Annotated in this window: 88 protein-coding genes and 1 pseudogene (1 of these 89 running past the window's edge); 48 read left to right on the top strand and 41 right to left on the bottom strand. The window is 59.4% G+C overall.

The genetic code is table 11. The features are described from left to right. Positions 1 to 54: 54 nt before the first annotated feature. The 3 genes from J2Y90_RS26525 (at position 55) to J2Y90_RS13360 (ending at position 1,735) form a co-directional block, all read left to right on the top strand. Positions 55 to 186: a hypothetical protein gene (locus tag J2Y90_RS26525; protein ID WP_016771117.1), complete on the top strand. Its 132-nt coding sequence runs from the start codon at positions 55 to 57 to the stop codon at positions 184 to 186. Between the two features lie 69 nt (positions 187 to 255). After that, on the top strand, positions 256 to 438 hold the full coding sequence (locus J2Y90_RS13365; protein ID WP_039761215.1) for a hypothetical protein: 183 nt from the start codon (positions 256 to 258) through the stop codon (positions 436 to 438). A gap of 112 nt (positions 439 to 550) precedes the next feature. Beyond that, positions 551 to 1,735 (top strand): MFS transporter, encoded by a 1,185-nt coding sequence (locus J2Y90_RS13360; RefSeq protein ID WP_253505161.1) that lies wholly within the window; start codon positions 551 to 553, stop codon positions 1,733 to 1,735. Positions 1,736 to 1,799: 64 nt separating this feature from the next. Here J2Y90_RS13360 and J2Y90_RS13355 read toward each other — a convergent pair whose 3' ends face one another. The 4 genes from J2Y90_RS13355 to J2Y90_RS13340 all read right to left on the bottom strand — a co-directional run bounded on the left by J2Y90_RS13355 (position 1,800) and on the right by J2Y90_RS13340 (position 5,881). Then, entirely contained in the window at positions 1,800 to 3,116 is a 1,317-nt protein-coding gene (locus tag J2Y90_RS13355; protein WP_253500332.1) for a hypothetical protein, read from the bottom strand. Positions 3,117 to 3,260: 144 nt separating this feature from the next. Beyond that, entirely contained in the window at positions 3,261 to 3,674 is a 414-nt protein-coding gene (gene arfB, locus J2Y90_RS13350; protein ID WP_016771119.1) for an alternative ribosome rescue aminoacyl-tRNA hydrolase ArfB, read from the bottom strand. 212 nt (positions 3,675 to 3,886) lie between these two features. Then, positions 3,887 to 5,299 (bottom strand): amino acid permease, encoded by a 1,413-nt coding sequence (locus J2Y90_RS13345; protein ID WP_253500330.1) that lies wholly within the window; start codon positions 5,297 to 5,299, stop codon positions 3,887 to 3,889. A 432-nt stretch (positions 5,300 to 5,731) separates the two neighbouring features. Further along, positions 5,732 to 5,881: a hypothetical protein gene (locus J2Y90_RS13340; RefSeq protein WP_253500328.1), complete on the bottom strand. Its 150-nt coding sequence runs from the start codon at positions 5,879 to 5,881 to the stop codon at positions 5,732 to 5,734. Between the two features lie 198 nt (positions 5,882 to 6,079). On the opposite strand from J2Y90_RS13340, the pseudogene J2Y90_RS13335 reads away from it, so the two are divergent. Continuing rightward, positions 6,080 to 6,388, top strand: a pseudogene (locus J2Y90_RS13335) (leucyl aminopeptidase); the annotation flags it as partial. Between the two features lie 250 nt (positions 6,389 to 6,638). Here J2Y90_RS13335 and rluB read toward each other — a convergent pair. From rluB to J2Y90_RS13305, 6 genes are all read right to left on the bottom strand, one after another. After that, on the bottom strand, positions 6,639 to 7,859 hold the full coding sequence (gene rluB / locus J2Y90_RS13330; RefSeq protein WP_039761212.1) for a 23S rRNA pseudouridine(2605) synthase RluB: 1,221 nt from the start codon (positions 7,857 to 7,859) through the stop codon (positions 6,639 to 6,641). Positions 7,860 to 8,002: 143 nt separating this feature from the next. Next, positions 8,003 to 8,194, bottom strand: a complete 192-nt coding sequence (locus J2Y90_RS13325) for a DUF1289 domain-containing protein (protein WP_016771121.1) — start codon at positions 8,192 to 8,194, stop codon at positions 8,003 to 8,005. 144 nt (positions 8,195 to 8,338) lie between these two features. Beyond that, positions 8,339 to 9,304, bottom strand: coding sequence for an SMC-Scp complex subunit ScpB (scpB, locus tag J2Y90_RS13320; RefSeq protein ID WP_253500326.1), 966 nt, complete (start codon positions 9,302 to 9,304; stop codon positions 8,339 to 8,341). Positions 9,305 to 9,315: 11 nt separating this feature from the next. After that, positions 9,316 to 10,014 (bottom strand): segregation and condensation protein A, encoded by a 699-nt coding sequence (locus tag J2Y90_RS13315; protein ID WP_172828192.1) that lies wholly within the window; start codon positions 10,012 to 10,014, stop codon positions 9,316 to 9,318. A gap of 123 nt (positions 10,015 to 10,137) precedes the next feature. Then, entirely contained in the window at positions 10,138 to 10,767 is a 630-nt protein-coding gene (locus J2Y90_RS13310; protein ID WP_041478985.1) for an L-threonylcarbamoyladenylate synthase, read from the bottom strand. A 13-nt stretch (positions 10,768 to 10,780) separates the two neighbouring features. Beyond that, positions 10,781 to 11,644, bottom strand: coding sequence for a PHP domain-containing protein (locus J2Y90_RS13305; protein WP_253500324.1), 864 nt, complete (start codon positions 11,642 to 11,644; stop codon positions 10,781 to 10,783). An 87-nt stretch (positions 11,645 to 11,731) separates the two neighbouring features. Between J2Y90_RS13305 and J2Y90_RS13300 the strand changes: the two genes are divergently transcribed. The 6 genes from J2Y90_RS13300 (at position 11,732) to J2Y90_RS13275 (ending at position 16,061) form a co-directional block, all read left to right on the top strand. Further along, complete coding sequence (locus J2Y90_RS13300) at positions 11,732 to 12,328, top strand: septation protein A (protein WP_253500322.1); 597 nt, start codon at positions 11,732 to 11,734, stop codon at positions 12,326 to 12,328. A 1-nt stretch (position 12,329) separates the two neighbouring features. Further along, a complete protein-coding gene (locus J2Y90_RS13295; protein WP_016771127.1) occupies positions 12,330 to 12,629 on the top strand; it encodes a YciI family protein in 300 nt (99 codons plus the stop codon). A gap of 108 nt (positions 12,630 to 12,737) precedes the next feature. Continuing rightward, positions 12,738 to 13,148 carry a translation initiation factor 2 gene (locus tag J2Y90_RS13290; RefSeq protein WP_016771128.1) on the top strand — a complete coding sequence of 137 codons (411 nt, stop codon included), beginning with the start codon at positions 12,738 to 12,740 and terminating at the stop codon, positions 13,146 to 13,148. Between the two features lie 7 nt (positions 13,149 to 13,155). Beyond that, the gene (locus J2Y90_RS13285) at positions 13,156 to 13,833 is read left to right on the top strand and encodes a response regulator transcription factor (RefSeq protein ID WP_016771129.1); all 678 of its coding nucleotides are present in this window, start codon (positions 13,156 to 13,158) and stop codon (positions 13,831 to 13,833) included. A gap of 258 nt (positions 13,834 to 14,091) precedes the next feature. Then, complete coding sequence (locus J2Y90_RS13280; protein ID WP_042607494.1) at positions 14,092 to 14,544, top strand: Spy/CpxP family protein refolding chaperone; 453 nt, start codon at positions 14,092 to 14,094, stop codon at positions 14,542 to 14,544. Between the two features lie 176 nt (positions 14,545 to 14,720). Then, the gene (locus J2Y90_RS13275; protein WP_253500320.1) at positions 14,721 to 16,061 is read left to right on the top strand and encodes a sensor histidine kinase; all 1,341 of its coding nucleotides are present in this window, start codon (positions 14,721 to 14,723) and stop codon (positions 16,059 to 16,061) included. Between the two features lie 113 nt (positions 16,062 to 16,174). Here the strand turns inward: J2Y90_RS13275 and J2Y90_RS13270 are convergent, their stop codons facing one another. Next, positions 16,175 to 16,741: a nitroreductase family protein gene (locus J2Y90_RS13270; RefSeq protein ID WP_253500318.1), complete on the bottom strand. Its 567-nt coding sequence runs from the start codon at positions 16,739 to 16,741 to the stop codon at positions 16,175 to 16,177. A gap of 121 nt (positions 16,742 to 16,862) precedes the next feature. On the opposite strand from J2Y90_RS13270, the gene J2Y90_RS13265 reads away from it, so the two are divergent. Continuing rightward, entirely contained in the window at positions 16,863 to 18,317 is a 1,455-nt protein-coding gene (locus J2Y90_RS13265) for a TrkH family potassium uptake protein (RefSeq protein WP_038363735.1), read from the top strand. Here the strand turns inward: J2Y90_RS13265 and J2Y90_RS13260 are convergent. Next, positions 18,274 to 19,335: an AraC family transcriptional regulator gene (locus tag J2Y90_RS13260; RefSeq protein WP_253500316.1), complete on the bottom strand. Its 1,062-nt coding sequence runs from the start codon at positions 19,333 to 19,335 to the stop codon at positions 18,274 to 18,276. The genes J2Y90_RS13265 and J2Y90_RS13260 overlap by 44 nt on opposite strands. 165 nt (positions 19,336 to 19,500) lie before the next feature. Here J2Y90_RS13260 and J2Y90_RS13255 point away from each other — a divergent pair, with 165 nt between their 5' ends. Together J2Y90_RS13255 and J2Y90_RS13250 are read left to right on the top strand one after the other, a co-directional pair. After that, positions 19,501 to 19,812, top strand: coding sequence for a DUF962 domain-containing protein (locus tag J2Y90_RS13255; RefSeq protein WP_130910813.1), 312 nt, complete (start codon positions 19,501 to 19,503; stop codon positions 19,810 to 19,812). Positions 19,813 to 19,826: 14 nt separating this feature from the next. Beyond that, positions 19,827 to 20,417: an HD domain-containing protein gene (locus J2Y90_RS13250; protein ID WP_253500314.1), complete on the top strand. Its 591-nt coding sequence runs from the start codon at positions 19,827 to 19,829 to the stop codon at positions 20,415 to 20,417. A gap of 77 nt (positions 20,418 to 20,494) precedes the next feature. Here J2Y90_RS13250 and J2Y90_RS13245 read toward each other — a convergent pair whose 3' ends face one another. Further along, entirely contained in the window at positions 20,495 to 21,310 is an 816-nt protein-coding gene (locus tag J2Y90_RS13245; protein WP_016771137.1) for a UDP-2,3-diacylglucosamine diphosphatase, read from the bottom strand. Between the two features lie 217 nt (positions 21,311 to 21,527). On the opposite strand from J2Y90_RS13245, the gene J2Y90_RS13240 reads away from it, so the two are divergent. Next, positions 21,528 to 22,421: a DMT family transporter gene (locus J2Y90_RS13240; RefSeq protein WP_253500312.1), complete on the top strand. Its 894-nt coding sequence runs from the start codon at positions 21,528 to 21,530 to the stop codon at positions 22,419 to 22,421. On the opposite strand, the gene J2Y90_RS13235 is transcribed toward J2Y90_RS13240, so the two are convergent. Beyond that, positions 22,415 to 22,702 (bottom strand): SelT/SelW/SelH family protein, encoded by a 288-nt coding sequence (locus tag J2Y90_RS13235; RefSeq protein WP_253500310.1) that lies wholly within the window; start codon positions 22,700 to 22,702, stop codon positions 22,415 to 22,417. The genes J2Y90_RS13240 and J2Y90_RS13235 overlap by 7 nt on opposite strands. Positions 22,703 to 22,771: 69 nt before the next feature. Here J2Y90_RS13235 and J2Y90_RS13230 point away from each other — a divergent pair, with 69 nt between their 5' ends. Then, positions 22,772 to 24,961 (top strand): patatin-like phospholipase family protein, encoded by a 2,190-nt coding sequence (locus tag J2Y90_RS13230; protein ID WP_253500308.1) that lies wholly within the window; start codon positions 22,772 to 22,774, stop codon positions 24,959 to 24,961. Between the two features lie 130 nt (positions 24,962 to 25,091). On the opposite strand, the gene J2Y90_RS13225 is transcribed toward J2Y90_RS13230, so the two are convergent. The 3 genes from J2Y90_RS13225 to recQ all read right to left on the bottom strand — a co-directional run bounded on the left by J2Y90_RS13225 (position 25,092) and on the right by recQ (position 29,905). After that, entirely contained in the window at positions 25,092 to 26,891 is a 1,800-nt protein-coding gene (locus J2Y90_RS13225; RefSeq protein ID WP_253500306.1) for a FimV/HubP family polar landmark protein, read from the bottom strand. Between the two features lie 127 nt (positions 26,892 to 27,018). Further along, positions 27,019 to 27,453, bottom strand: a complete 435-nt coding sequence (locus tag J2Y90_RS13220) for a MarR family transcriptional regulator (RefSeq protein WP_016771142.1) — start codon at positions 27,451 to 27,453, stop codon at positions 27,019 to 27,021. A 322-nt stretch (positions 27,454 to 27,775) separates the two neighbouring features. Continuing rightward, positions 27,776 to 29,905, bottom strand: a complete 2,130-nt coding sequence (gene recQ / locus J2Y90_RS13215; protein ID WP_253500304.1) for a DNA helicase RecQ — start codon at positions 29,903 to 29,905, stop codon at positions 27,776 to 27,778. Positions 29,906 to 30,311: 406 nt separating this feature from the next. Here recQ and J2Y90_RS13210 point away from each other — a divergent pair, with 406 nt between their 5' ends. From J2Y90_RS13210 to J2Y90_RS13170, 9 genes are all read left to right on the top strand, one after another. Beyond that, a complete protein-coding gene (locus J2Y90_RS13210) occupies positions 30,312 to 30,899 on the top strand; it encodes a YecA family protein (RefSeq protein ID WP_042607482.1) in 588 nt (195 codons plus the stop codon). 10 nt (positions 30,900 to 30,909) lie between these two features. After that, positions 30,910 to 31,305, top strand: coding sequence for a YbaN family protein (locus J2Y90_RS13205; protein ID WP_253500301.1), 396 nt, complete (start codon positions 30,910 to 30,912; stop codon positions 31,303 to 31,305). Positions 31,306 to 31,430: 125 nt separating this feature from the next. Then, entirely contained in the window at positions 31,431 to 35,459 is a 4,029-nt protein-coding gene (locus J2Y90_RS13200) for a hypothetical protein (RefSeq protein ID WP_253500299.1), read from the top strand. A gap of 61 nt (positions 35,460 to 35,520) precedes the next feature. Further along, complete coding sequence (locus tag J2Y90_RS13195; protein WP_253500297.1) at positions 35,521 to 36,429, top strand: hypothetical protein; 909 nt, start codon at positions 35,521 to 35,523, stop codon at positions 36,427 to 36,429. Positions 36,430 to 36,479: 50 nt separating this feature from the next. Then, on the top strand, positions 36,480 to 38,057 hold the full coding sequence (locus J2Y90_RS13190; protein WP_253500295.1) for a hypothetical protein: 1,578 nt from the start codon (positions 36,480 to 36,482) through the stop codon (positions 38,055 to 38,057). A 310-nt stretch (positions 38,058 to 38,367) separates the two neighbouring features. Continuing rightward, positions 38,368 to 42,114 carry a YncE family protein gene (locus J2Y90_RS13185; protein WP_253500293.1) on the top strand — a complete coding sequence of 1,249 codons (3,747 nt, stop codon included), beginning with the start codon at positions 38,368 to 38,370 and terminating at the stop codon, positions 42,112 to 42,114. 546 nt (positions 42,115 to 42,660) lie between these two features. Beyond that, on the top strand, positions 42,661 to 43,020 hold the full coding sequence (locus J2Y90_RS13180) for a DUF6124 family protein (RefSeq protein ID WP_253500291.1): 360 nt from the start codon (positions 42,661 to 42,663) through the stop codon (positions 43,018 to 43,020). A 180-nt stretch (positions 43,021 to 43,200) separates the two neighbouring features. Beyond that, positions 43,201 to 47,079: a hypothetical protein gene (locus tag J2Y90_RS13175; RefSeq protein ID WP_253500289.1), complete on the top strand. Its 3,879-nt coding sequence runs from the start codon at positions 43,201 to 43,203 to the stop codon at positions 47,077 to 47,079. Between the two features lie 457 nt (positions 47,080 to 47,536). Next, positions 47,537 to 47,896, top strand: a complete 360-nt coding sequence (locus J2Y90_RS13170; protein ID WP_253500287.1) for a DUF6124 family protein — start codon at positions 47,537 to 47,539, stop codon at positions 47,894 to 47,896. Positions 47,897 to 48,127: 231 nt separating this feature from the next. Here J2Y90_RS13170 and J2Y90_RS13165 read toward each other — a convergent pair whose 3' ends face one another. Continuing rightward, entirely contained in the window at positions 48,128 to 48,796 is a 669-nt protein-coding gene (locus J2Y90_RS13165; RefSeq protein ID WP_253500285.1) for a hypothetical protein, read from the bottom strand. Between the two features lie 448 nt (positions 48,797 to 49,244). Between J2Y90_RS13165 and J2Y90_RS13160 the strand changes: the two genes are divergently transcribed. Then, positions 49,245 to 53,774, top strand: coding sequence for a hypothetical protein (locus J2Y90_RS13160; RefSeq protein WP_253500283.1), 4,530 nt, complete (start codon positions 49,245 to 49,247; stop codon positions 53,772 to 53,774). Between the two features lie 94 nt (positions 53,775 to 53,868). Here the strand turns inward: J2Y90_RS13160 and J2Y90_RS13155 are convergent, their stop codons facing one another. The 4 genes from J2Y90_RS13155 to J2Y90_RS13140 form a co-directional block, all read right to left on the bottom strand. Beyond that, positions 53,869 to 56,157, bottom strand: coding sequence for an autotransporter outer membrane beta-barrel domain-containing protein (locus J2Y90_RS13155; protein WP_253500281.1), 2,289 nt, complete (start codon positions 56,155 to 56,157; stop codon positions 53,869 to 53,871). A gap of 181 nt (positions 56,158 to 56,338) precedes the next feature. After that, positions 56,339 to 58,279, bottom strand: coding sequence for a hypothetical protein (locus J2Y90_RS13150; protein ID WP_253500279.1), 1,941 nt, complete (start codon positions 58,277 to 58,279; stop codon positions 56,339 to 56,341). A gap of 115 nt (positions 58,280 to 58,394) precedes the next feature. Then, positions 58,395 to 60,350 (bottom strand): hypothetical protein, encoded by a 1,956-nt coding sequence (locus tag J2Y90_RS13145; RefSeq protein ID WP_253500277.1) that lies wholly within the window; start codon positions 60,348 to 60,350, stop codon positions 58,395 to 58,397. A 377-nt stretch (positions 60,351 to 60,727) separates the two neighbouring features. After that, complete coding sequence (locus J2Y90_RS13140) at positions 60,728 to 68,590, bottom strand: retention module-containing protein (protein WP_253500275.1); 7,863 nt, start codon at positions 68,588 to 68,590, stop codon at positions 60,728 to 60,730. 532 nt (positions 68,591 to 69,122) lie between these two features. On the opposite strand from J2Y90_RS13140, the gene J2Y90_RS13135 reads away from it, so the two are divergent. From J2Y90_RS13135 to J2Y90_RS13125, 3 genes are all read left to right on the top strand, one after another. Further along, on the top strand, positions 69,123 to 70,481 hold the full coding sequence (locus J2Y90_RS13135; protein WP_253500273.1) for a TolC family outer membrane protein: 1,359 nt from the start codon (positions 69,123 to 69,125) through the stop codon (positions 70,479 to 70,481). A 169-nt stretch (positions 70,482 to 70,650) separates the two neighbouring features. Continuing rightward, positions 70,651 to 72,810: a type I secretion system permease/ATPase gene (locus J2Y90_RS13130; RefSeq protein WP_253500271.1), complete on the top strand. Its 2,160-nt coding sequence runs from the start codon at positions 70,651 to 70,653 to the stop codon at positions 72,808 to 72,810. A 10-nt stretch (positions 72,811 to 72,820) separates the two neighbouring features. Then, the gene (locus J2Y90_RS13125) at positions 72,821 to 74,182 is read left to right on the top strand and encodes an HlyD family type I secretion periplasmic adaptor subunit (RefSeq protein WP_039761043.1); all 1,362 of its coding nucleotides are present in this window, start codon (positions 72,821 to 72,823) and stop codon (positions 74,180 to 74,182) included. Positions 74,183 to 74,300: 118 nt separating this feature from the next. Here J2Y90_RS13125 and J2Y90_RS13120 read toward each other — a convergent pair whose 3' ends face one another. Continuing rightward, the gene (locus J2Y90_RS13120) at positions 74,301 to 74,897 is read right to left on the bottom strand and encodes a tRNA-uridine aminocarboxypropyltransferase (protein WP_253500269.1); all 597 of its coding nucleotides are present in this window, start codon (positions 74,895 to 74,897) and stop codon (positions 74,301 to 74,303) included. A gap of 6 nt (positions 74,898 to 74,903) precedes the next feature. Further along, complete coding sequence (locus J2Y90_RS13115; RefSeq protein WP_090282283.1) at positions 74,904 to 75,797, bottom strand: LysR family transcriptional regulator; 894 nt, start codon at positions 75,795 to 75,797, stop codon at positions 74,904 to 74,906. A gap of 395 nt (positions 75,798 to 76,192) precedes the next feature. Between J2Y90_RS13115 and speB the strand changes: the two genes are divergently transcribed. The 4 genes from speB (at position 76,193) to J2Y90_RS13095 (ending at position 80,667) form a co-directional block, all read left to right on the top strand. After that, a complete protein-coding gene (gene speB, locus J2Y90_RS13110; protein ID WP_003222717.1) occupies positions 76,193 to 77,143 on the top strand; it encodes an agmatinase in 951 nt (316 codons plus the stop codon). Positions 77,144 to 77,153: 10 nt separating this feature from the next. Next, positions 77,154 to 77,576, top strand: a complete 423-nt coding sequence (locus J2Y90_RS13105) for a YybH family protein (RefSeq protein WP_253500266.1) — start codon at positions 77,154 to 77,156, stop codon at positions 77,574 to 77,576. 51 nt (positions 77,577 to 77,627) lie between these two features. Beyond that, a complete protein-coding gene (locus tag J2Y90_RS13100) occupies positions 77,628 to 79,130 on the top strand; it encodes a purine-cytosine permease family protein (protein WP_253500264.1) in 1,503 nt (500 codons plus the stop codon). Between the two features lie 157 nt (positions 79,131 to 79,287). Next, a complete protein-coding gene (locus tag J2Y90_RS13095) occupies positions 79,288 to 80,667 on the top strand; it encodes a sodium:solute symporter (protein WP_253500262.1) in 1,380 nt (459 codons plus the stop codon). A gap of 161 nt (positions 80,668 to 80,828) precedes the next feature. On the opposite strand, the gene J2Y90_RS26520 is transcribed toward J2Y90_RS13095, so the two are convergent. Further along, positions 80,829 to 80,957: a PA1414 family protein gene (locus tag J2Y90_RS26520; RefSeq protein ID WP_003184145.1), complete on the bottom strand. Its 129-nt coding sequence runs from the start codon at positions 80,955 to 80,957 to the stop codon at positions 80,829 to 80,831. A gap of 142 nt (positions 80,958 to 81,099) precedes the next feature. Next, entirely contained in the window at positions 81,100 to 81,993 is an 894-nt protein-coding gene (gene ptrR, locus J2Y90_RS13090; protein WP_253500260.1) for a putrescine utilization regulator PtrR, read from the bottom strand. A 104-nt stretch (positions 81,994 to 82,097) separates the two neighbouring features. Between ptrR and J2Y90_RS13085 the strand changes: the two genes are divergently transcribed. Continuing rightward, positions 82,098 to 83,279, top strand: a complete 1,182-nt coding sequence (locus J2Y90_RS13085) for an MFS transporter (RefSeq protein WP_253500258.1) — start codon at positions 82,098 to 82,100, stop codon at positions 83,277 to 83,279. Here J2Y90_RS13085 and J2Y90_RS13080 read toward each other — a convergent pair. The 3 genes from J2Y90_RS13080 to J2Y90_RS13070 all read right to left on the bottom strand — a co-directional run bounded on the left by J2Y90_RS13080 (position 83,227) and on the right by J2Y90_RS13070 (position 85,731). Beyond that, a complete protein-coding gene (locus tag J2Y90_RS13080) occupies positions 83,227 to 84,156 on the bottom strand; it encodes a DMT family transporter (protein ID WP_253500256.1) in 930 nt (309 codons plus the stop codon). The two genes, J2Y90_RS13085 and J2Y90_RS13080, sit on opposite strands and share 53 nt — an antisense overlap. Before the next feature lie 251 nt (positions 84,157 to 84,407). Further along, entirely contained in the window at positions 84,408 to 84,800 is a 393-nt protein-coding gene (locus J2Y90_RS13075; RefSeq protein WP_253500251.1) for a DUF2177 family protein, read from the bottom strand. Positions 84,801 to 84,894: 94 nt separating this feature from the next. Continuing rightward, on the bottom strand, positions 84,895 to 85,731 hold the full coding sequence (locus J2Y90_RS13070) for a CvfB family protein (protein ID WP_016771157.1): 837 nt from the start codon (positions 85,729 to 85,731) through the stop codon (positions 84,895 to 84,897). A 339-nt stretch (positions 85,732 to 86,070) separates the two neighbouring features. On the opposite strand from J2Y90_RS13070, the gene J2Y90_RS13065 reads away from it, so the two are divergent. The 3 genes from J2Y90_RS13065 (at position 86,071) to J2Y90_RS13055 (ending at position 88,126) form a co-directional block, all read left to right on the top strand. After that, positions 86,071 to 86,259, top strand: coding sequence for a hypothetical protein (locus tag J2Y90_RS13065; protein WP_016985943.1), 189 nt, complete (start codon positions 86,071 to 86,073; stop codon positions 86,257 to 86,259). Between the two features lie 203 nt (positions 86,260 to 86,462). Next, complete coding sequence (locus tag J2Y90_RS13060; RefSeq protein ID WP_253500249.1) at positions 86,463 to 87,179, top strand: TorF family putative porin; 717 nt, start codon at positions 86,463 to 86,465, stop codon at positions 87,177 to 87,179. Positions 87,180 to 87,256: 77 nt separating this feature from the next. Further along, a complete protein-coding gene (locus tag J2Y90_RS13055; protein ID WP_253500247.1) occupies positions 87,257 to 88,126 on the top strand; it encodes a DUF6279 family lipoprotein in 870 nt (289 codons plus the stop codon). A gap of 122 nt (positions 88,127 to 88,248) precedes the next feature. Here the strand turns inward: J2Y90_RS13055 and J2Y90_RS13050 are convergent, their stop codons facing one another. Beyond that, on the bottom strand, positions 88,249 to 88,641 hold the full coding sequence (locus J2Y90_RS13050; protein ID WP_253505159.1) for a transcriptional regulator: 393 nt from the start codon (positions 88,639 to 88,641) through the stop codon (positions 88,249 to 88,251). Positions 88,642 to 88,814: 173 nt separating this feature from the next. On the opposite strand from J2Y90_RS13050, the gene J2Y90_RS13045 reads away from it, so the two are divergent. From J2Y90_RS13045 to J2Y90_RS13030, 4 genes are all read left to right on the top strand, one after another. Then, complete coding sequence (locus J2Y90_RS13045; RefSeq protein WP_253500245.1) at positions 88,815 to 89,558, top strand: DUF899 domain-containing protein; 744 nt, start codon at positions 88,815 to 88,817, stop codon at positions 89,556 to 89,558. Positions 89,559 to 89,712: 154 nt separating this feature from the next. Beyond that, on the top strand, positions 89,713 to 89,883 hold the full coding sequence (locus tag J2Y90_RS13040) for a YhfG family protein (protein ID WP_143979047.1): 171 nt from the start codon (positions 89,713 to 89,715) through the stop codon (positions 89,881 to 89,883). After that, a complete protein-coding gene (locus tag J2Y90_RS13035; RefSeq protein ID WP_253500243.1) occupies positions 89,880 to 90,491 on the top strand; it encodes a Fic/DOC family protein in 612 nt (203 codons plus the stop codon). Before J2Y90_RS13040 ends, J2Y90_RS13035 begins: the two co-directional genes overlap by 4 nt. A gap of 85 nt (positions 90,492 to 90,576) precedes the next feature. Beyond that, positions 90,577 to 90,852 (top strand): hypothetical protein, encoded by a 276-nt coding sequence (locus tag J2Y90_RS13030; protein WP_253500241.1) that lies wholly within the window; start codon positions 90,577 to 90,579, stop codon positions 90,850 to 90,852. A 50-nt stretch (positions 90,853 to 90,902) separates the two neighbouring features. Here the strand turns inward: J2Y90_RS13030 and J2Y90_RS13025 are convergent, their stop codons facing one another. Continuing rightward, on the bottom strand, positions 90,903 to 92,243 hold the full coding sequence (locus J2Y90_RS13025) for a DEAD/DEAH box helicase (RefSeq protein WP_039761006.1): 1,341 nt from the start codon (positions 92,241 to 92,243) through the stop codon (positions 90,903 to 90,905). 191 nt (positions 92,244 to 92,434) lie between these two features. On the opposite strand from J2Y90_RS13025, the gene J2Y90_RS13020 reads away from it, so the two are divergent. After that, the gene (locus J2Y90_RS13020) at positions 92,435 to 93,733 is read left to right on the top strand and encodes a mechanosensitive ion channel family protein (RefSeq protein ID WP_253500239.1); all 1,299 of its coding nucleotides are present in this window, start codon (positions 92,435 to 92,437) and stop codon (positions 93,731 to 93,733) included. Positions 93,734 to 93,840: 107 nt separating this feature from the next. Here J2Y90_RS13020 and J2Y90_RS13015 read toward each other — a convergent pair whose 3' ends face one another. The 3 genes from J2Y90_RS13015 to J2Y90_RS13005 form a co-directional block, all read right to left on the bottom strand. Then, positions 93,841 to 94,707 carry a carboxylate/amino acid/amine transporter gene (locus tag J2Y90_RS13015; protein ID WP_253500237.1) on the bottom strand — a complete coding sequence of 289 codons (867 nt, stop codon included), beginning with the start codon at positions 94,705 to 94,707 and terminating at the stop codon, positions 93,841 to 93,843. 1,041 nt (positions 94,708 to 95,748) lie between these two features. Next, positions 95,749 to 96,348 (bottom strand): FMN-dependent NADH-azoreductase, encoded by a 600-nt coding sequence (locus J2Y90_RS13010; protein WP_253500234.1) that lies wholly within the window; start codon positions 96,346 to 96,348, stop codon positions 95,749 to 95,751. A 230-nt stretch (positions 96,349 to 96,578) separates the two neighbouring features. Continuing rightward, positions 96,579 to 96,893 (bottom strand): 3-phosphoglycerate kinase, encoded by a 315-nt coding sequence (locus J2Y90_RS13005; protein ID WP_253500231.1) that lies wholly within the window; start codon positions 96,891 to 96,893, stop codon positions 96,579 to 96,581. A gap of 49 nt (positions 96,894 to 96,942) precedes the next feature. Here J2Y90_RS13005 and J2Y90_RS13000 point away from each other — a divergent pair, with 49 nt between their 5' ends. The 4 genes from J2Y90_RS13000 (at position 96,943) to J2Y90_RS12985 (ending at position 101,172) form a co-directional block, all read left to right on the top strand. After that, positions 96,943 to 97,866, top strand: coding sequence for a LysR family transcriptional regulator (locus J2Y90_RS13000; RefSeq protein ID WP_016771199.1), 924 nt, complete (start codon positions 96,943 to 96,945; stop codon positions 97,864 to 97,866). A gap of 14 nt (positions 97,867 to 97,880) precedes the next feature. Beyond that, positions 97,881 to 98,684: an alpha/beta fold hydrolase gene (locus tag J2Y90_RS12995; protein WP_253500228.1), complete on the top strand. Its 804-nt coding sequence runs from the start codon at positions 97,881 to 97,883 to the stop codon at positions 98,682 to 98,684. Between the two features lie 3 nt (positions 98,685 to 98,687). Then, on the top strand, positions 98,688 to 99,251 hold the full coding sequence (locus tag J2Y90_RS12990; protein WP_253500224.1) for a peptidylprolyl isomerase: 564 nt from the start codon (positions 98,688 to 98,690) through the stop codon (positions 99,249 to 99,251). An 88-nt stretch (positions 99,252 to 99,339) separates the two neighbouring features. Further along, positions 99,340 to 101,172, top strand: a complete 1,833-nt coding sequence (locus tag J2Y90_RS12985; protein ID WP_253500222.1) for an ABC transporter ATP-binding protein — start codon at positions 99,340 to 99,342, stop codon at positions 101,170 to 101,172. A gap of 117 nt (positions 101,173 to 101,289) precedes the next feature. Here the strand turns inward: J2Y90_RS12985 and J2Y90_RS12980 are convergent, their stop codons facing one another. Beyond that, complete coding sequence (locus J2Y90_RS12980; protein ID WP_253500220.1) at positions 101,290 to 102,414, bottom strand: GNAT family N-acetyltransferase; 1,125 nt, start codon at positions 102,412 to 102,414, stop codon at positions 101,290 to 101,292. Positions 102,415 to 102,695: 281 nt separating this feature from the next. Here J2Y90_RS12980 and J2Y90_RS12975 point away from each other — a divergent pair, with 281 nt between their 5' ends. Further along, on the top strand, positions 102,696 to 104,018 hold the full coding sequence (locus J2Y90_RS12975; protein WP_253500218.1) for a putative porin: 1,323 nt from the start codon (positions 102,696 to 102,698) through the stop codon (positions 104,016 to 104,018). Positions 104,019 to 104,193: 175 nt separating this feature from the next. Here the strand turns inward: J2Y90_RS12975 and J2Y90_RS12970 are convergent, their stop codons facing one another. The 5 genes from J2Y90_RS12970 to aceK all read right to left on the bottom strand — a co-directional run bounded on the left by J2Y90_RS12970 (position 104,194) and on the right by aceK (position 112,499). Then, the gene (locus tag J2Y90_RS12970; RefSeq protein ID WP_253500216.1) at positions 104,194 to 104,433 is read right to left on the bottom strand and encodes an anti-sigma factor family protein; all 240 of its coding nucleotides are present in this window, start codon (positions 104,431 to 104,433) and stop codon (positions 104,194 to 104,196) included. Beyond that, positions 104,427 to 105,038 (bottom strand): RNA polymerase sigma factor, encoded by a 612-nt coding sequence (locus tag J2Y90_RS12965; RefSeq protein ID WP_253505156.1) that lies wholly within the window; start codon positions 105,036 to 105,038, stop codon positions 104,427 to 104,429. Before J2Y90_RS12965 ends, J2Y90_RS12970 begins: the two co-directional genes overlap by 7 nt. Positions 105,039 to 105,173: 135 nt before the next feature. Further along, positions 105,174 to 106,295, bottom strand: a complete 1,122-nt coding sequence (locus J2Y90_RS12960) for a beta-ketoacyl-ACP synthase III (RefSeq protein WP_253500214.1) — start codon at positions 106,293 to 106,295, stop codon at positions 105,174 to 105,176. Positions 106,296 to 106,616: 321 nt separating this feature from the next. Continuing rightward, complete coding sequence (gene hrpA, locus J2Y90_RS12955) at positions 106,617 to 110,528, bottom strand: ATP-dependent RNA helicase HrpA (protein ID WP_253500212.1); 3,912 nt, start codon at positions 110,526 to 110,528, stop codon at positions 106,617 to 106,619. Between the two features lie 249 nt (positions 110,529 to 110,777). Further along, positions 110,778 to 112,499, bottom strand: a complete 1,722-nt coding sequence (aceK, locus tag J2Y90_RS12950) for a bifunctional isocitrate dehydrogenase kinase/phosphatase (protein ID WP_253500207.1) — start codon at positions 112,497 to 112,499, stop codon at positions 110,778 to 110,780. 214 nt (positions 112,500 to 112,713) lie between these two features. On the opposite strand from aceK, the gene J2Y90_RS12945 reads away from it, so the two are divergent. Further along, positions 112,714 to 113,622 carry a DMT family transporter gene (locus J2Y90_RS12945; protein WP_253500204.1) on the top strand — a complete coding sequence of 303 codons (909 nt, stop codon included), beginning with the start codon at positions 112,714 to 112,716 and terminating at the stop codon, positions 113,620 to 113,622. Positions 113,623 to 113,741: 119 nt separating this feature from the next. On the opposite strand, the gene J2Y90_RS12940 is transcribed toward J2Y90_RS12945, so the two are convergent. Continuing rightward, positions 113,742 to 114,605 (bottom strand): DMT family transporter, encoded by an 864-nt coding sequence (locus J2Y90_RS12940; protein ID WP_253500201.1) that lies wholly within the window; start codon positions 114,603 to 114,605, stop codon positions 113,742 to 113,744. 447 nt (positions 114,606 to 115,052) lie between these two features. Here J2Y90_RS12940 and J2Y90_RS12935 point away from each other — a divergent pair, with 447 nt between their 5' ends. After that, a protein-coding gene (locus tag J2Y90_RS12935; protein ID WP_253500198.1) for a hypothetical protein crosses the window boundary here: on the top strand, positions 115,053 to 115,343 show its 5' portion. Its footprint extends 255 nt past the window's final position; 291 of the gene's 546 nt are visible here — the first part of the coding sequence; it begins with the start codon at positions 115,053 to 115,055; the stop codon falls past the right edge of the window.

The raw sequence follows: 115,343 nt of genomic DNA, 5'->3' as shown, positions 1-115,343 counted from the left end.
TTGTAAAAGCGCGGAGCACCTGATCTATCAACAGACTTAGCGAGGAGCGCAACCATGCACGAGATCCCCAATCTCCCCTTCCCGAGCCTGCACGTACCTGAGCAGACGACCCCGCAACACGCCGGCGCTGAAAAGCCCGAGCCGCAAGAAGCCGCTGACAGCCGCAAAGCCGACAGCGAAGAGTAAGACCCGCCGTACAGACCGTGTGGAAAGCGCTAACATGCGCTTTCCACACTGCCTGAACCCGAGCCCGCCATGACCGACGAATTCTCCGAAAGCCAAGCTGCCGTACTGATCGGCGCCACCGAGAAAATGATCGAGATCTGGAATCGCCTCTCACCCGAGAAGCAAGCTGCCCTGCTCGAACGTTTCGGCAGCGAAGAAAACGCCCTCGCCGCCCTCGTCACCACGCAACTGGTTGCCCCGGCGAAATCCTGAAAGCGCCGCCCGGCAAATAGTTTTACTTTTCCCCGCCTCTGAACGGTTCACGCCGGTATCATGAGCAGCCTGTCTAATCTGCTGCTCCCGTGGATCGTTACCCATGTCGTCTATATCCGAACCCCAGCGCCCCCTGGCGGTTACGCTGCAAGTAGTCTCCATCGTCCTTTTCACTTTTATCGGTTACCTGAACATCGGCATTCCGCTCGCCGTGTTGCCGGGCTACGTTCACAGTGACCTTGGTTTCGGTGCGGTGATCGCCGGCCTGGTGATCAGCGTGCAATACCTCGCCACCCTGCTCAGCCGTCCGTATGCCGGCGAGATCATCGACAACCAGGGCAGCAAACGCGCGGTGATGATTGGCCTCGCGGGTTGCGGCTTGAGCGGTGTGTTCATGCTGATTTCCGCGTGGACACCGAACCTGCCGCTGCTCAGCCTGATCAGCCTGCTGATCGGCCGCCTGGTACTGGGTAGCGCCGAGAGTCTGGTCGGTTCCGGCTCGATTGGTTGGGGCATCGGTCGCGTAGGCGCAGCGAATACCGCGAAAGTGATTTCCTGGAACGGCATCGCCAGTTACGGCGCTCTGGCGATCGGCGCGCCGTTCGGTGTGTGGCTGGTGAGCCGGCTGGGCTTGTGGAGCATGGGCGTGAGCATCATCCTCCTCGCCCTGCTCGGCCTCGCGCTGGCTTGGCCGAAGACCGCGGCGCCGATCGTCGCCGGTGAACGTCTGCCGTTCATGCACGTGCTGGGCAAAGTTTTCCCCCACGGCTGCGGACTGGCGCTGGGCTCGATTGGCTTCGGCACCATCGCCACCTTCATCACCCTGTATTACGCAACCCAGCATTGGGACAACGCGGTGCTGTGCCTAAGCCTGTTCGGCGCCAGCTTCATCGGCGCGCGACTGCTCTTCGGCAACCTGATCAACCGCCTCGGCGGCTTCCGCGTGGCTATCGCCTGCCTGTCGGTGGAAACCTTGGGGCTGTTGCTGTTGTGGATCGCACCGGATGCGCACTGGGCATTGGCCGGCGCGGCGCTGAGCGGCTTTGGCTTCTCGCTGGTATTCCCGGCACTGGGCGTGGAGGCGGTGAATCTGGTGCCAGCTTCGAGCCGTGGCGCGGCGGTCGGTGCCTATTCACTGTTCATTGATTTGTCGCTGGGGATCACCGGGCCATTGGCCGGGGCGATTGCCGCCGGGTTCGGCTTTGCTTCGATCTTTCTGTTCGCGGCTTTCGCGGCGTTGAGCGGTTTGATTCTGAGTGCATATTTGTTCCGAGTTGCGCCAAAGCACCACTTTTAGTCATCGCGCATTGTTGGCCATTCAGCCGACGCTGAACGGCCAACACTATTTCCGCCGGCGCGCCTTAGCCAATTAAACGGACGATGGCGTAACTGTCGGGCGCTCCACTCAGGCTCGAAATAAATACAATCTTGCGATCCTCCTGGAGCACGAGATCATGAATCACTTGTCCTTTGGGTAACAACACCCTCCCGTTATCACCAAACGCCCCATCCCAGCCCATATCTTGCTCGATACTGGCAATGAATGCCTGGCTGCCTTCTTCCCTACGCAAATCAGCTTGACCCGCCAAGACGATAGTTGATGCCGAATTATAGAGAGCTGCTTTTAATATATAAGTGTCGTTAAAGTCGTCACCTACACTAGCCCCCCATCCTTGCTCCCCAAAATGGCCATCTTCTTCACCATTCATCCCGCGACGTTGAAGCTGGAAAAACAGATACTGCGGAACGCCATTGTTCGACGTACCTACCAGGTAAAACTGAGATCTATCGTCACGCTTCAAAATCACGTTTTTAACCGAAGGCTGCCCGTCATAATAGCCATTGACTCCAAAGCTGGGGTCAACATCACCCTTTGCATCATACCTGCCGACAAACCAACGTTTATCACTAATACCCGTTGAAGCCGCGACGAGATAGTTATCTCCCTGTCGAACAAGATCCTCCCCGGTAACCGAAAGATTTGCGCCTTCTCGAACGATCCTCAGCGACCCGCCATTCCCGAAATTTTCATTAAGAGCCCCGTCATTTTTTACTTTTACTACATAGGCAAGGTCAGAATAATTGTAATCAAGCGAGGTCAGTAGCAACACTCCTCCGTCGTCCAGTAACTCCATGGCGCCGTGGTAATCGCGACCTTTCGCATTCGATATTACCTGCGCTACATGCGCAGTAGAATCCTCAGGCGCCACATCTTGTATTTCCGGATTCCAGATCATGACACCTTTTTTGCCAAACGACGCATCAAGCTGCCCATTCAATTCAAATCGGGCCAACCCACTAGCGCGGTTAACACCTTCTTTCTGAACGAAGAACCCCATTAGATATTTGCGAAGGTTAACATCAAACTTTACGCTGTATGGAAGCGCCAACCCCCAATCCGGGAAAAACTCCGAGAGTTTGAAAATAGCGCCACCCGCCTCGCCGAAACCTTCATCAATAACACCTCTTCCATCCAGCATGAACAAGTAAGTCGTTTCTAACTCTTCGGAGGTTGCACCGCAGAGAATCCTGTCTGGCTGAGTAAGAGTAGTCACGGCCCGTGCCTGAAGACGCCGACGACCTGCTCCATATAGATAGACTTTGCTGCCAACTCCAAAATTATTATCGGGAGTGCCACGGCCGGTTTCGTGATTACTGGAATCAAATGAGTCCTTCATATACTTTCCTTGAATTAAAGAATTACAAGACTCATTAAATCCATTTCAGCAATGAAGCACACCTGTCAGATATGACAGTCAGTTAGAATAAAAAACTATAAAAAAGCGATACAACTACCGATTGCCTACTCGGACTGCAGCTTTTTAAAAGTCCACTTTGCCGCGCCCGGCCTTGATGCTGCCGCGCTTGGTTTTCGACTCCAGCCGACGCTTCTTCGAGCCGAGGGTCGGCTTGGTCGGGCGGCGTTTCTTTTCCACTTTGGTGGCGCTGAGAATCAGCTCGACCAGCCGCTCCAGCGCGTCGGCACGGTTGGCTTCCTGGGTGCGATATTGCTGCGCCTTGATGATCAGCACGCCGTCGCTGGTGATACGGCTGTCGCGCAGTGCGAGCAGGCGTTCCTTGTAGAACTCCGGTAACGACGAGTTAGGAATGTCGAAGCGCAAGTGCATGGCGCTGGAGACCTTGTTGACGTTCTGCCCACCCGCGCCTTGCGCGCGGATGGCGGTCAACTCGATCTCGGCATCCGGCAGATGCACATTGTTGGAAATCACCAGCATGGAAAAGCGTCCGTAATCAGAGCGTGCAGGATAACCTGATTCACTCAACTCCTGTGGGAGCGAGCCTGCTCGCGAAGGCGGTGTGTCAGTCGGTAAATGTGGTTCTGGTATTGCGCCTTCGCGAGCAGGCTCACTCCTACAGGGGATTTGCGTTGACCCTGAAAACAACAAACCCGGCACTCTGGCCGGGTTTGTTGTTTCTGCATGCGCAGTTATTTCGCTGTTGCAGCCACCACTGGCTGCACACTGCGCTTGTTCTTGATCAGGTAGCAGACCCACATGAACACCACCCACACCGGAATCGCGTACACCGAGATCTGAATCCCCGGGATCAGCAGCATCACGCCGAGGATGAACACCACGAACGCCAGGCAGACGAAGTTGCCGTACGGGTACCACAGCGCCTTGAACAATGGCGTCTGTTTGGTCTGGTTCATGTGCTGGCGGAACTTGAAGTGCGAGTAGCTGATCATCGCCCAGTTGATCACCAGCGTTGCAACCACCAGCGACATCAGCAGTTCCAGCGCATGTTGCGGGATCAGGTAGTTGAGCAGCACCGCAACCAGGGTCACTGCCGCCGAAGCCAGAATCGAGCGCACCGGCACGCCGCGCTTGTCGATCTTCGCCAGCGCTTTCGGCGCATCGCCCTGCTCGGCCATGCCCAGCAGCATGCGGCTGTTGCAGTAGGTGCCGCTGTTGTACACCGACAACGCGGCGGTCAGTACGACGAAGTTGAGGATGTGCGCAGCGGTATTGCTGCCGAGCATCGAGAACACTTGCACGAACGGGCTGCCGCTGTAGGAATCGCCGGACGCGTTAAGGGTTTCCAGCAGGCTGTCCCACGGCGTCAGCGACAGCAGGATTACCAGCGCGCCGATGTAGAAAATCAGGATGCGGTAGATCACCTGATTGATTGCTTTAGGAATCACGGTTTTCGGTTTGTCGGCTTCAGCCGCGGTAAAACCGAGCATTTCCAGACCGCCGAAGGAAAACATGATGATCGCCATGGCCATGACCAGACCGCTCACGCCGTTGGGGAAGAAACCGCCGTGGGACCACAGGTTGCTCACCGAGGCTTGCGGGCCGCCGTGGCCGCTGACGAGCAGGTAGCTGCCCAAGGCGATCATGCCGACGATGGCCACGACCTTGATGATCGCAAACCAGAACTCGGCTTCACCGAAGACTTTGACGTTGGCCAGGTTGATCGCGTTGATCAATACAAAGAATGCCGCAGCGGAGGCCCAGGTCGGGATGTCCGGCGCCCAGTAATGAATGTACTTGCCGACCGCGGTCAGCTCGGACATGCCTACCAGGATGTACAGAATCCAGCAGTTCCAGCCCGAGAGGAAACCGGCGAAACCGCCCCAGTATTTATGCGCGAAATGGCTGAAGGAACCGGCCACCGGCTCTTCAACGATCATCTCGCCGAGCTGGCGCATGATCATGAAGGCGATGAAGCCGCAGATGGCGTAGCCGAGAATCATCGACGGGCCGGCGGATTTCAGTACCCCGGCCGAGCCGAGGAACAATCCGGTACCAATCGCGCCACCGAGGGCGATCAGTTGAATATGGCGATTTTTCAGGCCGCGTTTCAGCTCGCCTGATTGCGAGGGTTGTCCACTCATGAAAAAGGTCTCACGCAAGGTTTGATGATGTTCAGTAGACGTTGCTGCAAGGTTGCGATTTCAGGCAGCCCCGATCAAACCCCAGCGCAGGCACCAGGAGTTCAGCTTATTTACAACGGTCATGCGTCACCTGTTTGTTTTTATCTGTGACGAAATCGAACCCGGCACGCTTGTGGCGCGGCGGAGTGAACAAGGCGGATAGCCTCGAGATTTTGCGATTACGCAGAGGGTCACAGTTAAAACGCGGCGCATTGTACACCGCTAACCCCCTGCTGCCAGACCCGCCTGATCAGCGTGTCGGTTGCCGGGATTGCGTGTGTCCGCCTCGACAGTCTCGAGCGGCTGCAAAATATGAGTCAGGCCGTTGCGGGCCATCGACGGGGACGAGGAGAAAACCGTCCCACGGGGAGAAGTGGAAATCAGTCGCGGCGTTCATTGCGCCTCCTTCTTGTTATTGGCCTGCACCACAGGCATGCCGCGCATCTCACCCTGCCTGAACGCTGGAAACAAGCGCACCAGAGCCTCGCGCAGCGCCCGATCGAACGGGGTACGGAAGCTTTTCCTTACAAGCGCGCGCAACACGTGAAAGCACCGTATACACCGCGCCCAATCGTCAGCTTTTCTTTACACTCCGTAACGTAAATTTTCCGAATCAGAAATTTCCGAAGGATGTCTGCATCTTGACGGTAGCTAGCTTGCTATCGAATTCAGTCACCCAGTTTTTTGTTTTCAAACAAGAAAACCGATCCAGAAAAACAGAACAAAAGGTCTATTTAAGAATTGGAACTGTGGATCGAGAACTCGACCATCAGCCGCATCGTCACCGACGTACCGTGGCTGGAACATGACTTCAACAAATACCTGGACGCCAACCCGTCGAATCGGCGGATCGAGGAACTGGGGATTGGCACCAACGAAGGCGTGAAAGTCCTGTATGCGCGCAACGCCGGCTTCGAAGAACGGCACTGTGGGCTGCATCTCGGCCTGGGCGGCGGGGCCAAGGGCAGCCATCACCTGGACCTGATCTTTTCTGGCGGGGTGTTGGCGCTGGATGACAAGCCGGTGTTTGATGGGCGGTTTGTGTTTTAGGCGACTGACGCCTTCGCGAGCAGGCTCGCTCCCACAGGGGATTTATGTAAGCCGCAGATGATCGTTCCCGCGCTCCGCGTGGGAATGCAGTCCGGGACGCTCCGCGTCCCTTCCAAAGCCGAACGCGGAGCGTCCGTTGAGGCATTCCCACGCAGAGCGTGGGAACGATCGGTGTCAGCACAGACTTTCGCCAGACGAAAAAAAACGCCAACCCTGAGGTTGGCGTTTTTTCAGTCGACGCTAAACCCGATCACTCCGGCTTCTTGCGTCCGAAACCGGGGCGCTGACCCGAGCCGGCCGGTGCGCCGCGACGCTTGCCCGAGGGCTTGTCGCCGTCGACCAGCTTGATCCCCGGACGCTTTGGCGCAGGCTTAGCCGGGCGCTTGTTGGTGGTATCGGCTGGGCGATCCGCTACTGGCGTACCGCGACCGGCAGGAGCGCCGCGTTCGCCACGTTCAGTACGACCGTTGGCCGGACGCGGTGCGCGCTCGCCGTCACGGGCAACCGGTTTGCGACCTGGACGCTCGCCTTCGATCTGCGGCTCGCGGCCCGGGCGCGGCCCGGTCGGTGCGCCAGCGGCTGGACGCAGGGTGCGCACGCGCTCGGTCTTGGCCATCGGCCGCGACGATTTGCGCTGCATGCGCTCGAGCTTGTCCTTGCTCTTGGCGTTCAGTTGCGGCATTGCCACCGGCGTCAGGCCAACTTCGGCGCTGAGCACGTCAACTTCGTACTGACTCATTTCGCGCCAGCGGCCCATCGGCAGGTCGGAGTTGAGGAACACCGGACCGAAGCGCACGCGCTTCAGACGGCTGACCACCAGACCTTGCGATTCCCACAGACGACGCACTTCACGGTTGCGCCCTTCCATGACCACGCAGTGGTACCAGTGGTTGAAGCCTTCACCGCCCGGGGCCTGTTGAATGTCGGTGAAACGCGCCGGACCGTCTTCCAGCACCACGCCTGCCTTGAGGCGTTCGATCATCTCGTCGTCGACTTCACCGCGTACACGCACAGCGTACTCACGGTCCATCTCGTAGGACGGGTGCATCAGACGGTTGGCCAGCTCACCGTCGGTGGTGAACATCAGCAGACCGGTGGTGTTGATGTCGAGACGGCCGATATTGATCCAGCGGCCTTCTTTCGGACGCGGCAGCTTATCGAACACGGTTGGACGGCCTTCCGGGTCGTCGCGGGTGCAGATTTCGCCGTCAGGCTTGTTGTACATGATCACGCGGCGCACCGATTCGGCGGCCTCTTCGCGCTTGATCACCTTGCCATCGATGGTGATGGCGTCGTGCATGTCGACGCGCAGGCCGAGGGTGGCGTCTTTGCCATTGACCTTGATCCGGCCCTGGCTGATCCAGGCTTCGACGTCACGGCGCGAGCCGACGCCGATACGGGCGAGGACTTTCTGCAGCTTTTCGCCTGCTGGGCCGATTTCCTGGTCGTCTTTCTGATTGATGTCACTCATCTGGGCACCTCCCGGTGTGGTCTGTTCAGGCGGCGCCTGAAGCATTGAAATCTGGGTATTCGGCCGAAGGGATCGGCGAAGGGTCGCGAATCATACGCGGATGTGCGCCGTCGCGCATCAGAGACTAGTCGATCACGTCGAGGTTATTTCTTTTTCCGCCGACCGGCACCGCCGAGTTTGATCAGACGCAGCGCGGCTTCAGCCAGCACGGTGCGCTTGTCGTCCTTGTCGAGCTTTTTCCAGGCCTTGATCTCGCGTTTGCTGCGGCCACAGCCGAGGCAGATGTCGTCGGAGAATTTGCAGAGGCTGATGCAGGGGTCTTTGGTTGAGCTCATCGCAATCTCCAGAACGACATTTCACCCTGTGGGAGCGAGCCTGCTCGCGAAGGCGCAGTGTCATTCAGTATTGATGTATCCGACACACCGCCTTCGCGAGCAGGCTCGCTCCCACAAGGGTCTCCACTGGTTTCTCAATAGGCCTCAATCGTCGAACTCGCGCCGTTCGGCTTCGATGGCTTCGGCCAGTGCGCGGGCTTCGGCTTCTTCTTCGCTGAGTTCCACTTCCGGCTGTTCGAGGGCGGCGACAGCGGCCAGGAGTTTTTCCCGGGCTTCGGCGACGCCTAGAATGTCTTCTTCCGGTTCGGCGTCGGGCGCGGCTTCAAGTTCAACTTCAACTTCGACAACCGGCTCGATGATCTCAGGCTCAGACACCGGCGCTTCGCCATCCACCGCATCACGCAGCAAGTCGTCGAAGTCGGTCTTGATCCCCTCCTCCATGCTGTCCAGCTCCAGCAACAACGAATGGAAACTGGTTTCTTCCTTTTCCTCCTCCGGCTCGGTGCTGGCGTCGGCCAGTTCCTGCAGACTCTGCGGCACCGGCGAGTCGTCGAAGTCGAGCACCGGTTCGGCTTCCATTTCGCGCAATTCGGCCAGCGGCGGCAGGTCTTCGAGGTTTTTCAGGTTGAAGTGATCGAGAAACGCCTTGGTCGTGGCGAACATCGCCGGTTTGCCCGGCACGTCGCGGTAGCCGACGACGCGAATCCACTCACGCTCGAGCAAGGTCTTGACGATGTTGCTGTTGACCGCGACGCCACGCACGTCTTCGATCTCGCCACGGGTGATCGGTTGGCGATAGGCGATCAGCGCGATGGTTTCCAGCAAGGCGCGGGAATAGCGCTGTGGGCGCTCCTCCCAGAGTCGGCCGACCCACGGCGAAAACTTCTCGCGGATCTGCAAACGATAGCCTGACGAGACTTCCTTGAGCTCGAACGCGCGACCCTCGCAGGACTTGCCGAGCAGGGTCAGGGCTTTCTTGAAGACCGCCGGCTCCGGCCGCTCGCCTTCTTCGAACAGTTCAAACAGGCGCTCGAGGGATTGCGGCTTTCCCGAGGCCAACAGAAAGGCTTCAAGCAGGGGCGCCAGCTCGCGGGGTTCAGTCAGGTTCATGTATGGACTCGTTATTCGGCTCGGGCTCGCACGTGGATCGCGGCGAACGGCTCATTCTGCACCAGCTCGACCAAGGATTCCTTGACCAGTTCAAGGATCGCCATAAAGGTCACCACCACACCCAGGCGCCCCTCTTCGGCGGTGAACAGCTCGACAAACGGCACGAAGCCGCCGCCCTTGAGCCGTTCCAGCACATCGCTCATGCGCTCGCGGGTGGACAGCGCCTCGCGGCTGACCTGGTGGCTTTCGAACATGTCGCCACGGCGCAGCACTTCGGCCATGCACATCAGGATTTCTTCCAGCGCGACATCGGGCAACAGCTTGCGTGCCCGCGCTTCCGGGGCATCGAGCTTGGGCACGATCACATCGCGACCGACCCGGCTCAAGCCGTCGATGCCTTCGGCGGCAGCCTTGAAGCGCTCGTATTCCTGCAAGCGGCGGATCAGTTCGGCGCGCGGGTCGTCTTCTTCATCTTCGACGGTTTCCGCCCGGGGCAGGAGCATGCGCGATTTGATCTCGGCGAGCATCGCCGCCATCACCAGATACTCGGCGGCCAGCTCCAGCCGCACCGATTGCATCAACTCGACGTAGCCCATGTACTGGCGGGTGATTTCCGCCACCGGGATGTCGAGGATATTGATGTTCTGTTTGCGGATCAGGTACAGCAGCAGGTCGAGCGGACCTTCGAAGGCTTCAAGGAAGACTTCCAGCGCATCCGGCGGGATGTACAGGTCCAGCGGCATCTCCATGACTGCCTGGCCATAGACCATGGCAAATGGCAGTTCCTGCTGGGCGCCGGCCTGGGGATCGACCACGGTTTCCACTGCGGACATTCAGGCCTCGACCATGAACGGCGTCGGATCGCCGCAACCGACGCGGACCACTTCCGGGTCGTCGCCGGTCAGGTCAATCACCGTCGAGGCTTTGATGCCGCCGAAACCGCCATCGATGATCAGATCGACCTGGTGCTCGAGCAACTGGCGCATTTCGTACGGATCGGTCAACGGATCTTCGTCACCAGGCATGATCAGCGTCACGCTCATCAGTGGCTCGCCGAGTTCGGCCAGCAGCGCCAGCGCGATCGGATGGCTGGGCACGCGCAGGCCGATGGTGCGTTTCTTCGGATGCAGCAACAGGCGCGGTACTTCGCGGGTAGCGTTGAGAATAAACGTGTAAGGCCCCGGCAGATGCGCCTTGAGAATGCGGAAGGTGCCGGTGTCGATCTTGGCGTAGTTGCCCAGTTGCGACAGGTCGCTGCAGATCAGCGCGAAATTGTGCTTTTCATCGAGCTGGCGCAGACGTCGCACCCGCTCGATGGCGGTCTTGTCGCCGATCTGGCAACCGATGGCGTAGGACGAGTCCGTAGGATAAATCACCACCCCGCCCTTGCGGATGATCTCGACTGCCTGTTTGATCAGGCGCGCTTGCGGGTTTTCCGGATGGATCTGGAAAAATTGACTCACATTCTCTACCTGTTCAGACGGCGGCAATATCTGTGTCATGTTTGAACCGACACCACAGGGGTGGAAGGTCCTCGGGAACCGGCCGGTACTGGCCGATCTCGGACCAGCCGCCAGGGCCATGGAAGTCACTGCCGGCGCTGACCAGCAGACCGAACTCGCGGGCAAGGATTGCCAGGCTGCCGACCTGTTCCGCGGGCTGATGGCCATTGACCACCTCGATCGCATGCCCGCCTGCTTGAATATAGTCGGCAATCAGCTTTCGGCGTTTGCTGCGGGTGAAATCGTAGTGCCAGGGATGCGCCAGGCTGACCCAGGCACCGGCGGCGCGCAGGGTGCCGACGGTGTCTTCCAGGGTCGGCCAGTGCAGCTTGACGTCGCCGAGCTTGCCGGCACCGAGCCATTTGCGAAACGCCTCGGCGCGATCCTTTACATACCCTTCACGCACCATCCAGTCGGCAAAATGCGGCCGGGCCGGCGCGTTGCCGCTGTCGCCCAGTTCCTGCTGGACCTGCCGGGCGCCGTCGAGGGCACCGGGCATGCCCTTGAGAGCGAGTTTGCGGCTTATTTCTTCCGACCGCAGCCAGCGGCCATCGTGCAATTTCGCGATCGCTTCGACCAATGGTGCGGCGTTGACGTCGAAACCGTAGCCGAGCACATGAATGGTTGCCCCGCCCCAAGTGCAGGACAATTCGACGCCGTTGACCAGTTGCATGCCCAACGCGGTCGCCGCCGTACGCGCTTCGGCGAGGCCTTCGAGGGTGTCGTGGTCGGTCAACGCCAGGACCCGCACGCCGTTCTCGAACGCACGCGCAACCAGAACCGCGGGCGCCAGGGCGCCGTCGGAGGCCGTGCTGTGGCAGTGCAAATCAACATTCACGGGGAGTTGTAACCTCAAATCAGCTGGCGCTATCGCGCGCCCATATGTTTGTTATTATGCCGCCACATCCAGCTTCTGGCTCTCACTGTGAAACAATTCATCGATTTCATCCCGCTTCTGCTGTTCTTCATCGTTTACAAACTTGATCCACGGGTCGTCGACATCGCCGGCCAGCAAGTGACTGTAGGCGGTATCTACAGCGCCACGGCGATGCTGATCATCAGCTCGCTGGTGGTGTATGGCGCGCTGTTCATCAAACAGCGCAAGCTGGAAAAGAGCCAATGGCTGACGCTGATCGCCTGCCTGGTATTCGGCAGCCTGACGCTGGCCTTCCACAGCGAAACCTTCCTGAAATGGAAAGCGCCAGTGGTCAACTGGCTGTTCGCTGCGGCCTTCATCGGCAGTCACTTCATCGGTGATCGCCTGTTGATCAAACGCATCATGGGCCACGCGCTGGCCCTGCCGGACCCGGTCTGGACGCGCCTGAACATCGCCTGGATCGGCTTCTTCCTGTTTTGCGGCGCCGCCAACCTGTTCGTCGCTTTCACCTTCCAGAGGATCTGGGTCGACTTCAAGGTGTTCGGCAGCCTGGGCATGACCGTGCTGTTCCTGGTCGCACAGGGCATCTACCTGTCGCGCCACTTGCATGACACCGATACCACAACGCCAAAAACCGAGGACTGACATGCTCTACGCCATCATTGCCACCGACGTTGCCAACTCGCTCGAAGCCCGCCTGTCCGCGCGCCCTGCCCATCTGGAACGCCTGCAAGCGCTCAAGGGCGAAGGCCGCATCGTGCTGGCCGGCCCGCACCCGGCGGTCGACAGCAATGATCCTGGCGCAGCGGGTTTCACCGGCAGCCTGATCGTCGCCGAGTTCGATTCCCTGAGCGCCGCCCAGGCCTGGGCCGACGCCGATCCGTACATCGCCGCTGGCGTTTATGCCAACGTGATCGTCAAGCCGTTCAAGCAAGTCCTGCCTTAAGTCCTTCCACGCGATGAACCTTCGCGGTTCATCGCGCTCTCAATCGCTCATTATTCTCGTTTGCCTGCCGACAACCTGCCCAATATCCATTTGGAAACAGGTGTCGCGATGCGCAAGGGTCCGTTGTGTCTGATGTTGCTCACGTTGTCGATCATGGCCCCCGCCCATGGTGAGGAAACCACCGAAAGCGGCAGCTCCACGCCATTGTCATTGAGCGCCGGCAGCCAGATCACCGAGCTGCAACAGCGGCTCAAGGCCAGTGAACAGCAGCGCGAAGAACTGAACAAACAACTGCAGAACGCCGACAACACCCGCGAAAGCGCCCAGCTCGCCCGGTTGCGCCAGGAGAACCAGCGTCTGAAGCTGCAACTCAAGGAAGCCCAGGCCAGCCCGTTGCCGCGTTTGCTGACCGATCAACAGCAGTGGTTCGTCACTGGCGCCGGGGTAGCGCTATTGGCGCTGCTCTGCGGTATCTTTGCCAGCGGTGCAAGCCGAAAACGTCGGCAATGGCTAAATTGAGTGAGTCATGAGCGAGCTGTTATTGATTGATGATGACCAGGAGTTGTGCGAACTCCTGAGTAGCTGGTTGAGCCAGGAAGGCTTCCAGGTGCGCGCCTGCCACGACGGCCAGAGCGCGCGCAAGGCGTTGGCCGAAACCGCCCCGGCGGCGGTAGTGCTGGACGTGATGCTGCCCGACGGCAGCGGTCTGGAACTGCTCAAGCAATTGCGCAACGACCATGCGGACCTGCCGGTGCTGATGCTTTCGGCGCGCGGCGAACCGCTGGACCGCATCCTCGGCCTCGAACTGGGCGCCGACGATTACCTGGCCAAACCCTGCGACCCCCGCGAGCTGACCGCGCGCCTGCGCGCCGTGTTGCGCCGCAGCCATCCCGCCGCCGTATCGACGCAGCTTGAGCTGGGCGACCTGAGTTTCAGCCCGGTGCGCGGGGTGGTCAGTATCGACGAAAAAGAACTGACCCTCACCGTCTCCGAGAGCCGCCTGCTCGAAGCCCTGCTCAAGCAACCTGGCGAGCCGCTGGACAAACAGGAACTGGCGCAACTGGCCCTCGGCCGCAAGCTGACCCTGTACGACCGCAGCCTCGACATGCACGTCAGCAACCTGCGCAAGAAAATCGGCCCCCACCCCGACGGCCGCCCGCGCATCGTTGCGCTGCGTAGCCGTGGTTACTACTACAGCCTATAAAACCATCTGTTCCGTGTACGAGCTGCCCAAGGCGGCGATCTTCAGGCTGTAGGACGCAGAGCGTCCTCGGCTGCATTCCCACGCAGAGCGTGGGAACGATCAGATCGCAGCCTTCTGCAGCTCCAGCACAGCATTTGTGTAAGGCCGGGCACGAAGCGTCTTTACCGAAGCTTTACGCTGCGCTGACCGCCGCTGACCTTGATCTGCGTAATCTGCACTCATCCGGAACGTACCGGGAACGAGACAAGGAGATACACCATGCGCAAGACTCTTATCGCTCTGATGTTCGCTGCCGCTCTGCCAACCGTGGCCATGGCCATGCCGCAAGATGGCGGTCCGCTCGGTGGTCCACTGGATGGCCCGCGCCACGGCGGTCAGATGCACGGCGGCATGCACGGCAAAGGTCCGTACAGTCAGCTCGACCTGACCCGCGAACAGCGCGAGCAGATTCGCAAGATCATGGGCGAGCAGATGCATGAGCGTAAGCAGGTGGTCGACAAGTACCTGGAAAAACTCTCGCCGGCCGACCAGAAAGCCATGAAGGACGAGATCGCGGCCAACCACAAGAAAGCCGAATCCGATGTCCGCGCGCTGCTGAAACCTGAGCAACAGAAGCAGTTCGACGAGATCCAGAAAAAACGCGCCGAACGCCGCGCCGAATGGGCCGAGTTCAAGGCCTGGAAAGCGCAGCAGGCACAAAAGGCGCAATAATGCGCTGACCAAGGGCCCGACGACTCACCTCGTCGGGCCTGTTTTCACTGATCCAATTGTAGAAGTGAGCCTGCTCGCGATAGCGGTGTGTCAGAAAAGCATCAATTGACTGACACACCGCTATCGCGAGCAGGCTCACTCCTACAGTTGCAATTGTGTTTGTTTTAGGAGTTTCTGTGCGTTCACTGTTCTGGCGGATTCTTGCGAGCTTCTGGCTGGCCATCGCTCTGGTAGCCGGGCTGTCGATCCTGCTTGGGCACATGCTCAATCAGGACGCGTGGATCCTGAGCCGCCATCCCGGCCTCAACACGCTGGCGGCAGAATGGACGCAGACCTACGAGGCCCAGGGCGAAGAAGCGGCGCAGGACATTCTTGAACAACGCAAACGCCAGTATCACATCGACGTTCAGGTGCTCAACGAAACCGGCGACCCGGTGGTGCGTGGCACCTTCCCGCGTCGCGCCGCAGCGTTCGAAGCGCGGCAGAACAACGACGATCGCCGTCTGCCGTGGCGGCGTCTGACCGACGAGATCACCAGCGAAAAAACCGGTGACACCTACCTGTTCATCTACCGCATCCCGCACCCGGAACTCGACGCCTGGCACCGCGAAAGCCTGCTCTGGCCGCTGAGTGCGCTGGGTATTGCACTGGTGGTGCTGACCCTGTTCAGTTTGCTCGTGACCTTCTCGATCACCCGCCCGCTCAGTCGCTTGCGCGGCGCGGTGCATGATCTGGGGCAGACCACTTATCAGCAGAACAGTCTGGCGAAACTGGCCAACCGTCGTGATGAATTCGGCGTACTCGCCACCGATTTCAACCGCATGGGCGCGCGTCTGCAAAGCCTGATCGGCAGTCAGCGGCAGTTGCTGCGTGATGTCTCCCATGAACTGCGCTCACCCCTGGCGCGCCTGCGTATTGCCTTGGCTTTGGCCGAGCGGGCCAATCCTGAGGAGCGCGAAAAACTCTGGCCACGGCTGACCCGTGAATGTGATCGGCTGGAGGCGTTGATCAGTGAAATTCTGGTGCTGGCGCGAGTCGATGCCGACAACGCCAGCGCTGAAGAAGTGGACCTGAATGCGTTGCTCGCCACACTGCAAAAGGATGCGCAGCTCAGCTCCCCCGAACAGACCGTGCGCCTGCAAGCTGAGCCACAACTGAATCTCAAAGGCTGGCCAACGATGATCGAACGCGCCGTGGATAATCTGCTGCGCAACGCCCAGCGCTTCAACCCGAGCGATCAGCCGATTGAATTGCAGGCTGCGCGGCAGGGCGAGCGGATTGTCATCAGCGTGCGCGACCATGGGCCGGGCGTGCAGGCGGAACATCTGAGTCAGTTGGGCGAACCATTCTATCGGGCGCCGGGGCAAACGGCTGCCGGGCATGGCTTGGGACTGGCGATTGCCAAACGCGCGGCGGAACGGCATGGCGGCACGCTGACGCTGGCCAATCATCCGCAGGGCGGGTTTGTGGCGAGTCTGGAATTGCCGCTGGTGCCAGGTATCGTCGTCCAGCCCTGAAGCAAAAAATGTGGGAGGGAGCCTGCTCGCGAAAGCGGTGTGTCAGTCAACCAATATGACCACTGACACTCCGTCTTCGCGAGCAGGCTCGCTCCCACAGTTTGAAATCGGGGTCAGGCTTTAGCTGGCCAGGCGCTGACGAACTCGGCCAGATCGACCTTCTCCGCCACGCGCGGCTCTTTCTGCGGCGTACCAAGGTAAAGGAACGCGATGACTTCCTCGCCTTCCACCAGCCCCAAACCTTCGGCGACATGTTTCGAATACGCCAGATCCCCGGTGCGCCATACCGCACCAATCCCCTGCGCATACGCCGCCAGCAGAATCCCGTGGGCCGCGCAGCCGGCCGTGAGCAGTTGCTCAGCCTTCGGATATTTCACGTGTTCCTGCAATTTGGCGATTACCACAACCACCAGCGGCGCCCGAAGTGGGCCGTTACGGGCCTTGTCGATCATCGCTTCGGTGACTTCGCCGGCCTGCTGGCGGGCCGCTTCGGCGAGCAACTCGCCCATTTGCTCACGTGCCGCGCCTTCGACGGTCAAAAAGCGGTACGGCTGCAAATGCCCGTGATCCGGGGCACGCAATGCCGCGCCAAACAGGGCTTCACGCTGCTCGGCAGTGGGGGCCGGTTCGACCAGGCGGGGAACGGAAACACGGTTGAGCAACGCGTCGAGAGCCTGCATCGGCCACCTCCTTTGAAAAATGTGCGGCTATTCTAGCTGCAACTGCGCAACGCCTGCCGGTTTACATGCCTTGCCCCGCAGGTAGAATGGCGCCCTTCTTCCACCAGCCCGAGCGGAATTCATGGCGTTGCCGACCTTACGGATCATTGGTTTTATCATCGGCATCTTCCTGATCACCCTGGCTGTGGCCATGGTCGTGCCGATGGCCACGCTGGTGATTTTCGAGCGCACCAGCGACCTGCCGTCGTTCCTTTGGGCAAGCATGATCACCTTCGTCGCCGGCCTCGCCCTGGTGATTCCCGGCCGACCCGAACACATTCACCTGCGCCCGCGCGACATGTATCTGCTGACGGTCAGCAGTTGGCTGGTGGTGTGCATTTTCGCCGCGCTGCCGTTTCTGCTGACCCAGCACATCAGCTACACCGACTCGTTTTTCGAAAGCATGTCCGGCATCACCGCCACCGGTTCCACCGTGCTCAATGGCCTGGACAACATGTCGCCGGGGATTCTGATGTGGCGTTCGCTGTTGCACTGGATCGGCGGTATCGGCTTTATCGGCATGGCGGTGGCGATTCTGCCGCTGCTGCGCATCGGTGGCATGCGCCTGTTCCAGACCGAATCCTCGGACCGCTCGGAAAAGGTCATGCCCCGTTCGCACATGGTGGCGCGGCTGATCGTGGCGGCCTACGTCGGCATCACGATTCTGGGCAGTCTGGCGTTCTGGTGGGCGGGGATGAGCCCGTTCGATGCGATCAACCACGCGATGTCGGCGATTTCCACCGGTGGTTTCTCGACCTCTGACCAGTCGCTGGCCAAGTGGACGCAACCGGCGGTGCACTGGGTGGCGATCGTCATCATGATTCTCGGCAGCCTGCCGTTCACCCTGTACGTGGCGACGCTGCGCGGCAACCGTCGGGCGTTGATCAAGGATCAGCAGGTGCAAGGCTTGCTGGCAATGTTGCTGGTGACCTGGTTGGTGCTCGGCACCTGGTACTGGTGGACCACCAAGCTGCATTGGCTGGAAGCACTGCGGCATGTGGCGCTGAACGTGACCTCGGTGGTCACCACCACCGGGTTTGCCCTCGGTGACTACAGCCTGTGGGGCAACTTCTCGCTGATGCTGTTTTTCTATCTGGGCTTTGTCGGCGGCTGCTCCGGGTCGACGGCGGGCGGGATCAAGATTTTCCGTTTCCAGGTCGCCTACATCCTGCTCAAGGCCAACCTTAACCAGTTGATCCATCCGCGCGCGGTGATCAAGCAGAAGTACAACGGTCACCGCCTCGACGAAGAGATCGTCCGTTCGATCCTGACTTTCTCGTTCTTCTTCGCCATCACCATCTGCGTCATCGCCCTGCTGCTGTCGCTGCTCGGGGTCGACTGGATGACTGCGCTGACCGGTGCCGCCAGCACGGTGTCCGGCGTCGGCCCGGGTCTGGGCGAAACCATCGGCCCGGCGGGCAACTTCGCCACGCTGCCGGATGCGGCCAAGTGGATTCTGTCGTTCGGCATGCTGCTCGGCCGACTGGAGATCATTACGGTGTTTGTGCTGTGTATTCCGGCGTTCTGGCGTCACTGACCGGGCTCGGTGCCTGAAGCAAGCGCGCCCGGTAGTCGCCGGGCGTGGTGTCGAACCAGCGGCGAAAGGCACGGAAGAAATTGCTCGGGTCGGCAAATCCCAGCAGATAGGCAATCTCCAGCAAGGTCATGCTCGGCTGCGCCAGATACTGCTCGGCCAGTTCACGCCGGGTGTCATCGAGCAACTGCTGAAAACTGGTGCCCTCCTCCTGCAAGCGGCGTTGCAAGGTACGTTGCGACAAATGCAGGGTCTGCGCCACGGTATCGCGTTTGGGTTCGCCCTGGGGCAGCAAACGACACAGCACCTGCCGTGCCCGGTGCGTCACGCGGCTTTCGGAAAACCGCGCCAGATATTCCCCGGCAAAGCGATCATGCAGCAATGCCATGGCTTCGTTGGCCGTAGGCAGCGGCGCTTCCATGTCGGCTTGTTCGAAGATCAACGCGTCATAAGGCGCATCGAATACCAGCGGCGCATGAAAAGCTTCTTTATAGGGTTGCAGATTGGCCGGCTGATCGCCTTGGATCAGCACTTTCACCGGATGCAGCGGACGCCCGGTCAGCCAGCCACACAGTGCCAATGCGCAGGCCAGTGACGCTTCAGCGCTCTGCCGGGTCGGCGGCAGATGATCGCCGTGAACGGTGAGAATCAGCGCGTAACCTTCATCGAGCAGGCGAAAACTCAAGTCGGCGCTTTCGGCAATGATGCGTTGATAGCGCACCAGACGCTGGAAGCCTTCAGCCAGGGTTTTGCTCGACATCAGCGCGTAGCCGGCGACATGAAACGAGGCCGGGCGCACCACTTTGCCCATGTTCAGGCCGATCGCCGGGTTGCCGGAGACCTCCACCGCGCGCTGCCAGAGCCGGGTCATGGAGTCCTGCGGAAAACGCGCATCCGGATCTTCAAGGGCGCTGAAATCCAGCCCCAGTTGCTTGAACAGAACCCGGCAATCCAGGCCGTCCATCTCCAGCGCTTTGACAATCCCCATCGCCCAGCTTGCAGAAGTCGTTCGTTCGCTCATGGTTGTTATTCTTTTACATGACGGGCTGCAGGTGACCGCCCTATTTGCGAAGGATACTAAAGTGGCGCCGATTGTCACTGGCCCACGCCAATGATCACTCTAGACTCAAATAAGCTACCCGACGCACAACTTGTCGCCAGAACAATCACCACAGAGAGCGCGGTCGTGGAAAACATCAAGCAGTTCAACAGCTTCGCCGAGTTCTACCCGTATTACCTCGCCGAGCACAGCAACAGCACCTGCCGTCGCCTGCATTTCATCGGCACTTCTCTGGTCATCTTCATTCTCGCCCTGAGCATCGCCAAGAGCGCCTGGCTGCTGTTGCTGGCGTTGCCGCTGGCCGGTTACAGCTTCGCCTGGATCGGCCATTTCTTTTTCGAGAAGAACCGCCCGGCGACCTTTCAGCACCCGCTGTACAGCCTGCTCGGCGATTTCGTTATGTACCGCGACATGATTCTCGGTCGCGTGGCGTTCTGAATGAGGGTCTGCCAATGAATGCCCATGCTCGCTTCACCCATATGCAGGACGGCACCGAGGAAGACTGGGCGATCATCGCCGCCGATTTCAGTGCCTATGCCAGGCAGCTGCCGTCGCGGATCCTCGCGCATCTGAAACTGCTTGAAGGCGACTTCGGCGGTTTCCCGGTGGATCGCCTGACCCACTCATTGCAAACCGCGACCCGCGCCTTTCGCGACGGCCGTGATGAGGAATACGTGGTCTGCGCGCTGTTGCATGATATTGGTGACACCCTCGGCTCGTACAACCATCCGGACATCGCTGCGGCGATTCTCAAGCCGTTCGTGAGTGCGGAAAATCTGTGGATGGTGGAAAAACACGGAATCTTTCAGGGCTATTACTTCTTTCATCACCTGGGCATGGATCGGCATCTGCGCGAGCAATTCAAGGATCATCCGCAGTTTCAGGCCACGGCCGAGTTCTGCGCCAAATACGACGCGGCGGCGTTTGATCCGGCGTATGACACGCTGCCGCTGAGTTTCTTCGAGCCGATGATGGAGCGGCTGTTTGCGCAGCCGAAGAACTCGATTTACAAGGCTGCGATGGAAGAACACAGCCCGGCCTAAGATCAAAAGATCGCAGCCTTCGGCAGCTCCTACATGAGATCTGTGTAGGAGCTGCCGAAGGCCGCGATCTTTTGCTTTTAAGCGATCTCGGCAACTTTGGCCGCTTTCAATTCCGCCTCTCGCGCCTGCGCATCCGCCAGTCGATACAACTCGATCGTGCCATCCCAATGCTCGATCAACGCCGTGCACGATTCGACCCAATCGCCGCAGTTGAGATAGTCCACCCCGCCGACCTTGCGAATCTCGGCATGGTGAATGTGCCCGCAGACCACGCCATGCAGTTCGCGCTTCACACACTCGTGCGCAATGGCTTCTTCAAAGTCGCTGATGAAACTGACGGCGGTCTTCACCTTGTGCTTCAGGTACGCCGACAGCGACCAGTAACCATAGCCATAACGGGCACGCCAGTGATTGAGCCAGCGGTTGAGCGTCAGGGTGAACTCGTAGGCCGAGTCACCGAGAAACGCCAGCCAGCGGTGATAACGGGTGATCACGTCGAACTGGTCGCCGTGAATCACCAACAAATGTCGACCATCGGCCGTGACATGCACGGCCTCGTCGACCAACTGGATATTGCCCAGAATCAGTTTCGAATAGCGCCGCAGGAATTCATCATGGTTGCCGGTGACGTAGATCACCTCGGTGCCGCGCTTGCTCATGGTCAGCAATCGGCGGATGACGTTGGTGTGCGCCTGCGGCCAGTACATGCCGCTGCGCAGTTTCCAGCCGTCGATAATGTCACCGACCAGATAGACCTTGTCGGCGTGGTAGCCCTTGAGAAATTGCGACAAGTGCTCGGCCTGACAATCCCGCGTGCCCAGGTGCACATCGGAGATCCACAGGGTTCGCACCCGTTGTTTGCGACTGGGTCTGGCGAGCTCGGCGCTGGTCATGGGCAACCCTCTGCGATGTTTTCGCCACTCTGCGCGTGCCCGGTTAATCAACCATGACAAGTGTGAGTCAGTCGTGTGACAGCGCACATCGTTCAAAAATTGAGGAATCGGATGACAGACGCCACGATGTCAGCCCTTTAGACTGGCGCTCTTTTGATGATCGTTCCCACGCAGGGAACGATCAAACAATCGAATCGTGTCTGGATTAAGGAATGCAATGACTCCGCGTACTGCCCTCGGCGCCCTGCATATCGGCGCTTTGATGTTCGGCCTGACCGGTGTGTTCGGCAAACTCGCTGCCGCGTCGCCAGCAGTAATCGTGTTCGGCCGCGCCGCTTTTGCCGTGCTCGCCCTGGCCTTTTTCGCCCGACTTGCCAGCCAGAGCGGCTGGCAAAAGCTGCAAGCGGTGGACTGGCGACGCCTGGCGCTCAGCGGTGTGTTGCTGGCCGGTCACTGGGTGAGCTTTTTCGTATCGGTGAAGATCGCCGGGGTGGCCATTGCGACATTGGGCTTTGCCAGTTTCCCGGCGTTCACCGTGATTCTCGAAGGGCTGATCTTTCGCGAACGCATCCGCGCCAATGAAATCGTGCTGGTGGTCTTGGTCAGCGTCGGTCTGGTGCTGGTAACCCCGGCGTTCGATCTGGGCAGCGGCGCAACTATCGGTTTGCTCTGGGCCGTGCTGTCCGGCCTGTTGTTCTCGCTGCTGTCGCTGACCAACCGCGCCAGCTCCGGGCGCATCCCGGCGGTGCAGGCGGCGTTGTGCCAGAACGTCGTCGTGGCGTTGTGTCTGCTGCCCGTCGCGGCGCCGCAGCTCAGTGAGGTGCGCGCGCTGGACTGGTTGTGGATCGCCCTGCTCGGGGTGTTTTGCACAGGCGTAGCGCACAGCCTGTTCGTCGCCAGTCTCGCGGTGATCAAGGCACGCACGGCAGCGGTGGTGTTCGCCATGGAGCCGGTTTACGGCATCACCATCGCCTGGCTGCTGTTCAGTGAAACACCAACCCTGCGCATGCTCATCGGTGGCGCGCTGATCATCGTCGCGATCGTGGTCTCGGCGCGGATGTCAGGCAGCAGCGACAAGAAAACCATCGCCGCCGAGGCCGCCTCTCACTGAGTGCGGTCGTTGTGACCGAGGTCGCGGTCAGGATCGATCTGATCGCGCACCCGCTGCTTCAATACCTTGGCCTCGGGGAAACCACCATCGGCCTTGCGTTCCCAGATCTGTACGCCCGAACACGTGATATGAAACACCCCGCCGGTGCCCGGCACCAACGACACTTTGCCCAGGTCGTCAGCGAAGGTGCTGAGCAGTTCCTGCGCCAGCCATGCGGCGCGCAGCAACCACTGGCATTGGGTGCAATAAGTGATGACAACTTCGGCTTTGGCGACGGTCATGATCGCTGAAACTCCTGACAAAGGGCGCCGCTATAATAGCCGGCTTTACCGCTTGCCCCGAGACTCACAATGCGCCGTTTGCTGTTCTGCCTGCTGCTTGGTTTCCTTCCCCTGCTGGTCCACGCCAGTGAAGCGCCACGACCGAAAATCGGCCTGGTGCTGTCCGGCGGTGCTGCGCGCGGGCTGGCGCACATCGGCGTGCTCAAGGCGCTGGAAGAACAAGGCATCAGGATCGATGCGATTGCCGGCACCAGCATGGGCGCGGTGGTCGGCGGCCTGTACGCCTCGGGTTACAAGATCGATGAGCTGGAAACACTCGCGCAGAGCATCGACTGGCAAGCCGCGCTCTCCGACGCGCCGCCGCGTGAGGATGTGCCGTTCCGGCGCAAGCAGGACGACCGCGATTTTCTGGTGAAGCAGAAACTCAGCTTTCGTGATGACGGCAGCCTCGGCCTGCCGTTGGGGGTGATTCAGGGCCAGAACCTCGCGCTGCTGCTGGAAAGCCTGTTGGCTCACACCAGCGACACCCGCGACTTCGACAAACTGCCGATCCCGTTTCGCGCCGTGACCACCGACATTGCCAATGGCGAAAAAGTGGTGTTTCGCAAAGGCCACCTACCGCAGGTGATCCGCGCGAGCATGTCGATCCCCGCGGTGTTCGCACCGGTGGAGCTCGACGGGCGACTGCTGGTCGACGGCGGCATGACCGACAACATCCCGCTGGATGTCGCGCGGGAAATGGGCGTCGACGTGGCGATCGTCGTCGATATCGGCACGCCGCTGCGCAACCGAAAGCAACTGACCACGGTGGTCGATGTGCTCAATCAGTCGATCACCCTGATGACCCGGCGCAACTCCGAAGAGCAACTGGCGACTCTGCATGCCAATGACGTGTTGATCCAGCCTGCGCTGGCCGCGTTCGGCGTGACCGATTTCGGCAAGGCTCAGGAGATGATCGATGCCGGCTACCGCGCCACGCGCATCCTCGATGCCCGTCTGGCCCAACTCAAACCGACTCAAACCCAGGACGCGGAATTGAACGCCGCCCGCCAGCCGGGACAGCGCACACCGATCATCACCGCAATCCGCGTCGAGAACGATTCGAAAGTCGATGATGACGTGATTCGCTATTACATCCGCCAGCCGATCGGCGAACCGCTGGATCTGGGGCGCCTGCACTCGGACATGGGCACGTTGTACGGCCTCGATTACTTCGATCAAGTGCGTTACCGCGTGGTGCACAAAGGCCAGGATCACACCCTGGTCATCAGCGCCAGCGGCAAGCGCAGCGGCACCGATTACTTGCGGGTCGGCCTCAATCTGTCGGACGACATGCGCGGCGACAGTGCTTTCAACCTCGGCGCCAGTTACCGCGTCAACGGCATCAACCGCCTCGGCGCGGAGTGGCTGACCCGCGCGCAGATCGGCGACAAGCAGGAGCTGTACAGCGAGTTCTATCAGCCGCTGGATGTCGGCTCGCGTTACTTCGTCGCGCCCTACGCGTCGTTCGAGGCGCAGAACGTTGACTCGGTGCTGGATAACGATCCGATCGCGCAGTATCGCGTCGAGCGCTACGGCTTCGGCCTCAATCTCGGCCGACAGATCGGCAACAACGGCGAAGTGCGCTTCGGCGTCGGCCAGGCCTGGGGCAAGGCTGACGTGCGCATTGGCGATCAGGACCTGCCGAGCGAGAGCTTCAACGAAGGTTTCTATACCGTGAAGTATTCCTACGACTCGCTGGACAACGTGTATTTTCCGCACGAGGGCAAGGACGTCAGCCTGACGTTCGCCCAGTTCGAGCCAGGTCTGGGTTCAGACAACCGCTATCGCCAATGGGAAGCGAAGTTCGACAAGGCCATGAGCCACGGGCCGGATACGCTGATTCTTGGTGGGCGCTATGGCCGTACGCTGGACGATGCCAATGTGGTGACGTCGAGTTTCCTGCTCGGCGGCGCGCGGCAGCTATCGGGTTTCCGTGAGGACGCGCTGTCCGGGCAGAACGTCAGCCTGATGCGCGCCGTGTATTACCGCCGTCTGACGCCGCGCTCCTATCTGCCGCTGGACTTCCCGCTGTACGCCGGCGCCTCGCTGGAACGCGGTCGGGCGTGGAACAACGACAACGAGTTCGACAGCGGCTACATCAATGCCGCGAGTGTATTTATCGGCTTCGATACGCCGCTGGGGCCGTTGAATTTCACGTATGGGTTGAATGATGCGGACGAGCAGGCGGTTTATCTGAATCTGGGGCAGACGTTCTGACCTGAAACCGGCGTTGGCCGATCTGGCGCCTTCGCGAGCAGGCTCGCTCCCACAGGGAGAACGCATTCCATTTGTGGGAGCGAGCCTGCTCGCGAAAGCGGTCCAGGATGAACCCGAAATCCGTCGGCGCTCAGCGAATCCCCGCCAGCAACGTCCTTGCCGTCTGCTTCAACGGCTCATCCCCTTCCTTGAGCAACTCATTGAGCAGCGTGATCGCACTGTCGATGTCGCCGTCGTCAATGCAGGTTTGCGCCTGTTCGAGCTTGCCGGCGGCCTCGGTCTCGCCGGACTCGGGTAATTGCAGATCCAGAGGCTGCAACACCAGCGATGGTTCGGAATCGCCGAACTCATTGAGAAAGTCGTCGTCCAGCGGCTGGGCGTCGGGTTCGGGAATCCATTCGAGCTCGGCTTCCTCGCCAGATGCAGCCTGTGGCAATTCGAAGTCGACCGGTAGCACGGACAGGCTTGTGCCCAGCTCTGGATCATCGATCGGCGGCGCGGCGGAACCGGTGCGGCTGTCGTTGAGATCCCAATTTGAATCCATCGACAGCTCACCCAGATTCAATTCGAAATCGTCTTCGGCAGAGCCGAGCGTTGATGCGAGCGGCGCGGCGACGGTCGCTGCCGTGGCCACGGGCAGCTCGGGGGCAGCTGGCGTCGCGAACACCGCCGGTGTTGCGCCCGCCAGTTTCGGATGGCGAGCGCGTGCTTCGACCAGTTCGCGGTCATCAACACCGAGGGCACGCAGATGGTTTTCCTGCTGTTCGTAAGCGGCGCTGTCGCCCTGCCGTCCCAGTACTTCCAAAAGTTGCAAACCGATATCGGTACGCCCGGGTTCCTTGTGCAAGGCGTCGCGCAGCAACCCGGCCGCTTCGCTGAGTCGGCCATAGGCCAAGTAGATGCCCACGGCCTCCAGCACGTCGCCGGCACCGGGTTCGTCGCGATGATCGGTGGCCGCGTGCGAACCGACAGATTGTTGAAGTTCGGGCTCATCGACGTCGTCTTCAGCGCTCACCGGTAATAGCGGCAGCGGCGTGCCATCTGCTGTCGAACGTTGCTGACGGCGGCGTATGAGCAACGCTGCCAGCGCGCCCAGCAGCAATACCAGTCCACCGAGCAATGGCCAGTTCAAGCCATCGTCGGTCGCCTCGACCGGAGCTGAAACAGCAGGCGGAACCGGCGCGACCACGGGCGGTGGCGGTGCTTTCTGCACTTCGGCCAGACGGGTTTGCAAATCTTCGATCTGCTTCTTGCCGTCGGCTATTTGCACTTGTTGCTCTTGCAGTCTGAGGTTCTGTTCGTCGAGGGTCTTTTGCAACTGCTGAGTCAGCAGCACGCTGGCGGCCAGTTGCTCGGCCTGCGCATCGTTGGCAGGTGCCGCTGGCATTGGCGGCACAGGCGCGGCGGTGCGTTTGCCTTGGGCAGCCTGGGGCGGTGCGGTAACCGGTTCGACGGTTGGAAACTCGGAGGATTGCGGGCGCGGATCCGGCTCGTCGGTGGCGGGCACGATGCCCGGCGAACCCGGTGGGTCGATCAGCACCGTGTATTCGCGCAGCAGTCGGCCGTTGGGCTGATCGAGCTGCACGAGGAAGTTCAGGAAAGGTTCGTTGACCGGTTTGCCCGACGTCACCCGGATCATCTGGCGGCTGCCACGCAGGATCGGAGTGAACTTGAGGTCGTTGAGAAAGAACACCCGCTCGACGCCGGCCCGGCCGAATTCATCCGCCGAAGCCAGGCTGGCCGAGAGATCGTTTTGCGTCAACGTGCCGACATCGACCAGTGCGATGTCGGCCTTGAACGGCTGATTGAGGGCTGAGTGAACAGTGATTTCGCCCAACCCCAACGCCATCGACCAGGTCGAATAGCTGAATACGCCGGCAGCGAGCAGCCATTTGGCGCCCCCGCGCAGCATGTGCCGACTTGCGAGCATGAGCATCCCTTAAATAAGCAAAACCGGTTTCTATGCGTTCGCACATCCGTTACGAACACGATATTGCCCAGTAGTTCTTATAGTCGGCTCAGAGCGATCTCTCAAAAAATCGCCGTCGGGATGTGCCTCAAGATTTTTCCAGATTGGCCAGAATGTGCCCGTGAACGCGCATGCACACCTTCAAATCCGCCTCGTCGACACCTTCGAACAATTCGTGGCGCAGTTGTGTGGCAATGGTTTCGATTTGTTCGATCAGCGGCAGCGCAGGTGCGCAGAGAACGATTTTTTTCGCCCGGCGGTCTTCCATCACTGACTGGCGTTGCACCAGTCCCTGGTTTTCCAGACTATCGAGCAAGCGCGCCAGAGTCGGGCCTTCGACGCCGACACTCTGCGCCAGTTCGCGTTGGGTCGGCGCCTCCTCGAAGCGCGCCAGATGCAGCAATACCAGCCAGCGCGCCTGCGACAGGCCCAGCCCGGCGAGACGACGATCCAGTTCGGCACGCCAGCCACGGGACATCTGGGCCAGTTGCATACCAAAGCGATGTTGATCGGTTAACGGCATAAAACACTCACGGTTAGACTGAAAATACGGGAAATCTAATTATTAGTCAGCTAAGCATGGGTGGCAGTTATAGGCAAGAGTCGCTCTGTACTGAATCGTTACAACTGCGTGAAGATCAAAAGCCCCTCACCTAAACCTCTCCCAGAGGGAGAGGGAACTGATTGGGGGATGCTTTGAAGATTCGTCGACCTGACAGCGCTCGCTGAATCCGTAATCGACTCGTTCTTGCAGGTCGACGTATGGCGCCAGACACCGTGATCGGCCCCCTCTCCCTCTGGAAGAGGGATGGGCGGGCGGCGTTCCGATGAGGGGACGGGCCAGATTACATCTCGAATTCAGACTGCAACGCCGCCCGCACGCAATACAGCACGCCTTCCGGGACACGCCCGGCAAATAACTCGGCCACTTCGGCGACGGACGGCAACTCGCCTTCGCCGTCGAGAAATGCGTCCTGCACTTCGCTCATCAATTCCTCAGGCAAGTCCAGCGCCTGCTCCAGCGACAATTGCTGCTTGCCGATGGCTTCGGCGAGCATGGCGTAGACGTTCTTCTCCGAGCACTGCAACTGCCCGGCGATCTGCAGCGGGGTCATGCCGGCGCGGGCCAGGGTGATCAGCTCGTGACGGACATCGGCCACCACCTTCGGCGCCTCGGCCTCGCCGCCGAGCACTTCGAGGAAGGCTTCGCCGTAGCGTTCCAGCTTGCGCGCGCCGACGCCGCTGACCCGGGCCATTTCCGCCAGCGAAGTCGGCTGGCTGCGCAGCATTTCCAAAAGCGTCGAGTCGGGAAAGATGACGTACGGCGGCACGCCATGTTCTTCGGCAAGCTTGCGGCGCAGTGCGCGCAAGGCTTCCCACTGTTCGCGTTCCTCGCCGCGCACCAGCTGGCTGGCCTGGCTCTTGCTGCCGGTTTTGGCGGTGACCTGCGGTTTCAGGTCGCGGCGCAGTTCCAGTTTCACTTCGCCCTTGAGCAGTGGGCGGCAACTGTCGTTCAAGCGCAGACCGCCATAACCTTCGTGATCGACATCGGCCAACCCACGCGCGACCAACTGGCGGAACAGCGAGCGCCACTCGCTCTCGCTCAACGCCTTGCCCACGCCGAACACCGACAGGTGCTGATGGCCGAAGCTGCGCACTTTTTCGTTGTCCTTGCCCAGCAACACGTCGACCAGATGGCCGACGCCGTAACGCTGACCGGTGCGGAAAATCGCCGACAAGGCCTGGCGCGCCGGCTCCGTCGCGTCCCAGGTCTGCACACCGTCGACACAGTTATCGCAATGGCCGCACGGTTCGGGCATGTCTTCATCGAAATAGGCCAGCAGTGCCTGCCGACGGCAGCGGGTTTCTTCGCACAACGAGAGCATGGCGTCGAGCTTGTGCTGCTCCAGACGCTTGTGCCGCTCGTCGCCTTCGGAGTTCTGCAGCATCTGCTTGAGCATCACCACGTCTTGCAGACCGTAGGCCATCCACGCATCCGCCGGCAGCCCGTCACGGCCGCCGCGTCCGGTTTCCTGGTAATACGCCTCGAGAGATTTGGGCAGATCGAGGTGCGCGACGAAGCGTACGTTGGGCTTGTCGATGCCCATGCCGAACGCCACCGTGGCAACCATGATCAGGCCTTCCTCGTTGAGGAAGCGTTTCTGGTGATAGGCGCGCAGATCGTTGGGCAGACCGGCGTGATACGGCAGCGCCGGGAAGCCCTGCTCACTGAGGAACGCCGCGACTTCTTCAACTTTCTTGCGCGACAGGCAGTAAACGATGCCGGCATCGCTGCGCCGTTCGGCGAGGAACGCCAGCAACTGCTTGCGCGGCTGCTCTTTCGGGACGATGCGGTAGAAAATGTTCGGACGGTCGAAGCTCGACAGGAAGCGCTCGGCGTTTTGCAGGTGCAGGCGATCGACGATTTCTTCACGGGTGCGCTTGTCGGCGGTCGCGGTGAGAGCGATGCGCGGAACGTTGGGGAACAGTTCTGCCAATTGACCCAGTTGCAGGTATTCGCGGCGGAAGTCGTGGCCCCATTGCGACACGCAATGCGCTTCGTCGATGGCGAACAGGGCGATTTCCAGGCTTTGCAGGAATGCCAGCATGCGCGGCTGAACCAGACGCTCGGGTGCCAGGTAGAGCATTTTCACTTCGCCGCGCTTGATCCGCACGGCAAGATCGCGCTGCTGCTCGGCGCTCAGCGTGGAGTTCAGTGCAGCGGCAGCCACGCCCAGCTCTTCGAGGGTGGCGACCTGATCGTCCATCAGCGCGATCAACGGCGAAACGACCACCGCCAGGCCCTCGCGCAACAGTGCCGGCACCTGGAAGCACAACGACTTGCCGCCACCGGTAGGCATCAGCACCAGCGCATCACCGCCGCTGGCCACGCGCTCAATGATCGCACCCTGACGGCCACGGAAACTGTCGTAGCCGAAGATGTCCTTGAGGACGCGTTGAGCCTGTTCGAGCATAAAAACTCCAAAAATCTACCGATACATCCCTGCTCAGGCTGGTTCAGAGCAGCCTCGGCTGCTTAAACAAAACGTAAGAACACATTGCATGACCAGCGCAGCGCCGGCAGGGATCGCAAAACGCGGCAGTATACCCGAGGCCTTCGCCGCAGAGGGTGCCGCTGAGAAGACACCTGATAAACCTGCCACACACAAAACCCTGTGGGAGCGAGCCTGCTCGCGAAAGCGACCTGTCAGTCGATGCAAAAGTGCCTGATACACCGCCTTCGCGAGCAGGCTCGCTCCCACAGGGTTATTCATCTTTCCAGCAAGGCCGGTAATTCGGGCAAATCTGCCAAGCGGCTGGCTAGAGCGCGCAAGAAGGCCTAGAATTCCCGCATTGTTTATTCCCCAAGGTAGCCCCGTAATGTCCTTCGCTGAGCAACTGACCCGCCTGCAAGTCTTCCTCGACGCCGACGAGCTGCACGAAGAGGCGCTGGATTACGTCGCCGCCCACGGTTACCTGACCGCGCTGTCGATCTGCTCCGAAGACGTTCCGGAGCGCGAGTGGATCGACGCGCTGTTCGCCGAAGAGCCGCATTACAGCGACGAAGCCCAGCGTGCCGAAATCGAAGCCACGCTGATCGGCCTGAAAGCGCACATTGCTCGTCAACTGGCCTCGGATGAAGAATTCGAACTGCCTTGCGAACTGGATCTGGGCGAAGAGCCGGACGATTCCGAACTGCGCGGCTGGTGCATCGGCTTCATGGAAGGGGTGTTCCTGCGCGAAGCGGCCTGGTTCGAAACCGCCGAAGAAGAAGTCAGCGAAATGCTCCTGCCGATCATGGTCGGCTCCGGCCTGTTCGACGAACAACCGGAGTTCGAAGACATCGCCAAGGACGCCAATCTGATGGACGACATGATCGTGCAGATCCCGGAAGCCCTGACCGCGCTGTACCTGCTGTGCCAGGCCCCCGATGAAAAACCGGCGATCCTCAAGCCTCGTCACCACTAAGATCCGGCCTATGGACAACCCCATAGGCAACCGCTCCCTGATGTTGCGCTACGTGCTGCTGGCCATCGGCTGGCTCAGCGTGGCATTGGGGGTGATCGGCATCTTCCTGCCGGTCCTGCCCACCACCCCCTTCCTCCTCCTCGCTGCGGCGTGCTTCGCGCGCAGCTCTCCGCGCTTCTATCGCTGGCTGGTCGAGCATCCTCGCCTGGGGCCATGGATCCGCGACTACCTCGAAGGCAATGGCATTCCACTCAAAGGCAAGGTCTACGCGATCGGGCTGATGTGGGCGAGCATTCTGTTTTCCTGTTATCTCGTGCCGCTGGTTTGGGCGCGAGGTTTCATGTTGACCAGTGCGGTATTGGTGACGGTTTATATTTTGCGGCAGAAGACGTTGCGCAGATCCTGAGTGACAAACCACAACTACCGTTCGTCGGAAAACAGCCCTTACCTGTCAGATCTGACAGTGTCCATAATTGTGCCATAAGCGTTAACTCATCCCTGTCGCTCAATGCTCGGACGGGAGTTTTCGCCATGCTGGCCCAACACGCATTTGCAATTCCAACATCAGGCTTGATTGAGCCGGAAATTCCGGATCGTACCCTTCCACAACTACCAGATGGTGAGTGGGGGATAAATGCTGCAGCTGCGCGAGGCGTACATCCGGACAAAGGACTACAGGTTTATATCCATCCCTGGTCATTGATGGGCAGGGGCGACAGGTGCGAACTGTTGCTCGACGGTAGCCTCGTTGACGAATATGTCATCTCCGACGACACCGACATCGGTCAACGCATCACTTTGTTTGTCGCACCACGCCATCTTTCAACAGGCGCCTACACCCTGTCCTACCGGGTAAAACGACTCAATCAAGAGTGGGAATCCCAAACGCCGCCCGTCAAACTTCGCGTCAAACTCGAAATACCCGCTGGCCAGGACACAGACCCGGAGGAAGGCCGTCATTCCAATCTGTTCATGTACATCCCACCGGAAATCGTCAATGGCATCATCGACGGCGACATCGCTGAAGAAGGCGTACCCATTGTCATCCGTGCTGCAGCAGGCGCTGAACCGCCCTATCCCGACGCTGCCGTGGGAGATATCGCTGTTCTGAGCTGGGGTGGCGTGTATGTGGAATCCGACCCGTTGACCGCGGAGCAAATCCGCGATCCCGCCGCTAATCCGTTCGTGATCAGGATCACAAAAGAAACTATTGAAAAAGCGGGTGATACTGACGACTCAGGCCTGGCGGTGAGCTTCAGAATCCGCGACATTGTGTCCAACTACTCGGAGGACTGGTGCAAGGAAACCCGCCTGCGGGTATCACTCAACGTTGACCTGCGTAACGCGCCACTGGTCAAGGAAGCGCAAAACAATGCCGTTGACCTCGACAAGCTCGGTGACAAGGGCATTACGCTACAAGTCGTCGCAAGAACACCGCAGTTCGAGCATAACGAGACGATCAAGCCAGTCCTGCGTGGCACTGCTCAAAATGGTGACGTCATTGAGTTCCCCGCAGCGCCACAATTGGTCGACAACCTTCCCCACACCTACGAATTCCCGTTCAGCAACGCCGACCTGCGCACGCTGGCGAAAACCCAGGTCACTTTTTCTTATGAGGTAGAACGTCCCACCGCCAGTGATACGTTCCACTCAAAAAGGCAGTTCGTGCGAATCGACGGGGAGCCTTTGCAACTTGCCGCACCGCTTGCTGATGACATGGAAAACGGCGCACTCGACCCTGATCTCGCTTTTACCAGAATTCGTATTCCGCATGATCCGGTCATAGAAGTCGGCATGGGCATCGCTGTGCAATGGATAGGCATCCGGCCCAACGGCTCCACGTATAACCCGCTGTTCGAACCCTATCTTCCGGACCGTGTCGAGGTTGAAGATAAAAACGGATTCACCGTGACGGTCGAGGGCAAGCACCTCAAGACGATTGAGGGCGGCACACTCACCCTGGCGTACAAACTGCTCATCGCCGAAGGCGACTCCATCATCAGTCGCTTATCGCGCTCCACTGCACCGTTGAACGTGGGGGAGCCGCGGTTCGAACTGGATGCGCCTCTGGTCCTGGGGGTGAAGGATGGAGCGCTGGAGCCCGCCGATTTGCCCAACGGAGAAAGCAGGCTTACCGCGCCGCGACCCACAGGCACTCCGAGCAAGGACAAGGACGAAGTGACCTACCGATGGGAGGGCGAAGTCTCCGGCAAGACGCAAGATATGATCAGACTCAATGGACTGTCGGCCAACAGGGATGTCAATTTCAATCTGCGCGCTGATTTCATTACCAAGCACATCGAACCGAACCGCGATAAAAAGGTAACGGTCGCCTATGAGATCTGGCGTGCCGAAACCGATACAACCAGTTACTCGAATCCGCTGACCTTTGTTGTGGGGCAGGCCCAGCAGGAACTGCTCGACCCCGCCAAAGTGCGCGAAGCCATCGATAACATACTCGATCCGGCCAACGCCCCCAACGGCGCCACCGTTGTCATACCCGCCAACCGTCCCGAAAACGCTGGCGACCACTTCTACATGAAGTGGGCGACCATCGACGACGAGTTCGAAGATGACAAGTCCGTCAGCGGTAACAACCAAGGCAAAGATGTGGAGTTCCCGATTGACCGCGAGAAAGTCCTCGCCAGTTTGAATAAAGCGGTCATCGTCAGTTATCGGGTAGACCTGTTCGAGGGCGGCTCCGCCACGGGTGAAGACTATGACCTGAAGGTGGAGGCACAGGAATTCAAGCTGCCGGTTGCCACATTCCGTGAAGCAACCGGTGCGCAAAAAGATCAGCTGAACCCCGATGATGTTTACCCGAATGGCGCCACTGTGGTTATCGCAGCTTCCGCGCAATTGAAGACCGATGATGAGATCACGGTGACCGTCGCGGGCAAGACCACAACACCTCATCCCCACACAGTGCTGTCGACCGAAGCGGACAAGGAACTGACATCCATCAAGATACCGCACTCGCGAATCAACGCTGAAGAAGGTGGTGAGATCGCACTCTCCTACACCGTTAAACGCGCGGCCGGTAGCAGCGACGGCCCCTCTGACCCAACGGTCTATGACGTGCGCAAGGTGATCGGCAGCGGCACTTTGAAAGTGCTCGGTGCACGCTATAACCGCAGTACTTACCGGGCCTCCAGCGCCACGCGAATCTTGAGTGCTTTCAATGCCAACACGGGCCAACCCTTGGTGGCCGAATGGAAGTACCCTTCGGGCAGCCAATGGTCGAGTGGTACCACCTGGCGCGACACCGCTCCGCACGAACCCCTGCAGGTGCGCACCGCTGACGACCTGGTCACGCTCAATCCGGCCAACATCATCGGCAACGGGATCGACACCACGGTGACCGGGCTGGCAGCGTTCGTCGCTCACCGCGATGTAGGCGATGTGGTGGGCTGGGGCAACGCGGCTTATGGGGCGAACATTCCGTCGACCATCATCACTATGGATGACATCGTCGAAGTGAGCTGCTCACGCAGCGCTTACGCGGCCCGTCGCGCCAACAGCGCAGTAGTGGCCTGGGGCACTGCCGCAGAAGGCGCAAGCATGATCGGCATTGACCCGTTGAATTTCAAGCAAGTGGTTGGTAACGCCACAGCATTCGCCGGGCTGAAGACCACGGGCCGCATCGTTGCCTGGGGCACGGCGACTGACGGCGGGACGCTTCCTGAAGCGATCGGCAACCTGACCGACGTTGTCAGTATCACGGCCGCCGGCCAGGCCTTTGCCGCGCACCGGGCGACCGGGCAGTTGGTGGCCTGGGGACTGGCAGCGAATGGCGGTGAAATTCCAACCGATATTGGCGGATTCACCGATATCAATGCGCTACTCGGCAGTTATGGGGCATTTGCCGGCCATCGGGCCAATGGAAGAATCGTCGGCTGGGGCCATGCGACCTATGGTGGCGCTGTCCCTGCCGACATCGCCGCCATGACCGACATCATCGAACTGAGTTGCGCCAACGCCCAGGCATTTACGGCAAGACGTGGCAGCGGCCAGGTCGTCGCCTGGGGTACCGCCGAATACGGCGGCACGATTGATCCGCTGATCGGCGGGCTGACGGATATCGTCGAAGTCAGCTCGACCTGGCGTGCGTTCGCAGCGCGGCGTGGCAACGGCCATGTCGTGGCCTGGGGCCGGCCGGCAGAGGGCGGCGAAGTGCCCGCTGGAATCGCGGCGCTGGACGACATCGTTCAGGTATGCGGTTCCTCGATGGCGTTTGCCGCCCTGCGCAGCAACGGCACCGTCGTCGCGTGGGGAGATGCCACGGTGGGCGGCGATACCTCAACGGTTGTCGATCAACTCACCCAGGTCCAGGCGCTCTATGACAATACCCATGGATTTACCGCATTGACGGCCGATGGACGCGTCGTGACCTGGGGCAATGCCGACGGAGGCGGCGATAGCAGCGCGGTGCAGGATCGTTTGCGTGGCAAGGTCTCGCACTTGGCGAATCCCGTTTCCAGAGGACTTGCACTCAAAGCGCAGCGCTGGCTCGAAGTGAATACCGGCCCGTCCACCCAGACAGAAAAATCGTCTCGCTGAAGCAACCGCGGTGCTCCTGGGAAATGAGAGCACCGCATGCCAACAATCAAGAGGTGGTGACATGGGTACTGAGCACAGTGGAATGCAAGCACCTGAGGTTGACGAAGCCTCCGACGGCGTTCTGGACCCGGCAACACTTCCGGCCCCTGGCGCGACTATCAGAATAAAGCCTTACGACGGCATGGCGTATCGTGACCACGTGTATCTGTTTGTCGGCGACCATTACACAGACGATATACCCATCAGCTCGTCCGCCGTGGGCCGGGATGTGACGTTCCCCGTCGAGGCCAAAGAGTTCGTTGCAGGTGCCGACAACCTGTTGCCCATCCGATATGAAGTGCAGTTTTACCAAGGCGATCGCAAAGAATCGCTGGTTTTTACTCTGCAGTTGCAAGCTGGCTTTGAAGTCGATGCAACACTGGATCTGTCTGACTTCGACTATGTGGTTTCGGTAGAAAAACCACCGAAGCAAGTGCCTTCTGCTGCACGCATGCGCCGAGAGGCGCAATGGGGCAGCGCACCTTACACGTATGCCAGCAGTGATTCGACAATTGCCAAAATCGATGAAGCGTCCGGCGAAGTCATCGCCATGAGGAACGGGCATTGCTCGATCAGCGCCACTGACAGCCAGAACGTGCCCAGGTCCTATTCACTGACGATCAAGGGCATTCGCGAAGTGCACTTCCTGAGCCATAACGCAGACTGGAAGGGCATGGCCGAGGTCTGTGCTACCGCCAAACTGCAACCTCCCACAATCGCCCAGATGAAGCGTTTCTGGACGCTCTACTATCCCGATGCCGCCCCCGTTGCCACCTACCTGGGCTGGCTCAACTATCCGTTCTGGACCGGCGACGTGCTGGGGGCCGGCACCGCCTGGACCTACGACTTGAACGGCGACTCCATAAATGACAATGCCAGCAGCCACAACACCGATTCGTTCTGGCAGGTAGTGGGCGTTTCTCAAGTCTGAGCGAGCACAGGGAGTGCATCATGCATCGCATAACAGGTGCCAGAAACTGGTTGCTTGCACTGCTGCTGTCAAGCACGTTGAGCGAAGCCGCCACCGGCCCGGAAACCGCACAGTTGCTGAACAGGCGCTACCAAAATACCGTCGCCGAATGCGTGGGCGCCAACCCGGCGTACTTTTGCAGCGGCGTGCTGGTGCGCGGCAGTAGCGAGTCAGGCGAGTTCTGGAAGCATGGCGACGTTGCCACACAGTTGGGCGCTGAAAGCTTTGCCTATCTGCGCGCGGACCTCGGCACCCGCACGCTGGCGCAGCCGAACGGGATGATCTTCAGCGACTCGTTTACCGCCATCGGTCAGGGCAAATCGCTGGATGTGCTGTGCGCCTATCCCTTCGAACTTGCACTGGATGGCAATCGCCCGGACTTCGGCTGTGCAACGCAGACCGCGCTAAAACACGCTCGGGATGTCAGCTCCTGCGCGGCTCAAGGGGTGACCGACGCGACCGGTTGGCTCAGCCATTTTCAGGAGCAGGGCCAACAACCGCAGCGACAATGCTCGCTGAGCAGTCTTGTGCCGTCTCAGTTCAAGGCCAGCCTGGTGGCCCATCAGGGTCTTGAAGACGATTGGTCAGCCCGGCCCATGCAATTGCAAGTCAGAAACTGGGCCATCGACGCTCCTGCCCAGTTGCCGATTCAGGCACTGTTCTACGACATTACGAAAACGGGCGCGCTGCTCGGCGCCCAGACGGATCAACGCGACTACTTCAATGCCACCGGCGATTGGCTGCCGCTCTTGCGCATGGATCTGACGCAGGCACCCGATGCGGTGTTCGGGTTCAACCAGCAGGATCAGTTGTACATCGGCTATCAAGTGGCGGCGCGGTTGAACGACAGATATTCAAACACCTCGCCTACGTGTCCAGACGGCACGACCGCTTATTACTGCAACGGCGTACTACTGCGCGGTACGCAGGCCTCGACGGCATTCCACATGTGGAATCCGAGTCCGGGCTCCGTAACCAATAACGGAGTGTCCTTTACCTATTTGCGCGTGGACGCCGATTTGAAAAAACCGGTGTACAAACAGGGTTTTATTGTTCGTGAGAGCGCCGCACCGGCAGCCACGCCGCTTGCGGTGATGTGCGCCTACCCATTCGATGGTGCAACCAGCCGCCCGGTCGAAGACACGTGCCGGATACGCGGTGAAATGTGCAACGAACTGGGAGTGACCAGTGTGCAGGCATGGGCAAGTCGCTATGCGGCCAATCCGCGCAACAGTTGTGCATTCAACATTGATGCCGAGCAATTTCAGCTGAACATCGATGTTCGTCCCAGCGTCCCCAACGGCGATGGCTGGAACGAAGTGATGATACGCACCTGGCCGCAGGACATTCCTCTGCAAATCCCTATGGAAGTCTTCTACTACAGCTTGACCGGTCATTACGACAGCAATGGACTGTTGCAAGCACAGTTCGGCCAACGTGACTACTTTCAAATCACGGGGCGTTTTCTGCCAATTGTGAGGTTGAATCTGGAAGCCGCGGACGGTCGGGTATTCAGCTACATCCCGGACGATCAGATCGCACCCGGCGCGCCTGCCGCGATTTTGATCGTTCCAGACATCGACTTATGAATATTCGAGTGCTGTTTATCGCACGTCTGCTCTCGACTGGCTTACAAGCCGCAGCGGCCCGGAAACGCACGCCTGGGCACCGTCGCCGAATGCGTAAGTGCCGATCCGATCTACTCAAATGCAGGTGTGAAACGCAATTCCGTAGTGGGAGCGCGCCTGCTCGCGAAGACGTTTTCCCAGCCTTCACTCAAGCAAAAAAACAAACCACCGCTCGTCGGATACCCCTGCGCACCTGTCAACTCTGACAGGTGCGCAATCCCTTCAACGCGCGTTAACTCACGCTGTCCCTTTCCCACACAGAGTCAGCGCCATGCCCAGCCAGAACAGCCCCCTGCTACTCAAGGAACTTGACATCCCCGGGCGCAGCAAAGAACCGGTGTCGACGGTTCCCATTATCTGGGGTATCGGCATCGCGGCCGCGCTGGGCAACTTTCCGCTTAATGGCTTGCTGTGCCAGGCGGGGCCGTGGGGGAACATGGCGGTTGGCGACAAGTTGACGATCTTCTGGGGCACCGGGGAGAACGTCTGGGTGGAAACCGTCGACAAGACCGAGGTCGGCACGCAACTGCGCATGTTCGTGCCCTCCCGGCACATGGTCGATGGCTCGTTTGCGGTGTCCTATTCCGTCAAGCCGCTGGGCGGCACGGATCAACCGTCCGAGGTCATGCAGGTGCTGGTCAAGCTCACGCGTCCGGGCGGGCACGATGACAATGGTGAAATCGGGCATTCCAAGCTGATCATGACGATTCCCAAGGAGATCGTTGACGGCGGTATCGACAAGGACAACGTCGCCGCTGGCGTGCCGATCACCCTTGGCAAGACCGCTGGCACAGCGCCCTACCCGTACGCGGCGGCGGGCGATGTCTGTCGCATCAGTTGGGGCGGGATCTTCGTGTTCAGTGAGCCGCTGACTCAGGAACAGGCTGAAGGCAAGGCGCCGGTCCTCGTGACCATTACCGAAGCCGTCATCCGCGAGGCCGGTGATGCGGATTCTCCCGGTGTGGCCGTGGCGTTCGAGGTGTATGACAAGGTGCTCAATCGCTCCGAAGACTGGAGCCCCGAACAGCGCATCGTGGTGGCCGTCGATGCGACCCGGCTGGACGCCCCGATACTCAAGGAAGCCAAAAACAATGAGCTGGATCTGGACGCCCTCGCGGGCAAGCCGGGGACGGCACAAGTCCCCACCTCGAAGTCGGAATTCGAACTGGGCGACATCATCATTGTGCGGGTCAAAGGCACGCCGACCGAGGGCGCACCGATTGACTTCAACGTGGAAAGCAAACCGCTGGACAACCTGCCGAGTGTGGTCGAACTCGAACTGCCCAACGCAGCGCTGATGCAGCTGGCAACGAAAACATTCTCCTTGTCCTGCAGCGTGAAAAAAGCCGACAGCCCTCCCCATCGGCATTCCAAAAGCCAGTTCATCACCGCCATCGGCGAAGTCCAGCGACTGGCCGCGCCGATCATGCTGGACGAGGACTCCGGGGCGCTGGACCCCGCACTGCCTCAGATTCGCCTCGAGATCCCCTTCGACAAATCCTTTGCCCAAGGCCAGGTCCTCAAGATATTCATGCTCGGCACCAGGTCCGACCTCAAGCCCTACCTGCCTGACCTGCCGACGCGCCTTATCACCCGTAACGACGTCGTCGACGCGAAACCGCTGCTGTACAACATCGACGGCAAACACCTGGCCCCGGTCAACGGCGGCACGGCGGAGTTCTACTACCAGCAATTGATCGCCGAAGCGGTGCTCGCCACGCTCAACCCGTACGAGGCCACCCGGGCCATTCGCGAGTCGATCCACACTGAAATCCTGCAAGTCGGCGAACCCCGCCTGGAACTGCCCGAACCCGAGGTGGCTGGCGTAGTGGACGGCGTCCTGCCCGCCGACACCGCCGGCACCACCCTGACTGTGGTGTACATCGAAACGGTTGCTGGCGACGAAGTGTTCATATTCTGGATCGGCTCGATCACCGGCGAATACCCCGATTCGATCAAGCTGAACGAGTTCACCGCCGGACAACCGGTGCCCTTCCCCATCGGTGCCGAGCTGATCAAGGGCAATGAAGGCGGAACGGTCGAGGCCAGGTACGAGATCAAACGCGCGGCAGACGGGACGAGTTATTCCAATTCGCTGACGTTCAGTGTTGGGGTGGCGCTGGATCTGAAAGAGCCGAAGATCAAGGAAGCACCGAACGACACCAGCCTCGACCCGCTGGATGCCCAAAACGCACTGACCGCGGTGATCGACTATGACGGCATGCTGGTCGGCGACAAGATTATCGTCCGCTGGATCGGCGCACCCGGAACGCCCGCTGCCGGTTCGCACACCACCGAGCCATGGCCAGTCACCACCGTCGGTCCGCAAGAAATACCGCTGGCTGTCTCGGTGCTCGCTTTCAACCTCGCCAAATCAGTAACCCTGCTTTACAGCGTGACACGCGGCACCCAGGATCCGGAAGACTCTCGCCCGCGTACATTAGTGGTGTTGCAGCTGGGTGTAGATATTTCGCACTCACCGAAAATCATTCAGGCGGCCGACGGTGGTGACGGGACTGAGCTGGATGTGTCCACGCTCACTGCTGCGGCCACTCTTCGCGGTGGTTTCTGGCCGCACATTGCCGCTGGTCAGCGTGTCTGGATGCGAGTTGAAGGCACAAAAAAAGACGATACCGAATATAAGCGCATCGTGTGGAGCGGTCCGAGCACTGCCGTGGACGCCCGCTGGATATCGCAAGGTTATCTCGATGCGTCCTTTCCCTTGGAGGATCTGCAGGCGTTAAAGGACCTCAGCGCACTCACCGTGTTTTTCATGGCTACTCCGGATCACAGCACGGATGAAAACCTGGCACTGGGTTTTCCTGTGCGGACTTATACGGTGAAGGCCGTCGAGGACGCAGTGCTAGTGAAGTTCACCAATGCGCCTTACGTGATCGCACCGAGAGGTCGGCTTAAGGATATCGAAGTTCAACTCAGCAATTTGGACGGAACACCCCTGCAGGGAACCGTCACATTGGACCTCCCCGCTGATTTCAGCTTTAGCGATGGAGGAAGCGGCTCACGGGATTTTCCCAGCAACACCGAGGGCAAAGTCAGTGTACGCGGTGTAACGGGCGCTCAGACAAGTGGAAGTTACAATCTGGTGGCCAGTAAAGGTGCGTCAGTTGGCGAGGCATCAGCGACCGTAACGGCTCAGGGACAACTGAACAGTATATTTCTTGGTGGTGGCTCTTGGGATATCGCTATCAGCTCGGACGGTACACGGATCTACGTAACCAGCTGGCAGAAAAATAACATTTCCATTATTGACACCGCCTCACATGAGATTGTGAACACGATAGACGACGTTACTGACGCAAATGGGATCGCATTGAGTCCTGATGAAGGGATATGCTATGTGAGCAATTCAATGATAAACACAGTTACAGTCATCGATTTGTTGTCGAGAAAAATAATCAAGACAGTTGATACAGACATAGGCCCATGGGGTGTAATCATAAGCAACAATGGGCAATGGCTATTTACCTGCAATTACTCCACAAATACTGTCACACAGATAAATACAAGCACTTACGAGACCAAAAATATTACTGTAGGAAAAGCCCCCCGCTACGGCGTTGCCAGCCTAGACGACAAATCCATTTACATTTGTAACACACAAAGCCCAAATATATCCATAATCGATATTGAAAGCAGTAACGTCCGTCAAATTGAGCTTTCAGATCGAGCATGGAGTATAACTTTCAGCCCTCTTGGCGAATTTGCCTACGCTACCATGGATCATGATACCGCCGTTATAGACGTTAAAGATGAGCGAGTCATAAAATACATCGAAAACAGTGGTGGAAGAGGAATTACAACCACTAGCCCCGGGCGGTACATTTACATTACAGACATGGAAAGCAACAAACTTTTTAGGGTCAACACAACTACCGGATTCGTTGGGCCATTTTACGTTGCGGGTGAAGTCCCTTGCCATCTTATAAAAAGCACGGACGAAAAGAAATTATATGTCTGCAATTATCAAAGCGACTATGTATCGTGCGTAGACCTATAGCTTTTTCAATACATATGAAATATTCCAGCTGAATTTTCGCCACCTCAAAATAAAAATTCAGAATTTATGAATATTTCGGGGGCGGATTTATTTTAATCAGTCTTGAAATGCTAAAGAACCGAAGCCTTCTGCAGCTCTAGGGATTACGTCTCCCGTAGGAGCTGCCGAAGGCTGCGATCTTTTGCTTTTTAAACGAAGAGTTTAAAAGACACCTACAGACACGGTATCAAGGCTACAAATCCTTGCGCCAATACCTACAGCCAAGCCAGAATCCGCCGGCTTGTGCGCCTTGGGGACGGGTTCTATTGTGGTGCGGTCGCTGACGAATCAGCGATCGGGTTTAGCGACTCGAACTCAAGTCAAAGGTGCATCAGCGTTCCAGGCTTCGTTGCGGATCTGTATTTTCGCGATTTCGTCATGGTGGCTGTATGCGGGAGACCTTCGGGTCTGCCGGGTGCCTTTGACCGGTTCGCTAACCCGCGTACAGCCGCCACCCTCCCTGTTTAGCGACAGGGTGTAGCGGCTCCACTTCAAAGGAGCTTCAAAATGATCAAACCAACACCCAACCCGCCCGAAACCGACCCCACCTCCCCCTACGAATCCCTCGACTCAAGAAAACTCCACGAAGCCGCCGACCGCGCCCTCGATCATTACCTCTGCCCACCCGGCTCCACTCCACCGCCCTACAGCCCCCGCGCGATGTACGCCGTCACCGCCGACACCAAAAATGAAGACCTGCTGGCCAATGCCTGCGAAACCCTCGCCTCGGCCAAAACCATCGCCCAGGAATTCGCCGGGCTGGTGAAACCGTCGCAACGCCGGACGCTGATGGGCATCGCGCAACTGATCATGCTCGGGGAACTGGCGGTGAATCGGGTGCTGGATAATCTGGAGATGCCGCACTAGCGCGCCTCTCTGGCACGTCATGACTGATGCGTTGGAGCGGCTGACGCCTTCGCGGGCAAGCCCGCTTGTGAAGGCGGCCGCTCGTCGGATATCACGGCGCACCTGTCAACTCTGACAGGTGCGCAATCCCTTCAACGCGCGTTAACTCACGCTGTCCCTTTCCCACACAGAGTCAGCGCCATGCCCAGCCAGAACAGCCCCCTGCTACTCAAGGAACTTGACATCCCCGGGCGCAGCAAAGAACCGGTGTCGACGGTTCCCATTATCTGGGGTATCGGCATCGCGGCCGCGCTGGGCAACTTTCCGCTTAATGGCTTGCTGTGCCAGGCGGGGCCGTGGGGGAACATGGCGGTTGGCGACAAGTTGACGATCTTCTGGGGCACCGGGGAGAACGTCTGGGTGGAAACCGTCGACAAGACCGAGGTCGGCACGCAACTGCGCATGTTCGTGCCTTCCCAGCACATGGCCGATGGCTCGTTCGCGGTGTCCTATGTGGTCAAGCCGCTGGGCGGCGCGGATGAGCCGTCCGAAGTCATGCAGGTGCTGGTCAAGCTCACGCGTCCGGGCGGGCACGATGACAATGGTGAAATCGGGCATTCCAAGCTGATCATGACGATTCCCAAGGAGATCGTTGACGGCGGTATCGACAAGGACAACGTCGCCGCTGGCGTGCCGATCACCCTTGGCAAGACCGCTGGCACAGCGCCCTACCCGTACGCGGCGGCGGGCGATGTCTGTCGCATCAGTTGGGGCGGGATCTTCGTGTTCAGTGAGCCGCTGACTCAGGAACAGGCTGAAGGCAAGGCGCCGGTCCTCGTGACCATTACCGAAGCCGTCATCCGCGAGGCCGGTGATGCGGATTCTCCCGGTGTGGCCGTGGCGTTCGAGGTGTATGACAAGGTGCTCAATCGCTCCGAAGACTGGAGCCCCGAACAGCGCATCGTGGTGGCCGTCGATGCGACCCGGCTGGACGCCCCGATACTCAAGGAAGCCAAAAACAATGAGCTGGATCTGGACGCCCTCGCGGGCAAGCCGGGGACGGCACAAGTCCCCACCTCGAAGTCGGAATTCGAGCTGGGCGACATCATCATTGTGCGGGTCAAAGGCACGCCGACCGAGGGCGCACCGATTGACTTCAACGTGGAAAGCAAACCGCTGGACAACCTGCCGAGTGTGGTCGAACTCGAACTGCCCAACGCAGCGCTGATGCAGCTGGCAACGAAAACATTCTCCTTGTCCTGCAGCGTGAAAAAAGCCGACAGCCCTCCCCATCGGCATTCCAAAAGCCAGTTCATCACCGCCATCGGCGAAGTCCAGCGACTGGCCGCGCCGATCATGCTGGACGAGGACTCCGGGGCGCTGGACCCCGCACTGCCTCAGATTCGCCTCGAGATCCCCTTCGACAAATCCTTTGCCCAAGGCCAGGTCCTCAAGATATTCATGCTCGGCACCAGGTCCGACCTCAAGCCCTACCTGCCTGACCTGCCGACGCGCCTTATCACCCGTAACGACGTCGTCGACGCGAAACCGCTGCTGTACAACATCGACGGCAAACACCTGGCCCCGGTCAACGGCGGCACGGCGGAGTTCTACTACCAGCAATTGATCGCCGAAGCGGTGCTCGCCACGCTCAACCCGTACGAGGCCACCCGGGCCATTCGCGAGTCGATCCACACTGAAATCCTGCAAGTCGGCGAACCCCGCCTGGAACTGCCCGAACCCGAGGTGGCTGGCGTAGTGGACGGCGTCCTGCCCGCCGACACCGCCGGCACCACCCTGACTGTGGTGTACATCGAAACGGTTGCTGGCGACGAAGTGTTCATATTCTGGATCGGCTCGATCACCGGCGAATACCCCGATTCGATCAAGCTGAACGAGTTCACCGCCGGACAACCGGTGCCCTTCCCCATCGGTGCCGAGCTGATCAAGGGCAATGAAGGTGGAACAGTTGAGGCCAGGTACGAGATCAAACGCGCGGCGGGCGGGACGAGTTACTCCAATTCGCTTGTGTTCGGTGTTGGGCGCGAGGTAGAGGATCTCAAACCTGAAGTTACTTCAGTCAAAGACTCTATGAACGCAGAAATTCCTCATAACGGCGGTACAGTCGACCCCGTTGTGACCTTGACCGGTACTGCCGCACCAGACCAGCAGGTCGAAATATTCGAGGGCGCCGCGTCAAAAGGCAAATACCCCGTCGACGGCACCGGCACCTGGAGATACACCGCCTCATTGCCCAGCGTGGGAACTCGCACCTTCAAGGCCAAAGCGGATTACGGCACCGGCCAGGAATCAGTCGGCAGAACCTTCACGTATTCGAGTGTACTGACCCCTGTCATTACCTCGGTGCAGGACTCCAAAGGAGCGGAAATACCCAATAACACCGTTACCCTCGACCCCAACATCAAGCTTACCGGCACCGCGACGTCACGGCTGCATGTCGAGATTTTTGATGGGGCGACGTCGAAAGGCACAGCGCAGGTGAGTGGCTCCACTGGCAAGTGGGAACTGGAATTGAAAGGCCTGAGCCTGACAGTCCACGAATTCACGGCCAAGGCGTTGTACGGCACGGAACCGGTGTCGGCGGTCAGGACGTTGACCGTCACTGCAGCCACCGCACCTACGCTGACCTCAGTGAAGGGTTCGCCAAGCGGCAATGAAATTCCACAGAGCGGCAACACAGTAGAGACCGCCGTAACGCTGTCCGGGATCGCTGCCAAGGGTCAACAAATCGAAGCATTCGACGGTGCAACTTCAAAAGGTAAAGCAACTGCCGATACCGCAACAGGCAAATGGGAACTGCGGGTAATAGATCTGAACCTGGGCGCCCACAGTTTCAAAACGAAGGCGTTATATGGTGATAAACAAGAATCGGGAATACGGACTTTCACCACAATTCCAATCAAACCTTCCATCAAGGAAGCCTCCGGCAACAGCCTTAACCCGTTTGCGGCCAAAGACCACCTGACCATGTTGGTGCCGCGCTATACCGGCATGGCCTCCACCGACAAGCTCAGCGTCACCTGGACCGGCGCGGCCGGCACCCCGGCCGAGGGTTCGCACACCTCGACAGCGGTGGACGTCGGAACAGTGGGCGCCAAGGAGATCCCCATCCCCAACAAAGTGGTGGCCTTCAACTTGGGCAAGGCGGTGACTGTGTTCTACACCGTGATCCGCAACGGCACACCGACCAAGTCTGAAGAGTTCGCCTTGAATGTGCAGACAATCCCGAATGAGGACTCGCGTCTGCCCAATCCAATCGTCAATGCCAATACCACGACCGAGTTGAACGTCATCACCCTGCCGGCCGATGCCAAGACACGCATTGCCGCCTGGGCGCTTATCAAACAGGGACAAAAACTCTGGATGCGCTATTTTGCGGAAGGTAACCCAACGCCGGTCAGCACGACCTACAACGGTGCTAGCGTGCCTGCAGGAGTCGAATCCACTGGCATGTATCCGAACACTCCGGTGAACGAGCTAAAGGCATTGGCCAATGGCGCCCGACTGCGGATCGAGTTCAAGGTCGGTTTCGACGGCAGCAACGATGAGCGCCAGGCGGTAACCTTTCCGTCGCGCACCTACACTGTAAAAAAACGCGTCACTGTTTCTGGAGCTGAAGACTTTGAACGTGAGCGCATAAGAGAGTTTGTATTTAACACACCTGCAAGATTCGGCAGCGGTTTATCTGTGACCCCTACAAACAGAGGTAATGGGCGAGTAGGGCCAGGAGTATATGGTTACTCAGGGATCCCAAAGCCCCCAACTTTTTACTACCTTGGGCTGTTGACTGCAAACTCTGCCATTACTCGTTTTGAAGTCTTCGCGGGACCAATAAAAGCAATCCGTTTTCTCTATGAACACGCAAGCTACGGTCCCGACAGTGCAATTTTTTTTGACGACAATGGGCAAGTGATAGAAACTAAATATTTAACACCCTATAACGGAACTCCTGTCGCCCACATAATGGAGTTTAACGACGACCGCCTTGCCTATTTTGAACTACACAGCAACTCGACCGCTGGCTCTGGAATTATGATCGACGCAATAAGTTGGTCTTAGAAAGACGATCAGTCCATGTTTTCACTCCGGCAGTCCCTAAAATGAGAATGTAAAGTAAAAGATCGCAGCCCCGGCAATACCTTGGTGCTGCCGGGGCTGCGATCTTTTACTTTAAAAACACACCCACAGACATACCTCCAAGGCTACACATCCTTGCGCCATTGCCTACAGCTACGCCAGAATCCGCCGGCTTGTGCGCCTTGGGGTCGGGTTCTATTGTGGTCCGGTCGCTGACGAATCAGCGATCGGGTTTAGCGACTCGAACTCAAGTCAAAGGTGCATCAGCGTTCCAGGCTTCGTTGCGGATCTGTATTTTCGCGATTTCGTCATGGTGGCTGTATGCGGGAGACCTTCGGGTCTGCCGGGTGCCTTTGACCGGTTCGCTAACCCGCGTACAGCCGCCACCCTCCCTGTTTAGCGACAGGGTGTAGCGGCTCCACTTCAAAGGAGCTTCAAAATGATCAAACCAACACCCAACCCACCCGAAACCGACCCCACCTCCCCCTACGAATCCCTCGACTCGAAAAAACTCCACGAAGCCGCCGACCGCGCCCTCGATCACTACCTCTGCCCACCCGGCTCCACCCCACCGCCCTATAGCCCCCGCGCGATGTACGCCGTCACCGCCAACACGAAAAACGAAGACCTGCTGGCCAACGCCTGCGAAACCCTCGCCTCCGCGAAAACCATCGCCCAGGAATTCGCCGGACTGGTGAAACCGTCGCAGCGCCGGACGCTGATGGGGATCGCGCAACTGATCATGCTCGCAGAATTGGCGGTGAATCGGGTGCTGGATAATCTGGAGCTGCCGGCTTGAGGCTGGCGCGAACACGCGCTGAGTTATTCGGACTCTGCTGCCCCATCGCGAGCAGGCTCGCTCCCAAAGGAGATCGGTTTTTTCGCGTGGTTCTCGCGGGAGCGGATTGGTCCACCTTCCCCCAATCATCGCGGGCAGAAAGATCAAAAGATCGCAGCCTTCGGCAGCTCCTGCGGTTCAAATCCGAACCTGGCGCTGCCGAAGGCTGCGATCTTTTGCTGTAAACGCTGGCTACTTCGCGACCAGAATCTGCTTGGGCAAAATTTCGCCAAACTTGAGTTGTTCGCCGCTGAGGTACTGCGTCCCCTGCAGTAATTGCTCTCCCTCCACCTCGACGAAACCCTCATTCATATACATGAATACAACCTTGCTTTCTGGCGCACGGATTTCGGGACCTGCCAGATGACCTTCCATCAGATTGAGTGCCCAATGGAACTGGATGACCGGCAATTCATCGAGTTGAATCAGGTGATCATCTTGCAGCGAGCGAAAGTCCTTGCACGCTGTGATGCGTAACGTGCGACCGCTACTTTCGAACGTCGGCTTGCCAAAGCGCACTTCCAGATCAGGACCGGTCGCCCATTGGTCCATGTAATACCGTGGCGAGGTGAAGAGTTCGAACAAGGCCTGGTTGTCGCGAATGTTGCCTGCCGCATCAAACAGGTAGTTATAGGAATAGTGATAAGCCAGTCCGTCCAGCTCGGGCCTGATGGCATTGACCGGATTGTCGAGATAACCCGGACTGTAAACATTGGCCATTTGCACAAAGTGGGTGAAGTCCAGACCCAGGTCGAAGCTCGCCGTGTAACGAATGCTCCGCTCCTTCGGGTTCTCATCCAGTCGACCTGAAACAAAGTCCAGTGTCATTCCTTCAAGGTTTCTGTAGATAAGTTCCGCCATGATCATGCTCTCTGCGCCAAGGGACTATTCCCATGTCCATGGCACCTCAGCGAGAGGGCGGCGTCTACTGTAAGAACTAACAGGTTGAACGGGTTTTCAGACCGACGGTAGACCGGGACGAGACCGAGGCACTGCTGGCCGATGCCAGCGAAACACTCGCTTCCAGGAAAGAAAAAACCCGCTGCCGCGTTGACTCGGGGCGGCGGTTTTTGTCGCTTTGACAAAAGGTTTTTTTGACCACGCCACGAGTGACCACTCGTCGGATACCACACCAAACCTGTCAGACCTGACAGGTGTGCAAATCCGTCAACACGGGTTCAATCACTCCATCACCTGACACGGAGTGCACGCCCATGATCGCCAGACATCCCGCGCTTCAGAGCACCCCGCCTCTCGATGAATCCGACTGCCACACCACGCCTGCACGCACTTCAAGAGGACTTGCCTGATGCCTTCTCACACACTCTTCCGCTTCCCTCCCCTGAGGGAAGGCAATCAAACGATGGCGCTGCGCCCACTGCTGATTCCGATGATGCTCGAACCGGTGGAAGACGGCGATGGCGGTATCAACATCAGGGGGGCCACTGTCGATCCCGAGGGTTTGCTTTGCGTGATCAATCCTTACCTGGAACCCATGAGAGAAAATGACAAGCTCGAAATCATCTGGAACAACAAGAAAGTGCTCGAGCGACTCGTAACAGCCGACGAAGTCAATCAGCGGGTGTTCTTCCATGTGCCGACGCCCACCGAGTCGGGCTGGGCCGAGAATTGCCATTATGTGCTGACCCGGGTGGGCGAGACCCAGCCCGAGCCACCGTCGACGTCCTTGCGGGTATTGATCAAGCTTTACAAGCCGGGCGATCGTGACACGGAGCCGCATTTGCCCGACGGGCATTCACAACTGAACATCGTACAATTGCCGCCCGAGCTGGTGGAACAGGGCGTCATCGACGCCGAATGGGCGAAAAAGGGGGTGCCGGTCACAATCCCTCGCTACGTATATTGCACGCGAAACGACAAGATCCGCCTCCGGATGGGTGAGTATTCGCTACCCGCGCACCGCATCACCCAGGACCAGGCCGACGACAAGCAACCGATCGAAATCCGGATCGAACAGGAACACATTCTCCGCGCGGGCGACGGTCTGAAACTGGAAATCAAGTACTTCGTCAATGATGAATTGTGGAACTGGGCCGACCGCCACTCCAAACGCACCTACATCGACGTGGACGCCGTCGGCAGGCGCCTGGAACCTCCAATCTTCAAGGAAGCCTTCAATAAAGTTATTACCATCCGGGATCTGAACAAGCAGCCGGTCACGGTGCAGATCCATGTCACCCCCTCGGACTTCAGTCTGGGCGACAGCTTGAAAATGACCTTCGTCGGCACGCCGCCGGGTGACGTTGAACCTATCGTCCGCAGCGAAACCCGCGAGATCGACAACATTCCCACGGTGCTCGAAATCAAGGTGCCCTATGACTTGATCAGGACCCTAGCTCGGGGCACCGCCGACGCCTCTTATATTCTCTACAAAAAGGACGGCGACCCGCTGTCTTCCCAGCGGATCGTTGCGAGTGTCGTGGGCGACGTCAACATGTTGCCCGAGCCAACCATTCGCGAACTGATCGGCGACACCCTTGAAGCGGACGAGCCTTACGCCACCGTCGATGTGCGCTACGCCATGAAAAATGGCGACCTGATCTGCCTGAGATGGTATGGCACCCAGGCCAATGGCGACGAGTATCCGCATGAGATTCCGCATATCGTCACCGACAACGAAGCCAGGGAAGGCCTGGTCACGTTCTACATCAACGATGAGCACATCAGTGTGCTTGATAACGGCACGCTCGACCTTTCCTACGTCGTCGCGAACGATGCACCGAGTCTTCTCGCCATCAGGGAATCCGAGCGCTTGCTGGCCAAAGTCGAGAAGCCCCGGGCAACGCTGCCCAAACCTGTCGTCGAAGAGGCCGAACCGCCGGGGGATGTGCTCGATCCATCGAAAGTGTTCGACAGCGTTCACGTGCTGATCGGCGAGGCGAAAACCGTCAGCGGTGATGTGCTGACGTACTACTGGCGAAGCCCCAATCCGTTCGGCAGTACCAGCGACTGGGTGCCGATCACCACGGTGAGTGAAGGCAAGCCTGTGCGCTTCCCGGTGAATGCGCCATTCGTCACGGCCAACATCGGGCAATACGTCAAAGTGCGTTATTCGCTGTTGCGCGCCTCGACCGGACGACATGAGTATTCCGCCATACTCCATCTGCTGATTGGCGAGTTGGTGGGTGACTTGCCGCCACCCGAAGTGATCCAGGCACCTGACGGAACACTGGACCCGATGAATGGGTTGACGGGCGTCGATGTGAGCGTCGGTTACCCGAGCATGAAGCCCGAGCAGGACATGATCGGGTTGAAGTGGCTGGGCTCGCCGGGAGCGGGCACATCCGAGGATCTTGAGCTGCCAGGGCACTCGAGCGGTACTGTTCGATTCCACCTGCCAGCTACAGTGGTGGGTGCAAACATCGACAGACGCGTCACGGTTCAATATGAGGTAACGCGCTATACCATCACAACGCCTTCGCAAACACTGGATCTTTACATTTCAGGGTTTTCCGACCCGGAAAATCAGTTGCCTCGCCCGCAAGTCCCCCAAGCAGCGAATAACGTTCTGGATCTGATGACTTTCAGTGGCGATGCGAAAGTTTTAGTCGCAACGTGGTATTACATTGCTCCGAAACAAGTCATCTGGTTGTTCCTTGAGGGAGAAACCACATCCGGTATCCGGCACATCATCAAGATCATTGACGGCAAGGAAATAACACCGACGCAAATAAGCAACGGCCTCAATGAAACACTGCTCAAAAGCGAACTGATGAAACTGGGTCACTCCACCCCGGCCACCGTCGTTTGCAAAGTGGCATTCGGTGGTGACGGTGTGGAAGATCGCGCTTATGTTTTTCCCCGATTGCCACTGACTATCAGAACCCGCTATGACTACATCACTCCGGTCATTACCCGAGTGTCGGATTCACGCAGTGACATCGAAGAAGGTGGTAAAACCCGCGATAATGAAGTCACCATCACCGGCACTGCCACCCGAGAGGAAACCATTGAGCTGTTCGATGCAATTTCCACTTCAATGGGAACTGCAAAAGTCGGAGCGGACAGCAGCTGGAGCCGCAAGATCGGCATCTTGACGGAGAGAAACTACAGCATCACGGCCAAGGCTCTTTATGGCGCCGATCCTGTATCCAGCCCCCCCAGAACCTTTACCGTCAAATTTGCAGAAACACCCGAAGTCCTCGCCATCACCGACTCGCGAGGCCCCGTCCAACCGGGCGCCACCACTTATGACAACAGTGTCTTCGTGGAAGGCAGCGCGACCCCCAACCTGCAAGTGCGCTTGCTCGGCGCCGATGCGCCGGCCATTACCCTGGATGTCGACGAGCAGGGCAAATGGAGTCACCGCCTTAACAATCTGAAGATCAAGACTTATAGCCTCACCGCCGAGGCGCTATACGATATTGATCCGCCGGTGGGCAGCCCCAGAACCTTCGTGGTGGCTCAGGCCGTGACACCGACGATTTCACGGGTGAGCGATATCCGCAGTGACGTCCCCATGGATGGCACCACTTATTACCGAACCGTTACTCTGACCGGAAAAGCCAGCCCCAACGAGAAAATCACCCTGCTCGACGTCAACAAGCCAATCATCACCGTGGACGTCAAGCCCAGTGGCGATTGGGATTATGTCTTCAACAATCTGACCTTGAAGACTTACAGCCTCATCGCCAGGGCCGAATACGGCAGTAATCCGGAGTCAGCCCCGCCCCGGGTGTTTACCGTGAATGCCTTTATTTCTCCGACGATCACGGCCGCTGTCGACTCCGTCGGCCCGGTTGCGCAAGACGCAATCACGTATGACAGTACGGTCACCTTAAGCGGTGAAGCCACTCCGAGAGAACAGATACAGCTCTACAACAAAGGCGTGCCCGTTGGCTCACCGATCAACGTCACGGCCAACAAAACGTGGACGACGCAGGTCACCAGTCTGGCGATCACCTCCCACAGCATTATTGCCAGAGCATTGTATGGTGCTGTTCCGGTGGACAGTGAACCAAGGAACTTTACCGTCGCCGCCCACATCGCCCCCACACTGACATCGGTCCATGACGGCATCAGTGAAGTTCAACCGGGTGGAGAGACCAAACGTACTTCGGTGACCCTGCGAGGCACCGTCACCCCCAACAGGCAGGTCCAGATTTTCGATAACAACAACCCTGTACATACGGTGCCCGCTGTCGGAAGCAACTGGAGTACGACATTGTCGGTAGCCATTGGCCAACATGCGGTCAAAGCCAGAGCCGTCAGTACCGGACAGGAAACCGGGGTTCGCAGTTTCAGGGTCATTTCGCCGATTCCGCCGTTGACGATCAACCAGGGATTGATGACTCTGCATGCCTGGCACTTCAGGCACGACGATACGCCGACCAATCCGCCGACGGGTGCCTATGGCGACAGATCGGCCGAAGGCGGCGTGCTTCCCTACCGCTATCAATCCAGTAACAGCAATATCGCGGAAGTCAATGCGGCAACGGGCAGAGTCATATCCAAGGGAAATAGCAATGGAGGTACCGTCACCATTACCGTAACGGACTCTGCAAACCAGAGTGCCAGTTACCTGGTTTCGACGGCGAATGTGGATAAATTATTCGGAACAGGTCACCTCAATACTTACACTATATGCGCCAGGGCGGCAGCCAGTCAGGGAGGAAGAATTCCTTCCCTGGCAGAGTGGCGTGCATTTATCAGTACCTATCAGGGCAAACGCACCATTGAAAGATGGTGCTGGGCATCAGACTCTGCCGGCTATGCCAAGAGATGGGTGATTTACCCTGCAGATGGGAGTACAGCGACTCGTGTCGACACCCCTATCGGCGGCGGGACTGCCGATGGTTATGGCATCAAACGCGCTTGACCTGCAAAAGCAAAAAAAGCCGCTTGTTCCTTTACGGACAAGCGGCTTTTCTACACAAGGCTCAAGCTTGCAACCTGGACCGAATAATCAACGACTACCAGCGATACCTCAGCCCGATATTCGCCCCCAAAGGCTGCTCGATATGCTCGCCCTTCGAGTAATCAAAATCGGCATGCACCTGCCATTGCGCCGACATGGCCACCGCCACCCCCGCACCAAACTCGGCGCGAGACCCCGACAAGTCGTTGTTGAACACATTGTTGTTGACCTTGACTTCGTTGTTCGACGCAAATTCGTGAGCAATCGCCGCGCGCACGTAAGGCTGCGCGACAGCGCCGTTACCGAAACCGAAGTTGCGCCCGAACGTGGCACCGGCCTTGCCCAGCAGAGAGCGCATGCGATCGCCGTCGGCTTCCATGTCGTTATTGAGCGTATAACGTTTGCCCTGGATCTGCACCGCCGACAGTTGCGTGAAAGGCTCGACGAAATAACCGCCCGCCAATTTGATATGCCGACCGAATTCCGCCGAACCGCCCACACCCCAGTTGTCGTAATCACCCTTGGTGCGGCTGCCGTCGCTCAGGTTGACCTTGGACTCGTTGCGAAAGCGGTTGAACTTGAGCACCCCGTCGAAGTAGTAACCGGTGTCGCTGTCGAGCCAGGTGACATAGGGGCCGACGTAGTAGCTTTTCACCGTGCCCGAGGTGCCTCGGTTCAAATCAAGATCCGACTCGCTGGTGCCCGCCAGCACGCCCACAAGTACCTGGCTTTCACCCACTCGGGCGTCAGCGCCAAGGGACAGGCCCTGCTGCGTCTGCTGGTAACCCACGCCCGAACCGTCGGCCACGTTGTATTTGTTGCCGTAGGTGCGGATCCATCCACCGGCCTGACCGCCATTGAAACGCAGCTCTCCCATGCGGCTGCGCAACGACGACAACTCGCCATACCACACGGTCGGTGCGGTATTGAACAACGCCAGTACCGAGCGCGCGCCGGGACTGATGACTTCAGTGGTCGGGTCGAGAAACCACTCCTTCGCTCCCCCCTCGATTTCCCGACTGGCCAAACCATAGGACCAGGTACCGACATCAACCTTCTGCTCGCCGGCCAGGGCAAAATTCGCCGCGTCGGTGGTGCCGGTACGTACCAGCGTCAACTGCTGCGGCGAGACCGCGTCCAGACCAGAGGCCGCGACAGCCAGGGCAAAGTCGCCCGAGGAAGCACCTGCTACATTGAGGAAATCATGTTCGCCGCTGGCAAAGTCGCCCTTCATCGCAAAGGTCCCGTTGCCGGAGAGCGTGCCGATATTGAGGGTGTAATACGTGACGGGAGTGTCTGTTGTGGCGCCGAAGGTGACGGTGCCACCGTTCATGCCCAGGGCGCCAATCGAATCGTTGCCGGTGAGCGTCCAGTTGGAATTACTGTTGACGTTCACGCTGTCGACATTGTCGAGGCGACCCGTCAACTGAGAACGGTTTTGCAGCGTGACGTTGGCGGTAGAACTGCCATCGACCAGCACGTCACCCGTTATTTCGCCTTGGTCGAAAAGGAGATTGGCCGTGCTGTTATCCACCACATGGACGTTTCCATTCAAGGAGCTGTTGGCCACGGTCAGGCTCGCGATCGATGTCCCTTGAACATCCAATAATCTGCCGTTGCCAGCAACAAGGCTGGAACCGTCGAGAACGTTTATCGTGGCCTCAGTACCACGATCCACCAGAATCGCAGAACCACCAATACCTTGCACCGTGGAATTATCCAGCGAAAGGGTACGGCTTCCCACATTCAGGGCGTCATTGACCATCCGCACCCCTATCGCCTGGCCGGTGATGGTCGTACGCGCGGAAGCACTCACTTCTCCGCCGAGGATATTCACACCAATGCCATCGCTGGCCGCGCCCATGACTTGCGTATGGGTCAATGACAGGGAGCTCAGGCCCGTGACCTGCGAACCGATCAGTTGTCCACTGATCTGGCTGTCGGACACCGTCACGGTGGATCCACCCGCGGCGACACTGGAACGATTGACCGCCAGCCCGATTTCATCACTGGTCACCGTCGTTCGATCGATGCTTGCCCGACTGCTGGTCACGGTTACGCCATCACCACCGTCGTTGCCAACGATGGTGCTGCCGTTAATGCTTAACGACGAACCGGATTGCGCCGTGATCGATCGGGTATTGGCATCGGAGGCATTCAGACCGCCATTGTTGCGCACCAGGTAGTCGGTAGGCGCGGTAGACGAATCGATATTCAGCGTGGTGTTATCAACGATAGTGGCCGAATGGGCAAAATCTGCGAAAAAAAAAACGGCCGGCAGGCAAAGCATTATTCCTGACCGTGCCGGAAAAGCGCGAGCGTGTGATACATCCAACATTTTCATGATTGATTCACCTCGAAATTATTACGGGCCCGAGCAGCGCAATAGCATTGACGGAAGCGGACAATAACCTGACCTCTCCACAACAAAATGTAGGAATAGTCTTTAATGCACATAGAAACTTCCTACCACTTGGTAATCCTTCACAAAAAGGGAGGCTTAAATGCCTCCCTAACATCAGCGATCAGATATCACAGACTGACCCGTCGCCTTTCTTCATGTGCACCCTGACCAAGTGTCTCTGAGCTGGTTCCAGGCGTCCGTCAATCATTGCCGAGTAAGTGATATCGCCCCAAGCGCTCTCCGTAGCCAATAGTTTCTGATAGGGAATTTTTACGATAAACCCGCTATCCGCTTCCTGTGGTGTCGGCGTGTAAGAGACTTTTTCTTCAGTGTCGGGTTTTGTTACCGTACCGGCCGAATCGGTATAACCCTGATATGTAAATTCCAGGGTTTGATTGGCCAATTGCGGCTCGCCACCGGAAACCAGCACTTCTGCACATCTGGTCAAAATCGCGTCCGGGCGCAGTGAGCCACAGTTAAGCCAGTCAATGTAGTTCGGATCAAGATGCTGAAACTTGACTTCGGGAACCACAGCCGGCCGAATGAGCACGTCGACCTCCGTAGGCCGTGAGCGCACTTCGTTTTTGTTGATGTCAGGGTTGGTAATCTTGTAGCTGACCAGCAGCGGCATACCATTGCCACCCGCGTCTGCGACCTCCCAAAGCACACTGAAATCCAAGTTCCCGGTTTCCGTCCCGTCCAAAACCTTTACACCACCTTGCGCCTCCGTAACCTCAACGCCTTTCCATATCAGTGTCACAACATCCTTGTCTTTGACACCGGCGAAAACCGGAACAGTTACAGCTACATCTTCGTCTATGTCTTTGTCCCTCAGAGTATTCGGAGCAGAAGTAACCGCACCTTGCACAATCGCGTACGCCAGAGTTGGATCCGGATTCTCGCCCCCGTCGCCGTCCCCGGGCCGGCGCAGGTCAACGTCCACTTCTTTTGAAGGTGGCGTTGTGTCAAGTGGAAAGCGCAGGTTATGGCGTTTGATCCGATAACTTACGTCTACCTTTTTTTCACCGAGGTTGTTGTTAAATACATCCCGATAAGGAATGTCCACGTAGAACGGAAACGCATTGATCTTCTGCGCCGGTTGTAGGATCCCGTCGAAAGTCACTTCCAACTCGTCGACATCCGCCAGATAGTTTATATACTCATCCACAATACCGACCCCCAAAGGGGCCTGGGCGTCAGCCAGATCTACCAGTTGGGGGGCGGTATCGTCATCAAACAAAGGGATACTGGGTGCTATAAGCCCTTCAGGTGGTTCGGTCAGCGAGACATTGAGTTCCGTGTAGTACAGTGTTGTGCTTCGGTTACCTTTACGGTCGCTGATGTAATAAAAAATGGATTTTAAACCCTCTTCGGTACCGACGATTGCGGCGGTCAATTCAAACGTAATCAGAGCTGCCGGGTCAGTTATGGCCATTGTTCCGACTAGCGTCGCATTAGGCAAACTCGTTCCAAAGTAACACTCAACGAGGTCACCAAGCTTCTTGCTTCCATAACTTGGAACAGTAACCAATACAAATTTATAATCGTCGAGATATTTTTTTGTAATACCGTCTCTTTCCACTTCTTCAGGTACAGTTGCCTTAGCAAAAGGTACTGGTGGTGTTGTATCAATATTGATTGGGAGTGGCGTTACTTCCGATGGATTACCGCCAAAATCCAATACATAACTCAACTCGTGAGGTCCTGAGGAAGTTGTGTAATCTTCCGGCAAAACCAGATCAAACTCGGTTATACCTGTATCAACAGGAGTGGTGAAAGTAACTCGAGTAGAACGTATGGGGGTACCATCCCACATAAGCTCAAGAAATCCTTGAACAGCGTTTGGATCATCGGCTTCGGCGAATCGCATGATCTGCACTTTCAGAGGAAAACCTTGAAAGCTCGAGTGCAATTGGTTTGGAGCATCATCCGCTTCATCAGGCAGGAGCGGATTATCCGGATGTAGTCGCGGGGGTAGTGCAGCAGCTTTCGGCCTGCGAAAACGAACGCCTGAGAAACGTTCGCGATTCTGCTCCGGTGTCAACGAGTATAAACTTGTCATCTTTTATCATCCTCTGAGCAACTTTTTTGCCTGGCACAGGGCGAACAGCTTCCTTGCCAGAGTTTTTTTTACACAATGACAGCATGGGTGAACAACTTTCGAATAATGCGTTTAATCAACTTCGACCGAACAGCGTCAATACACTTGGAAGCGACTCCTCACACAGGTCGTTATCCGGACCGCAAACTTCGCAACTCGGCCACGTTCGATTGATAATGACAAATTCTGCTTTTGAGTTGCCGATGCCACCATTGGCTTTTTTCAGGTGATAACTGCACAGCGCCGAGCCATTGTTTACCATGGGCGCAATCAGACGCTCGTAGTCACTGACATGCACATCAAAACCTTCGCGAGCCTGCTCGGCGGTCAACGTTGTTTTGAATGTTTCGTCCGTTCCGTCAATCGGATCGGTTCCATTCAGACCGGCACATCCCTGCCAGGACAATTCGACGATATCGTCTTTATCAAAGGCATCATTGCCGGCGATATGTACGAAGACCCCTTCCCATAATCTGGGCTTGCTGCAGCAATTTAGTACACCCTCCCGGTTGGCATGAGGAAATGTCGGCTCCGGCAAGTTCTCGATCACGATGATCGCAACATCAACGGGCGTCACTTGCGCCTGCTGCAGGTTTACGCCATTACTGGTGATATACCAGGTCGGCAGCGACGGATTCACTTTGTCCTGCTCGATGGCCTCCCAAGGAACATTGAAAATGATCGGCTTGCCGGCAGTGTCACCGGGTTGAACTTCATATTCGGCAATTGGCGTGCTGATCGTGCCCCAATAGAGGAATAGCTTTTCACTCGGCAGTGGATTGTCATACAGCACCAGGTGTGCCTCGGCCGGCTCACCGAAATCGACGGTTGACAGTTTGTTTAGTTGCTTCGATCGGGCACCGTAAACTTCCAGCCTGGCCAGCGTCGGATTCAATAGCGCCGGGGCGTTGGCATGATCCTGCCCCGCGATCGTCAGGTTCACCAGCACCTGCGTATCGGCCGATGGCAGAGTCGGCGTACCGCCGCGCGCAATGCGGTAGTTCACGCGAACATTCAGCGGCCCTGGTCCGTCTGCTGTCAGGGTTGTCCAGGGCACGGGAGCCACTTGCGGGAACTTGCCGGGATCGACGTCAAGCGGGGCGAGCTCGTGACCGTTCCACCTGATCAAGATCTTGTCGGAAGGATCCGGGTTGTCGTAGACATCTATTTCAACAGTGACAGCCCGTTGGTTGACTGCGCCTTCACGGGCATGTTGCCGGTCGATGAAGCCACGCGCTGACAATGGCACCTTCGGCGGTTTGAGTTTGCCCGGGGCCGGATCCAGATTGACGAAAGCCGGCAGCAACGTTGAGCGCGGCCCGCGATTTCCAGACCAGTCGCGGAGCCGGTAGTAAATGAAGCGCTGACCGGGACCGCTATCACGAATATCTGCCTCAGTCATGGTGATGATCAGGCGGTTCTGGTCGATGTCCTCCTGACTGAATTCCTGCTCAGCTATTTCGCTTTCCGAATCCGGAGGATCCGGGTCGTCCGTCCAGTAATAAATCGCCCGATCCCTGGCCCTGACGTCGACGTAGAACGGTACCTGAAACCGTACTTCGCCATGCGCGGAGAGGTAGTCGTCAGTGATATCACCAGCCACATCCAGCAAAATCAGAGGGTCAGGTTCCTGATTATCGTTCGGCGGCGATCTGTCGACTGTGACTCGCTTGATCTCTGAGCACAGTGGGTTGCCGCCATAGTCGACTATGTACGAGAGCGAATAGGTGCCGTGATCGAAGTTCAACTTCCCCCGGGGGACAACCAGCGTCTTCTCCCCGGGATCGTCGAAAGATTCACGGTAGACTTCGGTGAACGCGCCGCCCTGTGCTACCCAACTGATGATAACGATAAATGGAATGGGATCTTCGAAGGGAGCGGTCCAATCCGGGACGATGACCGTCAGGTCTTCGGCCAAAGCCGTACGCGGCAACAGCCCATCGGGACTTTCCTTGCCTTCTTCATCTTTGAGGATGGCAGGGACTTGAGGCACCTCAAGCAAGTCATCATCCGTGTATTCACAGTGTTGCATTGAACGAACTCCCTCGCCTCATCCCAAGCAGGACATGCATAAATCACCAGGTTTATGGGTCGCTGCCGGAATTGATTTAACGACGTTGAAAGCATCCTGCCTACTGTCAGAAATTACAGGTATCGCTACCGCTCGTCGGAAGGCGCTCTGCATGGGAGGGCGATGGGGCGGTGGATCGGGTGCTGGGTAATCTGGAGTCGGGGCAGGTCTGCTGCGCTATGCGCTGTTCAAGCGCCCCCTTCGCGACCAGGCTCGCTCCTACAGTGGAACGCGGTCAAAAGGTGGGAACGAGCCTGCTCGCGAAGGCTCTGCAAACAAACAAAACCTGCCGCCCCGAATCAACCGGGGCGGCGGGTTTTGTGGTTTCAGACCTCAGATCAAACCGTATCCACCTTCAACGAATGATCATTGAGCATGCCGCTGATGATCGTCGCCGTGTCGTGGCCGCTGGCAATCATTCCGCCTGCGCCCGGGGTCACACCGTAGTGGCTGGCCAGGTTGACACCAGCGAGGTCGATAGTCTGGTTCGGCGTGGCGCCGGCCATGGCGCTGATGTCGATGCTGGTCATCACCGAGGCGCCGTTGCCGCTGACGGTGAAGTGCAGGTAGTCATCGAGCGACGCGGTGCTGGCGTTTTCGCCTTGCAGCAGTTGTGACAGGTCGAGCTTGTCGGTGCCGGGGGTGAAATCGGTGATCAGGTCATGGCCGCTGTTGCCCTTGAGCCACTGGAAGGTGTCAGCCCCTGCCCCGCCGGTCATCGTGTTGTTGCCCATGCCACCGATCAGCAAGTCATCGCCGGCGCCACCGTTGAGGAAGTCGTTGCCGAGGCCACCGTTGATCACGTTGTTGTTGCCGTCGCCGGTGAGGCTGTCGTTGAAGTTCGAGCCAAGCAGATTTTCGATGCCGGTCAGCGTATCGGTACCGGCGCCGAGGGTGTTTTGCGCACCGAGCAGGCCGAGATTGACGGTGACGGCGGCCGTGGCGTGGGCGTAGCTGGCGGTGTCGCTGCCGGTGCCGCCGTCGAGCAGGTCATTGCCGGCGCCGCTGTAGAGCAAATCGTTGCCGGCGCCGCCGTGCATTTCGTTGTTGCCGGATCCGCCGCTGAGGACGTCGTTGCCATCGCCGGCATTGATCACGTTGTTGCCGCTGCCCGCCACCAAGACATCGTCGCCAGCCGTGCCGATCAGGGTGTGGCCGTCCTGATAGCTGATGCTGACGTTGGCCGTGTCGCTGCCGCCGTGGTTGTCGTTGGCGGTGTAAGTGCCGTGGTAATCCGGCGTAATGTCATGGGCCCCGGCGTAGTTGAGGGTCATGGTCAGTTGATAGTTTTCCCCCGCGTTCGGGTTGCCGGTGCCCGTAGGATTGGCAATGTTGGTGATGTGGATCTGATAGATACCGTCGGCCGACGCGGTCAGGGTTTGCCCGTCCGCCAGCGCGATCCAGGCGCCGCCGTTGAGCGAGTACTCCATGCCGACATGACCGGCCGCGAGGTTGTGATCCAGATTGAGGGTTTCGCCCTGACGCAGGTGGACGGTGATGCGGTCCTCGTCGTTGGCATTGCTGTTGCTCACCATGCCGAGATAACCGCTGACCACCAGCACGGCGGTCATGGTCGCGGCATTGGCGCTGAAGGCGCTGCGCACGTTGGCCAGGTTCTGGTTGGCTGAGTTATTGGTCTGCCCGGTGAAACCGAGCAGGCCGCTGCCGGTGAAGTCCGCCGCTTTCGACACCCACCCGGTGTTGAAACTGGTTGGCGTGGCGCTGAGGCTGTCGCCGTTCGGATCGCTGTCATTGGCCAGCAACAGCTCGCCCGGCACCACGATATTGCCGGAAAGCACGTTGGTGATGACGTGATCGTCCATCGCCACCGGCGGCGCGTTGGGAATCACTTTCACCGTCAGGGTGGAGCTGGCCAGATCGCCGTCGTTGTCGCTGACGGTGAAGCCGATGTTTTCGGTGATCACCACGGCGGTGGTTTTTTGCGAGGTGTAGCTGTATTCGCCGCTGTCGAGGTTGATTACCAGCGTGCCGCTGTTATTCGTGGCGATGCTGACGGTGTTGTTCGCCGTGTTGAAGGTGCCGTGGTTGGCGCCGCCGCTTGCGTTCAGCGAACCCTGGCCGCTGAGGGCTTTGGGATCGTAGGTGTAGGTGGTGCCGTCGACCACGATCGACTTGATGAAACCGCCATCGGCGCCGAATGAACCGCCCTCGCCCAGCAGCGAACCGGTGACCGGCGCGCCCTGCACGGTGCCGGACAATACCGAGTTGAGCTGGTTGAGATCGGTGACCACCACCGCATTGGTATTGGTGTGATTGATGCCGTCGTAGGCCAGCGGATCGAGGCTGGCATTGCTCACGCCACTGCCCAGGCCGATCGCATAGTTCTTGATGTTGTTGGCGTCGAGGAAGTTTTTCAGCGCGGCTTCGTCAGCCGTGCCGATGTCGCCCTCGTTGGGTTTGCCGTCGGAGAAGAAGTAGCCGACGTTCTGCGCACCGGTGAGTTTGCCCGAGGTGTTGAACGCGTTCTGCATCACCGCCACGGCGGCATCGTAGTTGGTGCCGCCGCCGGCATTCAGACCCGCAAGAAGCGTCTTGGCGGTCGCGACATCCACCCACACGGTGGTGCGGTCGGCAGCATTGCTGCTGAACGTCACCAACTGCACTTTCACATCGCCCAGATCATCGTACTTGTCGAGCAAGGCACCAATGGCCTGCTTGGCCAGATCCAGGCGCGACAGGCCCGGAACACCGGAGGCATCAGCCATGCTGCCGGAGATGTCGAGGACGATGAGCACGTTGGAATCGATCTCCACCGCCGTCACCGAACGATCCGAGGCAACGGCTTTCGGCACGTCGTCGACGATGTTCACCACGAGGGTGCTGGTGGTGCTGTTGCCCAGCGCATCCGTGGCTTTGTAGGTGAAACTTTCGCTGAGGGTGTTCGGCCCGTCGTTGGCGTTCGGCGCGGTTTTCGGTGCCGAGGCCAGCGTGTAGGTGTAGCTGCCGTCGGCGTTGAGCAGCAGTTGTCCGTAGCTGCCGGTGGCGTTGCCGACCAAGGTGTAAGTGATCGCGCCGCTGCCACCGCTGACCGAACCGACCAGCGTGCCGCTGGCGGTTTCGCCGGTGTCGCCCGGTTCACTGCCGGTGACCGTACCGGGGGCGAGATCCTGACCATCCTTGGTCAGGTCGAGGGCTTTTTCGTAGACGGTGACGTCGGTGTCGCCGACGGCGGTCAGGCAGCTGTTGTGGACGTCGATGGTGATGGTGGTGGTGCTTTCGTCGCCATCGGAATCGCGCACGGTGTAGGTGAACACATCCACCGCGCCCGGGCCGTTCACCACGTTGGGATTGCTGTGATAGATCGCGTTGCCATTGGCGTCCAGAGTCAGGTAGCCGTAAGTGCCGTTGATCTGTGAATTGAGCCCGCCGATGGCCGACGTCGAGGTGTCGGCACCGGCGCGCACGCCGACCACTGCCCCGGTAACCGCCGGGCCATCCGCGCCGCCGATATCGTTGTTGAGTACGTTGCCGCTGACGGTGCCGCCCTCCACCACCGAAGCCGCGTCCGCATGCGCGGTTGGCAAGTCGTCGACGATGTTGACGTTGATCTGCCCGCTGGACGTGCTGCCATCGGTGTCCGTGGCGACCACGTCGAAGTTCTCGCTGAGGCTGTTGGCACCGTTGGCGGTTGGATGGGCTTCGTTGTCGTTCAGGGTGTAGCTGTAACTGACGACGCCGGTGGCCGGGTCGTAACCGGTGATGGTGAAGGTGCTGCCCAGCGGCGAGACCACCGATTGCGGCAAACCGGCGGCGACGCCATTGCTGATCACGGCGATGCCGCCGACCGTGAGGGTTTGCAGGCCATCAAGGGCGGTCACAGTGAAGCTGCCGCTCTGGGTCAGCGCCGAAGTATTGGGGCTGCTGCCGTCACTGAGGTTTTTCTCGTAGACCGTGATTTCGCCGCCCTTCACGTTGAGGCCGTCGAGGCACACCGGGTCGTCGTTGTTGTGGATGTTCAGCACCAGGTTGGCGGTGCTGGTGTCGCCGTCGGCATCGGTGATGGTGTAGGCGAACGTTTCCGTGCCGTTGCCGCCGCCATGGAGGTTTTTGAAGTCGGCGTCGTTGGCGTCCAGCGTGTAGGTGTAAGTGCCGTTGGCATTGAGCACCAGCGTGCCGTAAGTGCCGGTGAACGTACCGGCGGTGACCGGCCCACTGGCGACGCGGTCGGCGCCTTGCACATCGTTATCGAGAACGTTGCCCGTCAGAGTCAACTGGTCTTCCGTCGCGTTGGTCGCGTTACTGTCATTCAGCGCTTTGGGCACGTCATCGACGATGCTCACAACGATTGTGCTGGTGACGACATTGCCCAGCGAATCGGTGGCCTGATAGGTGAAGGTTTCAGTCAGGCTGTTGGCGCCGTCGTCGGCATGCGGCATGGTCGTCGCGGGTGAAGTCAGGGTGTAGGTGTAAGTGCCATTGGTATTGAGAACGATCTGTCCGTAGTTGCCGGTGGCGCTGCCGACCAGCGCGTAGCTGATCGCGCCGACCGCGCCGGTGACCGAACCGACCAGCGTGCCGGAGGCGGTTTCACCAGTGCTGTTCGGATCGCTGCCGACCGCGCTGCCCGCCGCCAGATCCTGGCCGTCCTTGTTCAGGTCGAGGGCTTTTTCATAGACGGTGACATCGCTGTCGCTGACCGCTTTCAGGCAGCTGTTGTAGACGTCGATGGTGATCGTCGTGGTGCTTTCATCACCGTCGGAGTCGCGCACGGTGTAGGTGAACACATCGACTGCGCCCGGACCGTTCACCACGTTGGGATTGCTGTGATAGACCGCGTTGCCGTTGGCATCCAGGGTCAGGTAGCCGTAGGTGCCGTTGATCTGCGAATTGAGCCCGCCGATGGCCGACGTCGAGGTGTCGGCACCGGCGCGCACGCCGACCACTGCCCCGGTGACCGCCGGGCCATCCGCGCCGCCGATATCGTTGTTGAGTACGTTGCCGCTGACGGTGCCGCCCTCCGCCACCGAAGCCGCGTCCGCATGCGCGGTCGGCAAATCATCAACGATGTTGACGTTGATCTGGCCGCTGGCGGTGCTGCCATCGGTGTCGGTCGCGACGACGTCGAAGTTTTCGGTGAGGCTGTTGGCACCGTTGGCGGTTGGATGGGCTTCGTTGTCGGCCAGGGTGTAGCTGTAACTGACCACGCCGGTCGCCGGATCATAACCGGCGATGGTCAAGGTGCTGCCCAGCGGCGTGATCACCGATTGCGGGAAACCTGCGGCCACGCCATTAGTGATCACCGCGATGCCGCCGACCGTGAGGGTCTGCAGCCCATCGAGGGCGCTGACGGTGAAGGTGCCGTTCTGGGTCAGCGCGGGCGTGTTGGGGCTGGTGCCGTCGCCGAGATTTTTCTCGTAGACAGTGAGCTCGCCACCGTTGATGTCGAGGCCATTGAGCAGCACCGGGTCGTCGTTGTTATGGATGTTCAATACGAGATTGGCAGTGCTGGTATCGCCGTCGGCATCGGTGATCGTATAGGCGAAAGTTTCCGTGCCGTTGCCGCCGCCGTGCAGGTTTTTAAAGTCGGCGTCGTTGGTGTTCAGGGTGTAGGTGTAGGTGCCGTCAGCGTTCAGAACCAAAGTGCCATAAGTACCGGTGAAAGTGCCGGGCGTAACCGGGCCGGTAGACACACGGTCAGCGCCTTGTATGTCGTTGGTCAGAACATTGCCGGTCAACGTCAGCTGGCTTTCTGACGCGGTTCCGTTGCTGTCATCGTTGGCTTTCGGCAGGTCATCGACAATGTTCACGTCGAGGGTGCCGGTGGCCATCGTGCCGTTGTCATCAACGACCGTGACCGCAAACTGCTCAGGCAGATTGTTGGCGCCGTTGGCATTCGCATGGGCTTCGTTGTCCGCCAGGGTGTAGCTGTAGCTGACCACGCCGGTTGCAGCGTTGAAACCGGTGATGGTGAGCGTGCTGCCCAGTGGCGTGGTGATCGATTGCGGAAAACCTGCGGCGACGCCATTGGTCACCACGGCGATGCCGCCGACGGTCAGCGTGGTCACGCCGTCCAGTGCAGTGATGGTGAATGTGCCGCTTTGCGTCAGCGTACCAGCCTCCGGGGCGCTGCCGTCGCTGAGGTTTTTCTCGTAAACCGTCAGCTCGCCGCCAGCGACGTTCAGGCCGTCGATGGTGACTGGATCGTCGTTATTGTGAATCTGCAGGACAAGGTTGGCAGTGCTGGTATCGCCGTCGGCATCGGTGATCGTGTAGGCGAATGTCTCAGTGCCATTGCCACCGCCGTGCAGATTTTTGAAATCGGCATCGCTGGTATTGAGCGTGTAGGTGTAGGTGCCGTCGGCGTTCAGAACCAAGGTGCCGTAAGTACCAGTGAATGTACCGGCCGTGACTGGACCGGTGGGTACGCGGTCGGCACCTTGCACGTCGTTGGTCAGGACGTTGCCGGTCAGGGTCAGCTGGGTTTCTGAAGCGGTGCCGTTGCTGTCGTCGATGGCTTTTGGCAAATCATCGACGATGTTTACATCCAGCGTGCCGGTGGCCGTCGTGCCATTGTCGTCAACCACGGTGACCGCGAACTGCTCAGGCAGATTGTTCGCGCCGTTGGCGTTCGGATGCGCTTCGTTGTCGGCCAGGGTGTAGCTGTAACTGACCACGCCGGTCGCAGCGTTGAAACCAGTAATCGTCAGCGTGCTGCCCAGTGGCGTAGTGATCGATTGCGGAAAACCTGCGGCGACGCCATTGGTCACCACAGCGATACCGCCTACGGTTAGCGTAGTGACGCCGTCCAGCGCGGTGATGGTGAACGTGCCGTTTTGCGTCAGCGCACCAGCATCCGGAGCGCTGCCGTCACTCAGGTTTTTTTCGTAGATCGTCAGCTCGCCGCCAGCGACGTTCAGGCCGTCGATGATCACCGGGTCGTCGTTGTTATGAATCTGCAGAACGAGATTAGCGCTGCTGGTATCGCCGTCGGCATCGGTGATGGTGTAGGCGAAAGTTTCCGTGCCGTTGCCACCGCCGTGCAGGTTTTTGAAATCGGCGTCGTTGGTATTGAGGGTGTAGGTATAGGTGCCGTCAGCGTTCAGGACCAAAGTGCCGTAAGTACCGGTGAAGGTGCCGGGCGTGACTGGGCCGGTGGGCACACGGTCGGCGCCTTGGATGTCATTGGTGAGGACGTTGCCGGTCAGGGTCAGCAAGGTTTCCGAGGCAATGCCGTTGGCGTCATCAAACGCTTTGGGCACGTCGTCGGTGATATTCACGTCCAGCGTGCCGGTCGCGCTGTCGCCATTGCTGTCGGTGGCGATCGCGGTGAACTGTTCGCTGAGGTTGTTCACGCCATCGCCGGCCGCGTGGGTCTCGTTGCCGGTGAGGGTGTAGCTGTAGCTGACCGTGCCGGTCGCCGGGTTGTAGCCGGTGATGGTCAGGGTGTTGCCGAGTTGTGTGGTGATCGATTGCGGAAAGCCGATCGGCACGCCGCCAACGATCACGTTGATGCCGCCGATGCTCAGGCTGTTCAGACCGTCCGGCGCCGAAACGCTGAAGCTGCCGCTTTGCGTCAGCGCGCCTGGATTGGCCGCCGAACCGGTCGGCAGATTGGCTTCATTGAGGTTCAGCTCGCCGCCCGCCGCGTCGAGACCGTTGAGGATGACCGGGTTGTTGACCGGTGGCGGTGGCACCACGATTGGCGCTGGGGTGTCGTCGCCAGTGTCGTTGTCCGCGTCGCGGCGATAATCGGGAAATTCGGGGATGCCATTGAAACCGGCAGTTGGGAAACCGATCACTGGATCGACCCGGCCGCCGACTTCGGTCAGCAGAACGAAGCTGTGCCCGCCGCCCAGTTCACCGGGATTGCCAGTGGGCGCGTTGGGGCCGGCAGCGGTGGCTTCGGCGGTTTTGCTCGGGTCTTCACCGGCGGCGATGGCTTTCTGGATCTGCTCGACATCGGTGAGTTGCGCCTGGCTCGGGGTCTGCGCTTCGTCGACGATCACCGGCACCGCCTGATCGGCCAGCAGTTGCCCGGTCATGGTAATGCTGCTGCCACGGCCGAGAGTCAACTCCTCGCCGTTTTGCAGTTTCACCGCCACCGCGCCTTCCGCGCCGGTGATCAGTTGATCGCCGGCGTACAAACGATCGCCTTCGAACAGCGGACGTTTGATGCCATCGCTCGTCTGAGCGAACACCTGACCAATGACTTTTGTGACCGTACCGATGAGCGTTGCCATGTGAAATCCTCCGCTGCCGACCACCGTCGGCACTGGTTCGCGAAGCAGCCCATGGCTCAATCGGGTTGCCGGGGGCGACGCTCGCACCCTCGACAGTTCGTTTCGCAGGCCTCTTCTGAAGAGAATTGTCAGCGCCATCAAGCACTTGCCAACCCCGTCCAATTCATCGACCCACTAGCGCTACGTAACAGCGTTGAATCACTCGAGTGACAAAAATCTGTCGCTCATTCGCCGCTACGCGTCCCTCCCCTTCAGCAATACTTCGCCGTGTCTCGCAAAGTGAATGGAACTTTCCTCAAGCCTTTTCGAGCTCCCTAAAGCGCATAAAACAAAGGCTTTCGAGCTGAACAATGTGCTGCTTTTTACAAACCGCATAAGTTTTTTTTGGCATAAGCCTTATGAAAATTTTTTCTTAGCTACGCTCTAGGATGTTCTTAGCTCTGTTGTTACAAGAGTGAAACGCTTACACCCTAAATTTACGTCAAATATTTGGCGATGGTAACACAACATTGAGATCCAGGGAGATGCACCCATGCGCGTTTTAACCCCCCTCTGCAGCGCGGTTTTGCTGGCCATGGCTTGCACTTCCCAAGCCCAGGCGATGAACCTCACCGAGGCGATCCAAAGCACCATCGCCACCCACCCGGAACTGGCCTCGCGCGTGGACGCTCGCCTGTCGGCAGATGAACAGGTGAAAGTGGCCAAGGGCGGGTTTTATCCGTCGGTCGATTTGAATGCTGCCTACGGTCGCGGCTACAGCGACAACACCAACACCCGCGCCTTCGGTAATCACAACACCGAAATCCTCAATTACACCCAGTCGGAGCTGCGCTTGCGGCAGATGATCTTCGACGGGTTCAACACCGCCAACGAGGTCGAGCGCACCAAGGGCGTGTCCAATTCGCGCGCCTATTACGCGCAAGGCACCGCACAGGATCTGGCCCTGCGCACCATCGAGGTCTACCTCGAAGTGCTCAAGCGTCGCGAGCTGGTGACGCTGGCCAAGAACAATCTGCAGGCGCACTTGCGGGTCAACGATCAGATCGGCCTGCGCACCGAGCGCGGCATCGGCAGCACCGCCGACTCCGACCAATCGGTTGCCCGTCGTGCGCTGGCGCAGAACAACCTCGACACCGCCGAGGTCGATCTGGCCGATGCCGAATCGAATTTCTACAGTGTGGTCGGACGCATGCCCGATGAATTGGAAACCCCGGCCTCGACTCGCGGTGAGATGCCGCCGGACCTGCGTGAAGCGCAGCAGAGCATGGTCGACAACAACCCGTACCTGAAATCGGCCCAGGCTGACGTGCAGTCCGCCGAGAGCCAGTACGAAGTCGCCAAGTCGCCGTTCTACCCGCGCTTCGACGCGGAAGCGGCAGTCGGCGCCAACAACAACGTGCAGGGCGATGAAGGCCACGACAACGAATGGCGGGTCGGCGTGGTGATGAACTACAACCTGTTCCGTGGCGGCAGCGACAAGGCCCGTCTGGCCGCCAACGCACACGACATCAATCAGGCGATGGACATCCGCAACAACGCCCTGCGTCAGCTCAACGAGAATATCCGTCTGGCCTGGAACGCCATGGAAAACGCGAGGAAACAAACGCCGACCGCTCGCGAATACGCTGAAACTTCCAGACGCGTCCGCGTCGCTTATCAGGACCAGTTCGGCCTCGGCCAACGTACCCTGCTCGACCTGCTCGACAGCGAAAACGAGCTGTACAACGCCAATCGTCGCTACACCGAAATCCGTTACACCGAGGAATACTCGATGTACCGCGTGCTGGCGAACATGGGCCAGCTGCTGAGCAAACAACGCGTGGTGCTGCCGGCTGATGCGATTGCCACGACTGAAGTGAAAAACCAGGCGCGCCTGCCCGAGTTGAAATAGCCCCTGCGGGACCCGCCGAAGGCTGCGATCTCTGATCGTTCCCACGCTCTGCGTGGGAATGCAGCCCGTGACGCTCCGCGTCACTGGACGCAGAGCGTCCCTAGAGGCATTCCCGCGCAGAGCGTGGGAACGATCCGATAACCGAGCCCGTTCAACAGAGGCAATCACTATGACCAGCATGGAACCCGGCGCCACCGGGGTCGATCCGCGCTTGAGCTTCGATGATCCGTTACTCGACGGTCTGCTGATCCTCTGCAAGCTGCACGGCGCCACGGTCAGTCGTGCCAGCCTGAGTGCCGGGTTGCCATTGAACAAACAGCGCCTGAGCCTGGATCTGCTGCCCCGTGCAGCGGCGCGGGCCGGGTTACAGGCGCGACTGTTACGCCGTGACTTGAAAGACATCTCACCGCTGAACCTGCCGATCCTGCTGCTGCTCAACGACGGGCGCACCGCCGTGCTGCGGCGTTTTGCCGAGGACGGCAAAGCCCTGCTCCTGCCCAGCGAAGCCGATGGCGGCGAGCAATGGGTCAGTCGCGAAGAACTCAACGAGCACTACAGCGGCCAGGCCTTGTTCGCCCGCCCGCGCCACGAACTCGAAGACCTGCGCTCACCGCTGGTGCCCCGGGTGCATGCGTGGTTTCGCGACACCCTGAAACTGTCGAAATGGCTGTACAGCGATGCAATCCTCGCCAGTTTCCTGATCAACCTGCTCGGTCTGATGGTGCCGTTGTTCGTCATGCAGACCTACGACCGGGTGGTACCGAATCAGGCGACCTCGACCTTGTGGGTGCTGTCGATCGGCCTGCTGATCGGCACCGGTTTCGAATTGGTGCTGCGCGTGGTCCGTGCGCATTTGCTCGACACCGCCGGCAAAAAGACTGACGTGATCCTCTCGGCGACATTGTTCGAGCGCATCACCGGCATGTCGATGAAAGCGCGGCCAGCGACCATCGGCGGCTTCGCCCAGAGCATTCACGACTTTCAGGGCCTGCGTGAATTTCTCACTGCCGTGACCCTGACCAGCCTGATCGACCTGCCTTTCGTGGTGTTGATGCTGGTGGTGATCGGTCTGCTCGGTGGCTGGCTGGTGGTGATTCCGCTGCTGGCGTTTCCGATCACCATCATTTTCGCCATGGCGATTCAGGTGCGCCTGCGCGACACCGTGCAGAAAAGCCTGAGCCTCGGCGCCGAGCGTCAGGCGCTGCTGATCGAAACCCTCGGCGGCCTGGAAACCCTCAAGGCCTGCGGCGCGGAAAGCGAGCGCCAGCACAAATGGGAAAGCACCCACGGCGCCCTCACCCGCCTCGACAGCCATGCGCGCAACCTGTCGGCATTGGCCACCAACGGCACCCTGTTCATTCAGCAGTTTTCCGGAATGGCAACGATTGTCGCCGGGGTCTACAGCATCATCGCCGGCAACCTCAGCGTCGGCGCACTGGTCGCCACTTATATGCTCGGCAGCCGCGTGCTCGCCCCGCTCGGCCAGATCGCCGGGCTGATCACCCGCTACCAGCAAGCGCAACTGACCATGAAAAGCACCGACGCGCTGATGGCCCTGCCGCAGGAACGCGACGGCAAACAACGGCCACTGGAGCGCACGCAGCTGCAAGGTGCGCTGGATGTCAGCGGCGTGACTTTTCATTACAACGGCCAGAACGCGCCGGCGCTGAGCGAGGTCAGCTTCAGCCTGAAGCCCGGCGAGCGGGTCGGCATCATCGGCCGCAGCGGCTCGGGCAAAAGTACTTTGGCGCGTCTGGTCATGGGTTTCTACGAAGCGGAGGAAGGCCAACTGCTGCTCGACGGCCTCGACCTCCGCCAACTGGACGTGGCTGACCTGCGCCAGCAGATCGGTTATGTCGCCCACGACCTGCCGCTGCTGGCCGGCAGCCTGCGGGACAATCTGACCCTGGGTGCGCGCTACATCAGCGACTCGCGCATGCTCGAGGTCGCCGAGCTCACCGGCGTCACCGAACTGGCCCGACAGCATCCGCAAGGCTTCGACCGTCCGGTGGGCGAACGCGGGCAACTGCTTTCCGGCGGTCAGCGTCAGGCGGTATTACTGGCGCGGGCGCTGTTGCTCGATCCGCCGATCATGCTGCTCGACGAACCCACCAGCGCCATGGACAACAGCAGCGAAGATGCGCTGCGGCAGAAACTGCATGGCTGGGTGCAGGGCAAAACCCTGTTGCTGGTGACGCACCGCACCTCGATGCTGAGCCTGGTGGACCGCTTGCTGGTGCTGGACAACGGCCGGGTCGTCGCTGACGGCCCGAAAGAAGCGGTCATCGATGCACTGCGCAAGGGCCGTGTCGGCTCGGCGGCGGTCTAGGAGTAACGCCATGCCTGCTTCCTCCGATAGCAACAAGCGCGGCTATTTCGACAGCTTCGGCAAAAGCGCCGAAGCGGAATTCATGCCGGAAACCGCCGGCGCCGCGTTGCAGGATTCGCCGCGCAAATCGCGAATTACCGTGTGGCTGGCGGCAGCACTGCTGATCGCCGCGCTGGTCTGGGCCAAATTCGCCGTGCTCGAAGAAGTGACCATGGGCGAAGGCAAGGCGATTCCGTCGAGCAAGGTTCAGGTGATCCAGAACCTTGAGGGCGGCATCGTCACCGAGATTTTCGTCCGTGAAGGCCAGATGGTCGGCAAGGGCGACACCCTGCTGCGTCTGGATGACACGCGCTTTCGCTCGAACAAGGGTGAAAGCGAAGCTGACCGTTACGCCCTGACGGCGCAGGTCGAACGGCTGTCAGCGGAGGCCGAAGGGCGACCTTTCAAGCTCTCCGCCGAAGTGATCGCCAAGGCACCGCAAGTCGCCGAGGATGAGCGCTCGCTGTACGAACAGCGTCAGCGCCGCTTGGCCAGTGAACAGCGCACCCTCAGCGAACAGCTGCGGCAGAAAACCCAGGAACTGGCCGAATTTCGCTCCAAGCAAGGCCAGTTCAGCTCCAGCCTTGCGCTGCTGCAACAAGAGATGAACATGTCCGAACCGCTGGTGAAAACCGGCGCCGTGTCACCGGTGGAAATCCTCCGGCTGCGGCGCAGCGCGGTGGAGATCCGTGGTTCGCTGAACGCCACCACGCTGGCGATTCCCCGCGCCGAATCGGCCATCGCCGAGATCCGCAGCAAGATCGACGAATCGGAACAGACCTTCCGCTCCGAAGCCGCCAAGGAGCTCAACGAGAAACGCACCGACCTGTCGAAAATCACCGCCTCGAGCATCGCCATCGACGACCGCGTCAGTCGCACTACGGTGACCTCACCGGTACGCGGGGTGATCAAGCAGATGAAGGTCAACACCATTGGCGGCGTGGTTCAGCCGGGCAGCGACATGGTCGAAATCGTGCCGCTGGAAGACAACCTGCTGATCGAAGCCAAGGTCCGCCCGCAAGACGTCGCGTTCCTGCATCCGGGCCAGAAAGCCATGGTCAAGTTCAGTGCTTACGACTACACGATTTACGGCGGGCTGAGCGCCAAACTGGAGCTGATCGGCGCCGATACGATTACCGACGACAAGGGCAACAGCTTCTATCTGATTCAGGTGCGCACTGATAAGAACCACCTGGGCGGCGACGTGAAACCGCTGCTGATCATCCCGGGGATGGTAGCGACGGTGGACATTATTACCGGCGAGAAAAGCGTCTTGGATTACCTGCTCAAACCGGTGCTGAAAGCGCGGACTGAGGCGATGCGTGAGCGCTAGTGATCTTTGAATTGCGGTGATTGATCTGGCGCTTTCGCGAGCAGGCTCGCTCCCACAATTGGAATGCATTCCCCTGTGGGAGCGAGCCTGCTCGCGAAGAAGCCCGCACAGACAATGATCATCTGTCGCCATGGTTACGCTGGAAGACCTCCTCACCCATCGCCGCAATCTGCCCTTCGATCAGCGCTTCAAACGGCTTCAGTAAAGGCGCAAACGTCGTCGGCGCTTCAAGGGTTTCCAGCGCCTGCACGATCGCCTCGATAGTCGATAGCGCCCCCGGCCCCGGTGCCTTGCGCAAGCGATAGCGCGACACACCGCCCTCGGCCAGGGTCACTCGTGGCAGCGCCGCCAGCAGCGGATTGAGGTGCAGCATTTTGCGCGCTTTGCGCCAGGTGCCGTCGGGCACGACCAGCAACAACGACTCATCGGATTCACCGTAAGCCTGCAACGGCTGCGCATCCTCAGCCGGGAATAGCAAGCGCGCCTGATAACCCGGCCGGTTCAACAGTGTCGGCAAATCGTCGAACACCTCGCCGACAATCAGCTCGGCATTGCTCAACCCCAGCGCCGCCAGCCGCGCAGTATTGAGCGCGTGATTGACCTCGCTCGGATGCTGCAGCAGCAACACCCGGGTGCGGCTGTCGAGGTGCGGAATCAGCGGGCACAGGCAATGGGATTGGGGGCGCAGGCAGCGCGGGCATTGGGGTCGGGACATGATGGGTTACGCCTGATTCAATTGCGCTTTGAGCAAATCGCGGAAGGTCTGGATCAGCGGCTCGCGGCTGCGGCCCCTGCGCATGATCATCGAAAACGGTGCCTGATAACCAAAGGTCGCCGGCAACAGGACACGCAGATCGCCCTTGTCGGCCCAGGCCTGCGCGTAGTGTTCCGGCAGATATCCGATGTACGCGCCGGAGAGCACCAGAATCAGCTGCGCTTCCATGCTTTCCACGGTCGCGGCACTGTGTTTGAAACCGTGCCGAGCCAGTTCCGCCTGACTCCAGTAGCCACGCCCGACCATCCGTTGCTGGGTGATCACCTGCTCGGGGATGCGCCGCTCGTTGAACAACGGATGGCGACTGCTGCAATACAGCCAGTGCTGCTCGCGGTACAGCGGCATGTAGACCAGACCACTCATGCGCGTGGAGAACGCACCGATGGCCAGATCGAGGCGATTGTCCTGCACGCCGAGTTGCAATTCGTACGGGCTCATCACTGACAGGTGCAAATGCACCGCCGGGTGTTCCTGACTGTAGGCGCCGATGGCTTCGGCAAATGGCAGGGCCTTGTCGCTGACCGTGGAATCGATCACCCCGAGGTTGAGCGTGCCGCGCAGTTCGCCCTTGAGCGCGGCAGCGTACTGCTCGAAGCCTTCGAGTTCGCCAAGCAGACGCAGGGTTTCCTGATGGAACAGCTCGCCCTTGCTGGTCAGGCTGAACCCGCCGCGCCCACGATGGCACAGCACCAGACCGAGCGCGGCTTCGAGCTGGCTCATGTAGGTGCTGATTGCCGAGGTCGACAGGTTGAGTTCCTGCTGCGCATTGGCAAAGCCCTGATGGCGCACGACGCTGACGAAGATGCGCAGGAGTTTCAGGTCGGGTAAAGCGTTGGCCATTTCTGCTCCAGGTGTTGCAGCTGTGTCTCTGTGGGAAAAGCCCCTCACCCCAGCCCTCTCCCCGAGGGAGAGGGAGCTGATCTCCATGGCTTTCAAATCCTGAGTTCGACTCGATTTTCAGGTCGGTGCAGATTCCGCCAACTACTCGGTCGGCCCCCTCTCCCTCTGGGAGAGGGCTGGGGTGAGGGCAACAATCCCCAGCCGAACACACCATTCGAACCCGCCAAAGTCTAATCCCACCTCGCCCATTAGTTTAGAAAAATCTGAACTAAGTTTTTGCCCGTAGCGATTCTTCCGCGTCACTGCATTTCGCATGATCGGCCCCACAGCGGCGTCCGAACCTGTGCTCAACGGCGCGCCGGCATAAATAAAACAAAGACGATGAGGCCCTACCCGTGGACAAGATTCTTCACCAACCACTGGGCGGCAATGAAATGCCGCGCTTCGGCGGCATCGCCACCATGCTCCGACTTCCCCATGTACCGACCGCTGCCGGCCTCGACGCTGCCTTCGTTGGCGTGCCGCTGGACATCGGCACTTCGCTGCGCCCCGGCACCCGCTTCGGGCCGCGCGACATCCGCACCGAATCGGTGATGATCCGCCCGTACAACATGGCCACCGGCGCCGCACCGTTCGACTCGCTGTCGGTGGCCGATATCGGTGACGTGGCGATCAACACCTTCAACCTGCTCGACGCCGTGCGCATCATCGAAGAAGCCTACGACAACATCCTCGAGCACAACGTCATCCCGATGACACTGGGTGGCGACCACACCATCACCCTGCCGATCCTGCGCGCGATTCATAAAAAGCACGGCAAGGTTGGCCTGGTGCACATCGATGCGCACGCTGACGTCAACGATCACATGTTCGGCGAGAAGATCGCCCACGGCACCACGTTCCGTCGCGCTGTCGAGGAAGGTCTGCTCGATTGCGATCGCGTGGTGCAGATCGGTTTGCGCGCCCAGGGTTACACCGCCGACGACTTCAACTGGAGCCGCGATCAGGGTTTCCGCGTGGTGCAGGCCGAAGAGTGCTGGCACAAGTCGCTGGCACCGCTGATGGCCGAAGTACGTGAGAAGGTCGGTGGCGGTCCGGTGTATCTGAGTTTCGACATCGACGGCATCGACCCGGCCTGGGCTCCCGGCACCGGCACCCCGGAAATCGGCGGCCTGACCACCATTCAGGCGATTGAAATCGTCCGCGGCTGTCAGGGCCTCGACCTGATCGGTTGCGATCTGGTAGAAGTTTCGCCCGCTTACGACACCACCGGCAACACCTCGCTGCTGGCCGCCAACCTGCTGTACGAAATGCTCTGCGTACTGCCTGGCGTGGTTCATCGCTGAGGGTCGGCTCATGCACGCACGTGATCAGGTTTTGCAAGCGGCCGCCGATCTGGTGTCCGCCTTCGCCCGTAGCGATCGCGAAGCTTATTTCGGCGCGTTCAGCGCCGATGCCAGCTTCGTGTTCTACACCCTCAAGCAGCCACTTCTGTCGCGCGATGCCTATCAGGCCTTGTGGGATAGCTGGCGTGCCGAGGACGGTTTCGAGGTGCTGTCGTGCACCTCGAGCAACGCCTTTGTCAGCCTGCAGGGTGACGTGGCGGTTTTCATCCATGACGTGGCCACCGAGCTGCGCATGCAAGGGGAGCAACACTTCAGCCAGGAGCGCGAGACGATTGTTTTCCGCAAACAAGCGTCGAGCCTAGAACAACAAGGCCTATGGCTGGCCTGTCACGAACATTTGTCCGCAATGCCGGAAGGGCTGCCACCCCCTTAGCCAATGGTGACGCTCACGCACGATGAGCGCGCCTGATGATCGGAGCAGATCATGAATAACAACAACAACGAAAAAAGCCTTAGCAGCATTGAAACAAACGGGGTCGAACAGATCCCGGAGCATGAGCGCGACGCCCGACCCAGCGACTTGTTTCGCTTGATCTTCGGCGGCGCCAATACCTTCGCCACCGCGGTGCTCGGCAGTTTCCCGGTGCTGTTCGGCCTGTCGTTTCAGGCCGGCGTCTGGGCGATTGTCCTGGGTGTGCTGGTCGGTGCGCTGATTCTCGCGCCGATGGGCCTGTTCGGCCCGCTCAACGGCACCAACAACGCCGTGTCTTCCGGTGCGCACTTCGGCGTGCACGGGCGGATCGTTGGCTCGTTCCTGTCGTTGCTGACGGCCATCGCGTTCTTTTCGCTGTCAGTGTGGAGCTCGGGTGATGCGCTGGTCGGCGGCGCCAAACGCCTCGTCGACCTGCCGGAAACCGACCTGACTCTCGGCCTGGCCTATGGCCTCTTCGCGCTGCTGGTGCTGACCGTGTGCATCTACGGTTTCCGCATCATGCTGTGGGTCAACCGCATCGCCGTGTGGGCCGCGAGCCTGTTGTTCCTGCTCGGCATCTTCGCCTTCGCCCCTGCTTTCGACAGCCAGTACGCCGGCAGCGTGGCGCTGGGTCAGGGCGGATTCTGGGCGGCATTCATCGGCGCGGCGCTGGTGGCGATGAGCAATCCGATTTCCTTCGGTGCGTTCCTTGGCGACTGGTCGCGCTACATTCCGCGTGCAACACCGAAGGGTCGGATCATGCTGGCGGTGATCGCTGCGCAACTGGCAACGTTGATTCCATTCCTGTTCGGCCTCGCCACCGCGACTATCGTGGCGATCAAGGCGCCGGACTACATCGCGGCGAACAACTACGTCGGCGGATTGCTGGCGGTATCGCCGAGCTGGTTCTTCCTGCCGGTGTGCCTGATTGCGGTGATCGGCGGCATGTCCACCGGCACCACGTCGCTGTATGGCACCGGCCTGGACATGTCCAGCGTGTTCCCCCGCGTCCTCTCCCGAGTCAAGGCGACCTTGCTGATCGGCGTGCTGTCGATCGCCTTCATCTTCATCGGCCGGTTTGCGGCGAACCTGGTGCAGAGCGTGTCGACCTTCGCCGTGCTGATCATCACCTGCACCACGCCGTGGATGGTGATCATGATCATCGGTCTGCTGGTGCGGCGCGGCTTCTATTGCCCGGATGATCTGCAGGTGTTCACCCGCGGCGAACAGGGCGGACGCTACTGGTTCAACCACGGCTGGAACTGGCGCGGCCTCGGCGCGTGGATACCCAGCGCACTGGTCGGCCTGTGCTTCGTCAACCTGCCGGGGCAGTTCGTCGGTCCGCTGGGTGAGTTGGCGGGGGGCATCGACATCAGTTTGCCGGTGACATTGGGCCTGGCGTCGGTGGTGTACCTGACGCTGCTCAAGCTGTTCCCGGAACCGCGCGAAGTGTTCGGGCCGAGCGATGTGCGCAGCGAAGCCGCCATAAAACCCGAACTACGTCAGGCCGCCTGATTACACACAAAACCCTTGTAGGAGTGAGCCTGCTCGCGATGACTGCAGCACATTCGCCATCGATGTGACTGAAAGACCGCTATCGCGAGCAGGCTCACTCCTACAAGGGAACTGATTTCAGCCTCGATATAAAAAAGACAATCGGAGACACGCCATCATGGCTTTGGATTTATTCGTCGTCCTCATCTACGCCGCCGGCATGCTCTTGCTCGGCTATTTCGGCATGCGCAAGGCCAAGACCAACGAGGACTTTCTCGTCGCCGGCCGCAACCTCGGCCCGAGTCTGTACATGGGCACCATGGCCGCGACCGTGCTGGGCGGTGCGTCCACCGTCGGCACCGTGCGCCTGGGCTACGTGCATGGGATTTCCGGTTTCTGGCTGTGTGCGGCACTGGGTTGCGGCATCGTTGCGCTGAACCTGTTCCTCGCCAAGCCACTGCTGAAACTGAAGATCTACACCGTCACTCAGGTCCTGGAAAAACGCTACAACCCAATGGCCCGCTCTGCGAGCGCGGCGATCATGCTGGCCTACGCGCTGATGATCGGCGTGACCTCGATCCTCGCGATCGGCACCGTGCTGCAAGTGCTGTTCGGCCTGCCGTTCTGGATTTCGGTACTGCTCGGCGGTGGCGTGGTGGTGATCTATTCGGCGATCGGCGGCATGTGGTCGCTGACCCTGACCGACATCGTCCAGTTCATCATCAAGACTGTCGGCCTGATGTTCATCCTGTTGCCGATCTGCCTGTACCGCGTCGGCGGCTGGGATGAGCTGGTGCTGAAACTGCCGGCGACTGCATTCAACTTCACCACGATCGGCTGGGATACGATCATCACCTACTTCATGATCTACTTCTTCGGCATCCTCATAGGTCAGGACATCTGGCAACGGGTGTTCACCGTCAAGACTGCCAAAGTCGCGCAATACGCCGGCAGCATCGCCGGCATCTATTGCATCGTTTACGGCCTGGCCTGCGCGTTGATCGGCATGGCCGCGCACGTGCTGATTCCGGATCTGGACAACGTCAACAACGCCTTCGCGGCCATCGTCAAACTTTCACTTCCGGACGGCATCCGTGGTCTGGTGATCGCGGCTGCACTGGCGGCGATGATGTCCACCGCCAGCGCCGGTCTGCTCGCTGCAGCCACTACGCTGACCGAGGATTTGCTGCCGAAACTGCGTGGCGGCAAGCAGTCGAGCCTGGGCGTGAACCGCCTGTTCACATTGCTGACCGGCGTAGTGGTTCTGGGGATCGCGCTGGTGGTGAATGACGTGATCAGCGCCCTCACCCTCGCCTACAACCTGTTGGTCGGTGGCATGCTGATTCCGCTGATCGGGGCGATTTTCTGGAAACGTGCGACCACCGCGGGCGCGATCGCGAGCATGGGCCTGGGCTTCGCCACGGCGCTGCTGTTCATGTTCAAGGATGGCCTGGATGCCAACACGCCGATCTACTACAGCCTGGCCGTTGGCCTGGTGAGTTTTGTCGTGGTCAGCCTGTTGTCCCGTCGCCCGGCGACCGTGGCAACTGCGGTGTGAATCTGCTGTAACGACTTGATGTTTTCTTCAGCGGGTGTGGCGTCGGTGGCCACACCCGTTTTTTTCGCCTGGCGGAAAGCAAAAGATCGCAGCCTTCGGCAGCTTCTACAATCTGTAGAAACCGCCGACGGCTGCGATCTTGAAATCTCTGATCGGAGGGGTTAACGCCGACGTGGCTGGCGCCGACGCTGTTCGTCGTCCGTGCGAATCGGTACCGGTTGCAGAGGCGGTTCGATCAAACCGAGGGCAACTCCCAAATCGTGCAGCCAGTTCTGGATTTTCTCTTTCATCGTCATGCCCCCTTCAGGGTGGTGCTGAGCGGCCGGAATTCTGAGGCCGCTTCGCACTGATAATAGTCCGAAGTCCTACGCAATGCTCGACCAAATCCGCAATGATCTGTTACTGAATTGAACAGGATCTGCTGCGATTGGTTCACGCTGTTTTGCGCTCTTGCGCCAAAGCCGCGGGATAGACCGCTTGTTGCACATCAATCCAGGCATTGAGGTTGGCCCCGGCCATGCCCTTGCGCCACATGAGCCACGTTGTCGCACCCGCGAACGGCTCGGCCAACGGATGCACGGCGACGCTTTCGCGACCCGGCAGGCTGGCGAGCATCGACTCGGCCATCAACGCCACACCGCTGCCGGCAATCACACAGGCAAGCATGCCCTGATACGACTCGATCTCCATCGGCCGGCCCATGGCCGCGTGGTAATGAGAGAACCACGCCTCCAGGCGCATGCGGTAGGAGCAGCCCTGACGGAAAGTGAACACCGCACGCCCCTCGACATCCCGCGCGCTGCGTACCTGTGGGTGATCGATTTCAGTGATCAGCACCAGCCGCTCCTCGCACAGCGGCACGCCATCGAGCCCGGCCAGTTCCAGCGGCCCGTCGACCAATGCTGCGTCGAGGCGGCCGGTGAGCAATCCTTCGAGCAATTCGCCGGTCGGCGCCGATTGCACTTGCAAATTCACCATCGGGTACTGCTTGTGATATCGCGCCAGCAACGCCGGCAGATGGATCGCCGCCGTGCTGTACATGGTGCCCAGCACGAAGTCACCGGCCGGTTGCCCGCCCATCACCGCCGCGCTGGCCTGATCGCGCAGAGCGAAAAGTTTGCCGGTGTAGTCGAGCAGCACCTTGCCTGCCGGCGACAACTGCAAGCGCTGCCGTTCGCGGACAAACAGTTCGACACCCAGCTGCTCCTCGAGCTGTTTCAGCCGGGTCGACAGATTAGAGGGCACGCGATGCAGGCGCTCGGCGGCGCGGGTGATCGAGCCTTCCTCGGCGACCGCCTGAAAAATCCGCAGTTGGCTGAATTCCACCTGTTTTCTCCTGAACAGAACAAGTTACTCACTATTATTCAATTTTAAAGAAAGTCAATCGATCCTAGCCTGACGGTCATTGAACCTTCCAAGGAAGCCCGACCATGTCGCCGCTGATTCGCTTGTCCGCCTGCTTTGTCGCCCTGATGCTGGCCATGGGCATCGGCCGTTTCGCCCTGACGCCACAGATGCCGCACCTGCTCAGCGAAGGGCAGATCGATCTCACCGCCGCCGGACTGATTGCAGCAGCCAACTACTTCGGCTATCTGCTCGGTGCCGTGGATGCGATGTTCGCGCAGCGGCCGCAACAGGTGCAGCGACGGCTGCATGGCGGGTTGTGGCTGTGCGTGCTGCTGACACTGGCGTCGTTCTGGGCCAACGGTTTCTGGTCGCACCTGCTGTTGCGCTTTGGCACCGGCGTGGCGAGTGCCTGGGTATTGGTGATGATCACCTCGCTCAGTCAACCGCTGGCGGCGGCAGCGGGTCGTCCGCGCTGGGGCGCTCTGGTTTTCGCCGGGCCGGGGCTGGGAATTTTTCTGACAGGGTTGCTGGCGCTGATCTCACATCAATTGCAGCAGACATCGGCGACGCTGTGGCTGATTTACGCAGCCGCCGCGTTGCTGATGATGCTTGGCGTCTGGCGGTTGTTGCCGCAGCCCGCGGCGGTAACGGAGAAGGCGATCGCCCCTGCGACATCAGCGAACCGAGGGATTGGCCGGTTGGCGCTGGTGTATGCGCTCTACGGCATCGGCTACATCATTCCGGCGACGTTTCTGGCGCAAATGGCCAACGCGCAGTTTCATGGCCAGTGGCAGGCGGATCTGTTCTGGCCATGCTTCGGCCTCGGCGCGGCGATCGGTGTGTGGCTGGTGAGCCTGCGCCGGCACGATCCCGAAACCACGCGGCACTGGTTGATGGCGACGTTGTGGCTGCAAGCGGCCGGTGTGTTCGCCTGTCTGCTGGGCAGCGGCCTCGGCCTGGCATTGGGCGTGATCCTCTGCGGCACGCCGTTTCTGGCCTGCATGCAACTGGTGATGCAGCGTTCGCGAGAACTGGCGCCCCACGCCACCCAGCGCAACGCCGGGATGCTCACAGCGTGCTTCGCCGTCGGCCAGCTCAGCGGCCCGTTGCTGGCGGCGCTGAGCAGCCATTTCAGCGGCGGTTTGCAGCCGGCGCTGTTGATCGCCGGCGCAGGCCTGTTGGTGGCAGGCGCGCTGGCGATGCAGGTAAAAGCTACTGGCCCAGCGCCTTGCGCAAACGTCGACGCAGCCACTGCTCGGCGCTGACGAAGGTGATGCCGAGCAACACCAGTACGGCGCCGATGACGAAGTTCAGGCTCAACGCTTCACCGAGCAACAGCACACCGAAGGTCACGCCGAACAACGGCGTCATGAACGAGAACACCGCCAGGTTGGCCGCCAGATAACGACGCAGCAGCCAGAACCACACCAGGTAACTGAAGAACGACACCACCAGCCCTTGGAACAGCACACTGGCCACCGCCACCGTGGTCAGGCTGACGTGAGTAATCTGGCCGCTGAACAGCGCGATCAACAGCAGGCCGATGAAGCCGACTATCAGCTGATAAAACAGGGTCAATGTCACCGGCGCTTCCGACAGTCGCGAGGCACGCACCACCACGGTGGTCGCGCCCCAGCAGGCGCCAGCCAGCACGCCGAAGGCATCGCCCAGGAGCATGCGGCGGTCGAGGTTGTCCCACGACACACCGCCGGCGAAGGCAATCGCGATGCCGATGAAGGCCAGCAGAATCCCCAGCCATTGCAATGGGCGCAGGCGTTCGCTGGCGAGCAGGAAATGCACACCGAGTGCGGTGAAGATCGGCGCGGTATAGAGGAACACCGACATGTGCGCGGCGGTGGTCAGTTGCAGGCCTTCGGCGATGAACAGGAATTCCAGACCAAACAGCGCACCGGCCAGCAAACCGCCGCGCCAGGTGCTGCCGACCTGATCCCAACCGCCCTTCCAGCAGATCAGCAAACCGACCAGCAAAGCCGAGATTCCTGAACGCCCTGCCGCTTGCATGACCGGCGCGATGTCAGTCGCCGCCCATTTGATCAGGACTTGCTGCACACCCCAGATCAGGCACAGGCCGATCATCACTTGCAGGGCAAAACCGTCGGCATTGCGCCGCTCGGCACTCACCGCAACACCTCGAACACACACAACATGGCAGGCCATCCAATGGTCAGAAAACAGTGTCGGGGATTATCAATCAGATGCGCGGAAAAGCCGTCTGGAAAAGACCTTTATTTGGTCAGTGGCGTCAGCGCTGAATGGTTTACGGCTGCGCCGTCAATGGCGGGCAGGCTCGCTCCCACGGAGGGTTCGGTGAACATGTGGGAGCGAGCTTGCTCGCGAAGAGGTCAGCACTGGCGATAAAGCTTTTGGATCAGTCAGGCGAATCGCTTCGCCACCAGATAACCCACCGTGCAGGCAACCGCCGTTGCCACTGTCCCCCACGCCCAGTCCATCAAACTCACCTGCACCGACCAGTTGCGCAATGTCGCCCAATTGGTCAGGTCATAAGTGCCGTACGCCACCAGCCCCAACAGTGCACCCAGCTTCGCCGCTCGCTGCCAGCTCAGCGCCGGCAAGACCACGAATACCACGCAGCCAATGACGTACAGGCAATAAAAAACCGCTGCGGGCAACAGCAGCGGTTTATCCAGCATCAGCGAACCGAGCAGTTCGCGATAGGTCGGCGCCATCAGCAGCCCGAGCCAGATGTCATCGAGCAGCAGAAACGTCAGTAGCGTCGAGACGTATGCGATCAGCGCCTTTTTCATTGGCTCATCCCTTTAGAGGTGGGAGCCGCCGATTTTCGCGATCAAGATCAAAAGATCGCAGCTTCGGCAGCTCCTACCATGGGCCTGCGGTGAGTCAGGTTAGTTCAATGCGATCGGCGTGAATGACGATCTTGCCTTCCTTGTACAGCGAGCCGATGGCTTTCTTGAAGTTGCCCTTGCTGACGCCGAACAGGCTGCTGATCAACGCCGGATCACTCTTGTCGCTGACCGCCAGGGTGCCGTCGTTTTCGCGCAACTTGCCGAGGATCTTCGAACTCAGGCTGCTGGCCGCTTCCTGGCCAACCGGTTGCAGGCTCAGGCTGATCTTGCCGTCGGCGCGCACTTCCTTGATGAAGCCTTTCTCGCGCATGCCCGAGCGCATGAACTTGAAGATTTCATTCTTGTGGATCAAGCCCCAGTGCTTGTTGTTGATGATCGCCTTGAAGCCCATGTCGGTGGCTTCGGCTACCAGCAGATCAACTTCCTGGCCCGGGCTGTAAGTGGCCGGGGTCTTGTCGAGATAACGATCAAGGCGCGCGGTGGCGGTGATGCGGCGCGTGTGTTTGTCGAGGTAGACATGCACCACGCAGTATTCGCCAGCGGTCATCTGGCGCTTTTCTTCCGAATACGGCAGCAACAGATCCTTGGGCAGGCCCCAGTCGAGGAACACGCCGATGCTGTTGACTTCAACCACTTTCAGGCTGGCAAACTCGCCGACCTGAACTTTCGGTTTTTCCGTGGTGGCGAGAAGTTTGTCTTCGCTGTCCAGATAAATGAATACGTTGAGCCAGTCTTCATCTTCGCTGGGAATATCTTTGGGGATATAACGATTGGGCAAAAGAATTTCGCCATCGGCACCGCCGTCCAGATATAAACCGAAGTTAGTGTGTTTAACCACTTGCAAACTGTTGTAACGCCCGACTAAAGCCATTTCCGAAACCCTCAATACGTGGGCGGCATTCTACCCGTTTTTGCCGCGAACGTCGGGCGGCAGATCTTCGCAGCGGGAAATCTGCTTCAACGTGTTGATTTTGCTTGATCACCGCCCCGCGAGGTGCCACTCGTCAGTCCGGCGAGGCGGCTCACTGCCGTGCGCATTTGCCTCGGTCTGAGCAGATGTTCTTATTTAAAACAGCAGGTTAGCGACATATTAATAGTATCGATACGGCAATAATCCAGCGTTGCGGTTGGTTATTCCCGGGGATATTTACCAAGCTATTGTCAAGTTATTCCTGTACGATGCCTGGCCGAGTTACTTTTCTACAGGTTAATGGCCGCCATGCGTGTAAAAGCATCCACCAGCAAAGCAAAGCCAGCTCCAGCCGTTGAAACCAGCGAATCGATCAACGATCAGATCGCAGCGTTCCTCAAGTCCGGCGGCGAGATCCAGCAAATTGCCAAAGGCGTCAGTGGCCAGACGTTCGGCCCGTCCAAGCAGATCAGCCTGGGCAAGAAGTAATACCGGTTTTACCCCGTCCAGAGGCGCTTTGAGCTTCGAAGCGCCTGGACTGGCACCGCACCATCCCCCTTCGCTTTAAACAAAAATCCCCGAAAATCGACGAACGGCCATCAATGCCGAGCATTCGCCGGTATCCTTGCACGCGTCTAGATCAAGCGTTTCAGCAGGCCTTCGCCCTGCGCTCGCGGTTCATGGAGTGACGCATGCGCCTATTTCCCTGTTTATTGTTCGTCAGCCTGCTGTCAGGCGCGACCGCGCACGCGCAGGTTTTCCAGGGAGAACTGGGCGACTTCGATCTCAAGCTCGGCACCACGCCCAGCCGCAGCATGGCGCAGGGTCTGGTCAAGCCGGCGGCGGTCGGCTCGTTCCACGGCGGTCTCGATCTGAGCCACGACAGCGGCGTGTATTTCGGCCAGTACGCGCCGAGCATGGGCATCACGCCGGGCAAGAACCTCGAAATCGATTCCTACGTCGGTTTCAAGCAACCTTTCGATCAGGTGCTCGGCTATGAAGTCGGGATGATTCACTACAGCTATCCTCGCGTCGACACCCTCGACAGCCAGGAGCTGTTCGGTGGCCTGACCCTGCTCGGCAGTCGCTTCGGCATCGCCCTGAGCAACGACCCGGATAAACAGAACAACACCTTGTTTGCCGATCTCAGTGGCAATCAGCCGTTCGGCATTGGCGTGAGTATGAAGTACACCACCCATCAACTGAACACGCCGGTGGCGGTGGACGGGGGTTATGTCAGCAGTTTCACCGATTGGTCGGTGAAACTGTCGCGGCCATTCATGGGTGTCGACCTTGATCTGATCTACAGCAATTCCAGCCTCAGCGGCAACGATTGCTCGGCCTATTCCGGGCACAACAGCGAGTGCGACGGCCTCGTCACGCTCAAGGCGGTACGTACGTTCTATTGATCGGCTGAACTGCCGCGCGCATCCTGCATCACATAAGAATCAGATTTCCGACGCCAGGCTCTCGCAAGGATTTGCCCATGTCTCGCTGGTTCAAACAGATTGCCGCCCTGCTGATCTTCACCCTCGCCGTCGGCGCCTGCAGCCGCGTGGGCCTGGCCTACCGCAACCTCGACGTGATTATCCCGTGGTCGCTGAGCGATTACGTGGACATGAACGGCGAGCAGAAAGACTGGTTCAACGAACGACTCAAGGAACACCTGAGCTGGCACTGCACCACGCAGTTGCCCGGTTACCTCGACTGGCTGGACCGTTTGCAGGCCATGGTCGAGAGCAATCAGGTCACCGATGCCGCTTTGCAGCAACGCACCGCCGAAGCCAAACAGGCGATCGCCGAAACCGCCCGGGAGATCACCCCGTCGGCGATAGAGCTGCTGCAGGGCCTGGACGATAAACAGGTGGCGGAAATGAATGACGCTTTTGCCAAGGATTTGCGCAAACGTCAGCAGGAATACGTGAAACCGCCGTTGGCCCAGCAGATCAAGGAACGCGGCGAGCGGATGGAGAAACGCTTGAACGACTGGCTGGGCCCGTTGAGCGACACGCAAAAACAACGCGTCGTGGCCTGGACCAACGCCTTGGGCGACCAGAACACCCAATGGATCGCCAACCGTGCGCATTGGCAGCAACAGTTCAGCGCCGCCGTTGCACAACGCCAAAGCCCGGAATTCCCACAACGCATCGAGACGCTTCTGGTCAACCGCGAGCGGTTATGGACAGCGGACTACCGCAAGGCCTATGCCAATACTGAAGCGCAGGCACGTTCGCTGTTTGTTGACTTGATGGCAGAGAGCACGCCGCAACAGCGTGAGCGCTTGCTGAAAAAGATTGAAGGCGTACGCAAGGATTTCAATGACCTGAAGTGCCTGAAGGCCGCGAAGAAACCTTAAGACATTACACATCCCCCTGTAGGAGTGAGCCTGCTCGCGATAGCAGTTATCCATTCAGCACATATTCAACTGACAGACCGCTATCGCGAGCAGGCTCACTCCTACAGGAGGGCGTTGGTCAGTCAGGCAATTTGGGGTTTTGAGGCGACTTCATCAAACGTCGCTTCATCCAGCGCATCTTCCTGCTCATCCAGCACCTGGCGCGGGTGGTCATTGCCGGGAATGCTGCTGTCGATCAGGCTCAGCAGGCTGGAACCGCGCTGCGTCAGAATGAAATTGTTGCCGGTACTGCCTTCATGATCCGGACGCGGCTCGATATAACCACGGTCAAGCAGCAGACTTTCATACTCACAGGCCAACGTTTTCAAATGGTCGAGATTCTCGATGGGCTCGCCAGCGCTGGCTTTCGCTGCCGCATAGTCTTCGGCATATGCGCGAGGCGCAAAGCTATGGCCCGCGCTGTTCTGCACTTCATGCAGCAAACGTTCAATCAAATCCCAGTTATAAGTCGTCATCCTGATCCAACCTCCGGTGCGAATGATTTGTGCCGCTTTCAAGGTTGTGACCCAAGCGCTGCGCAGCCGTTCAGCCGCATATCTTCGCGCCGACCGACCGGCGGTGTGTCGATTCCGCTGCGGGTTGAACGACTAGTCTGAAACAGCCGGTTCAATCCGCAGGAGACATCGTCATGAACGTTGCAAACCATCCAGTGGTATCACGCGAAGAATGGCTCGCCGCCCGTCAACAGCATCTGGCCCACGAAAAAGCCTTCACCCGAGAACGCGATCGCCTCAGCGCCGAGCGCCGCGCCCTGCCATGGGTGAAAGTCGACAAGGACTATCACTTCCAGGGCCCGAACGGCGAGCTCAAGCTCAACGACCTGTTTGGCAACAACAGCCAATTGATCATCTACCATTTCATGTTTGCCAAAGGCTGGGAGCAGGGCTGCCAGGGCTGCTCGTTCCTCAGTGACCACATTGATGGCGCCAACCAGCACCTGGCCCACCACGACGTCGCAGTTGTCGCTGTTTCCCACGCGCCGTTGCGCGAGTTTCAGGCATTCAAACAACGCATGGGCTGGAAATTCGACTGGGTCTCGTCAGAAGATTGCGACTTCAATTACGACTTCGGCGTCTGCGCCCGGGCTGAAGACGTCGCCGAGGGAAAAGCTACTTACAACTACGAAAAAACCGACAGCGCCGAGGAAGAAATGCCGGGGCTGAGCGTTTTTTATCGCAACGACAAAGGCGAGATTTTCCACACCTATTCCACATACGCGCGCGGTCTGGACATGCTGGTTGGCGCTTACCACTATCTGGATCTGACGCCCAAAGGCCGGAACGAGGACGAGATCATGGAATGGGTGCGGCATCATGATCGGTATGACGGTGCGCCGGAGTCGGGTTGCTGTCAGGGTGAGCAGCGGTCTTGAGCGGAATCCGTGCATGGACTCGTCCGGAGCACTTCTACCCAGAGAGGCCCGACGAGCGGATTCAACAGCACCTGCGAATGTGCGATGCTAAGTCATCGGGGCCCTTCGGACATTCCTCCGCTACAATAGGCGCACCTGACATTAAGGGGGCAAGATGGAAAAGCTGAGTTTAGAAACCAAGAAAATCTGGTTCGCCAAGCATCGCAGAGCCAACTTCGCAGCCAGTTTGCGCCTGGAAGGCTTCGCTCCTTCACCTTGCGATGGGGAGATCAAACTCCCTACTCGGGAGGCTGCCTTGAAAGCCGTCCGGCACGTAAAAGTTTGAGTAATGATAAATACGGTGTTGACCAAGCCCCGGATTGTTATCCGGGGTCAGACGTACTCATCAATCTGCTCGATTTGCGCACCGCAGACGATTTGGACGAGGCGGAACGCTATATCAACGAATTAGCTGCTGCGAAACTGGAGTTCATTCCGCCCCCATACAGTCTTGCTACGTTGAAAGACGTTCACCGCACCTTATTTGACAAAATCTATTCCTGGGCTGGTGAGATCCGCACGCTGGCAATCAGCAAGGGCAGCACCCGTTTTTGCAGCCCGGAATTCATTGAGCGCGAAGTCGCAAAAGAATTTTCGAAAATGGCCAATGCAGGCTGGTTCGAGGACTACTCTCGTGATCACCTCATCCACTCAGTGGCCGAAATGTATGGAAATATCAACGTTGCCCACCCCTTCAGAGAGGGTAATGGACGAACCCAGCGTATTGTCTTTGAATACATCATTTACAACGCAGGCTATTCGATCGATTGGCATTCGGTGGATCGCCAAGGGTGGATTGACGCATGTATTCACTCCTTCTACGGAGTTGAGCAACCTCTTGTCGATATATTTGATCACTGCATCGGCACGTCGATAGCTGAAGCGAACTTTTGATCCGCATTCCTGCTGCTTACTGAACTTTTACCACGCTTGAGCCCTCAACCGGTTAACCCGCCTTAACCGGAACGGAGGCCTACCCATGAAAACCCTGATCAAGCTGTCCCTCGCCGCCACGCTCGCCTGCGCCCTGCCCGTCTGGGCCTGCACGCCGGAAGAGGCGACGATCAAACGCGAGCAACTGGCCAAGGAAGTCTCGAAGCTCACCGAGCAGAATCCGGAAAAGGCCAAGGAGATCAACGCCGAGTTGCAGAAAATGGATCTGGGCACGGCCAGCGCCGATCTGCCGGACAAGTGCCAGTTGATCGATCAGCGTTTGAAGGAATTGGGTTCGGCGGAGAAAAAAACCGACAGTTGAGGCGAAAAAAAACCGGACAATGTCCGGTTTTTTTATGCGCGTTCTAAAGCTTACTCAGCCGCAGGTTCTGCTGGCTTGCGACGCTTGAGCGGGGCCATGCCGTCGCTGCTCACCAGAGAATCCGGCTTTGGACGGTTGACGCTCTTGCGCTTGGTCGGCGTCTTGGCGGCGGTTTTCTTCTTGTCGCCCTTGGCGTCGGTCTTTTTCTTCTTCACACCGACGGCTTTGCCCGAGGCCTTGACCTTTTTCGGCCCGCCGTAGGTGCCTTTGACTTCCTTGATCGTGCGGCGCTCGAAGCTCTGCTTCAGGTAGCGCTCGATGCTCGACATCAGGTTCCAGTCGCCGTGGCAGATCAGCGAGATCGCCAGACCATCGTTGCCGGCACGGCCGGTACGACCGATGCGGTGTACGTACTCGTCGCCGCTGCGCGGCATATCGAAGTTGATCACCAGATCCAGACCGTCGACGTCCAGGCCACGGGCCGCAACGTCGGTCGCGACGAGGATCTTCACACCGCCCTGCTTCAGACGATCGATCGCCAGTTTGCGATCCTTCTGGTCTTTCTCGCCGTGCAGCACGAACGCCTTGTATTCCTGGGCCACGAGGCGACCATAGATGCGGTCGGCCATGGCGCGGGTGTTGGTGAAGACGATCGCCTTCTGGTAGGTCTCGTTGGCCAGCAGCCAGTTAACAATCTGCTCTTTGTGCTGATTGTGGTCGGCGGTGATGATTTGCTGACGGGTCGTCGAATTCAGCTGACTGACCGCGTTGAGCTGCAAGTGCTCAGGGTTGTTCAGGACCTTGGCGATCATCTCGCGCAGACCGGAACCGCCGGTGGTGGCGGAGAACAGCATGGTCTGCTGACGGTTCGGGCATTCATCGACCAGACGCTGCACGTCTTCGGCGAAACCCATGTCGAGCATGCGGTCGGCTTCGTCGAGCACCAGCACTTCGACTTCTTTGAGGTCGAGGTTGCCGGCGTTGAGCTGCTCGATCATCCGCCCCGGGGTGCCGATGAGGATGTCCGGCACTTTGCGCAGCATTGCGGCCTGCACCTTGAAGTCTTCACCGCCGGTAATCAGGCCGGACTTGATGAAGGTGAACTGCGCAAAACGCTCGACTTCCTTCAAGGTCTGCTGGGCCAGTTCACGGGTTGGCAGCAGAATCAGCGTCTTGATGCTGACGCGGATCTTCGCCGGGCCGATCAGGCGATTGAGGATCGGCAGGACGAAAGCGGCGGTTTTGCCGCTACCGGTTTGCGCCGTCACCCGCAGATCACGCCCCTGGAGCGCCAGCGGAATGGCCGCGGCTTGCACTGGCGTTGGCTCGACAAATTTCAGCTCGGCCACGGCTTTGAGCAGGCGTTCGTGCAGGGCGAATTGGGAAAACACGGGTGCTACCTCGAAGATATGCAAAAAAACAGCTGCATAGGTTACCGGTTTCGAGCGCTCAGGCCGAGTTTCTTTATGCAAACGGCGACAATCAGTGGTTTTTTTGTTGCCCGATTTGTCACTCGCTGCAATACACAGCGTCTTAAATGCTCTAATCGGCCCTCGCGTCTTACAGAAGAAACGTTTCGCTCATGGATATCAAACAGCTCTGGCTCAAAGCCCAGGACCTCTGGGGCACACTCGAAGAGCACCCGTTGCTGCAATCGGGACTGGCACTGCTGGTGCTACTGGTCATCGCGCTGGTACTCGGACGCGTGGCGCGTTACCTGATCCTGCACGCCAGCCGCATGCTCGGCCGCCAACCGGCGCTGCACTGGATCAACGACTTGCGCCACAACAAGGTGTTTCAACGGCTGGCGCAGATGACGCCGTCACTGGTGATCCAGTTCGGCCTGCACCTGGTGCCGGAGCTGAGCAAAACCGCGATGAATTTTCTCGGCAACGTCGCGCTGGCCTTCACCATCCTCTTCCTGCTGCTGGCGGTCAGCGCCCTGCTCAATGCCCTGCTCGACATCTACGCGCGCACCGAGCATGCGCGCACGCGCTCGATCAAAGGCTACGTGCAACTGGCGAAAATGGTCTTGTACGTATTCGGCGCGATCATCATCGTCGCCACCCTGATCGACCGTTCGCCGCTGTTGCTGCTGTCCGGTCTGGGTGCGATGTCGGCGGTGATCCTGTTGGTCTACAAGGACACCCTGCTGTCGTTCGTCGCCAGCGTGCAACTGACCAGCAACGATATGCTGCGGGTCGGCGACTGGATCGAAATGCCGCAAGTCGGCGCCGATGGCGACGTGGTCGACATCACGTTGCACACGGTCAAAGTGCAGAACTTCGACAAAACCATCGTCTCGATCCCGACCTGGCGCTTGATGTCCGAGTCGTTCAAGAACTGGCGCGGCATGCAGCAGTCCGGCGGTCGGCGGATCAAGCGCAGCCTGTTCATCGACGCCAGCGGCGTGCGCTTCATCCGCGACGACGAGGAAGAAAAGCTTTCGCAAGTGCACCTGCTGACCGACTACATGGGCCGCAAGAAAGCCGAGCTCAAGGCCTGGAACGAAGCACAGGGCAATGTCGCAGCCATGTCGGCCAACCGCCGGCGGATGACCAATATCGGCACCTTTCGCGCCTACGCGCTGGCATATCTGAAAAGCCATCCGGAGATTCAGCCGAACATGACCTGCATGGTCAGGCAGATGCAGACCACCGCCCAGGGCATTCCCCTGGAAATCTACTGCTTCACCCGCACCACCGTATGGGCCGATTACGAGCGGATTCAGGGGGATATTTTCGATTATCTGCTGGCGGTGCTGCCGGAGTTTGGCTTGAGTCTGTATCAACAGCCGAGTGGCGGCGATTTGCGCGCCGGGTTGCTGCCAGCGGTGTTGGGCTCGGCCAATATTCCGGAGCCGGAAAAACACCTCATGTAACCCACAAATCAAACTGTAGGAGTGAGCCTGCTCGCGATAGCGCCAGTCCAGACAACTCGATGTCGACTGAACAATTGCTATCGCGAGCAGGCTCACTCCTACATGGGCTATGCGCTGGCCTGGGATTTGCGAATACCCAACCGGCTGATCCACACCGCCATCAAAATCACACTGCCGCCGAGGAACAATCTCCCCAGTTCCTCATGCTGATTCCAGATCAGCAAATTCAACAACAACCCCACCGGCACATGCAGATTGTTCATCACCGCCAGTGTGCCGCCGTTGACCATGCACGCACCTTTGTTCCACCAGTACAGACCCAGCGCTGTCGACACCAGCCCAAGGAACAGCAACACCGCCCATTGCAGCGGTGCTTCCGGCAGAAAATTCGCCTTGCCGAACAACAGGAACGCTGGCAGCACCACCATCAATGCGCCGAGGTAGAAATAACCGAAACGGCGATAATGCGGCAGATCACTCGGATGCTTCGCCACCAGATGCTTGTACAGGACCTGCCCGGCGGCATAGGTGAAGTTGGCCCATTGCAGCAGCAGGAAGCCCATGAAGAAGTCCGGACTGATGCTGTCGAAACGAATCACCGCCGCACCGCCGACTGCCACCAGCGCGGCAATCAGCGCCCATGGGTTGAAGCGACGGTTCAGCGCGTCCTCGATCAACGTCACATGCAGCGGCGTGAGGATGGTGAACAGCAACACCTCCGGCACCGTCAGCACGCGGAAGCTCAGGTACAGGCAGACGTAAGTCACGCCAAACTGCAACGCGCCGATCAGCAACATGCCCCGCATGAACGCCGGCTCCACCGAACGCCAGCGCGTCAACGGAATAAACACCAGCCCGGCCAACACCACACGCACCAGCACCGCAAAGTAACTGTCGACATGCCCGGCCAGGTATTCGCCGATCAGACTGAAGGAAAACGCCTGGATCAGCGTGACAAAAAGTAGATAGCCCATGCTCGCCTCGAAAATCGAATGGCGGCGACGATAGCGGTTTTTCGGATGGGCTCCAACAGCAAACGACGCCGGAATCAAAAGCCCCTCACCCTAACCCTCTCCCAGAGGGAGAGGGGACTGACCGAGGTGGTTGGGCTAGCTGCGCCGACTTGAGATATCGAATCGAACTCAAGCCTGAAAAAATCAAAAGCCCCTCACCCTGGCCCTCTCCCGGAGGCAGAGGGGACTGACCGAGGTGGTTGGGCTAGCTGCGCCGACTTGGGATATCGAATTGAACTCAGGCCTGAAAAAATCAAAAGCCCCTCACCCTGGCCCTCTCCCGCAGGCAGAGGGGACTGACCGAGGGTTTGGTCGAGAAACGCCGACGTGGCATATCGAGCCGAATGCGGGTCCTGCAAAGATCAAAAGCCCCTCACCCTAGCCCTCTCCCAGAGGGAGAGGGGACTGACGAGATGGTTGGGCAAGCCACGCCGACATGAAATACCGCATCGAATGCAAAAAAGCCAAAAACCGGCCCTTCCCCACTCAACACAATGAGCGTTAGCTCGAGTGCAGCTCTTGATCTTGATCCACCCGCCCCGTCGGCAGGCTGAGTGGAGGGACTGATCCGGGCGTGGGAGCGCAGCGACCGTCTGGCGCAGCCAGACACAGCGGAAGGAGGTGCAGCGAAGCAAACCGGAGCCGCTGCGCCAGGATCGGTCCCGCAGCGAAGGAACCCCGAGCCCCAGCGAGCGGGCCGAACGTTGGGGCAAGCCTTTTTGGGTACTTTTTCGGCGTCTGGAAAAAGTGCCTCGCCGTAAGGGCGACACCGCCAGCTGCAGCACCGCAAAAAACGGATATACCCCCAAAACCCCAAGAACCTGGTCGGCCCAAAGGCCGCCAAGAGAACCCAGACAAAAAAAAGCCCGATCTCGCTAAAGCGTTCAATCGGGCTACAGCACTCAGGAGCAAAAGTGCAAAGGGAGGTTCGATGCGCGTGGAACCTTGAAGGGGTTGCGCCAGGTCACTAGACCATCCAGCGATTATCTGGCGATTAACCGATCAAGCGACCTGAGACAGTTTGGCGTTGGCCTGATTCAGGCCCTTCTCCTGGAAGTCACCGCCAAGGTTCATGCCCTCGGCATGGATAAAGGTCACGTCGTTGATCCCGATGAAACCCATCACCTGACGCAGGTACGGTTCCTGATGATCCGCCGGACCACCGGCATACACACCACCGCGAGCAGTTAGCACAAAGGCACGCTTGCCATTGAGCAAGCCTTGCGGCCCGGTCTCGGTGTACTTGAAGGTCACCCCGGCGCGCAGCACATGATCAAGCCAGGCCTTGAGCGTGCTCGGGATCGCAAAGTTGTACATCGGTGCAGCCATCACCAGCACGTCGGCGGCGAGCAGCTCATCAGTCAATTGGTTGGAACGATCCAGCGACGCTTGTTCGCTCTCGTTGCGCTGTTCCGCGGGTTTCATCCAGCCACCCAGCAAGTTGGCGTCCAGATGCGGCACCGGGTTCACGGCAAGGTCACGCACGGTGATCTGATCGGCAGGGTGCGCGGCTTTCCACTGAGCGATAAAGGTCTGGGTCAGTTGACGGGAAACCGAGTCTTGCTGGCGGGCACTGCTTTCGATGATCAGAACGCGGGACATGGTGTGTAGCCTCCATCCGAGAATGTTGTAAGTCGATGGAGTGAAGGTTAAACAGAGTCGAATCGATGAAAAAGCGCAAATAATTGCTGCAAAGCATCGAATAATTCGTTTAGATGCACCTCATACCCTGTGGGAGCGAGCTTGCTCGCGAAGGCGGCGCGTCATTCAACAATGATGTCGGCTGATAGATCGCCTTCGCGAGCAAGCTCGCTCCCACAGGGGAATACCGCTCACTTGGGGGTGCAGGTCAGTTTGATGCGCAGCTTGATGATCTCGCGGGTGAACTTGGCCGTGGCGTTTTTATGTTTGCCGGCAGGAACATCGATGCTGCGCGTTCGCGGTGCTTCCGGGCCGTTGTTGAACACGGCCTTGCAGGTCGCATCGACATCACCGTAGTTGGCCACCCGGATCGAGCCGATGTCGTTGTCGGTGTCGAAGGCCTCGTAATCGATCTTCATGCCGTTGAGATCCTTCTGCACATCGATCGGATAGGCAAACGCGGTCAACGGCAGCAGTGCCAGCACCACACAACAGAATTTTTTCATTCGGCAGTCTCCATGAGGGACGGCCAGCTTAGGACAAGAGGAGCTATTGATGAAAGCGCCCCGCGTGACCCTTGATCAATGGCGAACGTTGCAGGCCGTGGTCGACCACGGCGGTTTCGCCCAGGCCGCCGAGGCCCTGCACCGCTCGCAGTCATCGGTGAGCTACACCGTCGCCCGCATGCAGGATCAGCTCGGCGTGCCGTTGCTGCGCATCGACGGCCGTAAAGCCGTGCTCACCGAAGCCGGCGGCGTATTGCTGCGCCGTTCGCGGCAACTGGTGAAACAGGCCAGCCAGTTGGAAGACCTCGCCCATCACATGGAGCAAGGCTGGGAAGCCGAAGTGCGGCTGGTGGTCGATGCCGCCTACCCGAGCGCGCGGATCGTCCGTGCCCTGACCGCGTTCATGCCGCAGAGTCGCGGCTGCCGCGTGCGTCTGCGCGAAGAAGTGTTGTCGGGCGTCGAAGAAGTGCTGCTCGAAGGCGTCGCGGATCTGGCCATCACCGGCCTGAGCATTCCGGGCTACCTCGGCGCGGAGTTGAGTGATGTCGAATTCGTCGCCGTCGCCCACCCGGATCACCCGCTGCATCGGCTCAATCGCGAACTGAGCTTTCAGGATCTGGAAACCCAGATGCAAGTGGTGATCCGCGACTCCGGGCGCCAGCAGCCGCGCGATGTCGGCTGGCTCGGCGCGGAACAGCGCTGGACCGTCGGCAGCCTCGCCACCGCCGCAACCTTCGTCAGCAGCGGCCTGGGTTTTGCCTGGCTGCCGCGGCACATGATCGACCGGGAACTGAAGGATGGCTCGCTCAAGCTGCTACCGTTGGACCGGGGCGGCAGCCGCAACTCCAGCTTTTATCTGTATTCGAACAAGGACAAACCCCTGGGCCCGGCCACGCAAATCCTCATCGAGTTGTTGCGCACCTTCGACACCTTGCCGCTGGACGCCCCGTTTGCCGCACCTGAACAAGCCTGACACGGAGTTCACCGATGGCCTATTTCGAGCACGAAGGTTGCAATCTGCACTACGAGGAATATGGCCACGGCACGCCGTTGCTGCTGGTTCACGGGCTCGGTTCGAGCACCCTGGACTGGGAAATGCAGATCCCGGCGCTGGCCGCGAAATACCGGGTGATCGTCCCGGACATTCGCGGCCACGGGCGCTCGGACAAACCCCGCGAGCGCTACAGCATCGCCGCATTCAGCGCCGACCTGTTCGCTTTGATCGAACACCTGCGCCTCGGCCCGGTGCATTACGTCGGGCTGTCGATGGGCGGGATGATCGGTTTTCAGCGGGCCGTCGATCAGCCGCAAGCACTCAAGAGCCTGACCATCGTCAACAGCGCACCTCAAGTCAAATTGCGCAGCCGCGACGATTACTGGCAGTGGTTCAAACGCTGGAGCCTGATGCGCCTGCTCAGCCTGGAAACCATCGGCAAAGCCCTCGGCAGCAAACTTTTTCCCAAGCCGGAACAGGCCGATCTGCGGAGGAAAATGGCCGAACGCTGGGCAAAAAACGACAAACGTGCTTATCTCGCCAGCTTCGATGCGATTGTCGGCTGGGGCGTTCAGGAACGACTTTCCCGGGTGTCCTGTCCAACGCTCGTCATCAGCGCCGACCGTGACTACACACCGGTGGCATTGAAAGAAACCTATGTAAAACTGCTGCCTGATGCGCGGCTGGTGGTCATCGCCGACTCGCGCCATGCCACCCCGCTCGATCAACCCGAACGTTTCAATCACACGCTGCTGGCGTTTCTGGCCACAGCCGACCTTCACTCTCAGGATCACTGACCCATGCTGAAAAAACTCGCCCTCGCCGCCGGCTCCGTACTGTTTGCCGCCAACCTGATGGCTGCCACCCCGGCCAAGGCGCCGCATGTGCTGCTGGACACCACCAACGGCCAGATCGAAATCGAACTGGACCCGGTCAAGGCACCGATCAGCACCAAGAACTTCCTTGAATACGTCGATAGCGGCTTCTACAACAACACCATTTTCCACCGCGTGATCCCGGGCTTCATGGCCCAGGGCGGCGGTTTCACCCAGCAGATGCAACAGAAAGAAACCAAGGCGCCGATCAAGAACGAAGCCAGCAATGGCCTGCACAACGTTCGCGGCACCCTGTCGATGGCGCGCACTTCCAACCCTGATTCGGCGACCAGCCAGTTCTTCATCAACGTCGCCGACAATGCGTTCCTCGATCCGGGCCGTGACGCCGGTTACGCGGTGTTCGCCAAAGTGGTCAGGGGCATGGATGTCGTCGACGTCATCGTCAACTCGCAGACCACCACCAAACAAGGCATGCAGAACGTGCCTGTCGACCCTGTGATCATCAAGTCGGCCAAGCGCATCGACTGAATTTCGCCGGGCATATCGAGCGGCGCCGGGCTGAGCCTGCGCCGCTCGCACTGATAAAAGGAGAGCCCGGATTCCGGGCGGTTATCTGATGCTCTATCGCCGTTTCGAACAACTGATCGATATCTTCCGTGACGCCCCGACGGCGTCCCCGCCGGACCGCGTCTGGCCCTTCTACATCTACTACTTGAAACAGGTCTGGCCAAGTTTTGCCGCCCTGCTCGTCATCGGCCTGTTTGCCTCGCTGATCGAAGTGGCGCTGTTCAGTTACCTGAGCCGCCTCATCGATCTGGCCCAAGGCACGCCCAACCCGAATTTCTTCAGCGCCCATGCCCTCGAATTGACCTGGATGCTGGTGGTCGCCCTGGTGCTGCGACCGATCTTTTTCGCCCTGCACGACTTGCTGGTGCACCAGACCCTGAGCCCCGGCATGACCAGCATGATTCGCTGGCAGAACCACAGCTACGTGCTCAAGCAGAGCCTGAATTTCTTCCAGAACGATTTCGCCGGGCGCATCGCCCAGCGCATCATGCAGACCGGCAATTCATTGCGAGATTCTGCCGTGCAAGCGGTGGACGCGCTGTGGCACGTGGTGATCTATGCGATCAGTTCGCTGGTGCTGTTCGCCGAGGCCGACTGGCGCCTGATGATCCCGCTGCTGACCTGGATCGTCGCCTACATCGGCGCGCTGTATTACTTCGTGCCGCGCGTGAAAGAGCGTTCGGTGGAAGCCTCGGATGCGCGCTCGAAACTGATGGGGCGCATCGTCGACGGCTACACCAACATCGCCACGCTGAAGCTGTTCGCTCACACCAACTTCGAACAGCACTACGCCAAGGAAGCCATCGAAGAACAGACCGTCAAAGCGCAAATGGCCGGTCGCGTGGTCACCAGCATGGACGTGGCGATTACCACCATGAACGGCCTGTTGATCGTCGGCACCACGGGGCTGGCGTTGTGGCTGTGGACGCAGTCGCTGATCACGGTCGGCGCGATTGCCTTGGCCACCGGGCTGGTGATTCGCATCGTCAACATGTCCGGCTGGATCATGTGGGTAGTCACCGGTATTTTCGAAAACATCGGCATGGTTCAGGACGGTCTGCGCACCATCTCGCAACCGGTCAGCGTCACCGACCGCGAGCAGGCCAAACCGTTGGCCGTGACCTCGGGCGAAGTGCGTTTCGAGCACGTGGATTTTCACTACGGCAAGAAGCGCGGGATCATCGGCGACCTCAACCTGAACATCAAACCGGGCGAGAAAATCGGCTTGATCGGGCCGTCCGGCGCCGGCAAATCGACCTTGGTCAACCTGTTGCTGCGCCTGTACGACGTCGAGGGCGGGCGCATCCTGATCGATGGGCAGAATATTGCCGAAGTCGGTCAGGAAAGCCTGCGCGCGCGGATCGGCATGATCACTCAAGACACCTCGCTACTGCACCGCTCGATCCGCGACAACTTGCTTTACGGCAAACCCGACGCCACCGACGCCGAACTGTGGGAGGCGGTGCACAAGGCGCGCGCCGATGAGTTCATCCCGCTGCTGTCCGACGCCGAAGGTCGCACGGGTTTCGATGCGCACGTCGGTGAGCGCGGGGTGAAACTGTCCGGCGGTCAGCGCCAGCGCATCGCGATTGCCCGGGTGCTGCTCAAGGACGCACCGATCCTGATCATGGACGAAGCCACCTCGGCGCTGGATTCGGAAGTCGAAGCGGCGATTCAGGAGAGCCTCGAAACCCTGATGCAGGGCAAAACAGTGATCGCCATTGCCCACCGCCTCTCGACCATTGCACGCATGGATCGGCTGGTGGTGCTGGAAAACGGCAAGATCGCCGAGAGCGGCACCCACGCCGAACTGCTCGCCCATCGCGGTCTGTATGCGCGGTTGTGGGCGCACCAGACCGGAGGGTTTGTCGGCATCGACTGATCGCGCGATATGATCGTTCCCACGCTCCGCGTGGGAATGCCTCAAGGGACGCTCCGCGTCCAGTGACGCGGAGCGTCACGGCCTGCATTCCCACGCAGAGCGTGGGAACGATCATGGTCAGGTCTGGCGATAGGGCAACGCCGTTCTTGCTTCTTCGGCATACGCCAGAACGCCGGCGCGCTCTTGCTGGAGAAAATCCTTCACCGCCGCTTTCAACCCTGGATGGCGCAGGTAATGCCAGGAATGGGTGATCACCGGTTCGAAGCCGCGAATCAATTTGTGCTCGCCCTGCGCCCCGGCATCGAAACGCTGGATGCCGTGGGCAATCGCGTAATCCATGCCCTGATAGAAACACGTCTCGAAATGCAGCCGATCAAACTCGGCCAGGCAGCCCCAATAACGTCCATAGAAACTGTCACCACCGACCAGGCTGAAGGCCATTGCCACCGGCCGTGATCCCTGTTTGGCCAAGACCACGCGAATCGCCTCAGGCATGCGTTCGGCCAGCAGGCTGAAGAATTCGCGCGTCAGGTACGGCGCCTGTCGCCGCACTGCATAGGTGTTGGCGTAGCAGGCGTAAACGAAATCCCACTGCGCCTCGTCCAGCTCGGGTCCTTTCAGCCATTCAAATTCGAAGCCCTGCCCTGCCACCTGCTCGCGTTCCTTGCGCATCTGCTTGCGCTTGCGTGAACTGAGGGCGTCGAGGAAATCCTGAAAGTCGCGGTAATCACGGTTCTGCCAATGATATTGACAGCCGATGCGCTGCAGCCAGCCCGGTTGCTCGGCCATCGCCGCGTCAGTGAACGGGTCGGTGAAATTGATGTGCGCGCTGGAAAGCCCTTCGATTTCCAGGTAGCCGGGCAGACTCTTGAGCAGTTCAAAACCGTCTTCGACACTGGCCGCCAGCAGGCGCGGGCCGCTCACCGGACTGAATGGCACAGCCGTTAAAAGCTTGGGGTAGTAATCGATGCCGGCCCGCGCACAGGCATCGGCCCAGCCGTGATCGAACACGTACTCGCCGTAGGAATGCCACTTGCGATAACTGGGCAGTGCGGCGATCAGTCGATCATCTTCGATGTGCAGTAAATGTTCGGGCTGCCAGCCTGAATGCGGACCAACACTGCCGCTGTCTTCCAAGGCGCTGAGGAAGGCGTGGCGCAGGAACGGCTGATTGTCCGGCACCAGCGCATCCCAGCTTGCCGGGGCGATTTCTGACAGGTTTTGCAGGCGTTGCAACGGCATTCACTGGCACTCCACAGCTTGGCGACAAAGCCCGGCGAGTATCGCTGATCGCGACCCGGTTGCACACGCTCAATCGGCCGACAGCGCTCTAACTCGATAGTTCACGCCTGATACGTATCGTCATCAACCTGCCATCACCGTGCCACCGCTCTGTCATAAACCATCGCGATACTGACGCCTGTTTTTAGAGCGCCGGGTTCTAACCCGGACACAGTTTTCCGGCCTTCAGGCCGGTTGTGCCCAGGATGGTTCAGCCATCCCCTTCATCTTCGGAGATTGCTATGCGTCTTGCTTCCACGAAAACTGCAGCGGCCCTGTGCGGCGGCTTGTTGCTGGCCATGAGCGTCCCGGCCAGTGCTGCAGTCGACGCCAAACTGCTCGACATGCTCAAGGCCAACGGGTCGATTTCCCAGGCGCAGTACATCGAGCTGCAAACAGAACTGGCCAAGGATCAGAAGGAACAGCAAATCGCCCGGCAGGCGCAGCAGGAAACCAACGAACAAGTGGCGGCGGTTGCGAAGAAGACCAACGAACAGAGTGTGTTCGATCAGAAACTGGCCTGGGCGGCCAAGACCCAATTCAAGGGTGACGTACGCATTCGCCAGGAAACCATCAAGATCGACGGCGAGCCGAACAACGGCGGCCGCGACAAGGATCGCCAGCGCATCCGTGCGCGTCTGGGCGCCTACACCGAGATCAACCCGCAAGTCGACACCGGCATCCGCATCGCCACCGGCGGCGGTGACGACGCGCGCTCGACCAACCAGGATCAGGACAACTACTTCGACAAGAAGCAGATCTGGCTCGACCTCGGCTACATCGACTATCACCCTGATCAGATCAAGAACCTGCACGTGATCGGCGGCAAGATGCTGCAACCGTGGGTGAGCATGGGCGACGTGATCTGGGACAGCGACATCAACCCCGAAGGTCTGGCCGTCACCTACAAATACCCGTTGGGCAGCAGCGCCGAGCTGTTCGGCAGCCTGGGTAACTACAACCTCAAGGACAACGTGGACGGCGACGGCGTGCAATTCCGCCACGACCTGCGCCTGACCGCTGGCCAGTTGGGCAGCCGCTTCAACATCACCGACAACCTGAAGATGACCGTCGGCGGCAGCGTCTACGCCTATCAGAACGATGAAGACAGCCGCTGCACCGGCACCTCGACCCCGTGCGCGCTGGCAGTCAACGGCAACTCGGCCAACAACGAGTTCCGTCTGTATGAAGGGTTCAGCCAGATCGACATCGGCGGCCTGCCAATGCCGCTGTCGTTCTACGGCCAGTACGTGAAGAACAACGACGCCGTGACCGATCAGGACACCGCGTGGCTGCTCGGTGCCAAGTCGAAAGTCTTCGGCTTCAACCTCGACTACAACTATCGCGACGTGCAGCGCAACGCCGTGGTCGGCGCCTTCACCGACTCCGACTTTGCCAACGGCACCACCGGTTCGCGCGGGCACAAGTTCAAGGTCGGTTACGACATCGACAAGAACTTCGCCGTCGGCGCCACGTACTTCCTGACCAAGGCCGACTTCGCCAGCCGTGGCCAGCGCGATGCAGACGCCAACACCCTGCAGTTGGATGCTGAAGCGAAGTTCTAAAAAAGCGATAGCCCGGTGCGGGCGGGACGATCCCCATCCTCCGTTCGTTCAACCGCACCGGGTTACGTCTGCAGGATGCAAAACCCCCTGTAGGAGCTGCCGAAGGCTGCGATCTTTTGATCTTGATCCTGAAAACAAGATCAAAAGATCGCAGCCTCGTTGCACTCGACAGCTCCTACAGGGGGTTGTCTTTTCGTCGTTGCTCGGCCAGGCGTTCAGCCAAGGCATCGACGTTCTCGTCCGCTTGTTCCGGCATCGCCTTCAGGGTTGCCTGCATCACGCGCATCTGCCGCATGAAACGCCGGCAGTTGGGGCAGAACAACAGGTGATGACGCACCATCAGCGTCTCGCGAAAGCTCAGTTGGCCGTCGAGATAATCGCTGGATCGTGCCACTTGCTCCTTGCAGGTCAACATTCTCCTGTCTCCTCAAAATGTTCCACGGTCGCAAAGACCTTCAAACGTGCCCGGTGCAGCAGCACGCGGACATTGGAGAGCGAGATCTCCAGAAGATTACAGATTTCTTCCAGCTCCAGGCCCTGGCGTTCGCGCAACAGCAAGACACTGCTCTGCAATTCTGAAAGGCTCAGCAACGTATGTTCGAGGCATTCGCGCAGTTCGTTTTCAGTGAGCAGCGCTTCGGGGGTGTCCTGATGCCAGGCAAAAGGCGCGACCAGCCAGTGACCGTCGCTCGAAGAAAACCGATCGTCGTCGATGGTGCCGTGAGGCGATGGCAGGTCGTCGAGCAGGACCTCCCGACGATTGAGCTTGTAGCGACTCTTGGCCGAATTGGCGGTGATGGTCAGCAGCCAGGTCTTGAGGCTGGAACGGCCTTCGAAGCTGGCCAGATGGCGCACCACCGACAGCCAGGCATCCTGCACCACTTCCTCGACATGGCGCTGGCCGACAATCGCGTAAGCCACCGCGCGCATGGCGCTCTGATATGTCGTGACCAGTTCCTTGAAAGCCTGTTGCTCTCCCGCCAGCAAGCGCGTGAGCAGTTGGGTGTCGTCAGCCGCTATCCATCAATCCCCTTGTCCGGACTTCGAAAATGAACGCGGCAGGTGTGCACCTGCCGCGATGTCCGAAAAATTACAGCGTTTCAGCCGCTTCGAATGTAGGAAAGATCGACGCGATTAAGGGGAAATTAACCTGTTTCAGCGTTTACGCAGCAACACGCTACCAATCGAGTAACCGGCCCCGAACGAGCTGAGCACCGCAAGCGAACCCGAAGCCAGATCATCCTGATATTTATGGAAGGCAATGACCGAACCGGCCGAGCTGGTGTTGGCATAGCTGTCGAGAATCACCGGCGCTTCTTCTTCGGTAGCTTCGCGGCCGAGCAGCTTGCGCACGATCAGGTGGTTCATGCTCAAGTTGGCCTGGTGCAGCCAGAAACGTTTCACGTCGCCGACATTGAGCTGGTTTTCTTCCAGGTGCTCGCCGATCAGCTCGGCAACCATCGGGCAGACATCCTTGAACACCTTGCGGCCTTCCTGCACGAACAGCTTGTCGCGCGCGCCGATGCCCTCTTCCGCCGCACGGTTGAGGAAGCCGAAATTGTTGCGGATATTGTTGGAGAACTTGGTCAGCAATTTGGTGCTGACCACGTCGAACTGGTACGGCGAGGTCGCCAGATCCGCGCGTTCGATGATCACCGCAGTCGCGGCATCGCCGAAGATGAAGTGGCTGTCGCGATCACGGAAGTTCAGGTGCCCGGTGCAGACCTCCGGGTTGACCATCAGGATCGCCCGCGCCTGGCCCAGTTGCACGCTGTTGGCGGCGGCCTGGATGCCGAAGGTGGCCGAAGAACACGCCACGTTCATATCGAAACCGAAACCCTGAATGCCCAGCGCTTCCTGGACTTCGATAGCGATGGCCGGATAAGCGCGTTGCAGGTTCGAACAAGCAACGATAACGCCGTCGATGTCAGCGGCAGTCTTGCCAGCACGTTGCAGGGCTTGCTCAGCGGCGCCGACGGCCATCTGGCACAGCACCGACCATTCGTCGTTGGAGCGCTCCGGCAGGCGTGGAGCCATGCGTTGCGGATCGAGGATGCCGTCCTTGTCCATGACAAAACGGCTCTTGATGCCCGAGGCTTTTTCGATGAACGCGGCGCTGGATTCGGTCAGGGCCTGGACTTCACCGCTGGCAATGGCCTCGGCGTTATCGGCGTTGAACTGGGCGACGTAGGTATTGAAAGACTGCACCAGCTCTTCGTTGGAGATGCTGTTGGCCGGTGTGTACAGGCCGGTGCCGCTGATGACGACATTATGCATGGTCGTTTCTCTAATCTGTTCAGGCAGAAAGTGCTGGAACCGTCGTACCAACACGCAAAGGGTCTATTCCCATCCGGGGGACGCAAACCTGGCATCGTTTTATTCCGCAGCGCGACACGGCCGAAGGCTCTGGGTCGCGAAACCGGTGTTTATGGGGGCGAAGTTTGCCATAAACACGGACTTTTGGCGCCTTCTCCTGCTCAACGCGATCCCTGTAGGAGCTGCCGAAGGCTGCGATCTTTTGATCTTGACCTTTTAAAAAGCAAAATCAAAAGATCGCAGCCTTCGGCAGCTCCTACAAGATCGTTGCGAGGCGTGAGGTCAGGGCTCGACCTGGCTCCACTGTTTGCTCAGGCGTTTGTCGGAAATCGGCACTTTCGTCCCCAACTGCTGGGCAAACAGCGAAACGCGGTATTCCTCCAGCCACCAGCGGTACAACTCCAGCTGCGGATCGCGCTTGCCTTCCTGCGCGTGCTTGGCCGCGCGGGCCTGATATTGCGCCCACAGACCCGCGAGTTCGCCGCTCCAGACCCGATCTTTCTGTACCTGCGCGCCGAGCTTCTCGAAACGCTGCTCGATCGCTTTCAGGTAACGCGGCAACTCTTTAAGCCACTGCATCGGCGTCTCGCGGACAAACCCCGGATAGACCAGATTGCCGATCTGCTGCTTGATGTCATTCAACGCCACCGCTTGCGCCAGATCGATCTTGCCCTTGAAGCGTTTTTGCAGACCGTGCCAGATTTTGAGAATCTCCAACGTCAGCCGCGCAACCCGCTCGGCGTGCTCGGTCCAGCTGCCGCGCTTGCGCTCGGCCAATGCCGCCAACCCGGCGCCATCACGAGGCAACGGGTCTTCGCCTTCGAGAATGCAGCTGTCAAGGCTGGCCAGCAGAATGTCTTCGACCAGCGCATCAACCCGGCCCAGCTCACGATAAAGCAGACCCAGTTCAGTCTGCCCCGGCAATTTGCCACGCAGAAATTTAGCCGGCTCGGCCAGTTGCTGCATCAACAAGCGCTGCAAGGCGCGACGATGCTGGAACTCCGCCTCGGCCGGCGTAGAGAAGCGCCCTTCCTTGACCGTGCCACCCTCTTCAACCAACGCTGGGTAGACCGTCATCGACAGCCCGGCGATCTTCTGCTGGGTCTTTTCCGCCACCGGAGCGAAGACTTTCGCCTCGACCGGTTGCTGGCTTTTCGCACTCTGCGGCACCGCCAGTGCGGCCTGACTGGCTTCGGCAAAGCGGGCGGTCAGCTCGGCCAGATCGCGACCTTCACCGAGGAACTTGCCCTCGCCGTCGACGATTTCCAGGTTCATGCGCAAATGGCTTTCGACCTGTTGCGCGGCTTCCGCCCACGCCTCATCACTGACCCGCGCGCCGGTCATGCGCAGCAGCTCGCGACCGAGCGCCTGCGGCAGCGAACCTTCGGCGAAGGTCATGCGCTGCAACGCGGCTTTGATGAAGTCCGGCACCGGCACGAAGTTCTTGCGCAGGGCTTTCGGCAGGTTACGCACCAAGGCAATGCACTTGGCCTCGATCAGACCCGGCACCAGCCATTCCAGACGCTCCGGCGGCAACATCGGCAGCAGCGGCGCCGGCACGCGCAAGGTCACGCCGTCGCGCGGGTGATTGGGCTCGAAATGGTAAGTGAGCGCCAGCTCCAGATCGCCGATGTGCAGCGTGTCCGGGTAATCACGGGCGGTGACTTCACTGGCCTCGCGGGCCAGCACGTCTTCTTCGCGCATGATCAACAGCTGCGGGTCTTTCTGGCTGTTGACCTTGTACCAACTGTCGAACGTCGCGGTCTGGTGGATCTCCGCCGGCAGGCGCGCATCGTAGAAGGCGTAAAGGGTTTCTTCGTCGGCGAGAATATCGCGACGCCGAGCCTTCGCCTCAAGCTCGTCGAGCTGCTCGAGCAGTTTCTGATTGGCGCTCAGGCATTTGGCCCGCGACTGAATCTCGCCGCGCACCAGCCCTTCGCGGATAAACAGCTCACGGGAGACCACCGGATCGACCGGGCCGTAATGCACCGGGCGGCGACCGACCACGATCAGACCAAACAGAGTGATCTGCTCGTAAGCGACGACCTGGCCGCGCTTCTTTTCCCAGTGCGGTTCAAAGTGGTTCTTCTTGATCAGGTGCCCGGCCAGCGGTTCGATCCAGTCGGCGTCAATCTTGGCGACCATGCGCGCGTAAAGCTTGGTGGTTTCCACCAGTTCGGCGGTCATCAGCCATTGCGGACGCTTCTTGCCGATGCCCGACGACGGATGAATCCAGAAGCGCCGTTGCCGCGCGCCGAGGTAATCGCCGTCTTCGGTTTTCTGGCCGATCTGGCTGAGCAAGCCGACCAGCACCGCTTTGTGCAGCTTCGGATAATCCGCCGGTTCTTTGTTCAGGCTCAGCTGCATGTCGCGGCAGATCAGGCTCAACTGACGATGGGAATCACGCCACTCACGCAAACGCAGGTAGTTGAGGAAGTTCTTTCGGCACCAGTTACGCAGCGGGTTGGCGGTCAGCGCCTGGCGCTGCTCTTCAAAACCACGCCACAGATTGACCAGTCCGGCGAAATCCGAATCCGGATCCTTCCATTGCGCATGGGCCTGATCCGCCGCTTGCTGACGCTCCGGCGGACGCTCGCGCGGGTCCTGAATCGACATCGCACTGGCGACAATCAGCACTTCCTGCAGGCTGCCGAGCTTGGCCGCTTCGAGCAGCATGCGGCCCATGCGCGGGTCGACCGGCAAGCGCGCCAACTGTCGACCAAGCGGCGTCAGCTGGCTGTTGCGATCCACCGCCGAAAGCTCTTGCAGCAGGTTGAACCCGTCGCTGATCGCTTTGCCGTCCGGCGGTTCGATAAACGGGAACGCGGTGATTTCGCCGAGGCGCAGATGGAGCATCTGCAAGATAACGGCGGCGAGGTTGGTGCGCAGAATCTCCGGATCGGTAAATTCCGGGCGTCCAAGGAAATCCTCTTCGCTGTACAAACGCACGCAGATGCCCGGCTCGACCCGCCCGCAACGACCTTTACGCTGATTGGCGCTGGCCTGGGAAATCGCTTCGATCGGCAAGCGCTGCACCTTGGCCCGATAGCTGTAGCGACTGATGCGAGCGGTACCGCTGTCGATCACATAGCGAATACCCGGAACGGTCAGTGAAGTCTCGGCGACGTTGGTCGCCAGTACTACGCGGCGGCCCGGGTGCGACTGGAAAATCCGCTGCTGTTCGGCCGGCGACAGACGCGCGTAGAGCGGGAGGATTTCGGTGTGCTTGAGCTGGGCCTTGCGCAGCATGTCGGCGGCGTCGCGAATCTCGCGCTCACCGGGCAGGAACACCAGCACATCACCCGGACTGCGCCGTTCGCTACGCTCGTAGGCGGCGATTTCGTCGAGGGTGGCGAGAATCGCCTGATCGACGGTGAGGTCGTCCTCGACCCGGTTGCCCTCTTCGTCCTGCTCCAGGGTCAGCGGCCGGTACCAGGTGTCCACCGGGAACGTGCGACCGGACACTTCAACAATCGGCGCATCATCGAAATGCTTGGAGAAACGCTCCAGATCGATGGTCGCCGAGGTGATGATGACTTTCAGATCCGGGCGGCGTGGCAGCAGGGTTTTCAGGTAACCGAGGAGGAAGTCGATGTTGAGGCTGCGTTCGTGGGCTTCGTCGACGATGATCGTGTCGTAGCGTTCGAGGTAACGGTCGTTCTGGGTTTCTGCCAGCAGAATGCCGTCGGTCATCAGCTTGATCAGGGTGTTGGCATCGCTCTGATCTTCGAAGCGCACCTGATAGCCGACCAGCGCACCGAGGGGCGTGCCGAGTTCTTCGGCGACGCGGCTGGCGACGCTGCGCGCGGCGATCCGACGCGGCTGGGTATGGCCGATCAGACCGTGCTGGCCGCGACCGATTTCCAGACAGATTTTCGGCAACTGGGTGGTTTTGCCCGAGCCGGTTTCGCCGGCGATGATCAGCACCTGATGTTGCTCGAGGGCCTTTTTGATCTCGTCGCGTTTGGCCGCGATCGGCAAACTGTCGTCGTAACGAATCACCGGCAGGCTGGCCTTTCGCGCCAGCACCTGATCACAGGACGCCTGCATGCGCGCTATCCATTGGGCCAGTTTGGCCTCGTCGGGTTTCTTGCGCAGCTCAAGCAACTGCCGCCGCAGCCGGTGACGGTCGGCGAGCATGGCGTGATCGAGGTTTTTCAGCAGTTTGTCGATGGAGGGCGATTCGTCGGTCATCGGGTAGGCAATTCGGTCGTCTATTTATGCAGGGGGCGGATTGTCGCAGATTTGCCTGCAGTTGACCTGCTTCCCCTGTAGGAGCTGCCGAAGGCTGCGATCTTTTGATTGTTGATCGTTCCCACGCTCCGCGTGGGAATGCAGCCGGGGACGCTCTGCGTCCCAGAAGCGGACGCGGAGCGTCCGGTGAGGCATTCCCACGCGGAGCATGGGAACGATCGGGGAAAGATCGCTTGTAGCTGCGTCTTGTTATTCGTTATCAAGGCCCTTGCGCCGATAAGGGAAGACGTCTATCACCTTCCCCGCCCGAATCGCCTCCTGCAAGCTCTTCCAGTAATCGGCGTCATACAACTCGCCATGCAATTGATCGAACAATTTCCGCTGGCCCGAATCGGCAAACAGAAACGGCGGAAACTCCTCGGGAAACACATCCAGCGGGCCGATCGAGTACCACGGCTCTGAGGCCATTTCGTCCTCCGGCGTGCGCGGTGCCGGAATGTGGCGGAAGTTGGCTTCGGTCAGAAAGCAGATTTCGTCGTAGTCGTAAAACACCACCCGCCCGTGCCGGGTGACGCCGAAGTTTTTCAGCAGCATGTCGCCGGGAAAGATATTTGCCGCCGCCAGTTGCTTGATCGCCAGGCCGTAATCCTCCAGCGCCTCGCGCACCTGCGCATCGTTGGCATTTTCCAGATAAAGATTGAGCGGGGTCATCCGCCGCTCGGTCCAGCAGTGGCGGATCAGCACGGTTTCGCCTTCGACCGAGACCGTGGACGGCGCGACCTCAAGCAATTCCTCCAGACATGCCGGATCGAACTTGCTCAGCGGAAAGCGAAAGTCAGCAAACTCCTGGGTATCGGCCATGCGCCCGACCCGATCAACGCTTTTCACCAGTCGATACTTTTCGATCACCGTGGCGCGGTCGACGTTTTTCGACGGCGAAAAGCGGTCCTTGATGATTTTGAACACGGTGTTGAAACCCGGCAGGGTGAACACACTCATCACCATGCCGCGCACGCCCGGGGCCATGATGAACTGGTCGTCAGTGTTGGCCAGGTGATTGATCAGCGCGCGGTAGAACTCGGATTTGCCGTGCTTGTAGAAGCCGATCGAGGTGTACAGCTCGGCGATGTGCTTGCCCGGCAAAATGCGCCGCAGAAAGCCGATGAACTCCGCCGGCACCGGCACATCGACCATGAAGTACGAACGGGTGAACGAGAAGATGATCGACACATCGGCTTCGTCGGTGATCAACGCGTCGATCTGAATGCCGCGACCTTCGCGGTGCAACAAGGGAATCACCAGCGGCCATTGCTCATCGCGGGTGTAGATGCGCCCGACCAGGTAGGCGCCTTTATTGCGGTAGAGCACCGAGGAAAACAGCTCGACGCTCAGCTCCGGGTCCTTGCACACCCAGTCCGGCAGGTTTTCGCGCAACTGCCCTTCGAGCCGCAGCAAGTCGCCGGGCAGATCGGCGTAAGCCTCGCTGAAGCGGTAATCGGCAAAAATGCTCGCGAGCATGGCGGACAACTGGCCCTGCGGCTTATACGTGCGGGTTTGCGCAGCGCGGGCTCGGCGCAGGCTCGGGCGCGTGGTGTGGATGAACATGCAGCCGTCGCTGATCAGATCGTGGCTGAACAACCCGCAGAAAATCGAGTTGTACCAGGTCTCGGAAAGCTCATCGTCGAAGCGCAGATCGATAACACTGATATAGGCGCTTTTCACCAGCGGCCAGCAGCTGACGTTCATCAGGGCTTCTTCGTCGAAATACTCGCGAAGGCGGGCAACGGTTTCGCCAACCTTTTCCTCATACAGGCTGATCCGCGCCGCCGACGCGGCCTGCGCCTCCTGCCAGCGCGCCTGCTCGAAGCGTTCCCGCGCGCCATCGGTAATGCGGCGGAAATGCTCGCGGTAATCGTCGAAGCCGGCGAGGATCATCCGGGCGATCTCGGTGGCTGGCCATTGCTGCGACATAGATTAAACCTCGGCGGGAATTCGATTCGTCTGAGCTTAGTCACGGAAACGCTCGCAGGAAAAGCGCAATTTCTGCCAAAACCGATACGGGGCTGACCGTTGATGCGCTTTCTCGGGCCGATGCAACGGCAGGCAAAATTAAAAGCCCGAATAGCGGTTGCCATGATCCGGACGCTCGGCAACACTCTCGTCCCGATCAAGGAAGGAGCCCGCCGTGAGCCCTGTCGATATTTTCCGTATGTTGTCGCTGGCCGCTATCTGGGGCGCGAGTTTTCTGTTCATGCGCATCATTGCCCCGGTGATCGGCACGATCCCGACCGGATTCTTTCGCGTGTCGATCGCGGCCGCCGGGCTGTTGGTGATCCTTGGGCTGATGCGCATCAGCTGGGATTTCAAGGGCAAGCTGAAAACCGTGATGCTGCTGGGCGTGATCAATTCGGGAATTCCGGCGACGCTGTATTCGGTTGCCGCCCAAGTACTGCCGGCCGGCTACTCGGCGATTTTCAATGCCACCACGCCGCTGATGGGCGTGTTGATTGGCGGCCTGTTCTTCAGCGAAAAACTCACGGCGGCCAAGCTGGGCGGCGTGTTCCTCGGCCTGTTCGGCGTCGGCGTGCTGACGCGCGCCGGTCCCGTGGCCTTCGATCTGCAATTGCTGATGGGTGCGGTCGCTTGCCTGCTGGCGACCACTTGCTACGGTTTTGCCGGATTTCTTGCGCGACGCTGGCTGGATCAGGCCGGTGGGCTGGACAGCCGTCTGTCGGCACTGGGCAGCATGCTCGGGGCGACGTTGTTTTTGCTGCCGTTGTTCGCCTACAGCACGATCACTGCGCCGCCGGTCAGTTGGGGCGGTTGGCAGGTCTGGCTGTCGCTGCTCGGTCTGGGCCTGGGTTGCACGGCGTTCGCCTACATCATCTATTTCCGCCTGCTCAGCTCGATCGGCCCGGTGAAATCGATGACCGTGACCTTCATGATCCCGCCGTTCGGCGTATTGTGGGGGGCGTTGTTGCTGGATGAGCCGTTGTCGATGGCGCACGTTTATGGCGGGTTGCTGATTGCGGCGGCGTTGTGGCTGGTGTTGAAGCCGGCGGTGGTGAAGCCTGCTGAGATGGTCAATCGGTAATCCGCTTTGTTGGCAAAATCGCTATCGCGAGCAGGCTCACTCCTACAGTTGGAATACGTTCCCCTGTAGGAGTGAGCCTGCTCGCGATGGCGCCCGAATAGCCACCGCTTATCTTTCTTTTATCCGGTTTTACGGAACACAAAAGCCAATCCAACAATGATCAGCAGCATCCCCAGCACACTCAACGCCGCCAGCCGATTACCGAAAATCAGGTAATCCATCACCGCCGTCACCGCCGGCACCAGATAGAACAGGCTGGTGACGTTCACCAGATTGCCCTGCGCGATCAGCCGATACAGCAACAGCGTCGCCAGCACCGAGACCACCAGGCCCATCCATAACACCGGGACAACGAAGCCTGCGCTGTGCTCGAAGTGAAACGGCTGGAACGGCACGAACACCGCGCACAGCAACAGCCCGGCCAGATATTGCACCGGCAGTGTGCCGAGTGGATTGTCAGTGATGCGCTTCTGCATGATCGAGCCCAGCGTCATGCTCGCCAGCGCCAGCAAGCCGAACAACATGCCAGCCCAGGACATCCCGGCCAGCCCGATGCCCTGATAAACCACCATGATCAGCCCGGCAAGCCCCAGCGCCAGGCCGAACAGGCGGCTCGCCGAGCGCTGGCGCTCCATCAGCACCACCGTGAGAATCGGCTGAACGCCCATCAGAGTCGCCATCACCCCCGGCGTGACTTTGCAGTCGAGCGCCAACAGATAAAAGATCTGATAAGCCCCGAGTAACACCAGTCCCGTGGCGATCGCAAACAGCATCGGCTTGCCACCCTCGGGCAACTTCAACTTGAGCAGCGGCGCCAGCAGCACCAGCCCGCACAGGGCGATCGCGAAGCGAATCAGCAGAAAGGCAAAGGGCGAAGCGTGGGCCAGGCCCCATTTGGAGAAAATCGCCCCGCTGCTCCACAGCAGAACGAACAGGCTCGTGGACGCCGCCGCGAGCGCGGATTGTTTCGAAAGGACAAACATGAATACCACCTGTAGTCAGGCAAAAAGCCAACTCAGCCGAAGCTGAAATCCAGTAGGTTTTTCTGGCGGGTGCAGGGGTCAGCAGAAACTGCCGATCAGCCCCGGACGCCAACGCCCGGCGGCGCTACGACTGCGCACACCGGCGTACTACTGACAGGTGGAGGGTAATGACTGATCTGCACAGGCTGCTGATTCCCGCACGGCACGACGCCAGCGTTGACCGCTGAATCGACTACCGCGTTGATAAGGGATGCAGGCATGAAGGCAGATCTTTGTTGAGGAAATGAAGGCATGAGCATGGCGCTCAAGCGGGCTGACTATAACCAGCCCGGGACACAGATTGCAATGACTTGGGCAAAGGGCCGCTAGCGACAGTCTGGCGCCGGCTGATTAGGGTAAATGGAGGTGGCAACGGATTGTCAGGAGACATGGAATGCAAGAGATCATATGCCAAGGGAACGGACGTATTTGCGGTATCAGGTTTATCGGTCAGAGGCGAGGAAGCGGGCCGCTTCGCAGATTGCCGGCTTACAAGGCCAACTCAAGGCGGCCGACGCTTCGATTATGGATTTATCTCTGATTCGGTTCGAACCGATAAACAGGCATGCGCTGAATGCTTTTGAAACATGGGAAGAACCCTGCTTTTTCTGGCATGAAGTCATCGCGTGGAAATCACGTGAACCACGCGCATTGGACATCTCTATCTGGTTCGACGGGCAGCTCTGCGGCCTGTGTTTT

Source organism: Pseudomonas koreensis (genome assembly GCF_024169245.1).
Taxonomy (GTDB): domain Bacteria; phylum Pseudomonadota; class Gammaproteobacteria; order Pseudomonadales; family Pseudomonadaceae; genus Aquipseudomonas; species Aquipseudomonas koreensis_F.
This window is presented reverse-complemented; position numbering and strand designations above follow the sequence as displayed.

Bases quoted from the DNA above. Each gene is read 5' to 3' on its own strand.
- J2Y90_RS26525 (WP_016771117.1), top strand. From the start codon at position 55: ATGCACGAGATCCCCAATCTCCCCTTCCCGAGCCTGCACGTACCTGAG.
- J2Y90_RS13365 (WP_039761215.1), top strand. From the start codon at position 256: ATGACCGACGAATTCTCCGAAAGCCAAGCTGCCGTACTGATCGGCGCC.
- J2Y90_RS13355 (WP_253500332.1), bottom strand. From the start codon at position 3,116: ATGAAGGACTCATTTGATTCCAGTAATCACGAAACCGGCCGTGGCACT.
- arfB (WP_016771119.1), bottom strand. From the start codon at position 3,674: ATGCTGGTGATTTCCAACAATGTGCATCTGCCGGATGCCGAGATCGAG.
- J2Y90_RS13345 (WP_253500330.1), bottom strand. From the start codon at position 5,299: ATGAGTGGACAACCCTCGCAATCAGGCGAGCTGAAACGCGGCCTGAAA.
- rluB (WP_039761212.1), bottom strand. From the start codon at position 7,859: ATGAGTGACATCAATCAGAAAGACGACCAGGAAATCGGCCCAGCAGGC.
- J2Y90_RS13325 (WP_016771121.1), bottom strand. From the start codon at position 8,194: ATGAGCTCAACCAAAGACCCCTGCATCAGCCTCTGCAAATTCTCCGAC.
- scpB (WP_253500326.1), bottom strand. From the start codon at position 9,304: ATGAACCTGACTGAACCCCGCGAGCTGGCGCCCCTGCTTGAAGCCTTT.
- J2Y90_RS13295 (WP_016771127.1), top strand. From the start codon at position 12,330: ATGCTCTACGCCATCATTGCCACCGACGTTGCCAACTCGCTCGAAGCC.
- J2Y90_RS13290 (WP_016771128.1), top strand. From the start codon at position 12,738: ATGCGCAAGGGTCCGTTGTGTCTGATGTTGCTCACGTTGTCGATCATG.
- J2Y90_RS13285 (WP_016771129.1), top strand. From the start codon at position 13,156: ATGAGCGAGCTGTTATTGATTGATGATGACCAGGAGTTGTGCGAACTC.
- J2Y90_RS13280 (WP_042607494.1), top strand. From the start codon at position 14,092: ATGCGCAAGACTCTTATCGCTCTGATGTTCGCTGCCGCTCTGCCAACC.
- J2Y90_RS13270 (WP_253500318.1), bottom strand. From the start codon at position 16,741: ATGCAGGCTCTCGACGCGTTGCTCAACCGTGTTTCCGTTCCCCGCCTG.
- J2Y90_RS13265 (WP_038363735.1), top strand. From the start codon at position 16,863: ATGGCGTTGCCGACCTTACGGATCATTGGTTTTATCATCGGCATCTTC.
- J2Y90_RS13260 (WP_253500316.1), bottom strand. From the start codon at position 19,335: ATGAGCGAACGAACGACTTCTGCAAGCTGGGCGATGGGGATTGTCAAA.
- J2Y90_RS13250 (WP_253500314.1), top strand. From the start codon at position 19,827: ATGAATGCCCATGCTCGCTTCACCCATATGCAGGACGGCACCGAGGAA.
- J2Y90_RS13245 (WP_016771137.1), bottom strand. From the start codon at position 21,310: ATGACCAGCGCCGAGCTCGCCAGACCCAGTCGCAAACAACGGGTGCGA.
- J2Y90_RS13240 (WP_253500312.1), top strand. From the start codon at position 21,528: ATGACTCCGCGTACTGCCCTCGGCGCCCTGCATATCGGCGCTTTGATG.
- J2Y90_RS13235 (WP_253500310.1), bottom strand. From the start codon at position 22,702: ATGACCGTCGCCAAAGCCGAAGTTGTCATCACTTATTGCACCCAATGC.
- J2Y90_RS13230 (WP_253500308.1), top strand. From the start codon at position 22,772: ATGCGCCGTTTGCTGTTCTGCCTGCTGCTTGGTTTCCTTCCCCTGCTG.
- J2Y90_RS13225 (WP_253500306.1), bottom strand. From the start codon at position 26,891: ATGCTCGCAAGTCGGCACATGCTGCGCGGGGGCGCCAAATGGCTGCTC.
- J2Y90_RS13220 (WP_016771142.1), bottom strand. From the start codon at position 27,453: ATGCCGTTAACCGATCAACATCGCTTTGGTATGCAACTGGCCCAGATG.
- recQ (WP_253500304.1), bottom strand. From the start codon at position 29,905: ATGCTCGAACAGGCTCAACGCGTCCTCAAGGACATCTTCGGCTACGAC.
- J2Y90_RS13210 (WP_042607482.1), top strand. From the start codon at position 30,312: ATGTCCTTCGCTGAGCAACTGACCCGCCTGCAAGTCTTCCTCGACGCC.
- J2Y90_RS13205 (WP_253500301.1), top strand. From the start codon at position 30,910: ATGGACAACCCCATAGGCAACCGCTCCCTGATGTTGCGCTACGTGCTG.
- J2Y90_RS13200 (WP_253500299.1), top strand. From the start codon at position 31,431: ATGCTGGCCCAACACGCATTTGCAATTCCAACATCAGGCTTGATTGAG.
- J2Y90_RS13195 (WP_253500297.1), top strand. From the start codon at position 35,521: ATGGGTACTGAGCACAGTGGAATGCAAGCACCTGAGGTTGACGAAGCC.
- J2Y90_RS13185 (WP_253500293.1), top strand. From the start codon at position 38,368: ATGCCCAGCCAGAACAGCCCCCTGCTACTCAAGGAACTTGACATCCCC.
- J2Y90_RS13180 (WP_253500291.1), top strand. From the start codon at position 42,661: ATGATCAAACCAACACCCAACCCGCCCGAAACCGACCCCACCTCCCCC.
- J2Y90_RS13175 (WP_253500289.1), top strand. From the start codon at position 43,201: ATGCCCAGCCAGAACAGCCCCCTGCTACTCAAGGAACTTGACATCCCC.
- J2Y90_RS13170 (WP_253500287.1), top strand. From the start codon at position 47,537: ATGATCAAACCAACACCCAACCCACCCGAAACCGACCCCACCTCCCCC.
- J2Y90_RS13165 (WP_253500285.1), bottom strand. From the start codon at position 48,796: ATGGCGGAACTTATCTACAGAAACCTTGAAGGAATGACACTGGACTTT.
- J2Y90_RS13160 (WP_253500283.1), top strand. From the start codon at position 49,245: ATGCCTTCTCACACACTCTTCCGCTTCCCTCCCCTGAGGGAAGGCAAT.
- J2Y90_RS13155 (WP_253500281.1), bottom strand. From the start codon at position 56,157: ATGAAAATGTTGGATGTATCACACGCTCGCGCTTTTCCGGCACGGTCA.
- J2Y90_RS13150 (WP_253500279.1), bottom strand. From the start codon at position 58,279: ATGACAAGTTTATACTCGTTGACACCGGAGCAGAATCGCGAACGTTTC.
- J2Y90_RS13145 (WP_253500277.1), bottom strand. From the start codon at position 60,350: ATGCAACACTGTGAATACACGGATGATGACTTGCTTGAGGTGCCTCAA.
- J2Y90_RS13140 (WP_253500275.1), bottom strand. From the start codon at position 68,590: ATGGCAACGCTCATCGGTACGGTCACAAAAGTCATTGGTCAGGTGTTC.
- J2Y90_RS13135 (WP_253500273.1), top strand. From the start codon at position 69,123: ATGCGCGTTTTAACCCCCCTCTGCAGCGCGGTTTTGCTGGCCATGGCT.
- J2Y90_RS13130 (WP_253500271.1), top strand. From the start codon at position 70,651: ATGACCAGCATGGAACCCGGCGCCACCGGGGTCGATCCGCGCTTGAGC.
- J2Y90_RS13125 (WP_039761043.1), top strand. From the start codon at position 72,821: ATGCCTGCTTCCTCCGATAGCAACAAGCGCGGCTATTTCGACAGCTTC.
- J2Y90_RS13120 (WP_253500269.1), bottom strand. From the start codon at position 74,897: ATGTCCCGACCCCAATGCCCGCGCTGCCTGCGCCCCCAATCCCATTGC.
- J2Y90_RS13115 (WP_090282283.1), bottom strand. From the start codon at position 75,797: ATGGCCAACGCTTTACCCGACCTGAAACTCCTGCGCATCTTCGTCAGC.
- J2Y90_RS13105 (WP_253500266.1), top strand. From the start codon at position 77,154: ATGCACGCACGTGATCAGGTTTTGCAAGCGGCCGCCGATCTGGTGTCC.
- J2Y90_RS13100 (WP_253500264.1), top strand. From the start codon at position 77,628: ATGAATAACAACAACAACGAAAAAAGCCTTAGCAGCATTGAAACAAAC.
- J2Y90_RS13095 (WP_253500262.1), top strand. From the start codon at position 79,288: ATGGCTTTGGATTTATTCGTCGTCCTCATCTACGCCGCCGGCATGCTC.
- J2Y90_RS26520 (WP_003184145.1), bottom strand. From the start codon at position 80,957: ATGAAAGAGAAAATCCAGAACTGGCTGCACGATTTGGGAGTTGCCCTC.
- J2Y90_RS13085 (WP_253500258.1), top strand. From the start codon at position 82,098: ATGTCGCCGCTGATTCGCTTGTCCGCCTGCTTTGTCGCCCTGATGCTG.
- J2Y90_RS13075 (WP_253500251.1), bottom strand. From the start codon at position 84,800: ATGAAAAAGGCGCTGATCGCATACGTCTCGACGCTACTGACGTTTCTG.
- J2Y90_RS13070 (WP_016771157.1), bottom strand. From the start codon at position 85,731: ATGGCTTTAGTCGGGCGTTACAACAGTTTGCAAGTGGTTAAACACACT.
- J2Y90_RS13065 (WP_016985943.1), top strand. From the start codon at position 86,071: ATGGCCGCCATGCGTGTAAAAGCATCCACCAGCAAAGCAAAGCCAGCT.
- J2Y90_RS13060 (WP_253500249.1), top strand. From the start codon at position 86,463: ATGCGCCTATTTCCCTGTTTATTGTTCGTCAGCCTGCTGTCAGGCGCG.
- J2Y90_RS13055 (WP_253500247.1), top strand. From the start codon at position 87,257: ATGTCTCGCTGGTTCAAACAGATTGCCGCCCTGCTGATCTTCACCCTC.
- J2Y90_RS13050 (WP_253505159.1), bottom strand. From the start codon at position 88,641: ATGACGACTTATAACTGGGATTTGATTGAACGTTTGCTGCATGAAGTG.
- J2Y90_RS13045 (WP_253500245.1), top strand. From the start codon at position 88,815: ATGAACGTTGCAAACCATCCAGTGGTATCACGCGAAGAATGGCTCGCC.
- J2Y90_RS13040 (WP_143979047.1), top strand. From the start codon at position 89,713: ATGGAAAAGCTGAGTTTAGAAACCAAGAAAATCTGGTTCGCCAAGCAT.
- J2Y90_RS13030 (WP_253500241.1), top strand. From the start codon at position 90,577: ATGAAAACCCTGATCAAGCTGTCCCTCGCCGCCACGCTCGCCTGCGCC.
- J2Y90_RS13020 (WP_253500239.1), top strand. From the start codon at position 92,435: ATGGATATCAAACAGCTCTGGCTCAAAGCCCAGGACCTCTGGGGCACA.
- J2Y90_RS13015 (WP_253500237.1), bottom strand. From the start codon at position 94,707: ATGGGCTATCTACTTTTTGTCACGCTGATCCAGGCGTTTTCCTTCAGT.
- J2Y90_RS13010 (WP_253500234.1), bottom strand. From the start codon at position 96,348: ATGTCCCGCGTTCTGATCATCGAAAGCAGTGCCCGCCAGCAAGACTCG.
- J2Y90_RS13005 (WP_253500231.1), bottom strand. From the start codon at position 96,893: ATGAAAAAATTCTGTTGTGTGGTGCTGGCACTGCTGCCGTTGACCGCG.
- J2Y90_RS13000 (WP_016771199.1), top strand. From the start codon at position 96,943: ATGAAAGCGCCCCGCGTGACCCTTGATCAATGGCGAACGTTGCAGGCC.
- J2Y90_RS12995 (WP_253500228.1), top strand. From the start codon at position 97,881: ATGGCCTATTTCGAGCACGAAGGTTGCAATCTGCACTACGAGGAATAT.
- J2Y90_RS12990 (WP_253500224.1), top strand. From the start codon at position 98,688: ATGCTGAAAAAACTCGCCCTCGCCGCCGGCTCCGTACTGTTTGCCGCC.
- J2Y90_RS12985 (WP_253500222.1), top strand. From the start codon at position 99,340: ATGCTCTATCGCCGTTTCGAACAACTGATCGATATCTTCCGTGACGCC.
- J2Y90_RS12980 (WP_253500220.1), bottom strand. From the start codon at position 102,414: ATGCCGTTGCAACGCCTGCAAAACCTGTCAGAAATCGCCCCGGCAAGC.
- J2Y90_RS12975 (WP_253500218.1), top strand. From the start codon at position 102,696: ATGCGTCTTGCTTCCACGAAAACTGCAGCGGCCCTGTGCGGCGGCTTG.
- J2Y90_RS12970 (WP_253500216.1), bottom strand. From the start codon at position 104,433: ATGTTGACCTGCAAGGAGCAAGTGGCACGATCCAGCGATTATCTCGAC.
- J2Y90_RS12960 (WP_253500214.1), bottom strand. From the start codon at position 106,295: ATGCATAATGTCGTCATCAGCGGCACCGGCCTGTACACACCGGCCAAC.
- hrpA (WP_253500212.1), bottom strand. From the start codon at position 110,528: ATGACCGACGAATCGCCCTCCATCGACAAACTGCTGAAAAACCTCGAT.
- aceK (WP_253500207.1), bottom strand. From the start codon at position 112,499: ATGTCGCAGCAATGGCCAGCCACCGAGATCGCCCGGATGATCCTCGCC.
- J2Y90_RS12940 (WP_253500201.1), bottom strand. From the start codon at position 114,605: ATGTTTGTCCTTTCGAAACAATCCGCGCTCGCGGCGGCGTCCACGAGC.